Genomic DNA, 115343 nt, shown 5'->3' on the forward strand with positions numbered 1-115343 from the left:
AGGTAACCCGATGCAACGACTAGCACCAGCTTTACGTCAAGATAATGTTCCACTCGATTTAATTTCGCTGATCAAAACGATTTTAGCGGCAACTAAAGAAATTTCATTTCGTGTTAGCCAAGGCCACTTAAGTGATTTGATGGGGTCAACTTTGGATGAAAACATTCAAGGTGAAGTTCAGAAAGAATTAGATGTTGTTGCAAATGAATTACTAAAAGATATTCTATTAGAGTCTGGCTTTGTTAAAGCGATTTCTTCTGAAGAAGAAGATAGCTCTGTTGCCGGCGAAAAAAATGGTAAGTATCTGGTTTCTTTTGATCCACTTGATGGTAGCTCTAATATCGAGATAAACTCGTTAATTGGCACGATTTTCTCTATCCATGAAGCACCAAGTGATATGGATGCTAGTGATCCAGACATGTTTAAGCAAGCGGGTAACAAACAACTTTGTGCGGGTTATGTCTTATATGGTCCGTCAACTATGTTGGTAATGACGACGGGTAGCGGTACCCATTTTTATGTACTTGACCGTACCCATGGTGGTTTTTTATTAGTTGAACGTAATGTTCAAGTGCCAGTGGACACACAAGAATTTGCTGTTAACATGTCAAATCAACGCTTTTGGCAAGCGCCGATGCAAAATTACATCAGTGACTTACTTGCTGGTGATACCGGTCCTCGTGGTAAAAACTTCAACATGCGTTGGATTGCCGCTATGGTTGGCGACATTCATCGTGTCTTAACACGCGGTGGTATTTTTACTTACCCACAAGACAGTAAAAACCCACAACAACCACACAAGCTACGCTTAATGTATGAAGCAAACCCAATGAGTTTTCTTATTGAACAAGCGGGTGGACTGGCAATGACCAGTGAAGGACGCATTATGGATATGGAACCCAACAGCATTCATCAACGTGTCGAAGTGATTATGGGCTCGAAAAACGAAGTTGAAGCGTGCCTAGCTTATTATAAATAACTTTACTAACGTGTCGAAGTCCAATTAACAGATTTCTAAAATGAAGTTGAAACCTGTTTAGCTTATTATAAATAATCAAAAATTAGCATGCATCAACGTGTCGAAGTCCAATTAACAGGGCTCGACAAACAAAGTTGAAACCTGTTTAGCTTATTACAAGTAACTCACACTTTTCTTATACCAATAAAAAAGCTCAATTAATTGAGCTTTTTTTTTACCCGTAAATTTAATATTCCCTTAATAATTTTACGATATAATAGTTTATATAATTGGCTGGCTTTTGACGAAATTTTTATGAAAAAAGTATTTGAAGTATTTTGGCGTTTTCTTTTTTTAGGTTGTATTAGTTTTGGTGGACCTGCCGCACATATTGGTTATTTCCAAAACACATTTGTCGATAAACTAAAGTGGTTAGATCAAACAAGCTATGCAAATTTGATCTCGTTAAGCCAATTTTTACCTGGCCCTGGTTCTAGTCAATTAGGTTTTGCGATTGGTATAAGACAGGCTGGACTGCCTGGTGGCATTGCCGCATTTATCGGTTTCACCTTACCGTCATTTATTCTTCTCTATTTACTCGCCACTACTATTAGCGGTGCTGAACAACCTTGGGTTAATCATGTTATAGGTGGTTTAAAATTACTGGCTGTGGTGGTAGTGGCTGACGCTTGCTTAACCATGTTTAAAAGTTTTTGTAATAACTATATCCACAGACTTATTGCGCTTATAACAGCGATTGCGTTAATAACGTTACCGAGTTTAACTACGCAGATTTTCATCTTGATTATCGCGGCAGGCTTTGGTTTTTTTGTCAATCCATCGTTAAAATCAGTCTCCTGTGAAGTTACCCAATCCTCAGCCCTTACCTCAAGACAGTTTAAAACACTGCCATTGATGTTGTTCTTAGTTATCCTCTTTGCTTTACCACTAGCAGCCGTAATTGGAACACCGATTGACTCAGCTAATATCATCGTCATATTCAATCAGTTTTTTCAAGCAGGCAGTATGGTATTTGGTGGCGGGCACGTTGTATTGCCGCTGTTGCAACAAACAATTGGTGAAGCGTTATCGAACGATATTTTTCTTACCGGTTATGCCGCAGCGCAAGCAGTTCCTGGTCCAATGTTTACCCTAGCGACTTTTCTAGGTGCAGAGCTATTTACACAAGCGCCTTTAATAGGGGCCGCCGTAGCAACCTTAGCAATATTTTTACCTGGATTTTTATTGGTACTTACTTTTGAAAGTACATGGCAATCATTAGCAACAAAGCCCAAAGTAACCAGTGCGGTTATGGCGGTAAATGCAGCTGTGGTTGGTTTGTTATTTTCAGCGCTTTATCACCCTATTTTTACTAGTGCTGTTAGTTCACTATTTGAATTATTTTCTGTGCTTATGGGTTTTTATTTATTACGGATAGTCAAACTGCCCATTATCGTTTTAGTATTAACATTCATTGGCGTTGGTTTATTAACGCAATTCTACTAACTCGGTTATCGTGAGTCATAAGTGACTTAGTGGTATTGATATGATTTAGTGCCGATAATGTGAGCTTTAACTTTTCACTGCCATAGTTTATTTGCTAAAATATCGCCAATTTAAAATATAGCCTCAATATAAACGCTAATACGAGAAAACTTATGCCTAATTACGCTGTTGGACACAAAACACCTGATTCAGATTCAATCTGTTCAGCTATCGCCCTTTCCTATTTAAAAACCACGCTAGGTGAAGAAACCGTCCCAGCTCGTTTAGGGGAACTTTCACCAGAAACTTTATTTATTTTAGACAAATTTGGTTTTGAGCAACCTGAATTAAAAACAAGTTTTGCTGGCGAAGGTATCTATATTGTTGACCATTCAGACCGTATTCAAGGACCTGATGATATCGATGAAGCGACAATATTAGGCATTATTGATCATCATAAATTAGGCGATATTACTACCTCTACCCCTTTAGAAATTTGGGTTCGTCCTGTTGGCTGTACCAATACCATCATTAAAATGATGTACGATTTCTACGATGTAGAAATTCCAAAAAATATTGCTGGTGCAATGATGTGCGCTATTTTATCTGATACGGTTATTTTTAAATCACCCACCTGTACCACTGCTGATATTAAGTGTGTTGAAGCATTAGCTGAAATTGCAGGTATTAGCGACGCAAAAGCCTTGGGTATGGAAATGTTTGCAGTAAAATCTGCAGTATTAGGTACGCCGATACGTGACTTAGTGTTACGTGATTTTAAAGACTTTAACATGCATGGTAACTTAGTGGGTATCGGTCAGTTGGAAGTACTTGACCTCGCCATCTTTGACGATATGAAGCTTGAATTATTTGCTGACATTGCAAAATTAAAAGCCGAAGGTAATCGTCATACGGTTTTATTATTACTGACCGATATTATGAAAGAAGGTTCTGAAATGTTAGTTATTAGCGACAATGCTGATTTAACAGAAAAAGCTTATGGCAAAACACTTGTTGACGGTAAAGTATGGCTAGACGGCGTATTGAGTCGTAAAAAACAAGTAGTACCACCTCTACAAGATTCATTAGCTTAACCATGAAAATCAATAACTCTGCGCGACTAAGCTACCGATTAATGTCTGCTGACGATGCAGAGTTATTATATCAACTTGATCAAGACCCTGAAGTGATGCGTTTTATCAGTGATGGTAGCCCTTCGTCACGCGAGACCATTACAAACGTGTTAGTGCCTCGTATGCAAAAGTACCTTAATCCAACGAAAGGTTGGGGTTTATGGCAAGTAAATATCACTGAAACTGATCAATATATTGGCTGGGTACTTGTGCGGCCAATGAATTTTTTCTCTGCCTTACCTGAGTTTGATAACCTAGAACTCGGTTGGCGATTTTTTCAAACATCATGGGGCAAAGGTTTTGCCAGTGAAGCGGCCCAACACATTAAAAATGCTTTAGCTGCGAACACGCAATACAAAAAATTTAGCGCCATTGCTGATGAAGAAAATCTGGGCTCTATTGGTGTCATGAAAAATATAGGTATGTCTTATGTCAAAACATATCTTCATGTTGACCCATTATTTGAATGTAACGTCGCTTACTATCAACTTCAAAATGCCTAATGGTTAATGGTTAATGCTCTACGTTAGCAGGCGCCAAGCTTCAGTCTTTTCCTCAAAGGGTATTTTTAAATAAGTTGTTCTTGCTCGAATAAATCTAAGTATATCCTGTTCATTTATTTGATAATTTTCATATATTAATGCCTTAGGTAAAGGCATAATCTTAATAGGTTTATCATCATAAAACCGATAACAACGACTATATTTAGAGATCTCTAACTCGACTTTAATCGTTTCTGACCAGTCAATTTTAGACAGTACCCCTAACGATTTAAATTCTATATTTCCTGAGGATAATTTCAGATAATCTTCAAACGCTTCAGTTTTTTCTTTTTTTAAACGCATAATTGTCACTATTAATACAATAATATAAACCGGCCAAAAATACTCTTCGACATCCCACACATGAGCATCAAAAAAATAAATAACCACACTACGCCAAACAATAAAAACCAGCAAAAATAATGATGTAATCATCTCAAAATCAAATAACTTCATGTTCCTTTGATAGGTTTTATCCACACTTCCAGCCCAAGTATGGTCTCGTTCAAGAGTCAATATTGTAAAATCTTTGATGAGTTGATCTAGCTTACTCGCTCTTTCAGGAAATTTTTCTCTATCTATTGAAGTTGCAGCTTCGTGTAACTCCTCTAGATTATAATTACTGTAATCAATAGTACCCATCATTTGCTACATATTCCCTTAGCTAAATCGATTGCTTTATTCATTAAGCAATGAGAACACAAAAAGCATGGCGGTGTCGATATCCCGTTAAGTACAGACACAAAAAAGCTCACCGAGGTGCGGGCTACTGAATGAACTTGGAGCCACTATTTTTCAATAGTGGCTTTTTTATTTATAACAAACTGTAAAATATACATTAAAAACCTGAACCCCTGTCTTAAAAGGAAGGTTTGTAGTGAAATATCGTGCAATTAGTCATTAAATATCAGATAGATACTTAATTTTTGGCAGAAACGTCCTATAATATCAATATAGGAGAACATAAAATGCCAAGATATGTCTTTTTAGACACTGAAACTACAGGATTAGATCCACATACTGGTGGTCATCGGATCATCGAGCTAGCCTGCATAGAATATAAGGATACTCAACCTACAGGGAATGTATTTAATCTACAATTAAATCCTGAAGGCAAGAAGTCTACAAAAGGTGCTTTTCAAGTTCACAAAATCTCCAGTGAAGTCTTAGTAGATAAACCTCTATTCAAGGATGTCCACGAACAGTTAATTTCTCTTATTAAAGATGCGCATCTAGTGATTTATAATGCAGATTTTGATTTGAAGTTTCTAAATTCAGAACTTAATCGTATCAATTACCCTTCTACCGTCAATGATATCTGCGAAAAAGTTATCTGTGCAATGGATTTGGCGACACAAAAGTTCGGTGGAAAAAGAATCAGCCAAGATAATGCCTGTAAACGATACAATATAGATATATCACAACGAACTACTCATAGTGCCTACCTCGATTCATCATTATGTGCAGAGTTATTCTTTAAGCTCATTGATAAAGATGTAAAGCCTCTTAAATCAACACCTCAAGAAAATAAACATAGGCCAACTAAAGCATTATCAATCCCAAGAGCCTATAAAAGCAAAGAAAATGGAACTTATGTTCAGCAGAATTTTTGTAAAAACAGTGAATGCGAAAACTTTGGAATAGTAGCTAAGAACCCAACATACGAAGTCGATGGGAAATTAAAGCGAGGTTTAGGAAATGATTACAAATTAACATCAAATCGAAATAAGAAAGAATACTTACTAACATGTAAATTATGCGGTCAAAGTACCGTCATGATCAACAACCGAGCCTATACCAAAGAAGTTGAAAGACTTTCATTAATAGGACTACAAATTGAACCTTCTTGCTCAAACTCTGGTGATCCTAGTAAACCCTACGGGGAACGGCATTATTATATTCCCTATTCTGCTGAAATAAGAAAAGGTGAAGCAAGACTTAAACCTAAATGTGAGAACGTTGGTAAAGGAATATTTAGCTTTTCAGAGTTATATAAATTGTCAGGAAAGACGAAGCCTGTTGCAACGATTGAACATAGAAGCAGTAAAAAATTAAACAAAGGAGGTAAACCAATAAGTGGTATTTCTACAGAAGAAAAAATAGGCTCTCAACGAATTCAATGCAAGACATGTGATACGAGGTTCTCAGTAAAATTAGATCCACAACAACGTCATTATTTGCGCGATATAAACTTACCCTTATTTAACGACATGATGAATAAAGGGATCATAAATAGAGCCGAACAAAAGTTTGGGATATCAGCAAAAGTTATATATGCAAAAATAGACTTCTTTTATCAACAAGCACTCGCATTTGACGCTTATCATAAACTAAATTTAGATTTTGCTGTTGCTACTAAAATCCTTAATATAAGTAGTGATAGGCAGCATTATCTCAGTAATTGGGGTGATCATAATATGCCTTTGCCAACACCAATTATTAATACTTCTACAGTTGATAATGGATCTGGTTATGTTTTTGCATCAACAATTAATTTCGATTTCTCAAGCGATTACTCATACATCAAGAAAGAACATAAAGGCAAAAAAGAGTTTAATAAGGAAAGTTACTTTAGACGTTTTTCTCAATATGTTTTAAGTGATGATGAAGCAAATGAGCCAATAAATAGTAGTAGTGCAGATGTAGAGATGCAGCTCCCCCAAAAGGGATTATTAGTTCATCAAACATATAGCATCCTTTCTCACTTCGAGGTATTAAAAGAAACATTGAAATATAGCGGAAGGGTTAATCTTTATGCTGATAATGATGCTGGCTTTAAAACAGCCATTTGTGGCGTTTTCTCTGATTGGATAGCACATGGTAAATTAAATGCATTTCAAGTCTTTGCTGAGCGTGCAGGTGGACATCAACTACTCGATAAATCCACTGCACAAAGGTTAAAAGAAAAAGACATAGAACTACAGCATGAATTTCCAGAATTGAACAAAAAAGAAAGGCTGACGTTGCTTTGGCAAGATCAGTTATCTAACAGAGTAACTATGCCTGGAACACGTTCTGAATGGATTGTTAGCCCTAACTTCAATTCACACTTCGCTGGTGTTTTGCCTTTAAGTAATATAAAAAATAAGGATATAAAGCAAATAACGAACTTACTTGAGTCGGCTTCATTACATGGCGTTGACAACTGGTTTCAAATTATTCGTAGACATTTAAACATGCTTGAACGCCCTGTAACTAGTGGAACTAATTCAAAGCGTTGGAATGCTTACGCTGGTTATAACCCAGAATGGATGGCAAAACTAATAGAAATAAAACGTATATATTTCAATTACTGCATGACAAATGAGCGTACCAATAAGAAAAAATTTAAAGGCTTCGAAAAACCAAAGCCTTCTACACCTGCCATGCGTTTACATTTAGTAAATTGTATTTATGATGCTAAAGATATACTAAGTTTTAGCAGTAACTCAAAATTTATAGACAAAATATATAAAACGCAATCAGACAACTAATGCTTTGAATAAATATCATTATACTGGAATTCCTTTCTTAACAAGCATTTCTAATACCATCCCAGAGTATTCGCTAGCTTTACTTGCCAATTCTAAAAGTTGTTTTTCTAACAACTTTTTTAACATTGAGTTCTGCTGGCTTTCATATCTTTCAACGAGGTTATTAACCTCTTCAATTTTTTCAATTTTGTTAATAATGAGTGGTAAGCGTTCCTTAGAGTTCAGCTTTAAAATTCTAATGCTTACTTCTGCTCTTTGAGAGCCAGCTTTCCATGTAGTAATGGGACCATGATGCTCAATGAAATCTTCTACATAATCTATATTAGGATCTAAAAACTCCGTACCTACCTCATAATAGTCATTCTTTCTTCTATTACATTCAGTACAGGCGATAGTTAAGTTTTCCCAGCTAAAATGTAAATCCTCAACCTTTGAGGATGGTATTTTGTGCTCAATATCTCCGGGGGTATTATGACCAACTTTACTTTCACAATAGACACATTTGTCATTAGTTTCAGAGCGAAGTGTTGTCTTAATATCTGCATGCCGATAACGGTATTTTTTTGTTGCATTAGATTTATCTGCTTTAAATGCAATCAACCATGGTGTTTCATTGTCTATAAGAATTTGTGGCTTTGGTAACTTATCTATTTTTCTCATAATTAGCCCTCATATTCAGACAGTGAGCTATTTATACCGAGAGATTTCAATTCATTCAGTATTGCAGTAGCTTTACTCTCATCATCGGGTAAATTTTCATATTTTTCTATTACTCCTCTGATCTCATCTTCTACCCAAACAGGTAGGGTAGTTGGAACATCTAATATATCTTTTAATATTTTATTTGGAGAACCTGCTAAATCAGCATTAGACAACTTTACGGAAGAAATTCTTTTATCTTCATCATAACTTAAAGCATACACACTTGCTTTAGGGTCTGATGACACGATAAATGGGCTGTGAGAGGATATGATAAATTTGAAATTAGGAAATGCTTTTCTTAATAGAGACAGAAATTCTCTTTGCATACTTGGGTGTAGATGATTTTCTGGTTCATCAATAATTACAGTACAGCCTTCTTTATCTGCCCCGTAAATATGTATCTGCCAAGCCATTCCAAATATAGCACTTACACCTCCAGACATAGCATCTAGTGGAAAATCACCTGTGTCCGTAACTAGAACAATATCAGGGCTTCTTATTTCTAATTTTTGAAAACCAATTGATTTCGGTAGCAATATTTTTAGAGCTTTTTGAAAATCATTAAATAACTGATGGTACTCTGGATTAGGTTGAACATGTTCATTTCCAGCTCCGAATAAAGCTAGAGAAATTAATGATTGTTTTAGAACAGTACCTGGATTTCTAGTGTTATCCGAACCATAAGCTTGAAATAATAGCTGCTGAAACTCTTGATGTTGTTGCTGGTTTGTTTTAGGGTTTGTAGGTATATTTTGAATTTGAAAATAACTCATAATAGGGCGATGCGATGGGATATTAAGCCCAGTTAAGCCTATTTGTCCCTGATATTGCAAAGAATACTGTGCTTGATTTTGTTGTGGCACGACTAGTTTGCATTCATTACCGTTACTATAAAGAATAGAACCTACTTCTGTTTGAGAAGGTACTTCGTCTGTTTCAGATTTAAATATTCTCTTAATATCGGACCATAATTTCTTTTTCGTTTTTTTACTTATATGTGGAGTGGAAATAAAGTTAATATTCCACCCAAAGTGACGAGCTAGCACATTCAGTATCGTAGTTTTACCACACCCATTAGGTCCTGTAAGTACTGTAATATCTGAATCAAAATCAATGTCAATACTCCCAAACTGTCTCCAATCCTTGAGCTTTATGTTTTTAAACGTATCCATATGTTAATAATTCATTTTAAAATTAAAGAGTTAGTCTGAGAATAACATAGATTTATAAAATTCACAGTTTCATGGTTTTAAAAAGAGGATAAGAGAAATAAAGCCAAAAATTGACAGGACACATCCTAATACAGCTAACCACTTGAATTTAAATCGTTAACTGTATGATTTTATAATTTTAGTTATTTAAATGTTACTGATAAATAGAGATAAAAATAATATAAAAATGAAAAAGTCGCTATATTTGCATATAACGACTCCAAGTTCATTCAGTAGCCCGACCGAGGTGAGCTTTTTAATGCTTTATCACAGTATTAAACGTTAGTAATTAAACGCGTTCAATTACCGTTGCAATACCTTGACCTAAACCGATACACATAGTCGCTAAACCTATGCTGACATCTTGACCTTCCATAAGGTTCAATAAGGTACCCGTGATACGCGAGCCAGAACATCCTAGTGGATGGCCTAAGGCGATAGCGCCACCGTTTAAGTTAATCATATCTTCAGCTCGGTCTTCTAAGCCTAAAGCTTTAACACACGATAATGCTTGAGCCGCAAAGGCTTCGTTAAATTCAGCTAATTCTATATCAGCTAAAGATAAACCGGCACGCTTCAATGCTTTTTTCGTTGCTGGGACAGGACCAAAGCCCATAGTCGAAGGATCACAACCCGCAACTGCCATACCACGAATTTTAGCACGAGGCGTTAAACCAAGTTCTTTAGCGCGGTCAGCAGACATTACTAACATGGCCGAAGCACCGTCAGATAACGCAGAAGATGTACCGGCTGTTACCGTACCGTTAACGGGATCAAACACTGGACGTAAACCGGCAAGCGTTGCAATTGTTGTTTCTGGACGAATAACTTCATCATGCTCGACTAAGGTTAACGCGCCCATTGCATCGTGTCCTTGGGTGGCAACAATTTCATTGTCCCAACGACCAGCAAGCTGTGCTTCATAAGCTTTTCTGTGTGAACGTGCCGCAAAAGCGTCTTGTTGTTCACGGGTAATACCAAACTGCTTACCGAGTAACTCAGCGGTTAAACCCATATTGCCAGCCGCACGAGAAATGTACTTGCTCAAGGCCGGATCAAAGTCTACGTCGTACATCATAGGAACATGTCCCATGTGCTCAACACCACCAACGATAAAGACATCGCCTTGGCCACACATAATATTGGTTGTTGCATCATGCAAAGCTTGCATTGATGAACCACATAAACGGTTAACCGTTACCGCGCCAACTGTTTTTGGAATACTCGTTAATAATTGTGCATTACGCGCAATGTTAAAACCTTGCTCTTTAGTTTGCTTAACGTTGCCCCAAATAATATCTTCAATTAATGACGGATCTAAATTAGGGTTACGTACTAATAGTTGCTGCATTAAATGCGCTGATAAACCTTCAGCACGAACGTTACGAAAAACGCCAGCTCTAGAGCGTCCCATTGGTGTACGAATACAATCTACAATGACTACTTCTTTCATGTTCTTCTCCTTAGCTTATGCTGTTTTTACGTCGGTGTTGAAATAAGATTTACCTGATTTAGCCATTTCGCGTAATCCATCAGTTACCTGATAAATTTCACCTAAATGCGCATACTTATCAGCCATAGCAATAAAGTTAGTTAAACCTAATGTTTCTAAATAACGAATTGCACCACCTCTAAATGGAGGGAAACCAATACCGTAAATTAAGCCCATATCAGCTTCAGCGGCAGTATCAACAACACCTTCTTCTAAACAGCGCACCACTTCATTGACCATAGGGATCATTAAGCGAGCAATGATGTCTTCACTACTAAATTCTTTTTTGTCGGCACAGGTGCTTTCAAACAATGCGTAGGCATCAGCAGATGCTACTTTTGTTGGACGCCCGCGCTTGTCTTGACCGTAATCATAAAAGCCTTTGCCATTTTTCTGACCAAGACGCTTATTACTGTATAACGTGCTTACTGGGTCATTATCAATTTTTGCCATACGCGTTGGGAAGCCAGATGACATAACACCCGTACAATGATCAGCGGTATCAACACCTACAACATCAAGTAAGTATGCTGGGCCCATTGGCCAACCAAATTGTTTTTCCATAATTTTATCAACAGCAGCAAAATCAACACCTTCAAGCATTAATTGGCTAAAGCCAGCAAAGTATGGGAATAAAACACGGTTGATATAAAAACCAGGACAATCGTTAACAACAATCGGTGACTTACCCATTTTAGCCGCGTAAGCAACAACAGCAGCAACGGTTTCTTCAGACGTTGCTTTACCACGAATAACTTCAACCAATGGCATTTTGTTTACCGGGTTAAAGAAATGCATACCACAGAAGTTTTCTGGACGTTTTACACTTTGCGCTAACAAATCGATAGAAATCGTTGAGGTGTTAGAGGTTAAAATGGCATCTTCAGAAAGAAAACTTTCTACTTCAGCAAGGACCATACCTTTAACTTTAGGGTTTTCGACTACCGCTTCAACCACAATATCAACATCTTTAACACTATCGTAGCTAAGGGTTGGTGTGATGTTATTTAACACGCCAGCCATAGTCTTAACATTCATACGACCGCGTTCAACTTGCTTGGTTAAAATGCCAGCAGCAGTATTTAAACCTAAATCAAGTGCCGCATCATTAATGTCTTTCATGATGATTGGCGTACCTTTATAGGCAGACTGGTAAGCAATACCGCCGCCCATAATACCAGCACCTAACACCGCTGCTTTATTGACTTGTTTAGTCGCCATTTTAGCGGCTTTTTTTGCTTTGCCTTTAACTACTTGGTCGGCCATAAACAAACCAATTTGCGCGGTGGCCGCATCAGTTTTAGCAAGCTTAGCAAAATTTGCATTCTCTATAAGCATAGCTTCTGCTCGACCGAGTAAAGCAGCAGCTTCGATAGTTTTGACCATCATCATAGGTGCAGGGTAATGTTTACCGGCTTTAGCAGCAATCATACCTTTACAAGTATTAAAGGTCATAATTGATTCAACGGGGCTAAGCTTTAACGCTTCAAGTTTCTGTTGACGTTTAGCTTGCCAATTTAACTTACCAGACATCGCTTGTTTAAGCATGTTAATAGCGGCTTCGCGTAAATGCTCAGGCGCAACAACCGCGTCAAGTAAACCAACAGCCATTGCTTGTTCAGGCTTAAAGGCTTTACCGGTCGACATCCACTCAACAGCATTATCAGCGCCAATAATTCTTGGTAGGCGCACTGTGCCGCCAAAACCAGGAATTAGGCCTAATTTAACTTCAGGTAAACCTATCGAACATGTTGTATCAGCAATACGGTAGTCACAAGCTAAGCTCATTTCACAACCGCCACCTAAAGCAAAACCATTAAGTGCAACAATTGTTGGTAGCTTAATGTCTTCAAATGAATCAAAAACGTCTGAGCCGCCTTTGATCCAAGGAATAAGTTCCGCTTCAGGAAGTTTGAACATTGTTAAAAATTCAGTGATGTCTGCACCAACAATAAAGTTAGACTTTCCAGACGTTACAAGTACGCCTTTAGCATCTGCACAATTGTTAATAGCAGCAACCACTTCGATATATTCTTTAAAAGTTTGCTGATCAAACTTATTCACTGAGCCTTGTGCATCGAATTTAAATTCAACAATGCCGTCATTCAGTAATTCGGCAGAAAGGTTTTGACCTTGAAATAACATGCCTAGTTTCCTCGTTTAGTGGGATAAAAATAGGGTCTGAACTCAATTAAATAATAATTTAACTGATCAGTTTTTATAATAATAGACGATTGAGTGTGCCTTGAAAGAAAAATAAATGCAAATTTTTTAAACAGGCGTTTTAATTAGGTGTATTAATCTATGGCTTTTTAATTAAAACAGAAAGAATGGCTCGCGGTAAAAGCCGATTAATAGGCCCTAAAAGACGATAGGCACAAGAAATTAAAATTAATACTAAAAGTCTCCGCTAGGTTAATAAATCAATAAAATAAATTTAACATTAGCCGCTTAGCACTCGCTATTAAAAGTGGCGATGCTCTTCAGACAAAAATGAATAACAAAGCGTCAACAGAAGCTATTGACGCTTTAACCAAAATAACGCAGTAATCAGTTATCTTAACTAGTCACTTTGTAAGGCATCAATAGGGTCAAGCTTGGACGCTTTAATGGCTGGATAAACACCAAAGGTTAAGCCAACTAAAGCACAAATACTAAAAGACAAAATAATGGCACTTGTTGACCAAGAGACCGCCCATTCAGAATAAAGTGCGATAAGCTCTGAGAGCAGGATCCCAAAAAACACCCCCAAGATACCGCCCATAATTGAAATAGTAAAACTCTCGGCAATAAACTGTAAGCGAATATCTTTTTGTGTTGCACCAACCGCACGCAACAAGCCAATTTCTTTGGTACGTTCTAATACTGTAGCAAGCATTATATTCATAATGCCTATTCCGCCCACTAATAAAGAGATACCGGCAACACATGACATCACAATATTAAAGATTTGTTGTGTCTGTTTTTGCTGAGCCAATAATGCCGCTGGAATAACTAAGTTGTAATCGTCAACTTCATTATGGCGACGATTAAGCAAGTGACTCACGGCTTGCGCGGCACTGATAGGGTCGACACTGTTATCTAGTTTAAGTTTAATACTGGTCACTTCACTCGCTAGCTTTTTACTGGCAAATTTATGAATGGCGGTTTTCAAAGGGATAAACACCTGACGTTGGTCGCCACCAAGTTTTATGCCCTGAAATTCTTGCTTCTTTAAAAAAGGGGCTTGTAATACCCCAACCACTTTAAACCACAGGTGATTAATTTTAATATTTTGACCGATGGCATTACCTTTTGGAAAAAGCTGTTTCGCGGTTGATGAACCGAGCAATGCTACCTGAGAAAAGTTTTGATCGTCGCGCTCGTTGAGTAAACGCCCTTGGGCTAGATTAAATTTAGACAAGTCAAAAAAGCTAGCACTCACTCCTGTTGCTTCACCGTCACTTTTTCCTTCGCCACTGAAAATACTGTAAGTATCAATGAGTTTTTGCGCACTAAACGCAGTAACAAACGGTAATGAACGCGCACTAATTTCACCGTCTCTAATACTTAAACCTGTGGAGTGTTTGCGTTGTTCTTGTAGTTCTTTTTCTTCAAAAACTTTGCCTTCTATGATTAAGTTATGTAAACCCATTGAGTCGATCATTTTCATCGCTTCCGCTTCCGCACCCTCACCAATATTAAGCATCGCGATAACCGCGCCAACGCCAAAGATCATGCCAAGTAATGTTAACAACGTGCGCAATTTATGCTGAGCAAGTTCGGAAAAAGTATCCAAAAAAATCGCTAAATATTTCATTAACTATGCTCCTTGTCGGTTAATGCTATTTTCTGACCTACTTTAAGCCCTGATAAAACTTCAACATGGCTTAAACTCGCCTGCCCTAAAGTAACGGGTACTGAAGTGTAATCGCCATTTTTATACAAGTAGACAAAAGTCTGCTTTGCTTCGACAAAGACACTTTGCAACGGGATAATAATTTTTTGACGGGTGGCGATAATTTCAATATTAGCCTCTAACTTTCTTCCTGGTACAAATAGCTCGCTATTTTGCTCGGCTAAAATAACAATGACTTCAAAATATTTTTGTGGATCACCACGCTTTATCGAGGTAGGAAACGGGGCAACCGTCTCAATTTTTCCTTTAAACGGTTTATCCGCATAAGCATTTAAAGAGAAGGTTACCGATTTATCTACGGCTAAATTTATCGCCTCACTTTCTAAAACGAATAACTTAACTTTCATGTTACTGATGTCAGGTAACTCGGCAATTTTTTGCCCCGGCCATAATGACTGGCCTTCACGTGGCTTTTCTCCACGCCAATTAGCTTTATAAGCAAGTAAGCCATCGTGCGGTGCTTTCACTTCCAGTTTTGCTAAGCCTTCACTTAACTGTTTTAATTTACTTTTGCTCTGCGCTTGCTTCATTTCCAGCAAGCCCATATCTCCTGCTGAACTGGTACTGAAACTATCATTTTTCCAATAAAGATATTCTTCTTTAGACCCTAAGTACTGGGTGTTTTGTAATGAATCTAAGATGTCTAATTTCGAGCGTATTTGATCATCATTGATTGAAAAGTTTTCCGCAAAACTTTTCTCTTGACCCACCATACCAATATCTTTGTTGATTGAGTTAAGTGCTTGATTAAGCATGCCAGTTTTTTCAATGATTTCTTGTTCGGTGATCGACAATTCATTTTGTCTATCTTTACTTTGAATTTCCATCGCTTCTCCGTCAAAGCGGGCAATAACATCACCTTTTTTAACGCGTGAAAACTCTGGTGCTAACCATGAAATATTTTGTGGCCCTTGTCGACTCATCGGCGCATTTATCACCGTGGCTTTTGCTGCAAAAAGTTCGCCTTTTGCCGGAACATTAACGATAAAGTCTTGCGTAATAACTTCGTATAACAAGGGCGCACTTTCTTGCCCTGAGCAGCCTGTTATTGCAATAGACAATAAGCTAACGATAAAAGACTTTTTTATTGTTGATTGTTGTGAATATTTCATAAAGCCACTATATCTCCTTGTGATAAACCACTTTTAATGACCACTTTATCTCCAACGATATGAGCAACCTCAATGGTTTCTTCATGATCTGAAAAAAGGCCGGTAATTCGAACACTCCCTTGGCCATTTTCTAACTTAACGGCTTGCGATGACAAGGTTAGCGCGTTATCAATCACTGCGATAACAACCTCAATACGTGCGGTCATGCCTGGGCGTATCACCGTATCTTTAGGTTGTTCAAAAGCAATAATAGCATCAAACACACGACGTTTATCTTGTGAAGATTTATCACGAAAAACCCGGCCTAATTCAACGATTTTTCCCTGCAAAACAATTTCTTGAGTACCATCAATCATAATTTTTACTTTTTGATTAAGTTTGATTTTGCCACTGTCAGGTTCAGCAATTTGTGCTTTTAATTGCATCTGTTCAATAACAGCAAGTTCAACAATTGGCTGGCCAAATTGAATACTCTCACCCACCGCTGGCTTTTCTCCTTGCCAATTAGCTCGGTAGATAACCATGCCATCAATTGGTGCTTTAACTTTCAAACGCTCAATGTCACTTTTAAAGTCATTTACCTCTGCGGTTAAGCGATTTACTTTTCCCTTTGCCAACTTTAAATTGAGTGCTTTATTGTTTTTATGAAAAGTGAGTCGCTCTTTAGCAAGAAATAAATCATTTTCGGCAATAGTAAAATCAATCACCGACTTTTTGCGATCATTTTCAGCGCGACTGTTATCAATAATATCGGCTTTACGCTCAGCTTTTTCATACTCCATTTGCTTTTCAGCAATACTGAGAATAAGTTCTTGCTCTGACTCTTCTTCCTTAATTTTTTTATTTTCCAGTTCCTTTTGCGCCCGGTCTAAGTCAGCTTGTTTATCAACTAGCCTATCCATCACTTTTTTACTGTCGAAGGCAACGATCACTTCACCTTTTTTTACGCGGGTATTCTCGGGTGTTAACTGCTTAATTTGATACTGCCACATACGGGAAACTGACGGTGGTGCTATCATTGCCGTTTGCTTTGACTCTAATTCCCCACTAGCGCTAACAACCAAACGCACTTGTTCTAACTTCACGGTTTCACTGGGTGCTTTTTCACAAGCACATAGTAATATTAACAATATGGTTGCAAAGTATTTATTCACTTGGGCTTACTCCTGTAAACTCTAATTGAGCGCTCATGCCCGGTAATAAGGTTAAGGCTTCATCAAGCGAAAAAGAGAAAACAGCGCGATAGTAAACATCATTGCCCCACTCTTTACGTTCTTCGGGTTGGCTCGATATTTCGGTTAATGTAGCCACGAGGTTATATTGTGGAAAAGCATCTAGCTTAAAATCGACAACGCTATCTACACGCATATTCTTGTAGTCAACTTCATGTACCCAAGCTTCAATATATAAACCATTTACCGACGGAATTTTTGCGATTTCCCAAGAAGGTTGCGCCGTCATTCCGACAAATACTTTTTCACCATTCCAAGGATGTATCCCATAAAGTACCGGACCACTTCGCTCGGCATAAACACTCATCTGCTTGAGTTTGTACTCATTGTATTGCAATTTATCCTGATGCTTTACAATGGTAATTTTTTGCTTGGTCACAGCAACCTTATTAGCGACCTTGACTTGCTTTAAATTTTCGAGCGCTTTCGCATTAGCGACAACCGCTTTTTCAAGCCCAAGTTGGTTTTTTTGATAATCATATTCACTTAAATGAACAACAGCAATACCCGCATCGATACGTGCTTTATCAAGTAATAATGCAGTTCTCTTTTGCCCGTAAGTCGCTTCTAAAAGTGATTGTTTAGCACTACTAGTCAAACGAAATAACTCTTCATTTGCGGCAATCAAACTTACCTTTTCTTGTTCTATTTGACTTTGAATTGAGCCACTGTCGAAGACGACAACTAAATCACCTTTTTTAGCTATCTCACCTTCTGGTAATAACCATTGCACTTGAACATTCCAACTATCTGTTTTAGGTGAGTAAAATGTTTGATTGTCGCTGGCTTTAATTTGACCGGATAAGATTAAAGGGGCTTGAACTTCGGCTAAGGACGAGCCGCTAAAAGCAAGTATAGCGATTGATAATATTAGTTTTTGATACATAGTCTGTCCTCAATGATGTTACCGTCTTTCATGCGGATCATTCTGTCCTCAATGATGTTACCGTCTTTCATGCGGATCATTCTGTCCGCATACGCAGCAATATCTTCTTCATGAGTCACCATAACAATAGTCTGCCCCTGATTATGTAGTTCACAGAGTAGATCCATAATTTCATAAGAGGTTTTAGAATCTAAGTTACCCGTCGGTTCATCCGCAAAAATAACTTCGGGACGATTCACTAGCGCCCGAGCAATAGCAACACGTTGACGTTGCCCGCCAGACATTTCAAAGGGTTTATGATGCCAACGCGAAGATAAACCTACTTTATCCAGCATTTCCATACCCCGTTTTTTAGCGTCTTGTGGGTCGGCATTACTGTAACGCAGCGGTAAAATAACGTTATCAAGGGCTGTTAAACGTGGTAATAAATGAAAGGTTTGGAAGATAAAACCTATTTTGCGATTGCGGATCTGAGAGAGACTTTCATCATCAATATTTTTTATAGACTCGCCAGATAGTAAGTATTCGCCAGAAGTCGGTGTATCGAGGCAACCCAATATACTCATTAACGTTGATTTTCCTGAACCCGATGTGCCCATAATCGCAACGAATTCATTGTTTTCGATGGTTAAAGAAACATTATTTAGGGCAATGACTTGAGTTTCGCCTTCACCATAAATTCGACTGATGTTATCGATTTTGATCACTTATTACACTCCATAAAAATTAATCCCTGTTAATGCATTACTTTTACCTAACAAATAAAGGTAAAATAATCAGCGTAACAATATATAGCTTTAAATTTTAATCATACACTGCTGAACTGTAATAATTTGTTTCAATTAAGACAGCCTTTACAGCCTCAAACGTTGGAAAATAATGTCAATTAAAGATCGCCTTAACCAACCAGAAGATCTATTACTCGCGATGGCATTTATCATGCCGCTAATTTTTAGTGTTTGGATGGTTTTACTCAATAATTTTGTTATCGAAAAGGCCAGTTTTACCGGTAAAGAAATTGGTATTTTACAAAGTCTCCGTGAAATACCTGGATTTTTAGCCTTTACGGTTATTTATCTATTACTGTTTATTAAAGAACAAAAACTAGCCATTATTTCATTAGCCGTTACCGCTATTGGGGTAATAATGACTGGATTTTTTCCTTCTGTTTTAGGTTTGTATCTCACCACTGTTATCATGTCTATTGGCTTTCATTATTTTGAAACAGTAAACCAGTCATTAACCATGCAATGGATTGATAAGGATAAGACCGCTTATTTTCTAGGGCGTCTATTGTCAGTAAAGTCGGCGGCATCACTACTCGCATTTAGCAGTATTTGGTTGATAATGGAAAAGTTCTCGTGGTCTTATCAAAGTACTTATGCCTTATTTGGTTTACTCGGCCTAGTGCTCACTATTTGTTTAGCATTTTCTTTTAAAGAATTTCCCGTTAAAGTTGAACAAGAAAAACGCCTGATACTACGTAAGCGTTATTGGTTGTTCTACGCCTTGACCTTTTTTAGTGGTGCGCGCCGCCAAATATTTACCGTATTTGCGGGTTTTTTAATGGTAGAAAAATTTGGTTATAGCGTTGCTGATATCAGTGCATTATTCTTAATAAACTATGTTTTTAATTGGTTATTCGCAGCAAAAATAGGCAAGTTGATCGGTATTATTGGTGAACGTCGGGTGCTAAAATTTGAATATATCGGTTTAATTACTATCTTTATTGCCTATGGCTTTGTCGAAAACTCGACGATCGCAGCAAGCTTATATGTGATAGATCATTTATTTTTTGCTTTAGCTATTGCGATTAAAACCTACTTTCAAAAAATAGCCAAGCCTGAAGATTTAGCATCAAGTGCTGGTGTTAGTTTTTCAATTAATCATATTGCTGCTGTGGTTATTCCGGCGTTGCTTGGTTTAGTGTGGATTTATAACCCGTCATGGGTCTTTTATATTGGTGCTGGCTTTGCTTGTTGTTCTTTGATTTTATCGCATTTGATTCCATGCCAACCAAGGGAAGGCGTCGAATTTAGATACCAAGAAACCTCTTAAATATATTAGCCAATAAAAAAGCCGAGACATTATATCTCGGCTTTAATTTATTCAAGCTAGCAACAACAGTATGTATTACTTATTGTTACGTAAAAATGTTAAAAACTCATCAGCAGGCATAGGTTTAGCATAAAAAAAACCTTGCACTTCGTCACATCCTTGAGCGATTAAATGCGCTTGTTGTTCTTCCTCTTCGATACCTTCAGCAATAACTTTTAAGTTCATTTGCTTACCGAGGTTAATAATTGTATCTGCAATCAATGACTGCCCAGGCTCTGCAATTCCAGTAATAAACGAACGGTCAACCTTTAAACGGTCAAGCGGTAGTTGTTGTAAATAACTCATTGATGAATAGCCCGTACCAAAGTCATCAAGCGCAATGCTAATACCCTCAGCTTTCAACTTAACTAATGCATCAATAACAACTTGTGGCTCATCCATTAAAATATTTTCAGTGATCTCTAATTCGAGCTTACTTGGTTTAACATCATGATTAATCGTCGCTTGAATGATACTGTCAACGAAGTTATCACGTTTAAATTGTGGGATAGAAACGTTAACAGAAATACCAACATGATCGAATTTCTGTTGTTCTAATACCTTAATTTGTTTACAGGCTTGGTTAATAACCCAATCGCCAATTTCTACAATCAACCCTGAATATTCTGCTAGAGGAATAAACACAGCCGGTGAAATAAACTTTCCTTCGGCAGTGCGCCAGCGCAATAATGCTTCAGCGCCAATAACCTTACCGGTAATTAGGCTAAGCTGAGGCTGATACCAAAGTTCTAAACGATTATCTGCAAAATCAGTACGTAACTGTCTGATCATACCTAAACGCCAAAGTGTTTCATCTTCCATTTCTTTTTTGTAATAAACAAAATTTGCGTGATTACTTTTCTTGGCTAAATTCAAGGCGATGTTTATTTGATTGAGAACATTTACCCCTTGCGAACCGGCACTACTTTTTGAGCACAGCCCAAAACATGCCGTTACAGGTAATAATTGTTCTCCCGCAATAAACGAACGATGAAATAGTGACATTAATTTATCAGGATTTACACTTTCAGCGGGACCAATAACACCAAATACATCGGCGCCCATGCGAGCAAGCTGACAATTGTTTCCTAATTCTTTCATGCGCTCTGTAACAGCGAGTAACAGCTTATTACCTAAATCTTGTCCTAAGCCATCATTAATATCACTAAAGTGATTTATATCGATTAAGGCGGCAACCAAATTGGGTTCTTCTGACTGACTAAATTTGTCGAGCAAATTAACAAACTCTAAGCGGTTGGGTAGCTCAGTTAGCCAATCGCGATAGGCAGCATTGCGTAGTTTTTGAAAGAGGTGAACATTTTCATAGCCGATGGCGACATTGGCTAAAAACACTTCGATTAACTGTATTTGAATGTCGGTTAACTCTTGCTCAACTTCAAGATAAATAACAGCGCGATAACCACCGCTTGCTAAATACAATACCGCAAAGTCACTACCATAATTATTTTGTTTTTGAGTGAAACAGCTACTCATGCGATCTTGTGCTGAATCTCTGTCGAAGCAAGAAATCTTTTGATTAATAAGTTCAGCGCTATGGCCGATTTGACCTAAAATATGTAAACTTAAATCGTCAGAGCCTTCAATAATACCTTGCCCGCGTGCACAAAAAACACTGCAATGACTCTTACTCAGTTTGATTAATTGCGACAACACACCTTCTGCATATTCATGAATACTGTGCAGTTCAAGTAAATCGGCAGTAGCACTAATTATTTTTTCTAGGCCTAAGCGATTTTGGTTAACCGAATGAATTTGTTGATATGAACGAATAGCCGCGTACACGGTAGTCACTAACTTGCGACGAGTTAATTCTGTTTTAGTTTTATAGTCGTTAATATCATAATCTTTGATAACACTTTCTTCAGGAGCGTAACCGGGTTGGCCGGTTCTTAAAACAATACGTATATCTTGGCGAGATAAAGTTTCTCGAATATGTTTTACAACATTTAAGCCAGCATCATCAGTTTCCATGACAACATCGAGTAATACCAAAACGATATCTTCGTGTTCTTCAATAAGCTGACATGCGTCACGACCTGAGTAGGCATGTATATACTCTAGGTTTTTACCTAAGACAACGAGATCTGAGAGTGCTAACTGAGTAACAGAGTGAATTTCGGGATCGTCATCAACAATCAGAACTTTCCACGTTTCAGCACTGCCATCATTTAGAATTTCATCTTCATCACTATCATCAATAAATAAAAAGTCGTCATTATTATTTTCTGAAGCCTGCATATCGTCCTCAATTAACCAGAAAAATACTACTGATTAAGGTTTTTTTTTCACATCAAATTTTATTATGAATTATATTCCCAATTAACTACATAATAAGAGTCAGTTAAATAATATTCAACCTAGAATTACAATTATATTCATAATTTCAATTGCTTCCTTAATTTATGTTAAGTTTAGATGAATAAAGAGAAGATTGCTGATTTTAATTTTCCAGCGTATGCTTAGAAAAAATAGTAATGAAAATAATATATTAGTTACGGTAATTTTTATGAAAGACATCAACGAACCCTCAACTGCACCGCTGGTTATTGCTGATGAGCCAGTTAACAGCGAAGTAATAAAAACAACAACAGCTACGGCTAAAAATAGTAGTAATAAAAAAAGTGCTGGTGTTTCTTCCCAAATGCAACTTCTTGCATTAGCCAAAAACTTTGTACTGGATGGTGGCTTAGTTTCTTCAGATAAACAGATGCCACTAGAAGAAAGAACCCAAAAAAGAGCACGGATTGCCGCATTACGAAAACAAGAAAATCTTGAAGCGATCATAAAAAAGTCGGTAAATTACTGTTCTGCTACCGAGTTCACCAATAAAGCAGATGCTGATTGGTTTAGTACCTTCACCGAACTTGCTGAAGATGTTAGTAATACCACCATGCAAAACTTGTGGGCAAAAATACTCGCTGGCGAAATATCACAACCCGGTTCATTTTCCACTAAAACCCTCAAGGTTTTTCGTGCCATGAGTATCACAGAAGCAAAATTGTTAGCAAAGGCCTGTAGCTTAGCCGTGACAGAACAGACAAAAAGAAATATACGTATTATTTCAGGAGCCTACCAGACACCTGGCTTACTAAACTTTTTTAGTAAAAATAGAGAACAAAATATAACCTTTAGTCAATTTTCCTTGAGCTATGCTGATTTGCTAATTCTAGCCGATAATCATCTGGTCTTTATTCAAGAGACAGAATCTAACCCCATGAACAAGTCAGAGTCGTTTCATTTTAACTTTAACGGTAAGCCATTAACGCTGACCGCCAATAAATCATCCTGTGTACTGAAGTTTTATAAATTTACCCCAATAGGCAGCGAGCTAGCACGCCTAATCAGCGATAATATTGATGATACTTATTTGCAGCATTTAAAAAGTGCATTAAGCGAAAACTTTTCAATTATAGAAGGATAAGAATTGGTGGTTTAAGAACCACCAATGTAGATACTGATACACCCTCATCATCCAGCTATAAGTCCGGTTATCTTGCCACCAAACCACATCACCCTGCCACCAGCCCCGTCATCCTGAACTCGTTTCAGGACCTGTACTTACATCCCAAATACAGATACTGAAATAAATTCAGCATGACGACAAGAGTACACACCAGACCCTGCCACCAGTCACGTCGGCAAATTCAGTATGACGACAAAAAGTGCCCCACATAAAAAAGGACAAGCATCTAAGATGTTTGTCCTTAATAGTAAACATTAAGTTGGGCGTTATTTAAATACCGTCACCGTCAGTATGTAAACCACATTCTCTCGCCATACCAGAAAAGCGGGTATCACTTTCATTCATACCTAACGTTAATGGCCGTGTACTATGTGTGTCGCCAACCGATACATAGCCTTGATCCCATAAAGGATGATAAGGCAAGTTATGCTTAGTTAGGTATTCATGTACATCCTTATTACTCCAATCAATAATAGGATGTACTTTAAAACGACCGCGTAAAATACTAACTACAGACAAGCCTTCACGATGCTCAGATTGCTGACGACGTACACCAGAAAACCATGTTGCTGCATTGAGCTCATGTAAACCACGTTCTAGCGGCTCAACTTTATTACGGCGATTATAAGCTTTGAGTGATGTTTCATCTTTTGCCCATTCTTCGCCATATTTTGCTTGTTGCCATGCCGCACTTTCTGTTGCGCTATAAACGTGTAAATTCAATTTTAAGCGTTCGTTGAGCTGTTCAATAAACTGATAAGTTTCAGGGAACAAGTGCCCCGTGTCGGTAACAATTACCGGTATATTCGCATCGACTTGCGTCAACATATGCAACATAACCGCAGATTGAATGCCAAAGCTAGAAGACAAAACAAACTGCGATGGTAAATTTTCCATCGACCATTCAACTCGTTCAATAGCGGTTTGCTGTTCTAATAGCTCGTTCCACTGATTAAGCCAAGGCTTAGGTAAGGACGCCGGGAAACGGTTATTAATCGGTGCTTTTGCCGCAGCGATATCAGCACTATGAATAATAGGCTTAGTCATGAAAGTCTCGCTTACTATTTTTCACTTCTGCGATAATGCCGGTACGGATAGTGAAATCACCAAACGCTTCATGGCTGTTTCTTTCCGTTGACCAGCGAGCCACTAGCATATCCATTTCATCAAGAATATCTTGTTCGCTTAAGTTTTCTTTATACATTTTAGGTACTCGCGTTCCCGCCAAGTTGCCACCTAAATGCATATTATATTTACCTGGACCTTTACCAACTAAACCAATTTCTGCCAACATCGCACGACCACAGCCATTTGGACAACCAGTAACACGCAAAATAATACTTTCGTCACTCATATCATGTTTGGCTAAGATGCCTTCTACGTCGGTAACAAAACCCGGCAAATAGCGTTCTGCTTCAGCCATAGCTAATGGACAGGTAGGAAATGCTACACAAGCCATAGAATCTTTACGTTGCTTTGAAACCGTGTCGTTAATTAAGCCATATTCACGGGCAATTTTTTCAATTTGTGCTTTATCTTCAGTTGCTACACCCGCGACAATTAAGTTTTGGTTAGCGGTCATACGAAAATCACCTTTGTGTATTTTCGCTAATTCAGCCACACCTGACTTAAGGGGTTTACCTGGGCTATCTAATAAACGGCCATTTTCAATAAATAAAGCTAAATGATGTCTACCGTCAAAACCTTCAACCCAACCAATACGGTCGCCACGTTCGGTAAATTCGTAAGGACGCGTGGTTTCAAAAGTAATACCAGCACGTTTCTCAACTTCCGCTTTAAAGGTTTCTACACCGACTCGGTCAAGTGTGTACTTAGTTTTAGCATTTTTACGATTGACTCGGTTTCCCCAGTCACGTTGCGTAGTTACAACAGCAGTCGCAACATCTAGGGTATGTGCTAAAGACACATAGCCAAAATCGTCTGCCTTGCGCGGATACGTCGACTTATCGCCATGGGTCATCGCTAACCCCCCGCCAACAAGCACATTAAAACCCACTAACTTGCCATCTTTAGCAATCGCAATGAAATTGAGGTCATTAGCGTGCACGTCAATATCATTTTGCGGCGGAATAACAACCGTCGTTTTAAATTTACGTGGTAAGTAGTTGCTACCTAAAATAGGCTCTTGTGTCTCTTTACCTTCAGGGCCTTCAAGCTTTTCACCGTCTAACCAGATTTCTGCATAAGCACGTGTTTTAGGCAGTAAATGTTCACTAATTTTAATGGCCCACTCATAAGCCTCTTGATGAAGTTCTGATTCAATCGGGTTAGAAGTACACAAAACATTACGATTAACATCGCCAGCAGTCGCAATTGAGTCGATACCGATACTATTTAATGTTTGATGCATTAATTTAATATTAGGCTTTAACACGCCATGAAATTGAAATGTTTGACGTGTTGTTAAGCGAATACTGCCATATGAGGTGCTCTCTTGAGCAAATTTGTCGATAGCCAACCACTGCTCAGGCTTTATGATACCGCCTGGCATACGAGCTCGTAACATAACGTTATGCAAAGGTTCTAACTTTTGCTTGCTACGCTCATTTCGAATATCACGGTCATCTTGCTGATACATACCGTGAGTTCTAATAATATGATAATTGTCAGCAGTAAAACCACCCGTTGTTTGATCTTTTAAGTCATCAACAATAGTGCCACGTAAAAAATTACTGTCTGCTTTTAAACGTTCGTTATCAGCCTGCTTACCTTCTACAATTAACGGTCCAGGACCTGTTAATACGGTTTCTTTATTTGTTGTAGTCATTAGTAAACATCCTTTTGGAAACGCTTGGCGTTACGCAATTCTTTTAAATAGTCTTGTGCTTGTTCGGTACTTAACTTGCCATGCTCAGCAATAATATCGACTAAGGCAAGCTCAACATCTTTTGCCATACGGCTCATGTCGCCACAAATATATAAATGTGCACCACGCTCTAACCAAGCAAAGATTTCACTGGCTTTTTCACGTAAGCGGTCTTGCACATATATTTTTGTAGCTTGATCACGAGAAAAAGCTAAATCAAGGCGCGTTAACAAGCCAGACTTTAAATAGCCTTGCCATTCCACTTGATATAAAAAGTCCTGTGTGAAGGTTTGATCACCAAAAAACAGCCAGTTATCACCACTTGCTTCGGTTGCTTCACGTTCTTGCATAAACGCTCTAAAAGGTGCAATACCAGTACCTGGACCTATCATGATCACCGGAGTATCACCATTTTCTGGTAAACGGAAGTTATCGTTGTGTTCAATGAAAACCTTAACCGTACCGCCTTCTGCTAAGCGTTTACCTAAAAAGCTTGAAGCACCACCACTTCTTAAGTGATCATTTTCATTGTATTCAACTAACCCCACCGTTAAGTGTACTTCTTCTTCCACTTCAGCTTGGCTTGAGGCAATAGAATATAAACGCGGGGTAATCTTTCTAAGTGCATCAGCGAAGTCTTGTGCCGTAACTTTAGCCGGAGCCGCTTTCACGACATCGATAATTTGATGGTTACCCGCATACTCACGGGCAGCATTTTTATCGTCGCTTAACGTAAGTAAATTTTTATCTTGCGACTTATCTGCCCAAAAACTAATAAAGTTCACTGCTGTTTGAGTAATTTCTAGTGTTGAGGTTAATGCTTGTGCTAATGATAAACTTGTTCCGGCCACTTCAATGCTTTCATCGGCTGACAAGTTCAGCACCGAAATAAGTTCGGTCACTAAGGCACTGTCGTTTTCAAACCACACACCTAAAGCATCACCCGCTTGGTAAGTAATACCTGAATCGGCTAAATCAATTTCGATATGGCGAACATCTTTCGCAGAATCTCGGCCAGTAATTTTCTGGCTTAAGCTTAATTCTGCGGCATAAGGTGCTTGTTTAGTATATTCACTCATCGCACCTGCTGTTGGCATAGCAACGACATTATTGGTATCAACTTCACTGCCAAATAATGCTTTCGCTTTACTGACGATACTGTCTGACCATACTTTTACATCGGCATCATAATCAACATCACAATCAACGCGTGGCGACATTTGTTTAGCACCCAACTTACTTAAGTATTCGTCAAAATCTTTACCGGTTTGACAGAAAAACTCATAGCTGGTATCACCCAAAGCTAAAACGCTATAATGTAAGTTATCAAGCTTAGGCGCTTTCTTTGACGCTAAAAATTCATGTAAAGCAATCGCATCATCGGGTGCTTCACCTTCGCCATTAGTGCTGGCAATAATCAGTAAGTGCGTTAGATTCTTAATACTTTTTGGCTTAAAGTCACTCATACTCTTTAAGTCAACGAGAATTCCTTGGGCATGCGCTTGCGCGGCTAACGCTTTAGCAACACCTTTAGCATTTCCGGTTTGCGAGCCAAATAAAATAGTTAGCGTTGCGGCAGGCGCTGCAACGGCTAGTGGACTAACGCCTGCGGAGGCACCTTCAGATTTAGCCGCTAAATAACCACTTGCCCAAGCAAGTTGCAGCGGAGAGTAACTGCCAATCGTGTTTTGTAATGATGAAAGTTGGTCAGCATCTAGCATAGTTTTCTGTAAGTTCTGTTGGTTTGGCAACATAAGGTCAATTCGCCCATTAAAATTTAGTAAAATAATAATAGACTGGCTTTGCTCATAATAAAAAGAATAGAAAAGGCTTTTTTATTCCAAAATAGAATAAGAAAGCCTTTATAGTCACGATTATTACCAGTGCTAATTTCAAGCTATTCTTTTTCTTGAAATTTATATAAGAGACGACCACACTAATAATAAGTTAAAAATAATAGATGACCTTATGGAAAAAGTGGATGCTATCATTATTGGTGCTGGAGTCGTTGGCTTAGCCATCGCAGCAAAGCTCAGTGAGACCCTTAATAATGTACTTATTATAGATAAAAACAGCAGCTTTGGCGAAGAAACCAGTAGCCGTAATAGTGAAGTTATTCATGCTGGAATTTATTACCCACAAGGGAGTTTAAAAGCCAAACTCTGCGTGCAAGGTAAAGAAAAAATTTATCAATATTGTCAAAAGCGCAATATTCCCCATCAGCGTTTAGGCAAGCTACTTGTTGCTCATGGCAATGCTGAAGAAAAAATATTAACAAAAACCTTAAAACAAGCAGTACTTAATGGTGTTCATGATCTGACTTGGCTAACTGAGAGTGAGCTGAAAAATTCAGCGCCCGCATTACATGCCACAGCGGCTTTACTTTCCCCTTCAACAGGCATTATAGATGCTCATAGCTATATGCAGGGATTACTGGCAGATATTGAATACAATAATGGTCAGTTTGTTGGGAGAACGAGATTTATTGCAGCAGAGCAAGATGACAGTGGTTTTATTGTTACCTTAAATAGCCAAGAAGAGATCATGCAGTTACATTGCGATTATTTGATTAATGCCGGTGGTTTACACTGCACCAAAGTGGCTGAAAATATCATTGATTTAGCAAAAGTAAATATTCCAAAGCTTTACTATTGCCGAGGTCACTATTTCTCCTATCAAGGAAAAAGTCCTTTTAAGCAACTAATTTACCCCGTGCCTCAAGCGCATGGCTTGGGTATTCATGCCTCACTAGATATCGGCGGGCAATTAAAGTTTGGCCCAGACACACAGTACATAGACAATATTAACTATCAAGTCTCTGCTGATTTGAAAGCTAAATTTGTCGCAGCAATTCAACGTTACTATCCTGATTTAGATGTGGCACGCTTACACGCTGATTACTCAGGTATTCGCCCTAAATTAGAAGGACCCTTTGATGGTTTTAAAGACTTTATCATTGAGAGTGAAAAGGAACATGGTTTAAAAGGCTTAGTTAATTTATTTGGCATTGACTCACCAGGGTTAACCTCAAGCTTAGCTATCGCTGAATATGTTCGTGAAAAACTCGCGATATAATTTTATCTTTTTTAAAAATAGAATCTCTGAGCAAGTTCATCCTGAACATATACGCTCCTTGGCATCGACGTGCAGGAACGCACTAATGCCGTGGAGACATAGATGTCAAGGAACGGCCATGGCACCGCGTTATTGCCTACAGGGACGTCATAGGTACTTATGATTTGTCGGGAACAAAAATCATGACCGTTCATCCTGAACATATACGCTCTTTGCCATCCATGGCACCGCGTTATACCGTTCATCCTGACATATACGCTCTTTGCCATCCATGGCACCGCGTTATACCGTTCATCCTGACATATACGCTCTTTGCCATCCATGGCACCGCGTTATACCGTTCATCCTGACATATACGCTCTTTGCCATCCATGGCACCGCGTTATACCGTTCATCCTGACATATACGCTCTTTGCCATCCATGGCACCGCGTTATACCGTTCATCCTGACATATACGCTCTTTGCCATCCATGGCACCGCGTTATACCGTTCATCCTGACATATACGCTCTTTGCCATCCATGGCACCGCGTTATACCGTTCATCCTGAACATAAAAAAAGCCAATTGCTTTCACAATTGGCTCCTTTAACAGTAAAGTAATTATTTACTATTGCGTAGCTTCTTCTGGTTCAGCTGCTTTTTGAATGTCTAATAATTCAATTTCAAACTGTAATACTGAGCTGCCAGGAATACGTGGCGGGTTGCCTTTTGGTCCGTAAGCTAAATCAGATGGAATAGTAAAAGTGTACTTTGAACCCACTGACATTAACTGCACGCCTTCTGTCCAACCGCTAATAACACGATTTAAAGGGAATACTGCTGGTTTATTACGTTCATATGAACTATCAAAAGTTTCACCATTTAAGAAAGTACCTTTATAGTGAACAGTTACAGTATCAGTAGCGCTAGGTTTATCACCTTCACCTTCAGTTACAACAAGGTATTGAATACCTGACTCAGTAACTTGTACACCTTCTTTCTTAGCATTTTCTTCTAAGAATTTTACGCCTTGTTCAATTGCCGCTGCAGATTCAGCGGTTGCTACTGCTAGTTGCTTTGCTTTCATTTGTTCATCAAGGCTCATTAATAGTGCTTGAATCTCTTCTTTTTCAATGATTGATTTGCCAGCAAGGCTATCGATAAAGCCGCGAGTAATTAATGCTTGGTCAAGTGGTACACCCAACTTCTCGTGTTGATCAAGATTCTTTTGCATGTACATGCCAATTGAAGCACCTAAACTGTAAGCTTGTTTTTGCATTTCAGTTTCTAAAACAGGCGCTGTTTCGGTTGGTTTTACACTTTCTTGACAGCCAAACACTGACACAAGTGCAATAGCTAACATAGTTGGCTTAAATAATTTCATTTTTTCTCCGTTAACGTAACCTAGTACTCAGTTGGAGGAAGTCCCCCTAAGCCATTGATTAAATATTATGTATTGTTAGACAATGCGGCTTATACTAACGATAAATTAACTAAGAAAAAAGTATTAATATTGTGATTAAGTGTAATAACAAGCTAACACTGCTTTTCATCTGTCTATTTTCCTTATTGAACAGTGCTTGCCAGCCGGCAGAGGACAAACCGATACAGCGCTGGCAGCATGCTACAGAAGGCGCATATGCGGCTAATATTTCTAATGATGGCAAATACAGTGTTGTCTCATCTATTCACCATGGTTTAAGTTTATGGGATATAGAAGAAAATGCGTTAAAGTACCGTTGGTCGCAACAACAAGACAGTAGCGATAATTTAGTGCTATTAGCCGATATATCCAATAATAATAGCCATGCACTGACCGCAAATCGAGAAGCGTTTTCGTTGTGGAATATAGCAACAGGCCAGTCGGAAGGTTATTGGAAAGTACGTGAGTCGACCATACGTGATATTGCCTTGTCTAATAATGGTGATTTTATTTTACTCGGTAAAAGTAATGGTACCGTTGTTCACATTACCATGGGCAACGGCCGCCGTTTAGAGTTCTTAGGTCATACAGAAAAAATTAATGCTGTTGATATGCTCCCCAATGGCCGTATCGCTATTTCAGGAGGCAATGATTATGTCGCTTATGTATGGGATACAGCAAGCGGACAGGTTATTTACCGATTTAATCACCCAAGTCGTGTCACTATGGTGGCTCTTGACCCTAAAGGTCGATTTGCCTTCACCGCAGATAGCCAAAAATCATCAAACATTTGGGATTTAAAAACAGGTAAACGCATCAGTCAGTTAAAATACTTTAACCGCCATGAAATATTTAGCTCGGTTAGATTTTCTGATGACGGCACTCAACTCTTAACAGGAGCCCCTACTCGAAAGGTTAGCCTGTGGAGTATAGCAACCGGAGAACGACTTGACAGTTGGCGAGTAACGCCGAAAGAAAGTATTCGTGCGGCAGGTGCGGTAGTGTATAGTGTCGCCTTTCGAGGAAAGAACCAAATTATCACCGAAAGTTCATCAGGATACGCTGAACTTTGGCAAAGAAAGTAGCGTTAGGTACCCCAAACTATGACAACAGAAATACTCATAAAAATCATCGAATTACAAGAGAATGTCGAAGCACTACAATCTCGTAATGCCTTTCAAGACGATGTTATTGATCAGTTAAATAATGAACTTGCTGTACATCAATTAGAAATTTCAGACCTGAGGGCGCAGCTAAAATTAATCGCCAGTCGCGTTCAAGATAATAATCCGGGTCAAACTCAAGCGCAAGATGTCGAGCCACCACCGCCACATTACTAACGGTTGCTCTAAACCTTTGTAGCTTAAAAATGACAAGCTGAGAGACATCAGCTTGTCAAAACACAGACTTACTCTTGCTTAAAAATACCAATCACCTGCTCTTGCGGTCGTATCTCTTTAACGACATGTTCTTCTGGCTGCGACATTTGATGCCCACAACTAACACAAGTGACTTTTTCAACATTATTTTCTTTCGTTAATCCCATGGTGTCCATAGCATTACATTTTGGGCAAATAGCGCCAGCAATAAATCTTTTTTTCATGTCTTTCAATCCAAATAAAATCCTGTTGCATTATTTTACCTTGAATCTTGTCGATAGGAAAAGGACAATAGCGACCTGAATTAAAATGAGTAATAACACACAATGATCATAGCCACCGATTTAAGCTTAGATAGAGGCGCTAAAAACCTCATAAAATCGTCAAGCTTTACTATTCACCCTAATCATAAAGTCGGCTTAGTTGGCGCTAATGGCTGTGGAAAATCTTCTCTATTTGCTGCCTTATTAGGTGAATTACAGCCCGACAGAGGCGATGTAAGTATGCCTTCAGGCTGGGATGTCGCAACAGTAAAACAAGAAACCCCTGCCCTCGCACAATCAGCCTTAGATTATGTCATGGACGGAGATAAAGAGTTTCGCCAGCTTGAGCAACAACTTGAAAAAGCTCGATTAACTGATGATGGCAACCAAGAAGCGTTAATTCTTAACCATATTGATGCCATAAATGGTTACAGTTTGCCAGCACGTGCCAGCGAGCTATTACATGGTTTAGGTTTTTTACAAGAACAACTGAGTGATGCCGTAAAAGATTTTTCTGGTGGTTGGCGCATGCGTCTTAACTTAGCCCAGGCTTTGATCAGCCGCGCAGATCTACTTTTGCTCGATGAACCCACTAACCATCTAGATTTAGATGCGGTAATTTGGTTGCAGCGCTGGTTAAAACGCTTTACCGGTACTTTAGTGCTTATTTCACATGACCGCGATTTTCTAGATGATGTTATTGAACAAATTCTTCATATTGAACATCAACAAGCAAAATTATATTCGGGTAATTATAGCGCCTTTGAGCGTCAGCGCGCGGAACATTTAGCACAGCAAGATGCTCAATTTCAAAAACAGCAAAAAGAAGTCGCTCACTTAACCTCATTTGTCGATCGATTTAGAGCCAAGGCCAGTAAAGCAAAACAAGCTCAGAGTCGTTTAAAGCGTTTACAAAAGTTACCTGACTTAGCACCCGCCCATGTCGACAGCCAATTTACTTTCAGTTTTAAAACGCCAGAAACATTGCCTTATCCGTTATTAGCGTTAAAAGAAACAACCTGTGGCTATAATCAAGAAACCATTATTTTACGTGATGTCGGTCTGACGCTGGTTCCCGGTAGTAGAATCGGTCTTTTAGGACGCAATGGCGCAGGTAAATCGACTTTGATAAAGTCTTTAGCGGGCGATATCACCTTAATTAAAGGCGAACGTTATTGTGCACAAGACTTAACCGTTGGTTACTTTTCTCAGCATCAGCTTGAACAATTGCATATGCCAAGTAGTGCGATTGATCATATTGTTCGCGCGAAACCTGATACCACAGAGCTACAAGCGCGCAGTTTTTTAGGTAGCTTTGGTTTTACTGGCGATCAAGCCCTCTCTCCAGTAAGTACCATGTCGGGTGGAGAAAAAGCACGCCTGGTACTGGCGTTAATTGTTAATGAAAAACCACAGTTATTACTGCTCGATGAGCCAACTAACCATCTCGATTTAGAAATGCGTCAAGCGCTTGTTTTCGCTTTACAAGACTTTGAAGGCGCAATTATTTTGATTGCCCATGATCGCTTTTTATTAGAGTCATGTGTTGATGAATTTTTCTTAGTTGCCAATGGTCAAGTCAGCGAGTTCTCTGGTGATATTGATGACTATCAACAATGGCTTAATGAAGATAAAAAACAAACACTGAAAAATACTAAACCCGCAAAATCTATTGAGGTTGTTGATAAAAAACAATTGCGTAAAGACCAGGCTGAGTTACGTAAAAAAGCTTCACCATTGCGAAAGCAAGCCGACAAATACGAAAAGAAAGTGCAACTACTGCAAACCGAATTAGCAGAAGTTGAAGGAGTATTAGCCGAAAGTGAAATATATCAAAGCGAACATAAAGCACGCTTAGCCGTACTTATTAAGCAACAAGCTAAACTTAAAGCCGATGTTGAAGAAAATGAAATGTATTGGCTTGAATTAGAAGAACAAATTGAAGAGATTATGTTACAAGCTTCAATGTAAAAATTTAGTCATTATATTATATTACTTGCTACACTTAATAATCATACGATTAAAATAATGAGAACGTTATGAAAAAAACAATATTCGCCCTTTTTTGTCTATCTGTATTGAGTAGTGTTTCTAGCTTTGCTTTTCAAGGTGATCTTGACCAAGGCATTTATGAATTAAACCGTGGTGCTTTTAAAGCCGCTATTAATGAATTTGAACCTTTGGTTGCTCAAGAATACTCTCCTGCGCAATATCAAATGGCCCTTATTTATTTAAATGGTTATGGGGTTAAAAAAGATCCCAACAAAGCATTCGAATTACTGTCTCTTGCTGCTTCACAAAATCACCCCGATGCACTCTTTAGCTTGTCACTGATGTATTCCGACGGAGTCATCGTTAAAAAAGATTTAAAAACCGCTTTTGCATTAATGGAAAGAGCAGCGATAAGAGACTCGGTAGCCGCACAATTTAATCTTGGTGTTATGTATTTTAATGGTACGGGTACTTATAAAGACTATCCAAAAGCCGCACGTTGGTATGAAACTGCGGCAAAGCAAAATTACGCCTTAGCTCAATTTAATTTAGCACTGATGTATTTTGAAGGTCTGGGCGTAGAGAAAAGTGTTGAAATGTCTTTTGTATGGAATATTATTGCCGCAAGTAATGGTTATGAAAACGCAGGAAAAAGTCGTGATATGGACTCATTAAAACTCAGCAATGTAGAAATAGCTCAAGCGAGGGAAAAGGCTGACCGACTTTATCAACAGATTATCGAACAAGCAGAATTAAAGGCTAAGCAATAAACGTGACTTAAAACACAGAAGATAATCGCTCAAAGGTTAAATTTGAGCTTAATTGATCTATATCACAACCATAAAGTTACGCACGATTTAAAATGGCTATAACATTACGTTATAGCCATTTTTTGTTGTAACTCAATTATTTTTATGGAGTCTGTTATGAACTTTTTCGATATGATTATTAATGATCCCGTTGTACTTTATTCTTTTGGTGGTTTAGCAATTCTTTTAGGGATTGGTGCTTTTTATATTTATTATTTTCTTAAAAATATTAATGAAAATAACTAGTTAACATCAGTGATAAGGTCACTTAGCTAGAGTAATAACATCAGCTGTACAAAAATCGCTCAGATGGTTGTTCTTTGCTATACTGACAGCACTTGTCTGTATTGATTCTCGGTGCGACCTGCACGATTAATCATAAATATTGAGGTGCGCTTATCAACTTATCTATTAATCGATCGACCTCTGCGCCTAGTACTATTGAGCGTCAATATAAAGCGCGTAAAGAAAATGATGAAAATTAGCCACAGGGAAAAAATAAACAGTGCTGCTGATGATCCCGCTGGCTTACAAATATCTAACCGTCTTACGGCACAAATTAATACTAACCAGCAAAGAAGCGTTAACGCCCAAGACCAAATAAATACCAATAATGTTCAAGAAAGTGGTTTAGCCGCGATTAATGAAAGCTTACAAAGAGCAAGTGTTTTGTCTGTCCAATCAGGAAGTCCCCTTAATGATCCGAGTGCTATTCAAGGTGAATTAGATCAATTAACCGAACAAATGAATGCTATCGCGGCAGGCGTATTAGGAGACGCAAATTTTATTTCCACATTAGATGCTAGCGACCCAGCGACAACACAGGCAGTATTAGAAGATGCATTAGCTAGCGTTAGCCAATCGGCAAGTGCATTAGGGGCTCAATATAGTAATTTAACTGGTTAGGTCACTAGCTATAAAAAAACGCGCGTTAATGCCAGTGAATCCCGCTCTCGTACTGAAGACACAGACTATGCGGCAAGCACCTCAGAAAAAGAGCACTTGAATGTGTTATTACAGTTGGCGGTGATTAATAAAAAAGATGAAGAGTCTCGCAAAGGTATACTCATTAATCAACGGGTATAAGACCACAATGTTCTAATGGCGTTTGCCCTTGTCAGCTTTTTTTTAGGCTAAAAATATCTATTTATTTTCAATTCACATACAATCATATAACTAACAAACCACAACAGACCGCTATTACTTTAAATGTTTACTCAAAGTCAATTCACTCCAGCTTGGTGGCTACACAATCCTCATTGCCAAACTATTCTTGCTAAATTTTTAAGATCTAAAAAACAGCTAGAAACTTGTAATGAAACAGTAGAGTTACCTGATGGTGACTTTATTGATTTAGCATGGACCGATAAGCCTAAACCCGATGAAACTCGTCCTTTGGTTGTTGTTCTACATGGTTTAGAAGGCTCAGTTAATAGCCATTATGCCAAGGGCATGTTATCAGCTATCAAAGAGAAGCAGTGGATCGGTGTACTGATGCACTTTAGAGGCTGCAGTGGTCGAGTCAATAGAAAAGCCCGTTCTTATCACAGTGGCGATACGGATGACATTAGTTATTTGACACAATTTTTAAAGAAAAAATATCCACAGCTACCGATGACAATTATTGGCTTTTCTTTAGGAGGTAATGTATTAGCGCGTTATTTAGCAAAAGAACCTAATAATCCTTATCAAGCCGCTGCCATCATTTGTGCTCCGTTACATTTAGCCAGTTGCAGCAAGCGAATTAACCAAGGGTTTTCGCGTATATATCAAAAATACTTAGTTGGTATGCTCAAAGACAGTATCAAAGATAAAATGGCCAGTAATCTACTGTCTGCACCGCTATCACAAAGACTGGCTCATAAGCTCGATGAAATAAAGACCATTTGGCAATTCGACCAGCTTGTTACAGCCCCTATTAACGGTTTTGATAGCGCTGAAGATTATTATCATCAAGCGAGTGGACGTTTTATTTTGGATAAAATCAAGCAACCCTGCTTAATTATTCACTCAAATGACGACCCGTTCTTATGTGATGAAAATACCCGTGATATTAGCAGTATTCCCAGTAATATATGTTTTGAGGTCAGTAAAAAAGGCGGTCACGTTGGATTTATCAATGGTAATAATCCTTTAAGACCACAGTTTTGGCTAGAACATCGTGTTCCAAATTTTTTAGAGAGTTACCTATGATCATCCCCTACAAAGACTTACAACCAGATACATTGACAGGTATTATTCGCGAGTTTGTTTTACGTGAAGGCACCGAATACGGCGCGGATGATGTGTCTTTGTCCGATAAAGTAGCGCAAGTAAAAATACAACTCGCTGATGGTAGTGCATTCTTAGTTTATTCAGAACTTCATGATACGGTAAATATTTTGCCTATTGATCAGTTTGAGCAACAACAAAATGAGCAAGAACAGGAACAAGCGCAATAGTTATTTTATAGCAACGAACACCCGATCGATGTTCGTTGCTCATTTGCTATTGTGTAAATGTTAAGACAAAACTCACCGGCACGGCATAAGCGATGCTAGGTAGGCTCGCTAATGATTTTAATTTATTAACACCTGCCACTAAAGCAAAGTCTTCTGCTTTAATAATAACGGGTTGCACGGTGGTCACTAGCATAGTTTCTGCTGATAGTTTAGCCACCATAACATTGAAGGTAAGTTCTTGCTGTTGACCGTGTAAATTAAGGCTACCCTTAAGTGACATTTGTTTAGTTGAACCGATAGCTATCGCATCAATATCTGCGTTGTTGAGTTGAGCACTAAAACTCGCTTGTGCAAACGTTGCTGTTTCAAAGAGGAACTCTGCCATTCTTTCGTTGCGTATCGCGATATTGGTGTCAACACTACTTAGCTCAATAGCCACACTTGCCAAACCACTATTATTAATAACACCCGTAAAGGCCTTAAAACTGTGGTTTTCAGCCACAGTGCCTTTTTTAATGGAAACAAAAGTTAATGAAGACTTTTTAGAGTCTAGCTGCCAAGCACTATAAGCCGGCGTGGCAAGCAGTAGTGAAAAGCTTAAAATAAAAATAGATATAATACGCATAATTGGTCCTTTGAAAATAAAATAAAATAAAAATTAAGAGCGTCGCGCTCGGTGAGGGATAACAATACTTTGCCAAGGAATATTACTCGCACCTAAGGTCATAAAGTCAGGATTCATTAATCCTTCCCGTTGATTATAAGTCAAGGGTAAAAACTCACTATCAATAATTGAGCCACCCGCTTGTTCGATAATACAATGGCTCGCTCCAGCATCCCACTCGCCCGTTGGCCCAATACGTAAATAGCAATCTGCGCCACCTTCAGCAATTAAGCAATTTTTTAGTGAACAACTTCCCAATGCTACATATTCAAAAGCAAAGTCTTCGTTATTAAGATATTGCCCCATTAGACTAAGCTCTTGTCGGCGGCTTACCGCCACTTTAATTTTTCGCTTACCGTCATACTTAGCAACATGAATTTGCTGGCTGCCGGTATTGCTTTCTTTAAAAGCGCCAAGCTTGTTTTGTCCATAGTAGGTTAGTTGATGTTCTGGTGCGTGAATAACACCAATACTTGGCCAGCCATTATCAACCAAAGCAATATTGACTGCGAAATCGCCACTGCCTTTAATAAACTCACCCGTGCCGTCAATAGGGTCGAGTAACCAATACCGTGACCACTTTTTTCTTTCACTAAGCGGTAAGGCACCGACCTCTTCAGAAATAATAGGAATACCTGGTGCTAAGCGTGACAACTCTTGCATCAATACATCGTTAGCCGCATAGTCTGCACTGGTAACTGGGCTATTATCTTCTTTAATTTCTGCGGTGTAATTGCCCGTTTTATAATGCTTAGCAACTTCTAGACCTGCTTTTTTTGCACTTTCTATCGCGATGGCGAGTAACGTTTCATTATTCATTAATCTTCACTTAATTTTTCTTTTGAGTGTTATTTTGAAGTATTCTTAACTAAATCTCTTACTAGCATGAGCGCAGCAATGCTTCTTGCTTCATTAAAGTCAGGTTGGGCAAGTAATGATTGATAGTCGGCAAGTTTCCATGAAACAATCTCTAGCTCTTCGGGTTCGTCACCCGGTAGTTTTTCTGCATATAAATTTTCAGCAAGAAATATCTCCATAGAGGCAGAGAAAAAAGCCGGTGCTGTCGCGACTCGATGAACATGAGTGAGTTTACTCGCGCCATAGCCTACTTCTTCTTTTAACTCACGATTAGCGGCATGCTCTGCGCTTTCACCTTCATCAATAAGCCCTTTGGGGAAGCCAAGCTCATAAGTATGCGTGCCTGCACAATACTCACGTACGAGTAATACCGTTTCATGATCAAGCATAGGTACGATCAATACAGCACCACGACCATAGCCTTGCATACGTTCATATTCTCGTTTTACGCCATTACTGAAGGTAAGATCTATTTGTTCGATAGCAAATAAGCGACTCTTGGCAACTTGCTTACGTTGGGTGATTTCGGGAAGTGTGAAACTATTGCTCATAGTAGCTAAACCTAAGAGGAAAATATTAATAATATAGTTTTAGAATAGCACGTTAACTTTAGATATAATTAATAAATAATCGCTCTGAGGAAAAATAATATGCTTAATTGGTCAAAAATTTCTACCGTACTTTTGGATATGGATGGAACGATTTTAGATTTACATTTTGACAATCATTTCTGGCTGCATCATTTACCTTTACGTTACAGTGAAAGTGCAAAGATTTCACTTGAGCAAGCAAAAGAAAACTTAGCAAGCCACTATGAAAGAGTTGCAGGGACCATTGACTGGTACTGTTTAGATTACTGGGCTGAACAAACTCAATTACCCATTCAAGCATTAAAACGTGAAGTACAACACTTAATCAGTTTACGCAGCGATGCTCATGATTTTATGGTGGCATTACGAGAGAGTGGACGAGAAATAATACTGGTGACCAATGCTCACCCTGATAGCTTATTGCTTAAGATTGAACGCACGCAACTTGATCAGTATTTTGATGTTTTGTATTCGACACATGAGTTTGGTGTTACCAAAGAATCACAATTATTATGGCAACGTCTTCAAGAAAAACAAGGTTTTAGCCTAGAGAATACTTTGTTTGTTGATGATAGTATCCATATTTTAGCCTCGGCTCAGCGATATGGATTTGAACATTTATTAGCGGTTGAAAACCCCGATAGTCAAAAAACGCCGCATGCTGTTGACGATTACCCATCAACGTCAGATTTTAGAACATTACTGGATGAAATAAAGAAAAATCCCGTTAAATAATGACTGTTATTCATCCTGACATAAAGCCAGGATGAAGTAGGTTTTGCTTCAGTAGCCATTAATCACAGTGTTAAGTTACTTAAAAGTTCAACCGGTAGCGCCCTTGGTTATCCGCTTTACCAATAAAAGGTAGTAGCGGTTTTAGTTTTTCAGGGAAATTAGCACTTGGCTTTAAATGGCCACTTCCAGATGCTCTAGTCATATGATGTAAATAAGCGGTAAAGGTGAGTCCAAGATCGTTTTCAGGGGCAATAATAAAGGTGAGTGCACCTTTTTCACAGGCCACTTCAGCAGATAACGCACCTAAACTTACTGTTTCTGATAATGCGGTAATTGATGCTTTCTTCCATTTTATTGAGCCCTTCATTAGCTGACAAATAGGTTTGCCGAGCATAAATTCATCAACACTTAATTCAATAAGATTGTGAGCTTGTAGTGGGATAGCTAAATTAAGTTTTTCAGAAATTTGATGCGCGGCTACCGTAATATCAACATCAGTAATTTTTATCTGCTTAAGCAATTGGCTTGCTGTCAACTTACCTTCCGGTCCACTGACTAAAGGACCGCCAAAAACTAACTTTATTGTTGGGTCTAGCATCAATAATGAAAGGAAACTTAATTCACTGCTGACATTATTAATGTCGACGTCATCAATACGGACTTGTTTTGCATAACTTTGCCACACAGTGCCAGAGAGTTCAGATACTTGGCTATTTTTCGGTAAATTAATAAAACTAACCACCCAAGCAGCAGGCATAGTTGCGATTAAAAAAATGAAATATAGACTAAAAAACATTGCTCCGTAAGCAAACCACTTTTTCATTAACCTTTTCCTAATTGTAAGCGACGAACTCTCACGACACCGTTGCGATCTGCTTTACTTAAATCAATACTTTTCACTAATAAACCTTCATTGTTCGCTAAAAATTCAAGCCAACTAAGTAGTTGCGTAAAGGGTACTTCATCAATCCATACTTGTAAGTCTTCACCTTGAGGTTGCAAGCGTGCTATCGAAATATTATTACGACCAGCACTGCTGTTAACAATACTAGAAATGCTGGCATTACTGGCTGATGTTGCGACTCTTTTTTGTGACTGTTGATAGCGCTGAGTATTTTCTTGCACCCACGTATAAAGCGCTTGTTGGCGTACGATTTTTTGTTGAGTTTTATCAGTATTAGTAACCAATGGTTGCCACACTGCGCTGTAAAATAAAAACAGCACTACAACAAAGCTCGTCATTGCAACGAGTCGTTGCTCAGAGCTTTTTAGTTGTTGCCACCACGTTTTCATTATCGCCCCTTACTTGTGTTTGTTGATTGCTGATTATCATCATTACTGGTTATGCTAAATGAGCCAGAAATTTGCTCACCTTGATTATTTTGTGCGCCCATAGATACCGTGAGGTTGCTCTCTTCAAGAGCGATTTTTAACTTATCAAAATATTGATAATCACTAGCAATTGCCTGCATACGGATCTCGTTGCGCTTACCATCAAATTTCAACGTTTGAGGTTTTATTTCAGGCACTAAAGCTAACGCTGGTTGCACTTGAGTTAAAATAGCTAAAAAGCCACTTTCTCCACTTGCTCCCCCGACGTCTTTAAGCTTACGTTTAAGCTGAGAGCGAATAGTTGAGACACGGACTCGCTTAGTTTTTGGAAAAGCCTTTTTATAGGTACTAATGATTTGTTGTTCAATTTCAGCCTGTTGACTATGAAGCTGCATTAATTCGGCACCTTTAATACCGACATTAAGCAATAAAGCAAACATGGCAATACCTGCGGCCATAAACCAACTCTTTAGCACGGGTGAGCGCTGTTCTTTAATTTTAAATTCACCCTGTAATAAATTGAACCTGCCCGCTTTATCTTGGCTATATGTGGCGGCTAATAACGCCAAAGGCAACTCTTCTGGCATCGAGTTGATGGTTAGTTTAGCGACCGTTTCGGGTAATAGTGAATAAGCATTTAATGAGAAACTGCTTGGCACGTCATTATTGCTGTCGTTACCCGCTACAGATTTTTGCTCACTGCTGTTTTTTTCTCCTGCCGGAGTCTCGCTCAGCGACTGGCTAATTAACGGCCAAGTATTGCTGTCTATGGTGATCCCTTGCCATTGTCCTTGGCGTATCAGTATTTGCTCACCTAAAACAATTGCACTGCCGACGTTTTCTTCGTTAGTCAGTGGCATGGCAAGTACATCGGGGATCATTTTTTTACAGGTAATATCTGCACTTTTTAGCCACCCTTGCCATAGTGCCAACTGAGCACACTCGACAATCGCAACAAAGCAATTATCTGCACTACCCGCAATTTTGATATCACTATAAGCGAAAAACAGCTCTTCAACGTCTTGTGCTAATTCATCTTCAAGCATATACGGCACGGCTAAGCGCATCGCTTTCGCTGATTTACTGGGTACCGTTAAGCTTTTCAAGCTGATATCACTGGTTGGCACAAGCGCGATAACTTCACGTTGTTTGGCCTGCTCGGCTAATTGCTCTAACGCATTGGCGTCTGGGAGTTCACCACTGGCAATGATACCTTCTTGATCGTCACTGAAAATTAACCAGTGCACTGCATCTTTTGCGTTAGTGCCTAATCGGATATATAACTTTTCGGCCATTACTCTCGTCCTATGGTACGACTCACTACGGAGATATTATTATTGCTTTCAACTTTCATTAAAGTGCTCAAAGCGAAGTAACTGTCATTAAAACTAGCAATGCTTTTTAGTTTAAAATAATGGCTAACAACATCAAACTGCTCTTTTTGATCATTGGTTATTTTTGGATGTTTCGATATTTCTGGTAAGTTAAAAAACTCATCACGTGTTTTAAAACCAGCACCCTCTCGACTGGCCAGTGCATTTTCTGCATCTGCGATAGGAATATGTAAAAAAATCTCTAACAGTTCAGGCTGATCGCTTCTAATGGTATTTATATTTATTTTATGTAAATTGCTATTGGGTATTACGCAAGCATATTCTTTTAATTTATTAATAACCGGCACGGTAAAGTGTTCAATTAAACGTAATTCGGTAATACTGGCCAAATAATGATTGGCGGGTAAATAAGGAAACTCTTTTGCTGAGTAATCATTATCTTCTGCTCCACCAGCACTGGCTATAGCACTATCTTGATCAAGCCAATCAACTAAGGCATCGGTCATATATTCAGCTTCAAACTGACTAACACCTTCGACATTAAGTGACATAATTAATTTTTGAAAGTCTTCTTCTATTGCACGCCTTTGAGTTCCTGTAGGAATAGCATTATCATCAGGCCTTAAGGCATTCAAATTAAAACAAGCTTGCATGTCAAAAATTTCACCGGTGATTTGCCCAAAGTCGACCGGGTAACTTGTTTGACCTTGTGCCCAGATTTGCTCTAGATGTGTGACCTCTTTACCATTTTCAAAAGCACTAATTAATATTCTTTTTGCAAACGCCTCTGCGCCCATCGCATACCAATAAGCTTGCTGATTTAGTGTAATATTATTGGTACGTTGCATCTGCAACTGCAAGCGAGCAGTCATTTGTGTTGCTAATACGGCGGCTAACGCGACGATAAGCAAAACAGTAATTAGCGCTACACCAGTCACTTTTTTAGTAGTCAACTTACTCATATCAGCACTGCACTGAGAATGTGTCATTAAGGCCTCCCATAACGAACAGCACAATACGATGGGCTTTAAATTTATACATCATTACCTGCCACTAAAAATTCTCGTCTGATAAGCCCATAATCTTTAGTTATTAGCTCGACAGCAATCGCTTTAGGTAAACTTTTATTTATAATTTGCTTTTGCCATTTTTTGTCATAAAAAAACTCAAAATTTAGCGCTTCAATCTCGGTGATTAACTTTCTTATTTTAGGCTCTTGTCCTTGGATAGCGTCAACAAAATTAAAGTGAAGTCGCTCGAAGGTTCCCTCATTTAATTGATAAGCGACTGATTGCATATTACTACGCGGTAATAGTAGACCTGGATTTGTCCAGCCGTGGCGAACAAAAGCTAAAGTACTTTCGCCATTTGAAAAACTATTGCTGTCAGTATATAAAAAATCTTGCTGGGGAGCTTCGCCATTTAATCGAATACTGCGTTTAGCAATTTGCAGTAAATCACGCTCGATAAGTAAAAAGCCTCGTTGCAATTCATTAACGCGTTCGGTACGAATTTTAGATGATTCATTACCTTTTAATACCGTATTAAAAATAGTGAAACTGCTCATGCTGATCATTGAAAAAATAGCGATAGCTATCAGCACTTCTAGCAAGGTAAAGCCATTATTCATTGGCTTATTTAAGCGAGTTTTCACTAAGGTTGACTCTTTGATATATAGGTAACCATACTGGTGATCGCTAACTTTTCATCTTCTTTATTGCGAATTTCAATTGTAATAGCACGCATATTCTTATTTTCTGTTTTAAGCACTTTTTGTAGCCAAAACCATTCTTGGCCAGCCATTTCTACGGTGCCTTTTTTATTGTTTTTTGGTGGCCATGTTGGGTCTAATGTCATCGCAACTAATTGATTTGAGGCCACCCAGTTAGCTAACACTTTATTTTCTAAATGACTTAAATTTTTAAAGTTATTGTCTGCTGCACTTAATAACGCAATGCCGGCAATTGAAAAAATAGCCATCGCTAACATCACTTCAATTAAGGTGAAGCCCAATGAAGCGGTTTTAATTACTCTTTTCACCTTATGAATCATCAAAGAGCGGTCCTTCAACAGTTATCGGTGTGGTATATAAGCCGGTTGCTTTAAAATAAAGTTTCGCTTCGGTGTAATTATTTTTAATAAATTGAAAGCGCAGGCTAAACGGGGTTATTTCACCGCCTGAGAGTATATAAATTTGTGGGATGAGTATTTTTTTTTCTATATTATTATCGGCATCATCTGTATCAGCTTCTTCATCTACGTCATTGTCTTTATTGGCCGCTTGTAACTCATTAAATGATGCAGTATCAAATAATTGTGGTTCATCGATTGGCAAATCATCAAGTTGTAGAATCAACTCAACACCTTCAGGTAATTGATAGCGACTGAATAATTCATTATCAGAGATATCCGACCACGTTATGCCGTCGTAACCTAAAAACTGATAACCTTTTTTACCAATAACCAAACCTAATTCAATATTATTCAACATGCCATATTCAGCAGCAATATTGAAAACGCCAGCAAAACGCTTGCTTGACAGTTCAAGTGTTTCTTCGGCTTTATCACCTGAAGCACTAAATTGAACAACAGAAACCATTAAACCGACCAGCACAATAACCAACATCACTTCAATTAAAGTGAAACCGTTAACTATTGTGCTATTTTTGGAATAATGCTTCATATTAACAGATCACCAAAACTACTGGTATTCGCCAAGGTTCCAGTTGCCGATATCGTCTTCTGTACCGGGTTCACCGTCGGGTCCCATGGTAAAAATATCAATATCACCATTTTCGCCTGGGTTTAATAGTTGATAGGCGTTGCCCCAAGGATCGTCAGGTAAACGTTTAACATAACCCCCATTTGGAAAACGACGAGGTAAAGGTTCAACGTCAGTTTCTTCAACTAAAGCTTCTAAGCCTTGTTCAGTCGTTGGATAGTTATAGTTATCCATTTTATACATACTTAACGATGTTTCTAGTGCATTAATATCTTGTACTGATTTTTGAAGTTTTGCGGTATCCATATTGCCCATCAAGTTTTGGACAACGACACTGCCTAGCAAACCTAAAATAACAATAACAACCATCACTTCCAGTAAGGTAAAACCTCGTTGTTTATTTTTCACTTTTATTGGTTGAGTTTTTTTGTTCACATTAACCTCCTACTAAGGTATTTAACTGAAGAATTGGCTGTAAAATAGCCATAACTATAAAAAGAACGATACCCGCCATGGCGATCATCAAAGCGGGCTCAAAGGCTTTTAGCGATATATTCATTAAGGCTTCAAACTCTCTGTCTTGGTTGTCTGCTGAACGGCCAAGCATATGTTCTAACTTGCCACTTTTTTCACCACTGGCAATCATATGAAGCATCATCGGTGGAAATAATTTCGTTTGCTCTAAAGAAACTCGTAAACTCGCTCCCTCACGTACTTTATCGGCTGACTCTTTAACACATTGCTTAATGTATAAATTTTCTAAAACTTCACCTGATATTTTCATACTTTCGAGCAAAGGAACAGCACTGGCCGTTAGGATACTCAAGGTACGGGCAAAACGAGCGGTATTAATACCACGAATTATTTTCCCCAGCCCAGGAAAGCTAATCACCTTACGATGAAAGGCAAATTTGAAGCTGGCTTTTTTCATTAAATGATTAAACCCACCTATCAGTAAGGCAATCAATATAAGGATATATAAGCCGTTATCTCTTAAAAAATCACTGGTACTAATTAAAAACTGAGTCGTTGCAGGTAAGTTTGCGCCCATATGGTCAAACTGGCCAACAATTTTGGGCACTACCGCCGTTAAGAGTATCGCGATAACACCTATGGCAACCACCGTCATAATAACCGGGTAAATAAGCGCTTGAATGATTTGTGAACGTAAGTGTTCCCGTTGTTCGGTGTAATCAGCTAAACGGTTTAATACCGTATCTAAGAAGCCAGATTTTTCACCTGCGGCGACCATTGCTCGGTATAAGTGACTAAAAACATGGGGAAATTCTGCCATACTTTCGGCTAAACCATAACCTTCGGTTACTTTTGTTCGTACCGCCATGATCATACTTTTCATGCTGTTTTTTTCACATTGCTCGCCAACAGCCAGCAAGGATTCTTCAATCGGTAAACCCGACTCTACCAATGTTGCCAGTTGACGTGTGATTAAAGCAAGCTCAGCGACAGATACTTTTGTTCGCCCCGCAAACCGTGACTTATTGGCGGCTTGCTTAGTTTTTTGTAAGCTTGGCGTGACTTCAGTGGGCATTAAGCCTTTGTCACGTAATAAGCCACGCGCTTGTCTAGGCGTATCGCCTTCGATTACACCCTTTACCGTTTTACCACGGCTATTTACTGCTTGATAATCAAAAGCTGCCATAATAAAACTCTAGTTAATCTTCTTTGGTAACACGCAAAACTTCTTCGAGTGTCGTTTGTCCGGTCAGCACTTTATCAAAGCCATCACGGCGTATGCTTGGCGTATTTTGGCGAATAAACTTTTCGATAGCCTGCTCACCTTTACCATTATGAATAAGCTCGCGTACTTTATCGTCGACAACAATAAGCTCATGAATACCCATACGACCTTTGTAACCCTTTTGGCTACATTCACTGCAACCAACAGCGCGATAAATATGTTGAGTGTTATCTTGAGGTAATTCAAGTAGTTTAAGTTCTGGGCCATCAGGTAAATGGCTTTCTTTACAATGCGGGCACAATGTTCTCACGAGTCGTTGTGCTAAAACACCCAAGAGACTTGATGAGAGTAAAAATGATTCTACGCCCATATCTTCCATACGGGTAATGGCACCAGCGGCACTGTTAGTATGCAATGTCGACATCACTAAGTGACCGGTTAAACTGGCTTGTACGCCAATTTGCGCCGTTTCTAGATCGCGTATTTCACCGACCATAACAACATCGGGATCTTGACGAAGTATTGCCCGTAAACCACGAGCAAAGGTCATATCAACTTTAGTATTAACTTGTGTTTGTCCAATACCTTCAATGGCGTACTCAATGGGATCTTCAACCGTTAACACATTGCGCTCTTTCGAATCAATTTGGCTCAGTCCCGCATAAAGCGTAGTACTTTTACCCGACCCTGTAGGACCTGTAACTAAGATAATACCATGAGGTTTTTCGATGAGTTTTGAAAATTTAATTCGATTGGCAAGTGTCATACCTAAATCTTCTAGATCAAGGCGCACCGAGTTCTTATCAAGTAAACGTAACACCACACGTTCACCATGACCGGTTGGCATTGTTGAAACACGTACATCAACAGCACGACCGGCAATGCGCAAAGAAATACGACCATCTTGTGGTATGCGCTTTTCAGCAATGTCGAGTTTTGCCATAACCTTGATTCGAGAAACTAATAATGAAGCAAGTTTACGATTAGGCTTTAATACTTCACGTAAAACGCCATCAACACGAAAACGAATTTGTAGCGCTAATTCAAAGGTTTCAATATGAATATCAGAAGCATTTTCTTTGATTGCTTCACTCAACATCGCATTGATCAATTTAATAATTGGCGCATCATCCTCATTTTCAAGGAGATCTTCTGTTTCTGTCATTTCATCAGCGAGAGAATACAAATCAACTTCGTTGCCGATATCTTCCATCATCTGTTGGGCTTCTGAAGAATCTCGTTGATATGAAATTGTTAATAACTGTTCGAATTCATCCAACGAATGAAATTCAATGGCAAAAGTGCTTTTTAAGACCCGACGTACTTCTAATACTGCCGCACTATTCACATTGGCTAAGCAATGTAAGGTGTATTGATCGTTACTTTTGCTAATTAATACATGATGACGTTTGGCAAAATTAAAAGGCAAACGACTGATCTGCACTTTAACTTCCTCTGCCTCTTGACCATTACCTGCAATATTTAAAGTCACTATGCTGTCGATATCTTCTCTCTTTTCAATATCAGCCATATTATTGGTCTTTTTGGTCTGAAGTTGATGAATCATCACCCTCGTTTTTAACGGCAGGCGGTAATAAGCTAGGTTCTTTAAACTTGCTTTTGTTCATGTATTCATCGAATGAAGGAGGTAAGGTAAGTTTGTCATTCCACTCTGGTAATAATGGCATTTTTTCATCGCTCATTAATGACAAGCCTTCTTCTTGCTTACGTATTTCAGTCGCTCGAATATAGTTATACTTTTCTTTACTGATTTCATTCATCAATTCGCCGTCACGAATAATCGTTGGGCGAATAAAGACCATTAAATTACGTTTACGTGTTGAAGTTGTTGTTGATTTAAATAAGTGTCCAATAAAAGGTATATCGCCTAATAAAGGCACTTTTTGTTCACTTTCTTGTACATCTTCATCAATCAAGCCACCTAGCACCACAGTTGCGCCAGAATCGGCCATTACGACTGTTTTTATTTCACGTTTGTTGATAGAAATATCTACGCCTGTTGCACCACTTACCGAAGAAACTTCTTGTTCTATGGTTAACTGCACGCCACTGCCTTCATTCACTTGTGGGGTAACGGTTAGTTTGATACCGACTTCTTGACGTTCAACGGTTTGAAATGGATTGCCGTTATTACTACCGGCAGTAGAGCCAGTAAGAATAGGAATTTCTTGTCCAACTAAAAAGTGCGCTTCTTCATTATCTAAGGTGGTGATACTTGGCGTAGCAAGAATATTAGAGTTAGTGTCGTTACTCACGGCTTGTATAATTGCGCCCCAGCCATTTTTCATAATACCAAACATACCACCACTAACAGAACCGAGTAAGGTTGCGGCTAATGAATAGTCACCTTTAATATCGGCTTGATCTGGATTAACCGTAATAGCACCATTCTCAGAAGTAACCGTAGATCCCTTAGTACCGGGTGTAGATCGAGCTGACTCAGCTGCTGCAGCTACGCCAGTAATTGGGACAGGACCATTATTAAACTGGGTAAAGCCACCTTCTTCACTAAACCATTGCACGCCTAGACTAATACCGTCGCTTTCAAAAACTTCGACGATTATCGCTTCAACAAGCACTTGCGCACGACGGACATCTAATTTGCGAATAACTTCTTCAAGTGAGCGCAACATGTCTTGCTGAGCGGTAATAACCAAGGTATTGGTGTCTTCGTGAGCGTCAATACTGACATTACGTTTTTTACTGCTTTGTTTACTCGTTTGTGCGCCCGCGTTTTCGGCTTCAATTGATTTACTGACCCCTTCGAGTACTTTAACTAAGTCTTCGGCTTTTGAGTATTTCAAATAGTAAACACGGGTATTACCGTTGGTTTCTAATTCACTGTCTAAACGAGAAATTAATTTCGCAACACGCGAACGGGCTTGGGATTCGCCACTGACTATCACGCTATTGGTGCGTTCATCAGCAACTATTTTAGGAATAAGGAAGGTTGGCGTGCCAGATTTTCCTTGATCAGATTTATGCATGGCTTCAACAATACGCACCATTTCTGCCGCAGAGGCATATTGCAATTTAATAATTTGTACGTCTTGATCGCCGGCTTTATCGACACGTTCAATAATATTGACTAACCGATTTACAACCGCAGCAGTACCCGTAAGCATGATGACATTGGCGGGGTCATAATTGACCACGTTACCACCACCCGCTTGGTCTGAAAGTTGGCGAAGCAAGGGGGTTAATTCTCGTACCGTAACATTTTTAACTTCAACAACACGGGTCACCATTTCATCACCCATACCCGGGTTTTCGTTACCAACAACCGGTATTGATGAGGTTTTAGCGTCTTTATTACGAATAACTTTTACAACATTATTATCCATTTCAACGGCAGAAAAACCATAGACCTCAAGGACATTTAAAAACACTTGATAATATTGTTTTTCGGTAAGTTGATCTTGAGTACGTAACGTCACTTTACCTCGAACGTTAGGGTCAACAATCATGGTTTTTTTCAGATTTTTACCGACTATATTGATGAATTCGTCAATTTCAGTACCTTTAAAATTTGGCGAGTACTTGGCCGCATATATATCAGCACTAAATAATAAAGTATTCATCATCACAACAGTTAACCCTGTTGCTAATAATCCTTTATACCAAGGAGCGCGAAGAGTCTTGCGCAAGGATAAATTTTTCATAACTTAATTCTCAATTTTGGTCAGTAAAGGTATTAACTACCAATACTAAATAATATTTCGTTCAATTCACCATTACGATCGATTAATAGTGATACTTCTTTATCTTGTTTTAATGCGGCGAGGGCCTGTGCTGCTTCGCTTGGTACCGTTAAATCATAACCATTCATTTGAATCGCGACATCACCAGATTTCAATCCTGAATTTTGAAAAAAACCTGCGTTTTTGCCTGGCATCAATCGATAACCTACTATTTTGCCACTTTTACGTTTTGGTGATATTTTTAAATAGTCAGTAATTTTACTTGGGTCGGTATTAATTTCGTCTTTAAATGACTCAGCGCTTTTGCTCAGCATTTTGTTTGTTCTTTGATCAATCACATTAGGTGATGTTAGCCGATTATTTATTTCTCGAACTTTAGCCGGGGATATTGCCGTTTTCCTTGTCACATTTTGTTGCGTTTTTTCATTGTAATCAAAACCATCAAGCATCAATGTTTCAAGTTTTCCCGCATGCTTTAAAAGTACTCGGTCACGAAAAACACGATCAAGTACAGCACGTGTTCCGGTAATTGTTTCACCAGGACTATAGGTATCTTGCTTTCCTGAGTTTTCGATCACGGCCGCAGACGTAGTTTTGTCGTCGCTTGCTACTGCCCCTGTCAGCGTTAAACGCAACTGTGTTTCAGGCGCACTTTCCACTTCAACAGTTTCAACTGCATCTATACTGTCTGTATATAAGCCAAATAAGTTCAATGTCTTTAAGTTTGTTAAACTGATCGCCGCTTTTTTAGTGTTCTGTGTTGCTACTTTTACGGTGACATTTGAAGAAGTATGGTACTGGCCACTCGGCGCAACAAGCCAAGTGAGCTGTGCAAAAACGTACGCAATATAAGCTAACAAAAAGACACTGATCACCTTAGCTATTTTTTGCTGAGGTAATTGTGAAGAAAAGTCGACTACACTTGAAAAATTTGAAGGTAATTGCATGGCTATCTTTATAGAAATTTAAATTAATTTTTATTATTATACCTTGATAGTACTTGAGCTAGACGCTATCAACAAGAGTAAGATGGTGATTAAAATATTTATTAACAATTTAGTTCTGCTATGTGCAAACTAATATTGCCAGTTCAGCTATTCTCTCAGTTAAAAGACTAGACATTGTAAGCAATTATGATATTTTCGCCGCGACATATATTTATAGGAAGATGGTAAGTAGATGAAACATAATCCGCCTCTCACTGAAAACACTTCAACCCGTCTCGATAAATGGTTATGGGCTGCTCGTTTTTATAAAACACGCGCCATTGCTAAACAGATGATCGATGGTGGTAAAGTGTTCTATAATGGTCAACGAACAAAATCAGGTAAAGTCGTTTCCTTAGGGGATAAAGTCGTCTTACGTCAGAGTTATGAAGAACGAGAAATTATTGTGATAGCGCTGGCAGATAAACGCCGAGATGCTGATTTTGCACAAACACTTTACCAAGAAACACCCAACAGTATTGCTACTCGTGAAAAAAACGCCTTAGCGCGTAAACAAGGCACCTTACTTAGCCCTGCTAGTGATACCAAGCCCGATAAAAAACAACGTCGACAATTAATACAATTTAAAGAAAGGATCTAACTGTGACCGTTAAAACTGATGTTTTAAATCGCTATTTATTTGATGGTAAGCATGCTCGTGGAGAGCTTGTGCAACTGACTAAAGCTTATCAAGAAATAATTGCCTTGCATGAATACCCTCTTGGTGTGCAAGCCTTGTTAGGTGAACTAGTTGCTGCCACTTGCTTACTAACTGCTACTTTAAAGTTTGAGGGGGAAATTACCGTTCAATTACAGGGAAATGGACCTATTAGCTATATGTCAGTTAATGGCGATGATAAGCAAAATATGCGTGGCATAGCTCGTCTGGCTGAGCCTACTGACGGTAAAGGCTTAAGAGCACTTATAGGTAACGGTACTATGGTTATTACTATACGTCCTGAAAAAGGCGAACCTTACCAAGGTGTTGTTGCACTTGATAAAGATAACTTAGCAGATTGTTTGGCGCATTACTTTGAAGTTTCGGAACAAATACCGACAAAAATTTGGTTATTTAATAATGCTGATAATACTCAAGTTGCTGGTAGTTTAATACAATTGCTCCCTGATAGTGATAGCAAAGAAACACAGCTTAGTGATTTTGAACACTTGTGCCAACTGACCAATACAATAAAAGCCGAGGAAATTTTTTCATTAGATGCTGAAGACTTGTTGTATCGTTTGTATCACCAAGAAGAGGTCCGTTTATTTGAACCTCAATCGGTTAATTATCAATGCAGCTGTTCTGAAGAAAAATGTTTAACCGCTATTTCTCAAGTTTCACCAAGCGAATTGACAAGCATCATTGCAGAGCAAGGTTGCGTATCGATGACTTGTGAATATTGCTTAACAACCTATAAGTTTGATGAACCAAAACTGGCGCACTTTATTAATGAGCCCAAGCACTAGCTTAAACTAAACGTCTTAATTCTGCCTGATCGCCGATTATCGCTCTTGCGTTAATGGGCGGTCTACTTTTCCACTGTAATCTATTTCTATTTCTACACGCTGAAACTGTGTTGCAGCTAATAGTGATTTATAATAACTTAAAAGATCAATCCCCACTGCTGGCGTTAATCGATAAGTGCTTTTAGCTATTTCTGTAATACTTTCTGTATTGTCATAACTTGTTAGGCTGGCTAAGTTTTTTACGATAACAACAAAAGTTCCTTTTATCGTACCCGTTTCTGACATTAATAAATTAACAACTTTAGCACCGTTAATGAACTTATCTGTTTTTAATTCAAACTTCTGCTCATTCAACATTAAATATTTATTTGCTGGACTCGTCAGCTTTTTAAACACTTTTCTATTTTTTAGACTCTCATCACTTTCACTTAAACGATGACTAGTCTCCTGTACACGTGTTTCATTAGTCCCCGCATTTGATGTGTTGGGCTTTAAAGAAGCCGCTTCTTTATTGCTGGCTTGCTGTTCTACTGGCTGTACTACTTCTCTATTCTCTGAACAAGCCATTAAAAAAGTTACACAAAGGACGATGGCACTCAGGTTACGCATATTTACTTCCTTTTTTCTTTCCAGTGATAAATTAGTTATAAAAATTTAGTTATAAAAAAAGCTGATTGAATGATCAATCAGCTTTATTTTACTTGTTGTTACTACTTACTTCTTGCGACGACGTAATAACGCTAAAGGTAATAGCAAAAATGCTAATAAACCTGTTGAGCCACCGCTAGACTTTTTCTTCGCCGGAACGAGACTAGGCATATCATTAACCATTACAGAGAAACTCTGTGCAACGTTGACAGTACCATCAGAAACATTGGCTACAAATGTTAGTGTTTCACTACCAGATTCGATATTAGGAGAAGTGAAAGATACTGCGGCGGTGTCTGAACCAGCTAAGTCTACTGTTGGACCAGAGGTTTGCTCCCAGTTGTATGTTAATGCATCACCATTAGGATCAGTAGCTTCAACACTCATGCTAAGAGAAATACCTTCTCTAACAATTCGCTCTACATCAGTAACAGCTGTTACAATCGGTGCACGGTTATCACAAGCAACACTATCACCAGCAACTACATCAGTGAAAATACTTGTTGTAATGCTATCAACGGTAACATCGTCAATTAACCAACCATCTGCAACAGTATTCGTATCACTAGCGATACGGAAACGGAATTTCACTTGGTTACCGTTTAAAGATTGGCCAAAGGTTACACGTTCAAAACCTTGATTAGTCCCCGTAAAGGCAGCACGTCCAGCAAGAGCTGATTCAGCATTTTCGATAATAACACCGGTGTAGCCAGCAACAACAAATTGACCGCCAACTTCAGTTACATCGATCCATTCATCACCATTAATGCTAACTTCTACCACACCACCATCCCAACCATCTAATGGTGCATCAGGTGTTTCTGGGTTTGCTGGATTTGTTTCAAGATCATAGTACTGATACCAAGTTATTTGGAAGTCAGTTGCTTCAAAGCCAACAAGCATTTCTTTAGTTTCGTAAGCAACGTCTGATGGATAACCATTGTTATTTAACCAAAGGTAGTTATCACCGCCGCCCCATGCACGCAACTCGCCAGTACCAACAGCTTGCTCGCCACCGATCATAACGTTTTCTTTAAAATCATTAAATACAGAAATAGTGTTCATGTCTTGAGATTGCGACGTTCCAACTAATTCTTTATCAGCAAAATCATAGTTAACTGTTGTTCTAAATGAGTACTCGCTAGCAACATCTTTATCAAGTTCAGGGAAAGTGACTTTCAACTCTATGCTATCAGTAGTTGCCACTTCATTTAATGTAAATTCAAGTGGTATGCTGGTTGATGAACCGGTAACACCTAAGTTAGCAAAAGTGATCATACCATCGTTAGCAAAGGTTATGTCTTGGTCGCCAACGACTTCGACTTGTGCTGTAATATTTTCATAAGTAACACTACCACGGTTTTCGATAACAAAACTAACGGTACCTGTTTCACCTTTATCAAGCACATTATCACTAGTACAGTAACCAGAAGTTAATCCCTCATAGTTAGCATTTAATACTTGTCCTTTAACATTGAAAGCTGACAATTCAGTTTTATCAGACTCAACTACGCCGCTAAACTGTGTATCAAAACGACTTGGTGCAACTGCGCCTAATCCCATGCCACGCTTAGCAAATGCGGCAAGTATTATTTTGTGATCGGCAGGGTCATTAGCAAAAGCTGCTGCTAATATTGCATCACGTGCTTCAACAAATGTTGGTGCTATTGGCATCATTTTGTAGCCAGCAAGTAAGTAGTCTTTCATTAAACTATTTGCTTCAGCAAAAGTATGACTCTCACTGTTGATCATACCAACGTAAGATTCCCATAGCATGTTAGAAAATACAGAGCCTGGAGAATGAACTAGATCAGGGTATAGCGCTACATCACCAAATGAAGATGGATTAATTTCTACGTTTGTTGAATAAGGGTATGGACGAATACCTAATACATAGCTATCTACATAGGTAGTTACACTATGTGGTAAACCATGTGTTTCATTACCTACCATTAAGGCATCTTTTTCTTCAGTCAATAATAATAAGGCATGGAAATCACCAAAACCTTCACCCATAGCACGCGCTTGTTGACTGCTTAAACCGTTACTGTTACCCACTAAACGGTTACTAATATAGTGACCCCATTCGTGTGCCACAATACCGTTGTCCCATGCGCTACCTTTAAATCTAGCAGGTAACTCTTTCTTGAACATATCAACAGAGACAGTTTCGTCTGCCGCTAACAAGGCGTATATTTCTGTCCCTTCATCTTGAGTGATCATAAAGCTTGGAATAGTAATCGTGGCATCAGTGCCGCCCATACCATTAACAACATTACCTTCTTTGTTGTTGGCAATAATAACGGCAACAGCGCCTGCTGCTTGAGCATTGGCCACTTTAACGGTAAATCCACAAGCCCCACGGTCAATAACAGCAATTTTGCCCATTAATTCAGCGCCATTTGTTGGAGCTTCACAACCGTCGTTTACTGGCGCAGTTGCGTCGACATAGCGTACTAAATCACCAGAGATTTCAAAGGCTTCAGGACCAAAGAAAGGAGCACCAAGGCGAGATAATAAACCTAGGTCAGCATGGGTAGTAACTGTAACGCCCTGATCAACACCGTTTACTGGCGCCGAAACATCCCATAAATACATTTGCATTTGTGGAGAACGACCATCAGCTGGTGTAGACATGTTGGCATTATTAAAGCCTGAGTAATCTTGAACTTGTACCTCAAGAGCATCATCCTCTTCACCACCACGTTCGAAGTTAGATAGCTGAGCATTACCTGATACTTCATCAAAACCATGATCATAGTAATCATCATGTAAGTAGTTATTCATGTAAAACAGGTTAACAATAGCCGCTTTACGGTTATGCACCGAATATTCTTTTTGAGCAATGTCATACTCGTAATCAAAGGTATTAGTACTGGTGACTTCTGCCATGTAATCGCCGTTACTCAAACCATTAGGCGCGATAACATCAACATAAGCCGATACGTTATTACCCATAGTTACTGTAGCGTCATCGGCTAACCATGGATCCATAGTGCTTATTGGACCATGGCTTAATGTTACTAAAGGAGCAGGTAAGTATTCTGAAGTTCTGTAAGCATAAATGTCTGCACCTTGTGGAGCTGGCATAACATTACCGTGTGGGCTATCCCAAGGTTTTGCATTTTCATCAGCATAAGCACGGTAATTAAAGTCAGCGGCATGGCTAGTTAGATTATTTTTAAATAAAACTTTACCTGTATTTGCTGAAATCACATAACTGAAAGTTTCTGAATCTACAGAATCTACGGCAGCAGTTTCAATTTCTACGTAATGAGCAGCAACAAGCTGACCTTTCTCTTCAAAAAAGACTTTTTTAGTTCTTGGCTCGCCAACGATAACTTTATCAGTGGCGTAATTAGTAACTGAGAATTCTTGGTATTTACCACTAGCATCTTTAGCCGCTAGTTTAACTGAGTTCGCATCGCCACCCATATCAGAGAACGCTGAGTTTACAGCTAAAGCAGAGTCACCAAATGCAGAGCTCATATCTTTTATTGCCGCTGGCGCTGTTTTATCAGCAAAATAACCTGATGAAGCAACTAAGCCAAACTTAGCATCCATCATGATATTGTATTCACGATTGAATACTTCAACACCAGCAATTTCTTGTTTGTATTTCGCTATTTTCGCGCCACGTCCTAAATCATGAACATTAGCGAGTACAGGCTTAGAAATTTTAGATTTTTTTATTGATTTGCCCGTTAATTTATTAAGATAAAAATCAGCAGCAAAAGCAAGCTGATTTTCTGCAGAAATAGCACCTAAGTCAGGAGCAGCAATATTTTTTCCTGCCCACTGAAATGTAGTTTTACCAAGTTCTGCATCATACTGGTTTTGCATACCACTTGCCGTGGCAACCTGTGTATTTAACGCTGCAACTTTAGTACCTGATTTTGAGCCAAGAACTTGCTCAATTGGAAAGTTTTTAGTTGGCATGCGGTCATTAGCTACCACGCCTAGTGCGGTGGTGGCTAGTGCAGAACCGACAAATGTGGCGATGATTGATTTATTAAATTTCATACTATTCCCTAACTATTTTTTATTATTAACCCACAACTTGGGTACTGAAGCATTTTATTATTAACCCACAACGTAGGCTCTACGCTAATTTATTACATTTATGTAACAATAAAGCAATCATTTAGCGTAAAAAACCTAAACAAAAAGTAAAGCATACGTTACGACAGGGTAACAAACGTTTACAAGCCGACTATTCGTGGTAAATATCTTAAGAAGATGTTTATTACAGGCTGGCAAGTAAAAACTACCTATATTTAAATTATGTGTCGCGGGTACGGCTTGGACACTAGAGGCTTATTAGTGCGAAGTTGATCATGATTAGGCTGAGTGGTTTTAACAGCTGTGTGACATAAACTAGGCTCTTTTGGCAACAAAAAAGGCGCTAAATTATGAATTAGCGCCTTTATCTGTTAAAAAGATCAGTTTTGTGGAACAAGTCCGCTTAAAACGTTAAAAGTGGACAACAACACCTGCAAAAGCACCTTTAAATTCAATGTTTGTATATAAGTCATCTAAATCTTCAAGTTCAAATTTAACCGCTTTATAGCCAAGTGTTAAATTTACATCAACCGCTAAGTTATCAATAAGCTCATAGCTCACACCGACTTGGTAGTCGTATATAGTATGATCGTCAATCGATAATAAATTACCATTAGCAAAAAGATTAAAACTCGTACCAGGTAAGCCTACGATAGTTGAAACATAAAGCATAGGCACGACTTCAGTAACGGCTAATGTTCCGCTTAGAGAATCTGCTGATACCGTTATATCGCCATCAAAATCACGACCCGTCAAACCAATATCAAAACTGAAAAGGCCATTATCAAAAATTTCATAGTATAACGTATAGTCAACATAGCTAATATCGAAAGTACTATCAACAGCAGTGCCCGCGTCGAATGTTTTACCCGAAAAATCGAAGTCTTTTAACAAAACTGTTGCGCCATCGGTATCTAAAGTTGTTGAGGTGATCATTAGATTGGGGATCAATGGAATCGGATGCTCTAAAGCGATGTAAAATGAACCTTGCTCTTTATCTTGTAAATTAAAATCAACTAAGCCACTTTGTTCACCAAAAGTACCCGTCGCTTCATTACTCCATATTGAACCACCAATATAAAGCCCGGCAATGGTATCAGCCATTGCTGATGTTGAAAGTAACCCGGTAACAAGTACTGCTAATGCTGTTTTTTTCATGTTCAACCCTTTATTATCCTTGACTTAATAAGTCATTTAAATCGATTAGTGCTGCGTTAGCACGTGAAATATAATTTGCCATTACTAAAGAATGATTCGCTAATAAACCAAAACCATCGCCATTAAGGATCATTGGACTCCATATGGATTCTTGGCTTGCTTCTAATTCTCGAATAATTTGCTGTACGCTTACTTTAGCATTTTTCTTCTCTAAGACATCATTAAAATCAATTTCTACTGCACGTAAAAAGTGTAATAACGCCCAACATGCACCACGAGCTTCATAAAATTCATTATCAATTTTCCACCAGCTGGTTTTTAACACCATACTTGATTGGGCAGACGTTGATTGCTGAGCAACACTATCGCCAGCTAAGTCTGTATTTAATTGTTCACGGCCGACACTCGCACTTAATCGTTGCGAGTAGCTGCCTAAACGTTTATTCACTTCTTGGATCCAGTCACGTAAATTATCTGAACGAGCATAAAATTGTGCAGTTTGGCTGTTTACATCGCTTAACGCTTGACGATAAGCATACAACTCGTTAATCGCTTTATTGTATTCACCTTCAGCACTCGGCATCGCCCAACTTTTGTGATCAATATTATATTGAGGCTGAGCAACTTTTAAGTGTTTATTTTCTACTGACTGTGACTGAGAGCGACTAAATTCCTGACGCATAACAAGGGCCATATCACGGGACATTTCAAGCGCACCTAGCTCCCAAGCAGGGATGTTGTCTAAAAATACCGAAGGTGGCAAAGCATCATTTGAAAGATAGCCGCCAGGTTTATTTAATAATGTTTCGGTTACTCTAATGAGTGCAGTTGTTGTGGTGTAACCGATAACAGGTTTTACACCAGCCGCCCTTGCATCTTTTGTTACCTCAGCTCTAATATCCAGCTGTTCAGGCTCAAAGCTCCAATAAACGCCAAGAAAATAGCTTGCGAGGATAATAGCAAAAAAAATGGTGACAAAAGTTTTACCTGAGAAATTAGTCGTCATGTTGAGCTCCTAATGGTGATGATGTTGTTTTTTATCTGGATTTTTTTGTTTAATACTTCGCACCGCAATGGTTACGACAAGATCCTTTTGCTGCTTAAAGTGCAATGTTAATGAAACCTCCTCTTCGGGTAACAAAGCTTTTTTAACGTTAAATATCATTAAGTGATAGCCCATAGGCTGCAATATCACTTTATTATCCCCTTCGATTATCAATTGTTCAACTTGGCGCATTTTCATCATACCATCACTCATGGTGTGTTGATGAATTTCAATTCTATCGGAAAACAAGCCACTGGCTCCAGTTAAAATTATCGCTGCATTATTTTTATTTTCAATCGACATATAGGCTGAAGTTATAGTAGTTCCAGGTATGCTTGCTCTCACATAGGGCGTCTCAATAATAATATTACTGTCGTGTTCAACAGCAAAAGCATCGCTATTGATATTAAGTAACGTAAAAGATAATACAATGACTATAAAAAATATTTTATTCATTTCTCGCTATACTTCCTTTTTTAGACCGATTATTTTTATTGCCTTAACATTGTAACTAAGCTGGAGCAAAATGGATAACTTAATTATTAGCCAAGAAAACAATCATGTTTTCACAATAATCATTAACCGTACACATAAAAAAAATGCGCTTAATCAAAGTATGTATATCGACTTATGTGCTGCGCTAAAACATGCGAGCGAAAGCTCAACTATCCACTGTGTACTTATTCAAGGCGATGAAAGCTGTTTTTGTGCGGGTAATGACTTAGATGATTTTCTCCAATGCTCGCAAGATGATGAATTAGTGGCATTAGATTTTGTACAAGCACTGACAATATTTGATAAACCTCTTGTTGCCGCGGTTGCTGGCCCGGCAATAGGTATTGGCACTACCTTGTTATTACATTGCGACATGGTCATAGCGGCGAACAATAGTCAGTTTAAATTACCCTTTACCCAACTAGGTTTATCACCCGAAGCGGGCTCTAGCCTTTTATTACCCTTGCGTATTGGTCATAACAAAGCCTTTGAACTTTTAGTACTCGGTAAGCTCTTTACTGCCGAAAAAGCACTCGATTACGGTCTTATCAATCAAGTCTGCTTACCGGAAGATTTATTAAAAATAGCTAGCGACATCGCTAATACTATTGCTCAATTACCCCATGATTCGGTAATGACCAGTAGAAAACTGATGAAACAACATGCTCAATTGACTATGCAGCAGGTTATTGATAACGAAGCGAAGGAATTTAAACGTTTAATAAAAACGGAGCAATGTAAAAATATTTTAGCTAAATTTTTTTAAAGCAATAACCTCTTTAAAAGTTAGATTATCAAAAAGCCAGCCAACATTTGCTGGCTATTTCATCTTTAAGCGATTTGCTTTTTGTCGCCTGCCATTAACCAAATAACAACAGCAATAAAAATAACGGGCCAAAATATACCAATCATCACCAGGGCCAGCGTACCAAAAATCATCAAGCCGATAAAAATTAACGAACCAAAGACACTCATAACAATTGCCAATGCCACCATAACTAAAATAACCATAATAATCGCTGAAACACTAATGGCTTTTAAGGGTTCAATGAGCTCATCACCGACATAAAGGTCAACATTGAACATTTCTATAAAACTTATTCCTAATACATAAGTTAAAAATAAGGTTGCAAAAATTGCTAATATTAACGATTTAAAAAATGACATAGGTCCTCCTGCTTACTTGGTTTATACGCTCAGCTATCGGTAAATATTATTTACTCACTATCACGGTAATTTAACGCTACCTATTAATGCTTTGTTGGTAGTAATATCGCCGCAACCACATAAGCAACACCGGTAGCTAAAGGAAATATAAGCAAAGCACCAATAGCGCCAATGCGAATGGCTATTCTTGGTAAATCATAATATTTTGCAATGCCCGCACAAACACCTGATAATTTTTTATGGGTAACATCTTTTGTTAAAGTTTTTTTCACTGAATACTCACGTTGATAGCTCATTATTTATTCCTTAATGCTAACCGCTGTTTTTTTTAAAAAAGTTAATAATCCTGCACTAACAAAAAAAGTTAATACCGGAGCAAGACACATGATCATTATAAAATAATCACCTTGGTGTATCATGCGATGCTCCTTAGTTTTTTTGTAGCTTTACGCTTAACCATTAACGACTTGTTTTTTTAAATTTGCTAATTCTTGTTCAATAGATTCATCTGTTTCTAAATCACGAAACTGGCTGGCGAGATCTTTATTCTCGGTAAAGTCATAAGACTCTAATTCAGCTTCTACGCGATCAATTTTTTGTTGGTAGCGTTCAAATTTATTAATGGCTTCATCGATGTTGTAGACAATCGCTCTTTCTCGTACTTTTAAGCGGACTTCAACCGACTCTTGACGTAATACAAAAGCATCTTGCTTGCGTTTAGCTTCTTGGAGTTTTTCTTGTAGTCGTTGGCCATCTTCTTGTACTGCACTCAGAAAAAGATCTAATTGCGTTAAGTCATCTTGTAATGCAATCACCTGTACTGAACTTTTTTGCTTTTCATGAAGCGCTGACTTCGCAAGATCATCACGGCCTTTGCTAATCGCTAATGCGGCTTTTTCTTGCCAATTATTAATACTTGCTTCTAGTGATGCTATTTTACGCATTAGGGTTTTCTTCTCAGCAATGTTTTTTGCTGCAGTAGAGCGCACTTCAACCAAGGTTTCTTCCATTTCCTGAATGATCAATTTAACCATTTTCTCAGGGTCTTCGGCTTTATCTAACATATTGTTTAAGTTAGCGTTAATAATATCTGTAAAACGTGAAAACATGCCCATAATCCATTCTCCTGCGCAAATGCGCTGCTATTAGTATTTTAATTTGATGACTCATTAAGTATTAGCTCAAGGTGCTAATGCTTAACTTGCTACTATGTCTTCTATTACAAGTGACATGCCAACTCAGCAAAAGAAATTAAACAATTGTTTATTAAGGGATTTATTAAGGACATCAAGAACAGAAAGAAATAGGACATAATATGTCAGACGAAAATATAGTCAAATTCACAAATTAATTAGTTAATTTGACTATATCGATAACATGGTGGGATTTTATTAAAATGAGCGTTGAATTATTGAGTAACGACTACCGGAAAATAAGCACCTGCGCCCCACTCACTCCATGAGCCGTCATAAACTTTCACTTGCTTATAGCCACACATTTCAGCTGTTAACGCTAAAACACAGGCGGTTACACCAGAGCCACAGCTCATCACCATAGGCTTGCCTGGGCTATTAATCGCTTTAAATCTTTCTGCTAAAATATTTTTGGCTAATAAGTGCCCATTATACGATAAATCGCTAAAGGGTAAATTCACAGAACAGGGAATATGACCGCTACGAATGCCTTCACGTGGCTCAGCAACTTTTCCCTTAAAGCGTTCTTTAGCCCTAGCATCAACAATAAGGTGCTCTTGAGCGTTGAGGTTGCTGACTATATTTTGGCTACTAAAAAAGTATTCTTTACAAAATGTGGCGGTAAAGTTACCACTGTCAGTAACGAAAGATGCCGCTGAAGAAACAGAATAACCTGATGCCAACCACGCCGGTAAACCGCCATCAAGCACAGCAACATTTTTATGCCCCATTGCTCTAAACATATACCAAGCACGCGCCGCAGAAAATAAGCCTTGGTCATCATAAACAACAATTTGACTGTCTGTCATCACCCCTAACGCACGCGCTTGCTGCTGAAAATGTTCAGCACTTGGCATAGTGTGGGGCAGTGGATTTGATAAATCAGAAAAGTTTTTATTTAAATCGAATCGTTTGGCATAAGGTAAAGTAAAGTCTGGCCATTGTTTTTCTGGCGAGCACATATTCCCCACGGGTGGGATACTCGCATCGAGCAGTAGTATATTTGAGAATGGTTTTACAGAGTCTCCTGTCAAGTCGAGCGGAGAAAAAAGCAGTTCATGCAGCTGACGGCACGATATTATTTGCTGAAAAGTCGAAGGCATAGTTAGCGTCATTCATTTTTTAATAAGGCTTAAAAAATAACGAATATATCGATAATTGTACAGTCGAATAGACAATATAAATTGGCAGGGTACAACAAATTCCCTGCACTTAGCTTGCTGCTTGTTTGTCGGCTAATGATTGTTCACGATTATTTTCTATTAGGCTTACCACTACCGACGCTGCCAATAAAAAAACAGCAGGTAACATCAATAGTGTAAAAATCAGCTCTAAGCTTGGCATAATCAATTCCTTACTCATCCGCTGCTTGAACGGTATTCTTTTGTTGAGTACCATTTTTGTTATTAAGCTTAGCAACTAAAATTTGGGAATGTTTGTTGCTGGCTAAAGTTGATATCGTGATATCTGGCTGAACTTTATTTTTTGAATTAATAATTAATTTGGTATTAAGTTGCTGTATGCCTGCTTTAGCCATCAGATTAGCGATATCTTTGATAGCTGTGGTGTTATCTGCAAAGCTGTTAAAAGATAATAAAGCGGTAGTTAATGTAGTGATCAATAATATTTTCATGTTGTTCTCCAAGTTTTATAATAGTTAAGTCGTCATATCTATTACAAAGGTTGTGCCAGAGATCAAAAAAAACATTAAGTAACTGATTTATCAATAAATTGATTAATTTTTGTTTTATCATAAAAATAGAAATTACGACCACACCAAATAAAAATGGTCAAAAAAGCCAATTATTAATAATTATAGCGATAAAGTTGTCAGTTATCGTTAAAGTGAAAGATAACCAGTGTGCCGATTTAGGGAGACAATTTCCCAAAATCGGCACACAAAAAAGACAATTACTCGCCTGCAGGTATGGTCACTTGTGCGAAAGCATCAAAAAGCACTTGGCTGGTAACTTCATTACCACTGCATTGCTCACTTAAATAACGACGAAACTGCCTAGCACCCGCTAAACCATTACATAATCCAAGCATATGGCGAACCACATGCCAAGCGCGTCCACCATTAGCAATATGAATATCAATATAGCGCGCCATCTCTGCAACGATTTGTTCACGAGAAAGAATATCCGTGCTTGTTTGATAAATCGCGTTGTCTGCTTCAACTAACATATAAGGGTTTTGGTAAATTTCACGGCCTATCATCACACCATCAATATGAGCTAAATGCTCATTCGCCTCATCATAGGTTTTAATACCGCCATTAATGGAAATTTGTAACTGTGGAAAATCATTTTTTATTTGATAAACACGACCATAATCAAGTGGCGGTACTTCCCTGTTTTGTTTTGGGCTTAAACCACTTAACCAAGCTTTGCGTGCATGAATAATAAAATGTTTACAGTCAGCTTTTGAGACCACATCAACGAAATTATGTAAGAATTCATAACTGTCATGATCATCTATACCGATACGCGATTTAACCGTAACCGGGATATTTGCTGCCGCTTGCATCTCATTGACACAGTCAGCCACCAAAGAAGGTTCAGCCATTAAACAAGCACCAAAGCGACCATTTTGGACACGATCAGATGGACAGCCAACATTGATGTTAATTTCATCATAACCATACTGTTCAGCCATTTTCGCACACTCAGTCATGGCTTTAACGTCACTACCCCCCAGTTGTAATACAACAGGATGCTCTGCTTTGTTAAAGGATAGATAATCACCTTTACCAAATATAATGGCGCCAGTAGTCACCATTTCAGTGTATAGCACGGTGTGCTTTGACATAACACGATAGAAGTAACGGCAATGTCGATCGGTCCAATCGAGCATGGGCGCAACGGATAATTTATGCGAAATCGCATTCGACTGCGCCGCAGCGCTTTTCGCATTTTTCTCTAATAAAGTCAAAAACTTACCCTTGTAACATCGATCGTTATTGTGCACTATGCACCTACTTCAAACACATGACAGTCCCCCATAGGGTACCCCACCTTCAATGGGGGACTGAACAATAAGAGTCCTAGTAATGGCTTCATTCAATATAGAAAAAAGACCAAAAGCAAATGGCGATGTACGATACCGTTGTGTCGTTATCATCAAATCCAAAGGATGTGTAGTTTACCGTGAAAGTCGAACTTTTACTAAAGCCAATTTAGCAAAAACTTGGGGAACCAAGAGAAAGTGTGACCTCGACGTATCAGGTGTACCTACGACTAATAAAATGGAAACGGTACAAGCCCTAATCATCAAGTATTTAAATGACCCTTACTTAGGCGGCAACTCAGGCCGTACAAAGCGATATGTGCTTAATATGCTGGTTGATTGTGACATTGCCAAGCTTAATGCCGACGAGCTTGAGCCACCACAAATAATTGAACATTGTAAAAACAGAATTGCAACGGGTGCATCGCCAGCAACTGTTTACCATGATATTGCATACTTAAAATCAGTTTTAAAAGCGGCCAAACCAGTTTGGGGAATGGACGTTACCGAAATAAAAGTTAATGAATCAATTCCAATGTTGGTACAAATGGGGCTAATCGGTCGAAGTCAACGCCGTTCGCGTCGCCCTACAGATGATGAATTAAAGCAAATTGAAAACGAGTTTAGAATAAGAGAGGCTCATCCAGCCTGTAAGATTCCATACTCGGATATTATGAATTTTTCTATATTGTCTTGTATGCGTATAGGAGAAGTCTGTAGCATACGTTGGGATGATTTAGATCAAAATAATCTTGCTGTTATGGTTCGTAACCGTAAAGACCCACGTAAAAAAATAGGCAATCATATGAAGGTCGCTCTTCTGGGTGGAGCTTCCGACATTGTCATTCGTCAGCCTAAAATCAGTGACCGTATTTTCCCTTACGACTGTAAATCTATTACCGCAGGGTTTCAACGTGTTAGAACTAAATTAAACATTAAGAATCTTAGGTATCATGATCTTCGACGAGAAGGCGCTAGTCGTCTATTTGAGAAAGGTTTTAAAATTGAGCAAGTTGCACAAGTAACTGGTCATCGAAACTTCACTATTCTATGGCAGGTATATGCCGAGCTTTATCCCGAAGATTTACATCAGTATCTTAATTAATATTATATTTACAGGTTTACGTTGAAATCATCAAACACAAAAGCTTCTCGGCCTTTGTGTTTAAAAGTGCGCGTACTCCTTAACTCAACGACATTCCTTCAATGTATTATAAACACTAGTTCGCCCTACACCAAGCAACTGAATGATTTCAACTTTCTTTACGCCATCATTATGCAAACGGATAACTTCCTTTTTCACGTCCTCAGAGATTGGTTTGCGGCCTTTATAAACACCGCTTGTCTTAGCCTTCGCAATACCCTCCATCTGACGCTCTTTGCGAATGTTGGTCTCAAACTCAGCAAAGACACCTAGCATGTTCAAGAAGGCTTTACCGGCTGCTGTGTTGGTATCAATGGGTTGCTCCGTCGCTTTAATGGCAATACCTTTTTGTTGAAAGTCATGCACTAAGTTTTGCAGGTCTCGCAAGCTACGAGCTAGTCTGTCGATTCTGGTAAAAACTAAGGTGTCACCTTTCCTTATGAAGTTTAACATCTCGTTGAGCTGTGTTCGGTTCTGAGATGAGCCAGAAGCATTCTCATGAAAGATCCGGTCACAGCCAGCCGTTTGTAATTGTTCTACCTGAATGGAAGTGTCTTGGTCACTTGTTGAAACTCTTGCATAGCCAATACGTTGCCCTGACATTGATACGTCCTTATTTTTGTTCGTTTAGGGTTTAGACCTAAAGTAGCGGACCTAATCGTTCATGTAAAGCGACCCTAAATGAACATCATTACACGCACAGCGAACAGTTCGTAATGGGTATACTCCAAATGGATATTCCTGCCTCTTTGACCTGTTTGGAAATCTAAGTCAAATCCCAGATATTAATGACCCCTTACCAGAGACTGCGGCTCTAGGTCATAGGCTTTACAATGTACTACCGCACAAAGCCTTATAACGCTATTTTCGTCCAAGCTACTCTTAGTTATTAAGATATTAAGGCATCTTAAGTACAGTCTCCAACAACGACACGCTAATCGAAGTACACGCAAAACCCAATCGGCACACAGTCGTCCCACACTTCCAATTCAACCCTACCCCGAGATAGTCGACCGCGTAAACTTTTGTTGCACAGGCTTCTAGAAACGCAGTGTGGACAGTTTTTGGCTTACTAGGACAATCAGTACATGTAATCGTTAGTAGGCATTTTCTCTAGTGGCGCAACCTATTACAGAAAATATTGCACATGCCTATGACCATAGTAGGTAGGGGTACTTTAAGATCTCGATGCGTAGGGGTCAAAACAGGACAAGTTTTCGCGGGATTTTCGTCTTTGATACAATGGTATAGAAGCTACGGTGAAAGGTAACGTTGAGCTAGACTGATATTGCAAGTGGCACACTTAAATACAAGCGTAAGCCTGATTAAGAAATGGATTTCGCAAAGATAGTCGAGCGTATACTGAGCTTATACAAGCCGAGTGTGCTGCTCAAGTTGGTCAGATTTAGTTGAACACGAAGTTACACGGGGAACATTGTTTGTTTAGGTAAAACTAAGACGAGTATCCTATTGAGTGTCAGCCTAAGTCAATGCTCTCGCATCTATCAAGCACGTCACTATTATTGCTAAAGAAGTTTTCAATGATAGGAAATAAGTGGTTAAGCATCAACCTAACCACTTATTGATATTCGCGCAAACATCACAACCTCAACGCAGTCTCAGTGCTATGTCACAAACACAAAGAGTAGTAGTAACTTTAACATCTGGCATCGTGTATTACCATACAAAACCCAGTGTATTCAGGGTGTACAGAGGTTTGTTGTCGTTAATCCGTTGCGGTAGAACGAACAACGACAACTAATTATTTCTCTCTAAACTGCTAACCGTACAATCAAATAACTAAAAGTATGTAGCAGTAGCACCTTAACCACACCCCATTATTTATAGCTACCCAACTACTGTAGGTATAACTCATTGATTCAATAGCTCAAGAACAACACTAACAACGTCACTAAAACTATGTATAATCTTGGTCATATTTTACATTTTTCTTAGGTTTTTCATGACGTCTTCTAACTTCTCATCAACAGCGGCCTTCATCTGGTCAGTAGCAGACCTATTACGTGGTGACTTCAAACAATCGCAGTATGGTCGTATTATCCTACCGTTTACCCTGTTACGTCGTCTTGAGTGTGTGCTTGAAGCAAGTAAAGATGCCGTAGTTGCACAGAATGAAAAAGTTCAAGCGATGAACTTGCCAGAAGAAGCGCAAGAGAAGTTATTATTACGTGCAACACAAGCTGCATCGAACCCTAAGGGACTGTCCTTCTTTAATACGTCACCGATGGATCTTGGCAAGATGGGGCAGTCTGATATCAAAGCCAATCTTGAACGCTATATTCAATGCTTCTCCCAAGACGCCCGTGAAATCTTTGAGCACTTCAAGTTTGATGAGTTTGTTGGCTCACTTAATGAAGCTAACCTGTTGTACAAGGTGGTGAAAAAGTTTGCTACTACTGACCTAAGCCCTAATGCTATCTCTAACTATGAGATGGGCTTGGTGTTTGAAGAGCTAATTCGCCGCTTTGCCGAAGGCTCCAATGAAACTGCCGGAGAGCACTTTACTCCGCGTGACATTGTACAGCTCACCACCTCATTAGTGTTTATGGAAGATGATAATGCCCTCTCTAAAGATGGTACTATCCGCACAATTTATGACCCGACAGCGGGTACAGGTGGCTTCTTATCATCAGGCATGGAGTATGTGTACGAGCATAACCAGTCAGCACGTATAGTGACATTTGGGCAGGAATTAAACCCTGAGTCTTATGCTATCTGTAAAGCTGATATGCTGATTAAAGGGCAAGAAGTTAAAAATATTAAATTAGGTAACACATTATCTAATGATCAATTAACAACCGAAAAGTTTGATTACATGCTTGCGAACCCGCCGTTTGGTGTGGATTGGAAAAAGATTGAAGGCGATATCAAAGATGAGCACCAAGTAAAGGGGTTTGCGGGTCGATTTGGTGCTGGCTTACCGCGTGTATCTGATGGTTCATTGCTGTTCTTGATGCACTTGCTCAGTAAGATGCGTGATAGCTCTTCACCTGCCGTAGGCGCTTCATCGACAACCGAAGCCGCTAACGGTGGCCGTATTGGTATTATCCTTAATGGCTCGCCACTGTTTACCGGTGGTGCGGGCAGTGGTGAAAGTGAAATCCGTCGTTACATCCTTGAATCTGATCTACTCGAAGCGATTGTCGCGCTACCAACCGATATGTTTTATAACACCGGCATTGCCACTTACGTATGGATACTGAGCAATAAAAAAGAAGCGCAGCGTAAAGGTAAGGTACAACTCATTGATGGCTCGAACCTGTATGGCAAAATGCGTAAGTCGTTAGGCTCTAAACGTAACCTAATGAGTGCTGACGATATTAAAACCATTACCCGTGCTTTTGGTGACTTTGCCGTGATTGATGCACAAGAGCTGGATAAGCCAGTTGAACAAAAATCGAATCGTGGCCGTCAGTCAGCAACACCTAAAAGCACTGCGCCTAAAACCTTTGCCAGCAAGTTATTCGATAGCACTGACTTTGGCTACCGCCGATTGACTATCGAGCGTCCACTGCGTTTATCTGCAAAAATTACCCGTGCTGCGGTGCAGTCACTACGTTTTTCTCCTAAACCGTTTACTGCGGTGATGCAGTCTATTTACAATGATTTTGGCTTCGCGTGGACGGAAGAAAACTATGGGTCGTTGATGGATAACGAGCCTGAACTTCGTGCCATGTTCAAAGCCGATTTTCCTGAGCTAAAAGAGAAACAAATTAAAGACCTGCTAGATAGTAAAGTCTGGTTGTTTCAAAAATCATTAATGGAAAAAGCGCAGCAACTACAAGCAGAGTTAGGCAGTGAGCAATGTGATGATTTCAACGAATTCGATCTTAAACTGAAAGAAGCACTTAAAGCCACCGACATAAAACTTGATACTAAAGAGAAAAAGCAATTCTTAGACGCGGTAACGTGGAAAAACCCAGAAGCTGAGCCATTGGTTAAAAAAGTTGTTAAAAGCGGTTCACAGCCGTTCTATGGAGCCTTTTATTATAACGGTAGTCTAAAAAGCTACAAAGGTAAGGTGGTTGAGTATCAAACTGACGGCGACCTGCGCGATAACGAAAATGTTCCGCTTGACCCGACTATCACTAACGCTGAGCTGATTGAAACTTACTTTACTAAAGAAGTAGCTCCACATGTTGCCGATGCGTGGATCAATGCTGACAAGTGTGATGCTAAAGATAACGAGATTGGTATTGTTGGTTATGAAATCCCCTTCAATCGTCACTTTTATCAATACCAGCCACCACGGGACTTAACCGAGATTGATGCAGATCTCGATGCCGTGAGTGCAGACATTATGAAGCTGTTACAAGAGGTGCACTCATAATGAAAAGCGATATGGCAAACGATGCGGTAAATAATGAACTGATGTCAGTTGATCCACATTATAAACAGTGGCTGACAGAACTTAAACAGCGAGTCTTACAAAGCCAACTTAAAGCAGCTGTAAAGGTGAATAGTGAACTACTGGAGCTGTACTGGCAATTAGGGGCAGACATTGTTGAACGTCAAAAAACCGCAACATGGGGTGATAAGTTACTGGCTCAGCTCAGTAAAGACTTAATGGCGACGTTTCCTGATATGAAAGGTTTTTCCGTGAGGAACCTTAAATACATTCGGCAATGGCAGCAATTCTATGCAGGCAATGCAATTGGGCAACAGCTTGTTGCCCAATTAGTGCAGATCCCGTGGGGACACAATATTCAAATCATCGCTAAGTGCCAAAGCATGGAAGAAGCTGTTTATTATGTACAAAGTACTCTTGAGCATGGCTGGAGCCGCAATGTCTTAGTACACCAGATAGACAGTGGACTATGGCAACGTGAAGGCGCTGCGCTGCATAACTTTAAACGTACACTGCCAACAACACAGTCTGACTTGGCGATGCAGACTTTAAAAGACCCTTACATTTTCGATTTTCTCAATTTGAGTAAACAGCATAGTGAAAGAGAGTTAGAACAAGGGCTAATCGACCATATCACTCAATTCTTGTTAGAGCTGGGCGCTGGCTTTGCCTATATGGGACGACAGTACCCAATTAAAGTGGGTGAGCGCGACTTCTATATCGACCTACTTTTCTACCATGCCCGCCTGCACTGTTATGTGGTGATTGAATTAAAGCTAGGCGAGTTTGAGCCAGAGCATGCAGGTAAACTGAACTTTTACATTAAAGCCATTGATGAGCAACTGTGCAAGCAAGGTGACGCACCAACCATCGGCATCTTGTTATGTAAAACCAAAGACAAAGTCGTTGCTGAATATGCGCTGAGTGACATTAACAAACCGATGGGCATCTCTGAATACAAACTTACACAGTCTCTGCCAGAAGCTTTACAAAGCAGTTTGCCGAGTGTGGCTGAGTTAGAGTTGTTGGGAGGTGACCATGAGTAATACTAATTTAAAGGGAAAATATACGGCTTACCCTGAGTATAAAGATTCTGGGGTTGAGTGGTTGGCTGAAATACCTTCTCATTGGGAAACTAGCAAATTACGTTATATGTTTTCTTTTGGTAAAGGTCTTACTATCACGAAGGAAAACCTAAAATACGAAGGCGTTCCATGTGTTAATTATGGCGAAGTTCACTCTAAGTATGGGTTTGAAGTCGATCCTAATAAGCATCTACTTAAATGCGTTGATGAGAGCTACTTAAAATCATCTCCGTCAGCATTGCTTCAAAAAGGCGATTTAGTATTTGCAGATACATCGGAAGACATTGATGGTTCAGGTAACTTTACTCAGCTAACTAGTGATATCCCTGTCTTTGCGGGATATCACACTATCATTGCACGGCCTAAAGATCGTAAGTGTAGTCGTTTTTACGCATACCTAATAGATTCTAAAGAGCTTAGGACTCAAGTTAGGCATGCAGTGAAAGGCGTTAAGGTATTCAGTATCACTCAAGCGATTCTTCGAGGCGTTAATATTTGGCTGCCATCATTGGAAGAGCGTGAAAAAATCGCCAGTTTCCTCGATCACGAAACCGTTAAAATCGATACGCTGATCGACAAGCAGCAACTACTGATTAAGTTGCTGAAAGAGAAGCGTCAGGCGGTAATCAGCCATGCAGTTACCAAAGGCTTAAATCCAGATGCAGCAATGAAAGACTCTGGTATTGAGTGGTTGGGTGAAGTGCCGGAGCATTGGGATGTATCTAAACTAAAATGGAAATCGGGAACTACTAGTGGCGGAACACCCACCACCTCAAAGTATGAACTCTATTATGAAGGAGGTAAAATTCCTTGGATTCGTACTACCGATTTGAACAATGATCTGCTGAATGACACACCAATTAGAATTACTCCGAAGGCTGTTAATGATTCAGCTTGCTCTTTATTACCTGTGGATAGTGTTTTGCTCGCTATGTATGGCGGAGCAGGTTCTATAGGAAAGCACTCATTACTCAAGTTTGAATCGACAATTAATCAGGCTGTATGCGCTGTCTTACCGACTAACTCTATTCGTTCTGAATACTTACATCGATTCTATGAGTTTTATCGACCTTTCTGGATGATAGGCGCAGCAGGCACAAGAAAAGATCCGAATATTGGACAAGATGATATAAAAGAAGCAAAAATTCTTTTACCGCCATTGAGTGAGCAAGAAAAGATTAGTTCATATATAAATCAGATGCAAAATCGGTTTGATATGTTAACTAAAAAAGCAGAGGGCGCAATAACATTAATGCAAGAGCGCCGAACAGCGATAATATCAGCCGCAGTCACAGGTAAAATCGATGTGCGACACTTTACTTCGTAAGATGGGAACGTATAAAAATGGAGACAAGCACATGAGCAAGGATGCAACACAAGAGCGTATCTTTCAAGACGATATCATCGCGCAGATGGTCGCTAACGGCTGGGTGGAAGGCACGCCCGATGGTTACAACCGTGAATCGGCATTGTATGAGCAAGATGCGTTAACTTTCGTCAAAGAGACACAGCCGAAAGAGTGGCAAAAGCTTTGTAAGCTATTCCCGATTGACCCCGAATCGCACTTTCTTGATGCGTTAGTTGGCCAACTCAAAAAAGCTGATATTAATGCCACCGATCAACTCTCTCGCAGCTACGGCACTTTGGGCGTGTTGCGACATGATTTGAAGATCCGTAATGCGCGTTTCTCGCTGTGCCAGTTTAAACCTGAGCATAACCTCAACCCTGACACGTTAGCGCGTTATCAACAGAACATCTGCCGTATTGTACCTGAACTGGTTTACAGCCCTTACGCGACCGCTGAACACTTAGCAGCAACGGGTAAAAAGTCGAAGGCATGGCGCATTGACTTGGTGTTGTTTGTTAATGGCCTGCCTGTTGCCACCCTAGAGCTAAAGTCTGAGTTCAAACAAGCCATTGAAAATGCCATTAAGCAGTATAAATTTACCCGTTCCCCTAAAGACCCTGTCACCAAGAAACCAGAGCCGCTACTAAGCTTTAAACGTGGTGCGCTGGTGCACTTTGCTGTGAGTCAATACCAAGTGTATATGGCAACCAAGCTCGAAGGCGGTGATACCTTCTTCTTGCCATTTAACAAAGGTACACACGATGGCGGTGCCGGTAACGATGTGCCTGATGATGAAAACCATTATGCAACAGACTACCTGTGGAATGAAGTGTTACACCCAGACAACTTACTCAATATTATTGCGCGCTTTGTGCACCTGCAAATTGAAGAAAAAGAGGATTGGGAAGGTCGAAAGTCTAAAAAAGAGACGTTGATCTTTCCGCGTTATCACCAGTGGGATGTGGTGACTAAACTGATTGATGCTGCCATTGATGAAGGCACCGGTAACAAATACTTGGTACAACACAGTGCCGGCTCAGGTAAATCGAACTCGATTGCATGGACAGCTCATCAGCTATCGACGCTGTATGATGCGCAGGGAAACAAGCAGTTCCATTCAGTGATTGTAGTGACCGACCGTACTGTGCTTGATGATCAGTTGCAAGATACTATCTACCAGTTTGAACATGCCGATGGTGTCGTTGGCCGTATTAACAATAAAGAAGGCGACGGCTCTAAATCTGAGAAACTGGCGGCGGCATTAGAAAATGCTCAGCCGATTATTATTGTGACCATTCAAACCTTTCCCCATGTTTTACGTGCCATTGAAGACAGCCTTAGTTTAAAGACGCGTAACTATGCGGTAATTGCCGATGAAGCGCATTCCTCGCAAAGTGGCTCGACCGCTCGGCAGTTAAAAGAAGTGTTAATGACCGATGAGGTCGATGACGATACGGTGTTAACCTCGGAAGATATTCTTGATGCAACCATTGCTGCACGGCGTGGTAGTGGCAACCTTAATTATTATGCGTTTACCGCAACCCCTAAGCCGAAAACGTTAGAGCTTTTTGGACGATTACCCGACCCAACTCAGCAACCTTCTAAGCAGAACAAGCCAGAGGCATATCACGTTTATTCGATGCGTCAGGCTATTGAAGAGGGCTTTATTCTTGATGTGTTGAAGAATTACACCAACTATCATGTTGCTTACCAGTTAGCGCAGAAGATCGAGGCAGCAGATACCGAGGTTGATAGCAAAAAAGCCAAGATTAAATTGAATAAGTGGGTCAGGCTGCACGATTATAATATTTCTCAGAAAGTAAAAGTCATCATTGAGCATTTTAAAGACAATGTAATGGGGCTGTTAGGTGGTCAGGCGAAAGCTATGGTAGTTACTAGCTCTCGTAAGGAGGCAGTACGTTACAAGCTTGCTTTTGATAAGTATGTTGCTGAAAATGGCTATCAGGCGATTAGAGCAATGGTTGCCTTTTCTGGCGAGGTTGAGTTCACCGATAAAGATCCCGATTGCACAGCATGGCTGGATCACAAGTTTACAGAAAAGAACATGAACCCTGATTTGAAAGGTCGGGACATGCGTAAAGCGTTTGATAGTGATGATTACCAACTTATGCTGGTGGCAAACAAATTTCAAACCGGTTTTGATCAACCTAAACTGTGCGCTATGTACGTAGATAAGCCTCTAGGTGGTGTGGAATGTGTACAGACGTTATCACGCTTGAACCGTACCTATCCTGGCAAAGCAGAAAGCGGTACGTTTGTGTTGGACTTCTTTAATGAACCACAAGATATTTTAGATGCCTTTCAGCCTTACTATCAGACCGCTGAACTGATGGATGTTAGTGATCCTAACCTTGTCTTCGATCTGTATGAGAAATTACGTGGCAGTGGCATCTTTTTGTGGAGTGAGGTTGAGCGTTTCTGTGACGCCTTTTTTACCAAGAACAAAAGTAACTCGGTGATCAGTAATATCTGTAAGCTCGCACAAGAGCGCTGGCAGAAGCGTTACAGCTCGGCTGTTGAGGCGTACCTGCGAGCAAAAGAAATGTTTGAACGGACTAAACAAACCGCTGATGCCGTGTTGATGGCGAATGCCGAAAACAGCTTTAAAGAGTGCAAGCAGGAGAAAGACCGCCTTGAGATATTCAAAAAGGATCTAGGAAGTTTTACCCGCTTCTATGAGTTTATGTCACAGATAGTTGACTATGACGACAAAGAATTGGAAAAACTTAGCCTGTATGCGCGCCATCTGCGCCCATTGCTGCGTGAAAAGCTAATCAGCGAAGATGAGGTCGACATAGAGAACGTGGTAATGAGTCACTATCGCTTATCTAAAATTCATCAGCAAGATATGCAGCTGCGCGAAACTAACGCTGAGTACAAACTTGAACCTAGCAATGATATTGGTAGTGCTAAAGCTAAAGATAAAAAAGAAGAGTTTCTGTCGCAGATTCTGGTGCGCTTGAATGAATTGTTTATTACCGATGAGCTTACGGATAAAGACTTGATCAACTACGCGCATACCGTTAGAGACAAGCTACAAGAAAACATTGCGGTGATGACTCAGATAGCCAACAACACGCCTGAGCAAGCGTTGCTCGGCGACTTTCCACAAGCGATTGACGATGCGGTAATGGATAGCAGCCAAGCGCAGCAGGCGATGATGATGCAGTATTTATCAAACCCAGATCTGGCGAAAGGCTTTGCTAGAGTGGTGTTTGATTTGTTGAAGATACAACCTCAGCGATAGCGTTCGTAGAAGACAGTTGTACAACTCGTTTAGATGATGCTTTGGACTGTCGAATAGCCGTCGCTATTGAATTGAACTACTGGCGAGTTGACTGTCGAATAGCCATCGCTCTTGTACAACTCTGCTTGACCAAGTTGTCAGTGTGAGAGCCTTTGTTGCTCAGGCACTGAATACTGGCGAAGCTGTCTGTCGAACGAGCGGCGGCTCTTGTACAACTCTGCTTGACCAAGTTGTCAGTGAGAGAGCCTTTTTGCTCAGACACTGGATACTGGCGAAGCAGTATGTCCAACGAGCGACGGCTCTGGTGACTTCCCACAAGCGATTGACGATACGGTGTTTGATTTGTTGAAGATACAACCTCAGCGATAGCGTTCGTAGAAGACAGTTGTACAACTCGTTTAGATGATGCTTTGGACTGTCGAATAGCCGTCGCTATTGAATTGAACTAAACTATGAGAAGTTGTTTGTGTGCTAGCCTTCGCTCAGTTTATGTAACTTGACGAAATCGTCTTTATGCCCGCGCCATATACTCTTTGGATTTGGCTTGATGCGGTTACTGGAATAATTATTGGCTGTCTTTTTACGTTTACCTACTTCCTTACCGCGCTCTTTCGCTAGGTAAGATAGTCGCTTAAATAAGGCTTTGTACGTGATCAGATTGGTACGGTTCAACATCTCAGTAGGTCGTTCACAATAACCAAGAGTCATTTCCATTTGAGTAGCGATCTCCATTAAGGTTTTACGCAAGTTTTTAGAATTTTGTATCTTGTTGCCATCTAACATTAAACAAAAGTGATAGTGCTGCGCTTCGGCGTCATGTTGCTCCCTAGCCCAAATATACCCCATTTTCTCTAAGTCCCATATACTCCTTAGTTTCTTACGTAATTTTTTAATAAATTTGGATACACCTTCGCTGTAATCAGTAGCGCTTTTCAAATGTAGGTCGAAGCGGTACGTGAAGACTTTACAATGATAAGTTAGCATGGTGTCAATTTTATTTTTGAAAATTTGCAGTATGTTGATGTAACAGCCTGAGTAATCTTTTGTGTTAATATCTAACTCGATACCATCCATTGTTATTGTTTGCGATTTGGTTACTTTTTTCATTATTGTGACTCTCTATTTATTTATTAATTTTTTGCAGCCTGTTCCCATAACAGATACTATCTCTTACCGACCTTCTGTTCATAGCACCGCTGAAATCAGTTATTCTGCGGCAGAGTGAGTTTCGAAACCGGTACTCACGGCTTTATTAGGGACAATCTCGTTCACTGTATCTAGGGCTTTTTCGGTCGCCCGAACAGTTAAGTTCTCTCAATAGATATATGTGTAACTACGATAGACAGCCAACGAAGCCTACTGTTAAAACGGTGCGATTATCGATTAATGCTTTTCAAGTGATAATTCAGTTTTTATAAGTTGCTCTATAACCTTTCTGTTAATACGATCTAGATAGTGAGCTTTTTTGCAAGCAAGTTCCAAGAGTTCGCAACTATGTTGTTTAGCCAAGTTATTGATACCAAAACAAGTAAGGTAACTCTGCTCTGGGTGACGTGTACTTCTGAGTATTTCATCAATAACCATTGAGGTTGATGAGCCAATTTTCTTACTCGATCTTAAAATGCTTTTCGGTGACCACTTATACTTCTCTTTGTCTGTCGGCATATGCTCGTCTATTGTACTGAAACCATTCTCTTTATGCTTTCTACTATGCTGTGTTATAAGCCGCCCACAGTGGTGTATTTTGACCGAACTAGCAGTCGCTTGTATGTCTAATTGAGCACCATGATATTGCACAGGAATTGAATAATAGTGTTTCTTGTAACACACGTGATGGTTTATCCCTGCTTTTAAAGTTCGGTAGTCGATGTACAAATACGAGGAATCAGGTAAAGGTTCTAATACAGGCTGATCTAGTAATTCAAACAAGCTGCTTCTACTTTCTGGTAATGACTTAACAACGCGCTGATTAAGTTTTTTCGACAACTGACTTAGGGTGGTATTTAGACTTTCTAACGTGTAAAAATCTACTGAGCGGATCTTGCTTAAAATCCATCGAGTAACTACCCGTAAGGAAATATCAATATTACGCTTTGTTTGTCCCGATCTTAATTTAAGGTGTTCGGATGACATACAGTAAAAGTTCGCGATTGCCAGATAGTTCTTATTGAATGACGGAGTGTTTCGACCAAAACTAGCTTGCTGGTAAACAAGAGTTCGACTAGGTGTACCACCAAAAAAGGTTAGCGCATTAGCAATAGCCATAATACCACTTTCGATATCATTACTTTCAATCGCTTCACTGTATGTATAGTTCGATGCTCCAAGGCTTGCTACAAGAATGATAACTTCACGTAACTCACCAGTGTCAGGATTAACAATAGCGAAATCAGGACTGACATAGCTTACGAGTAAGACATCACCTGCTTGATGACTTTGCCGTATACTAGGCTTTTGTTTAACGAGCCAGCGGTTATAACGTTCACAAAATTGAGTAAAACCATAAGCCTGTTCTTGGTACTCTTCACGATACTTTTGCCATAGTGCTTTCTTAGTCATACCTTGGCGTTTCAACTGTTGATGAATGCCCCCCATGTCGGGCGCTAGCTTAACGGTAGCCTTCAATCTATTAGGATAAAGATACTCTTCAAGTTGGCTTTCAGTTATTAGAGGAGACCACCCTACCCCACCTTTACTAAACCGATTTAACACATCGGAAACCGTCGCTACTCCAATCTCAAGGTTTTTGGCTATCTTTCTGTGGGACAAGTGAACCTCGAACTTTAATCGTAAAAGCTCTGTTACTTTTTTTATTGGCGTTTTATTACAGTGCATTCGTATTATTCTCAATTATTGGTAGGCTAAACTGCCGCCTCGAATTTCGAACGAATATATGCCAACACAACCATCCGAGTCAACCAAAAGATGACACGTAAGGCATTGATAGGGTTGACATTGTAATGTAACTCCCTGTGCCGCAGACGTTTTGATTGATTAAGAAATTTTCAACTAAAAATTGAAGCGTAATTTGGTTGACGTACTTAAAAATCTCTATATATTAGCCATTGTTTTCAGTTGAGCTGATAGGCTGATAGGCCAAGACCACTTTGCCAGTTGAACGACTGTGGTTCATTCTTGATTTTCTGACAAGCATGTTGATTTTGTTCCCCCGAATAGGCTACTGACCGATTAGTTAAGTAATACGCCTGAGGTTCACTCTTAGCCATTAAGCGTTCCATAAAACTTGATATCACTATATGAACATAGTGAATTTTGAATTTCCGTTTCACAGAAAAAGCAACTTCTGTGGGGTACTTAGGACATTGATAGGTAGCAAAATATGACAATTAAAGACACACTTTTGAATCACTCTACCCAGCCGCTTATCTCACTAGAGAGAGTTGTGGCAGAGTTGTTTCGTTACAAGCATCGGATAAATAGAGTTGCACTGGAGATGGGAGCATGAATACAACATTTATGCTAATGGCACAGTTTGAAAAGGCCTTAGTGCCACTGAGTGAAGTTTGTGATGAGTACTTTGGCTGTAGTTATCGTACGGCTGTTAACAAAGCTAATGGAGGTACATTGCCCATACACGTGGTGAGACTTGATGAGTCAAATAAAAAATCCCCTCTTTTGATTCACGTAGCTGATTTAGCCAGTTTAATTGATAAGCAACGTGAATTAGCTAAAAAAGAATGGGAACACGTAAACTGCTAACTTTAAGCCTCCGCAAGGGGGCTTTTTTATAAATACAGTCCCCCAATAGTCCCCCACGACATAGCTAAGCTATTGATTTTATTAGTAGGTAGATCCAATCGAGCATAGGTGCAACGGATAGTTTATGTGAAATCATAAAGTTATAAAAAACCTTTAAGTTTAAAGCGAATGTAGCTGTAGAAAACAACAACTGAAAATTGCGCTGATTATAAAGGCTTTAGCGGTGTTAAACAAAAGAAATAATATCAAGCGACTGCCCTGAAAGCTTAGATAGCTTTTAGTCATTTATACGATCTAAATATGAGCAAATGTTACATAACAGCACTTAATCACTTGGTAAATTAACGTCTAGTCTGCTTGATGCTTATTTGGGGTTAAGTGATGACGGGTCGATTAAATAAGTTTACAAGAAAAAGTTAATCTAGGTCGTCAGGATCTGACTCAATCTCTTCGTCTACTCCCACTTTAGTTCGGCCAAATAAGGTGTGAAATTGCTTGGGAGTTAAAATTATGTGCTGATATTTTAACCAAGCCTTCTCAATGGTGTTGCTTACAGCAGCCTTACCACGACAAACGTCAACAAAATGTTGCTCTTCTTCTGTAACAGGCAGACGACTTTCTAAAGAAAGTGCCATTAATGCAACGCCATATTTCTCTAATGCCTCGGCCTCAGCCAAGTTAAAGTCACCAGAACGCTTTATGCCGCGCGGATAATTTCTATCATCGTAAAATTTTTTATTTACCTTAAAACTTTCTACTGATATTGCTAAATTAGCCATTTTATAAACTCTACTAAAATATAAATATACTGATAATCGCATTTTTAACTCAATATCGATTAATTGGCAATTATTTTTTACGTTCATTAGAATATTTTACTTAATGTATATTATTTACTTTTATATACACTGTTGGTGACTTTTTTTTGGCTAAAAATACAAAAAAAGCATGAGATTATATTTTGTAAATCCAATGTAGTCCTTGAATTGCTGTAGTAGGAAAAGCGGTTTGATGATTGGCTTCTGGGATAATAACAATTTTTGCCGATACGTGAGTTTGCGGCCAATTAAGTATTTTTTTATAAAAATCTTGAGCATCTTTGACCATTTCATGGCTGCTGACTAATGCCTTTGATTCACGCTCGCCAATAGCAATAAAAATATTAGCATTAATAGTTAACTGCCGCTTGCGATGCGCCTCTTCTAATTTAAAAATAACTCTATTATCAAACCAATAAGAGGGACTACCAAGTATGTAATGATTAAATAATGTTGGCTTAGCTAATAATATGTATGTACCGAATAATCCGCCAAGCGAGTTACCCACAAAGGTTCTATCTTGCCTATCCGTACGATAACTTTTATCAATATAGTTGATAACGCTATCTTCGATAAACACCATATGCTGTTGAGCACCACCTGTTGTTTGTTGCCAGGATTTATTTATTGATGGGGTATAGTCTCGCACTCTGCTAGCATCTCGTTTTGACCCTTTCGCAGATGAAATACCAACGATAATAGCTTCTTTCATTTTTTGTGCATTCATTGGATAACGGGTTGCCCCAGAAACAATTTGAAAAGTGTACCTAGCATCGGTTAAGTAAATAACGGGATAAATTTTATCGTCATTTTTAGCATAAGATTTAGGTAATTTTATAAATAATGGGTAAACACGTTGACTGTTGGGATCTTTAATTTCAACGACTATACTTCTTGGTATTTGAAAAGGCGTTGTTGCAAAAGCCATTGATAGCTTGCTGGTGAATATTAATAGCAACGTTAAACAATATATTGCTCGTTTCAAGTGAATCTCTCTTTATTTACGCGATGACAAGTCGTCATATTTATTTAACCATAACGAGTTATTTATAAAAAATTAAGCATAAGTAATACTCCAGCAAATAAATCACCGTTATATTACTTTTAGTGGTAATTATTATTGGCAAATATTTATTTAAGTAACGGTTTCATAGTCGCTAATTTACCATCAATTGCTGTGGTAATTTCTAGCCCTAAAATCTCTGCAACTTTTATTGGTAAATATTTATTGGCAAATATTTATTTAAGTAACGGTTTCATAGTCGCTAATTTACCATCAATTGCTGTGGTAATTTCTAGCCCTAAAATCTCTGCGATTAATGGCATAATATTTATGTTTTCAGCCGTATCTAACTGATATGCTTTTTTAAACGCGGGCCCTTGTGCATAGAATATTCCGTCCATATCTGTAGTGTCAAACTGGCTCCAGCCATGATTTCCTTTACTGGTTTTTCCGGTAAAACCTATTGACCAATCGTTATCGGTTAAACAAGCTATATCACCGATACGACTTGATTTTGAGGCGTTAAATTTTGCTGGGATATCTTGGTATTGATAACATTTATAATGTGTAGCTTGTTGATTTAATTGTGTAACAGTTTGAGCTAAGGTGCGTGTAGACTTGCCCTCATCGTATATAAGGGTAATAGGGTTGCTTGCTAAAACTTTATATTCATCATTTAACCAATTAGGTAAATATTCATAATTTTCAGCAGGATAGTCGGCCATACCATGATCAGAGACAATAATAATATTTACTTCAAAGTCTAACGCTCGTACTTTTTCAACCATTTCACCAATGGTGCTATCCACACGGTTAATGGCGGCAACAAGTTCAGGTGAATCTTGACCAAAACCATGTCCTGCACTGTCTATATCATGAAAATAAGTTGTTATTAATTGTGGCCGTTCGCCTGGAGGAAGCTGATACCAATTTAACACACCATCTATACGTTCTTGATGCGAGGCGTTGTGATTATATTTTTTAAAATGAGACGGGGAAATACCTGCAATAGCGGCTTCAGAGCTTGGCCAAAAATAGTTAGCAGTACGCATATTTTGTTCTTCAGCAATAATCCACAGGGGTTTACGTAAATAAAAGTCAGGATTGGTCACCGCTTCCGAGTCTCTTATGCTGTAGGTTTTATTTAAGTCTGGAGCATAGAAACGGTTAGCCACTATGCCATGATTTTCAGGATATGACCCGGTAACAATACTTAGGTGGTTAGGAAAGGTTTTTGTCGGAAAAGTAGGACGTAATGATGTTAAATGAGCAGACTCTTTAGCAAATTGAGACAAAAATTTCGGCTGATATTTATTAACATAATCCCATCTAAAACCGTCCAGTGAAATTAACAACACATAAGGTTTAGGATTAATCTTGGATACTATACCTGGTGAATTTTTTGATTCTAAACTGCATGCATTTAAGACAAATAATATGCCTATTATAAATAATTTATTCACTGTCATTTCTCATCAATAATTGTCTGTTTAACGACTTGCTAGCGTTGTTTTTTTAACTAAAATAAAATCATTCTTTGTTTATCTTAAAACGAGTATTCATTGCCTCAATACTTAGCGTAAATAAGGCAATAGCTTCAATTAAACATCCGCATAATATATTTTTTACTGATGCCTTTTATAATTTATCGCCCTATAAAATTAGTAGAGCTTTACTCGATAAATACTATCCATTGATTGAAGGACTACAGATAATCTATCATCATTATCAACAAACCAATAGCTTGCAGCAGGAATAGGTGGCAGTGCTATAAGCTCAGCAAAAGTTGAGGCATCATAAACAGCAAGATTGGTCACAATAATATTATGCGCTTCATTATGATAGCGGATATGTTCATTTTTTTTCGGAAAATAAATTTCTTCACCCGTAAATGTATGCAGTATTTCAGAAGTGTCACTTATCTTAATGATGGTGTTTCTAGCAAGAATGTTTTCATTGACCGCATCAATGAAAATAGCCCGCTCTTGGCCGCCTGAATAATTGTAAGTATTGCGACTATCCTCTAGTGAAGTCGCAACGGCTTCAATTTCTAAAGGATCTAATGTTAAGGAAAACAATTCATAGCCACTGTCATCTGTATCCGACACATATAATAATTGATTGCCGTTTAAAGGAGATTGAACAATGTTGTTGACGTTGGCTAAAGCGATGTCGGTAAGGACAAAGTCTGTTGTTGATAAGTTAAATTGCTCAAATGAATCATCATTTACAAATATAAGTTGATTAGCCGCGCATTTTATAACGCTATGTGCAGAGCCCGTTTGCTGATACGACTCAATAAATGTCAGCGTTTTGTGGTCATATGAAAATATTTGGTAGCTATAATCGTCATAGTTTATACCCGTTAAAAATATACCTTCTTGATCAGCTGAAAAACAAATATTATCAAAAACAATATTTGTTTCCTCAGAAGCGTTGATTAAGTGACCTGTTTCAAGGTCAAAGACTTTTATTACGGTGTTAAAATCATTGATTGCAATAAGGTGGTTGTACACAGATGAGTATCGAACCTGCTCTACGGTATGATCTAATGTAACTGCCTGACCGACAATGCCAACGATTTGTTTAACTGAGTGTCCACCTGAACTTTGTTCAACATATTTTTCACTGGTTTTCAGTTTATAGTTTCCATCGTAATAAATATCATAGAAACCTTTAGATTCATTGGTATCGAAAGAAAGGATAATGTTGTTTTCGGTCGCTAAAATACTAGGTTGGTAAAAGGAATTAGATACCGAGATAGTTGAAACTTGTATCGGAGTATTTGAATAACCACTATCAATAGATACTTTTTTATTAAATTTTATAATGACCTTTTCAACGGGATCATTTTCAAGTGTTTCTTTAGTAATTGAAATAGCCTTGAACGGTGTTAATTCTTGGATAAAAGCAAGTGCTTGGGCATTATCGTGTAAATTAAATAAGGCGGATGAAGTCCATTCTACCGTTTCTGCTTCACCTATAAGTTCTTTGTTAAGGTGCAATTGCATATATTTATTTGTGATTAATGTCAGTAATATTTCTTCATTTTGAGCGTTGGTCAGTGCAAAGGTTCCAGCAGGTGATTGTGGTGCGTAACCTTTACCTGAATATGGCGAGGTAACTGTAGAGGTTAAAGTGGTCTCAAAGGCAAATAGTTCACTCGTTATTGTACTGGTAATATCGACTTTGTAATGCGGATATTTATTACTCTTTGGCGCGTTAATATGTTGATTAATCGTTGTTTGCCTCATAGAGTCAGTAACGACCATTAAATCCTCAGTTGTAACTTTAAAGTCGATTGCTTTTATATCCAGTTTTCTGTTTTTACTTTGATAATTTACAACAAGATCCCCGCTTAAGTCTTCAGTATTTGCGCTCCACGTTTGGTTACTTGTCAGTAAAAGCTCGAACATTAACTCTAATGAAAGTGAAGGCTCTTCTACCGTAGAGATGATAAAGCGCGTAGAGGAAACTTTTGCACTTAAGCCCTTAATAAGAAAACTATCCGAGTAAGGACTTTCGCTGTTATCAAGTTGAATATCCTGCTGGGTAATATTAACTAAGGCAGTCACTGTCGTGGTTGAATTTTCTCTATCAATAATATCGGTTTGGTAACTACAGTTTGTAAAGACTAATTGGTAGCTACTTTCTGTATCGTCAATAATTTTTTCAACGCTACCTGTACTATTACAGTCTCTAATTAGGATGTTTTCAGGTGCATGATGAAACCAAATAATTTCCTGTTCAATAATGTCTGCGGCATCAATACTCGCTTCGGTTAACACCGTACTCCAGATAGCAATATCACCCGCATTATCTTCTGTGAAAATAGCGTCAACAACCGGTAGTGTTGGTATAATAGGCTGCGGTGTCGTTATTTTTTCTGAGCCTTCGCCACCGCCACATGAGGCTAAAAGAGCAAGTGATATTAAGCTCGCTAAAAGATAAGCAGTCTTATTCATTCAAAAACATCCATTTGTTATAATTGATCCTAAATAGGCGAGACATTTATACCTAAAGATCAATATATTTACAATTGAAATGTCTATTCAATACTGAGGTAAATCAATAACCAAATTGAATTTTTCAGAGCTTTTCCATAGGTTAAGTAATACAGAGAATTCTTCTATTTCACAGATAGAGGCGGTTGAACTGAGTATTTTTTCAGAGAGGGTATTCATTCGATCAAATTCATTGACATTCATCATTAACATTCCTTGTTATATGTCAATGGATTATGACTTAAATAACAAAAAAGGTATAGCTTTTAGTGAGTTAGTTTATGAACTTTTAATGACAAGCGTTACTGATAACACTGATTAATGCACTATTTTTGCCGAGTATCTCTTCTAGGCCTTCCTGAGCAGGTTAATGTGCCCGACATACACACTTTAGTAAAATATAAAGATTAATGCTGCAATGCTATAGCCGACAAATATTTATTGATGAGAGAGTTTAAGTCATCTTACTTAAATTAATTAATTTTATATCACTTTTTCAGTTTTCGTTTTAGCTCATCCATTGTCAACATTGCTTGTGGAGACTGCAGTAATTCGGCGTTTAACTCGGCAACTGCGCTTAGGCCATTAGCCACAATAGTATCGCTATTTACATTTAAACTGCGCTTTGTCGCTTTTACCGCATAATTAGGTAATAAAGCAATGCAGTTGGCTAAACTAAAAGCAGCTTTCATTAAACGTTTACGTGTTAAATAAGTATCATTAATCATGCCCCATTTTTTTGCCTGGCGTGCGGAGAAAATAGCCGAAGTGTATGCTAGCTCTCGTAGTCGGCCATCGGGTAAATTAAAATGCAAGCGTTGTAATGTTCCCATATCTGCAGGTATACCTAATTGCGTTTCCAAGATACTAAAGTAAGAGCGCATCGACGCTAAACGAATATCACATGCCGAAATTAAATCAACCGCACCGCCAATACATACACCATGGATCGCTGCAATTGTAGGAATAGAACAATCAACAATCGCTGAAAAGGCTTGCTGCATATTAATGATTTCAGACCTCAAGTGCACTGTTTTATCATTTTGGCAATCTTGTGTTGACGCCATAACTTGTAATAAAAAGTTGATATCGGCGCCCGATGAAAATTGTTTCCCCTTGCCACTCAATACCACGACATGAATATCTTTTTGGTTATTTATCCAGCGGTAAGCTTCGCCAATTTCAAACCACATTTTTTTATTCATCGCGTTCGCCTTATTCGGGCGTGCAAGTTGTAAATGCAAAAGATGATTTTGGAGCGTTAAATCTAAATATTCAAATTCAGGCATGTTAAGTCGACACTTAAAATTTATTATTATCGATTAAAGATGACACGTAGGTATCGAAGAAGACAAGATAAATTTACTAAACCATTAAAGTCAATTTATCTTAGTACTTAGGTGTAATTCAACGATCAAGTATTACATTCCATCTTTCGTAAACGTTGAGAGTGCCAACAACACGCTTTTAATTTAAAGGCTTAAGTAATTAACTTTTCAAGCATATTACATCATCAAAATCTCTGTGTTAAACTGCTAAAAAATCAACTAATCATGCAAGTACCTAACTCATAATGAATGCAGAAGAATTATTAATACAAGCAAAAGAGTCTTGCAAGAAGCGTGGTGCACGATTTACCTTGGCTCGCGAACAAGTATTTACACTGTTAACAGGACATAGCGGTGCTATTGGCGCTTACGATCTGCTTGATGAACTAAAACTGATTGACCCCGCAGCTAAGCCAGCAACTATCTATCGTGCTTTAGATTTTCTTGGCAAACAGGGCTTTGTTCATAAGATTGAGTCTATAAATGCCTTTGTGATGTGTCATCATTTCAGTGAGTGTAATCATCCCGTGCAACTACTCATTTGTGACCGTTGCGGACATGTTGAAGAAATTCAATCTTCTAATTTAGACTTGGCTTTGCGCTCGATGGCAGATGCAACCGGCTTTACTATTAGCCATCAAATTGTTGAAGCGCATGGTGCTTGTCAAAGCTGCAGTTAACCACTTTTTTGTTAAGTAGTAGATAATAACTTTAACACCCCCATTAAACTCATATTTAGAGCTATTGGTCGCATAAGAAGCACCCTCCCCCTTAACTCAGTGAACTTACTTATGCTATAAGTACACGGTTAAACATGCATATATTATAAAATATTCAGGAAGCCTATGAAATATTCAATCAAGTCAGCGTTAATTTGCTTATTTGTTGTTGCCAGTGGTAGCGCAATAGCAAAAAATACTATTAGTAGCGATAAATTTCGTCAGTTAGAAGAATCTTTACCGACACCCAACACTTACAGAACTGCATCAGGCGCACCAGGTCACCAGTATTGGCAACAACAAGTTGATTATAAAATTAATATTCAACTTGATGATAAAACGCAAACCTTAACGGGTAGCGAAACGATGAGCTACACTAACAATTCACCTGATACCTTACGTTACTTGTGGATACAGCTTGATCAAAATCGCTTAAAACGTGACTCTGACAATCGCTTAACAGCGACGGCTCCTAGTAAGAAAATAACCTACAAAGGATTGCGTGGCGCCATCGAGTCGACTGAATTTGACGGCGGCAATACAATTACTGCTGTTACAGCATCAAACGGAAGCGCACTTAACTATGTAATTAACGGCACTATGATGCGCGTTAACTTACCTAAGGCATTAAAATCCGGCGATGATGTTGAATTAAATATTAAGTGGAACTACAAGCTTCATGAACAAAAAGTGTTAGGTGGCCGTTCGGGTTATGAATACTTTAAAGAAGACGATAACTATTTATATGAACTTGCTGGCTGGTTTCCTCGTGCAGCAGCATACTATGACGTTATGGGCTGGCAAAATAAGCAGTTTTTAGGTAACGGCGAATTCACTTTAGAATTTGGTGATTACGACGTTAAAATCACCGTACCTGCAGACCACATTGTTGCTGCGACAGGTGAGTTGCAAAATGAAAGTAAGGTCTTAACAAAAACACAGCGTAAACGCTTAGAGAAAGCTAAAAAAGCCAAAAAACCGGTACTTATCGTTACTGTTGATGAAGCGCTTGAAAACGAGAAGTCTCGCTCAACAAAAACGAAAACCTGGCATTTTAAAGCTAAAAATGTTCGTGATTTTGCTTTCGCATCAAGCCGTAAATTTATTTGGGACGCTCAAGGATATAAAGAAGGCGGTACCGATACCATGGCGATGTCTTTTTACCCTAATGAAGGTAATCCATTATGGGAAAAGTACTCAACTGAAGCTATTATCCATACTATGCAACAGTATAATAAATATACCTTTGCTTACCCATACCCAGTGTCTATTTCAGTCAATGGACCGGTTGGTGGCATGGAATATCCGATGATCACTTTTAATGGTCCTCGCCCAACGCTTGACAAAGAAACGGGTGAAAAAACCTATTCTCGTGGTACTAAATACGGCTTAGTTGGAGTAATTATTCACGAAGTGGGTCATAACTACTTTCCAATGATCGTTAACTCTGATGAACGTCAATGGACTTGGATGGATGAAGGCTTAAACACTTTCCTACAGTTTTTAGCACAGCAAGCCTGGGAAGAAGGTTATCCTTCACGCCGTGGTCATGCTGCAGATATTACCAATTACATGAAAAGTACTAACCAGGTACCTATTATGACCAACTCTGAATCAATTCTTCAATTTGGTAATAATGCCTACGGTAAGCCAGCAACAGCATTAAATATTTTACGTGAAACAGTTATGGGCCGCGAATTATTTGATTTTGCCTTTAAGGAATATGCACAACGTTGGATGTTTAAACGCCCAACACCTTCAGACTTTTTCCGCACGATGGAAGATGCCTCAGCCGTTGATTTAGATTGGTTCTGGCGTGGTTGGTTCTACACCACAGATCATGTTGATATCGCTTTAGGTAATATTCATTTATACCGTCCTAATAGCCAAAACCCTGATACAGAAGCGGCTTGGAATCGTGCCTTAGAAAGTGAAAAACCAACCTTTATTAGTGATCTTCGTGATAAAGGTCACTGGCTTAGAACAACTGACAAGCCTGAGTTGTTAGATTTTTACAACGAACATGATAAATTTACCGCAACCAATAAAGCACGTAATACCTACAACAGCGCCAATAAAAAGTTAGAGCAATGGCAAAAAGATCTCCTTGTTGATGAAAGAAATTTCTACATCGTTGATTTTGAAAATAAAGGTGGCTTAGTCATGCCTATTATTGTGCAATTAACTTTTGCAGATAAAACAACAGAACAAGTCACTATTCCTGCAGAAATCTGGCGTAAAAATAGCAACAATGTTTCTAAATTATTTATTACCGATAAAGAAATTACCGCTATCGCTATTGATCCAAACTGGGAAACAGCTGATGTAGATGTTAACAATAACTACTGGCCAGCACGTCCTATTAAGTCAAGTTTTGAGTTATACAAACGTAAGAAAAAAGACATGATGCGCGACTATAATGTAAAATTAAAGTCGGCTGATGACGAAAAAGATGACAAGGAAGAAGAAGATAAATAATGATGAAAGTGTCATTATTTAAAAGCTTTATTTTTTGTTTATTGTGTGGGGTTGCACTTTCTAGTGCAGCTCACCGCTACTTTTTTGGATTAACTGATTTATCAGTTAATCCAAGAACCAACAGCATAGAAATTATTCATCAGTTCACCGCTCACGATATTGATAATGCCATTGCTGAACAGCAACAAATACACTTTTCAGCTGAGCATCCTCAATACGAAAAGTTCATTCAAAACTATGTTGAAGCACATTTTCAACTTATTGATGTTCAAGAGAATAAAAAACAGCCCATCAAGCTCAATTGGATCGGTTTAGAAGTTGCTAAAGGTAATGTTTATATTTACCAAGAAGCTAATTTTGAAAACTTTTTATCCGGATTAGTGGTAAAAAATGATTTACTCATCGATACTTACCCTAAACAAGTAAATACTGTAAATTACAAAGACAAAAAAATTATAGGCAGCTTAACTTTTTCGAAATTAGTTAAAATTGCGATAATAAAAAACAATAACTAGTAGGAACGATTTACATTTGCTAAATTAACATGCAAAATAAATTTACTAGTATAACTAAGCCCTTGGGAAACATTCATGAATGTAGAGTTTATTAACCCTTTTTTATCTTCAATGCTCAATGTAATGTCTACTATGGCACAAATGGAATTAGTACCAGAAAAACCTCGTTTGAAAAAAAATGAAGTTGCTATGGGCGATGTTTCTGGTTTAATTGGCATGGTGAGTGCTCAAACTAAAGGCTCGCTATCGATTACTTTTGAAGGAAAGTTAGCGCTTGCTACCATGAAGAAAATGGTTGGTGAAGGTCCTGACGAAGTCAATGAAGAAATTACCGATTTAGTCGGTGAAATCACCAATATGGTCACGGGTGGCGCTAAGCGTATGCTCAGTGAAAAAGGCTTTGAATTTGACATGGCAACCCCTATGGTTGTTTCTGGTCAAAACCATACGATTCATCACAAAGCTGATGGTCCTATTATCATCATTCCGTTAAATTCCGAATTTGGTAAAGCGTTTATTGAGTTCAGTTTTGATAAATAGTGAACTGAACAATTTATAATCGCTTTTAATCAAATACCAAAACCTCGTTTAGCAATAACCGAGGTTTTTTATTATTTACGCTATATTTAATTTATTCGCTCAATAACCACTGACGATTAACCGAATGCGAGTAGGTATTATGTGTGCTATTGAATGGCCGCTGACAACTTTACTGAGAAGTTGGCCGAGTGTTCAGTATGTAAAAAAGACCTTTATAGTGCGGATAGGGTTATTTGTACCCGACGAGTAATATTACACAATAGCTCATAAGGAATAGTGGTCGCACATTGCGCTATTTCGGCAACAGAGAGTTGCTCTCCCCATAAAGTCACAACATCGCCAACCTGCTCTTGTGCATTCATCCCTAAATCAACGGTGATCATATCCATTGATACTCTTCCTACTAAGGGAACCCTTCGCCCATTGACCAACACAGGAGTGCCATTTTTAGCATGACGAGGGTAACCATCACCATAACCAATGGCAACAACACCAATAATGGTCTTTTGCTTACTTGTCCAAGCATTACCATAACCGACTGATTCTCCAGCGGCTAATTGACGTACGGCGATCAAACTTGACTTCAAGGTCATTACCGGCTGAACATTCAACATTACATCTGTATTTTGCAACGCATTTTCTGACGCACAAGTGAATAAATTTGCGGTACTACTTTCAAAGGGTAAAGGAGAAACCCCGTATAGCAATAACCCTGGACGAAGCCATTGGTAATGACTTGCTGGCCATGCACAAATACCGGCAGAGTTTGCCAATGTGCGTTCTTCGTTACAGCCTAAGGTTACTTTTTCAAAGAGTGATATTTGTTGGCGCGTAGCCTGATTACTTTTATCATCAGCACAACCTAAGTGACTCATTAGCACAATGTTTTTTTGCACATTTACTGAGTCAGTTAATTGCTGATAGAAAGAGCTAAACTCTTCTGGGTTTATACCTAAACGGTGCATACCGGTATCGATTTTTAGCCAAACCTTTAACGGCGAAGGAAGCGTTGCCGTTAAAAGAGCATCAAGTTGTTGATGGTTATGAATAACCGTTTGTAAATTATTAACCGCAAGTATGGCTAAGTCTTTTGCATTAAAAAAACCTTCAAGCAAGACAATAGGTTGAGTAATACCTGAAGACCGTAATGCCAGCGCTTCATCAATTCTTGCCACCGCAATTGCATCAGCGGTAGTCGATGAATGGCCGTGTTCATTTATTTTAGCTTGCTCTGAGAATAAGGCGTGCGCAATGCGTTCTAGGCCATGGCCATAGGCATTCGCTTTTAAAACGGCTAGCACCTTTGCTGTCGGAGCAAGTGATTTTATCTGCGCTAAGTTGTGCTTGAGCGCAGATAAATTAATAATTGCCGTTGCGGTCGTTAATGCCATTAATCTTCATCTAATACATGCGGACCAGCATAATTATCAAAACGAGAAAATTGTCCTTGGAAAGTCAACGGAACACGACCAATGGGACCGTTACGTTGTTTACCAATAATAATTTCTGCCATACCTTTAAACTCTGAATCATCGTGATAAACCTCATCACGATAAATAAACATGATCAAATCGGCATCTTGCTCAATAGAGCCTGATTCACGGAGATCCGAGTTAATAGGCCGTTTATCTGAACGTTGCTCCAAACTACGGTTTAGCTGAGACAGTGCCACAACCGGCACTTGTAATTCTTTAGCTAATGCTTTTAATGACCGTGATATTTCTGCAATTTCTAAGGTACGGTTATCAGCAAATTGAGGCGCGCGCATCAACTGTAAGTAATCAATCATGATCATACTTATACCACCATGATCACGGGCAATACGGCGTGCACGAGAGCGAACATCAGTTGGCGTTAAACCAGCGGCATCATCAATAAACATCTTACCTTTATCAATAAGTAACCCCATGGTTGATGATAAACGCGCCCAATCTTCGTCACCTAATTGCCCGGTACGAATTTTGGTTTGGTCAATACGGCCTAATGAGGCTAGCATTCTCATCATCAGTTGTTCTGCCGGCATTTCTAAACTAAAGATCAATGCCGGTTTATCTTCAGTCATCGCCGCGTTTTCTGCGATGTTCATCGCAAAGGTAGTTTTACCCATTGACGGACGTGCAGCAACGATAATAAGGTCTGATTTTTGAAAACCAGCGGTCATTTTATCTAAATCAGAAAAGCCACTAGAAACACCCGTAACACCATTATTTGGCGATGAACAAAGTTGCTCAATACGATCGACTGTTTTTTCTAGTACTGAGGTAATATTTTCTGGCCCTTCAGACTTGTTAGCCCGTTGTTCGGCGATAGCAAATATCTTAGTTTCAGCAAAATCAAGCAGCTCTGCACTGGCACGCCCTTGAGGATCATAACCCGCTTCAGCAATTTCATTTGCCACACTGATCATTTCACGAGTAACCGCACGTTCACGAACAATGTCGGCATAGGCGGTGATATTGGCCGCACTTGGTGTATTCCTCATCATTTCGGCAAGGTAAGCAAAGCCACCGGCATCTTCAAGTCGTTGCTCGTTCTCTAAAGCTTCAGATAAGGTAATTAAATCAACAGGGTTGCCTAGTTCAATTAACGCAGCAATGGTTTCAAAAGTAATACGATGTGAACGACTATAAAAATCCTGAGCGACAACACGTTCGCCAACACGATCCCACGTCTCGTTATCGAGCAATAAACCGCCCAATACAGATTGTTCTGCCTCAAGTGAATGAGGTGGAACTTTTAAAGCATTCATTTGGCTATCTTGAGAATACTTTTTATCTTTGAAAAATTTATTTGGCTTGCGCTCTGCCATTTATTTACCCTAAAACTCTATCGCAAATGCGAGATTAAAACTGTTGCTAGGTTAGCAGAATTTACTTTGAAACAGAATATAAAAACGAGTCAGAATGGGCCCTAACTCGTTCTATTTTTAATGCCCGAGTGATAAAAATTAATTGCTGACGCGAATATTGCCATTTACCGTATTTGCACGTACGTTCGCATTGGCACTACCAGTTTCAAAGTATAATTTTGAACTTGGACCATACTTAGCTTTATTTGATTTTTGCGTGGTAATTTTATTAGTAATGTCACCACCAGCGCTGGCTGATAATCTAAAGCTTGCTTGGACATTTTTCTGTAGTTTTAATGCCAAACCACCACTAATACTCGACATTTTAACGACACCACCGTCATTTAACGATACAGTTCCTGAAAAATCACCGCTAACATTGGCAACGGAGAGTTCATCAGTCTCATTTAATCCTATATTAATATTGCCACTGACATTTTCGATCATCACTTCTTTTGCTGCTGATTGTGCGTCAATTTCACCACTGACCACGCGTAAGCTTAAACGTCCACGTGACTGACGGTCTTTGATATTGCCGCTAACACTCGATAAACTTACTTTCCCTGATAATTGGCTGCTGTCAATATCACCACTGACTGAAATTAATTCAATGCGTTCACTCAAATTAACGGCCTGAATGTTACCACTTACCGTTTTTGCTTCGACACTGGCATGTAAGTTTTCAAAATTAATATCACTGGCAATCCCCTCAAAACTAACGCGAATATTTTTAGGCATATGAATCGTTAATACCGAGCCTTTAGCATTGTTACCCCAGAAGTTGTTGCTCTTATTTTCAAGCTCAACTTTAATTTTTACACGCGAGCCTTCTTGCTTAAAGAGTAAACCTTCTGCGTCGTCTTCTAATTCTCCTTTTACCGAAATAGTGCCTTTGTCCCAACCAATAACCGTAATATTACCGCGTAAATTTTCAATATTAACACTGCTGACATCACTTACTGTTAATGACTTGTCAATCTGCTGACCGGCAAAACTTGAACAAGTGGCTAAAAATAGCATCATCATCATGACTTTTTGTAAAACTTTCATAACTACCTCTCTAGTGTTACTTTTTAAATACTCTGCCATTTAGGGCTGTATAGTTGGCTTAATAAATCTAATTCTTCTCTTTGGGTCCAACGTAATAAATTAAGTAAATCATTATTACTTGGGTCTTCATTTAAAGCTTTTTCAATTGTAGTTTGCGCTGAGCTCAGATTTATTAGCTCTTGTTGAATTTCTTTCGGCAGTGCCGATATTTTAGGCTGACCAAAACTAATCAACATCGATTGCTTGGTTTGCTTAAAATTTTCTTGCATGGCGGTTACTAAGGTCAAAGGTGAATTATTTTGTTGCGCTAAATCTAGTGGTTGCTCTGAAAATTGAGGCGAAAAAGAAAGCCAAGTAACTAACACTGCGATCACTAAAGATGCTGCCCATACAGTAGGCATAAAAACTTTGTTCTCCGGAGTAACATGCGCTGGTTTGTCTGGTGTTTTAACTTCAATTGCCCGTTCAATACCCGCCCATAAATCACGTTGTGGTGTCATTTCATCAGGTAGTTTTGCCAGTGCTTTTTGTAAAGCTTGCTCTGATACTAATTTATTCATATCTCGATCCACTCCATTAACAAATTTCTAGCTCTATGGTATTGCGCTTTACTGGTGCCTACTGCCATGCCGAGCATATTTGCAATTTCTTCATGGCGGTAACCTTCAACCGCGAACAACACAAAAACTAAGCGAGCTCTTTCAGGTAAACGCGCGATATGTTTATCTAATTCGGTTAACCCCACGCTATCTGGCATTTCTACGGCAATATCTGCCATAGTTTGATCTTCAAGACTAAAGATACGCTGCAACCAGTTTTTATGTCTGCGCAAGTGTCCGAGTACAATATTATTGGTGACACTGTGTAACCAAGTAGAAAATTTACTTTCACCACGAAAATTAGCTATTTTTTGCCATAGTTGTACAAAAACTTCTTGGCAAACATCCTCAGCACTGTCTTTATCGGCAAGCATACGCCAGCAGATAGCATAAACTTTCCGATGATACTGCTGATAAAGCTGATAAAAAGCCTGCTGATCACCCTGTTGTGCTCGACTAATAATCACCCGTTCGTCTTCAAGAGCTTGGGCAATAGCGTTCGGTGGTTCAGCACAATTTTTAATGTAAATAACTTTCGGATCATCCAAAGGTTAATTCTCAATAATGGTGTTGTTATAAAGTAAGATACCGTATTTAAGAAAAGGGTTTAAAGCAAAGAATAAAATATTATCTTTATTCATGTGACGTGGAAATTTAACTGTGTATCAATGGATTTTTAGGCATAAAAAAAGCGTCTTGCGACGCTTTTTTTGTACATTTTGATTTTAGCGCAAAATTACTTGCTGCTAAGAGCACCAAAACGTTTGTTGAATTTATCAACACGACCACCGGTCTCAGCAGCTTTTTGTTTGCCCGTGTAAAATGGGTGACAAGCTGAACATACGTCTAAGTGAATATCTTTTTTCGCTGTAGAACGAGTTACGATGATGTTACCGCAAGAACAAGTTGCCTTGAACTCAACATAATTAGGATGAATACCGTCTTTCATAGAAACCTCTGTATAAGGCCGTATCGCCACTTAGTCAGTCATTATTGCTGCTAAGCACCATACGAGTTAAAAATAATGGAGGCGAATTTTAAATCATCGGCAGATGCTTAGCAATAGCCTAATGACACTAATTGCTAAAAAATGAACAATTAATCAGTTAAGGTGATTAAAGGTGACTTTCTACAAAATCCTACTTGGCATATTAACAACAAGTCGGCAGAATAAGGGCAATTGTCGTCAAATAAGTACTCGTTATGCAGGTTAGTTATATTCAAGTCGCTATTCCTGTTCCTATGCGTCAGTTATTTACTTATATCGTCCCACTAACCATCAGTGATGACGAAATTCAAATAGGCGCTCGTGTTATCGTGCCTTTTAGCCATAGAGAAGTTATTGGTATTATTATAAGTACCAGTGAAGTCTGTGACATTGACGACAAAAAACTTAAAGCCATTATTGGCTTAGTTAATGACAACTTCAGTTTTCCTCCTGCGCTGTTAAAGTTTTTACTGCGCTGTGCTGACTATTACCATCACCCGGTCGGAGACGTATTACAACTGGCTCTCCCAGTGTTACTGCGTCAAATTGAGCAACCTACTATTGATTTAGCGACCACTTGGCATTGTTTTGTGCTTGAGCAAGATAGTAAAGAAAAGTTGATATTAGAAAAAATAGTTAAACGAGCGCCCAAGCAAGCCGAACTATATAATGTAATTAAAACCCACCCAGGGCTAACTTGGGCAGAAATTAGAACATTAGGCTATACAAAACCGCAATTAAACACCCTTGAAAAGAAAAAATTAATTGAAGAAAAACAACAAAAAGCTGAAACCTTTGTTTATCACCAAGAGGCTTTAGCTGAAAACGAAAAGTTAACCTTAACCGTTGAACAAGCGGTTATTGTTTCGGCGGTAAAAGCATCTTTTGATCAGTTTTCTTGTCATTTAGTCGACGGTGTAACGGGTAGTGGTAAAACCGAAGTTTACTTACAAGCAATGGAAAAAACCCTCGCTGCCAATAAACAAGTACTAGTATTAGTGCCTGAAATTGGTTTAACACCACAAATGCTCAGTCGATTTGAGCAACGTTTTCATTTACCTATTTGCTTGCACCACTCAGGATTAAACGATAAAGAACGTTTACAAACTTGGCTGGCTGCACAACGAGGCACCGCCGCAATAATTATTGGCACGCGTTCAGCCGTTTTTACTCCGCTACATCATTTAGGTTTAATTATTGTTGATGAAGAGCACGATGGCTCTTTTAAGCAACAAGACAGTTTTCGTTATCACGCGCGTGACATTGCTATTTTACGCGCGGGGCAGTTAAATATTCCCATTGTACTCGGTAGTGCCACGCCTAGTTTAGAAACGCTACAAAATGCTTTGTCGGGTAAATATCAATATCATCAATTAACCAAAAGACCCGGTCAAAGTACTCAAGCCAAAATCAGTCTTATTAATATTGCCCAACAGCAAATGGAGCATGGCTTATCAGGTACGCTAAAAAAGGCGATTGAAACAACACTTAAGCGCGGTGAACAAGCCTTAATATTTTTAAATCGCCGCGGTTATGCGCCAGCGATTAATTGTCAAGAGTGTCACTGGGTAGCCGATTGTCAGCGTTGCAATAAACCTTATACTTTACACCAAGGGAAAAAATTATTAATTTGTCACCACTGTAGTAGTCAAAAGCGTATCCCGTACCAGTGTCCTAGTTGTGGCAGCGTCCGTATTAAACCCATGGGGCAAGGTACAGAACAATTAGAAGAACGTATCGGCGAACTTTTTGCCGACTATAGTACCGTAAGAATAGATCGCGACAGTACTCGTAAAAAAGGCGAGCTGGCAAAGTTATTACAAGAAGTCAGTGATAAGAAACACCAGTTACTGATTGGCACACAAATGTTAGCAAAAGGGCATCACTTCCCTGATGTAACACTGGTTGCTGTGCTAGACGTTGATGGTGCACTGTTTAGTTTTGACTTTCGTGCCGCCGAGCACATGGCGCAATTATTAGTACAAGTTGCCGGCCGTGCAGGTCGAGAAAGTAAGCCAGGCAAAGTTTTAGTACAAACCAATTTCCCAGAACATCCATTACTACAAGATTTAGTCAACAACGGTTACCCGCACTTTGCTAAATATGCATTAACTGAACGCAAACAAGCCTTGTTACCGCCGTTTAGTTATCAAGCACTTTTTCGCGCGGAAGCTAACTACCCTTCTTATCCTGAAAAATTTCTCAGTGCATTAACCGAGTTTACTTTTGATGGCTGCCAATTTGCCGGTCCGGTGCCAGCTGCGATGGAGAAAAAAGCAGGCAAATATCGCTACCATTTAATTGTCCAAGCTAAATCACGCAAGCAACTTCATCTTGCAATTTATCAGCTGATTAACGCTATTCCTCAGAATGAATGGCAGAAAAAAGTACGCTGGACCGTAGACGTTGATCCGCTTGATTTAAGCTGGTAATTTTAAGTAATAAGCCTTCTGTTACAATTTTCTTTTTAAACTAGTGTCATTTCCTTACCAGTTGGTTAGAATTACCCGACGTTTACCGGTATATTATTATTTCATGGCTCATCAAGATTACGTTTCCCGCGCACAAAACAAAAAGAAAAGTCCCTATAAAGGCAAAGTTGCTCCTAAACCAACCTTCACGTTAAAATTTAAGCTTTCACTCTTTTTAGTGATGTTATTGATCGGTGGCTTTATTTACGGATTATGGTCGATAAAAGACAATAAACCGCAAGTCTCTCCCGTGAAAATAGTCAAAAAAGCCCCACAAGCTGTCGAAGAAAAAGCATTACCTGCTCCCCCGAAAGAGATATGGGCATATGTTGACAACCTAAAAAGCAAAGAAGTTGAAGTGGGTAAATATGAAGTTAAGGACAAAGGCCCTTATAAAATGCAATGTGCGTCGTTTCGAACAATGAAACAAGCCGAAGTCTTAAAAGCGAACATTGCTTTCACCGGTTTAAGCGCACAAATAAGTGAATCAAAAGGTACAAACGGTATTTATTACAAAGTGTTTTTAGGTCCTTATGAACGTAAACGCGAAGCAGAAAAAGACAAGCATAAGCTAAAAAGCAATAATGTTAATGGCTGTCAAATCTGGCTTTGGAGATAATATCCAACGGATTAATGAGCAATAAATTAGTCCGATTGACATAATAGCTACATTTATCTAACTCCCTCCTTGAAAAAGTCATAATTAGCCTTATCTATTCTTCATAGATAAAAATAAATATTTGAGGTTAATTGTGACAACTATCGTATCCGTAAGACGTAATGGCAAAGTAGCAATTGGTGGTGATGGCCAAGTATCACTTGGAAATACCGTAATGAAAGGCAATGCTCGCAAAGTTCGTCGTTTATATAATGGTAAGGTACTTGCTGGTTTTGCTGGCGGCACCGCTGATGCTTTTACTTTATTTGAGCGTTTTGAAAGTAAGCTTGAACAACACCAGGGCCATTTAACTAAAGCCGCCGTTGAGCTTGCTAAAGATTGGCGAAGTGACCGTGCTTTAAGAAAATTAGAAGCTTTACTTGCCGTTGCTGACGAAACAGCCTCATTAATTATCACCGGCAATGGTGATGTTATCCAACCAGAAAATGACTTAATTGCTATCGGTAGTGGAGGTAACTTTGCACAGTCAGCAGCAACCGCACTCTTAGAGAACACCGAACTTTCTGCGATTGAAATTGTTGAAAAATCATTAAAAATTGCTGGCGATATTTGTGTATTCACCAATCATCAACATACGATTGACGAGCTATAAAGCTCGACTTTCGTCTCGCTTAGTAATCGCTATCAAATAAGTAAAATGCTTAAGGAATTATCATGTCGAATATGACACCACGTGAAATAGTCAGTGAATTAGACAGCCACATTATTGGTCAAAGTGACGCAAAACGTGCTGTAGCCATCGCCTTAAGAAATCGCTGGCGCAGAATGCAGTTAAACGAAGAGTTACGCACCGAAGTTACCCCTAAAAATATTCTGATGATAGGTCCAACCGGAGTTGGCAAAACAGAAATAGCAAGGCGTCTCGCCAAACTTGCCAACGCTCCTTTTATTAAAGTTGAAGCCACTAAATTTACCGAAGTCGGTTATGTTGGTAAAGAGGTTGAAACGATTATTCGTGACTTAGCGGATATGGCCATAAAAATGACCAAAGAGCAGGAAATGGCTCGGGTAAAGCATATCGCCGAAGAAGCCGCTGAAGAACGCATTTTAGATATATTATTGCCTCCACCTCGTGACGGTTTTGGCGCTGACGGAGCTACCGATAACAGTAGTACTCGTCAAGCTTTTCGCAAAAAATTTCGTGAAGGTCAACTTGACGATAAAGAAATAGAATTAGACTTAGCTGCTCCACAAATGGGAGTTGAAATTATGGCTCCTCCGGGCATGGAAGAGATGACTTCGCAGCTACAAAACATGTTTCAAGGCATGTCTAATGAAAAAACAAGTAAGCGTAAATTAAAAATTAAAGATGCTTTTAAAGCATTGCAAGAAGAAGAAGCCGCCAAGATTGTCAATAATGATGATATTAAAGAAAAAGCTATTTATGCTGTTGAACAAAATGGCATCGTTTTTATCGATGAAATTGACAAAATTTGTAAACGTGGTGATAGCTCAGGTCCCGATGTTTCTCGCGAAGGGGTACAACGAGACTTATTACCGCTTATTGAAGGTTCAACGGTAAGCACTAAGCATGGCATGATTAAAACCGATCATATCTTATTTATTGCTTCAGGCGCCTTTCAAATGGCTAAACCCTCTGACTTGATCCCTGAGTTGCAAGGTCGATTGCCGATCCGTGTTGAACTACAGCCTTTAACGACTCATGACTTTGTTAGAATTTTAACTGAGCCAAACGCGTCATTAACGGAACAATACATCGCGCTATTAGCAACAGAAGGTGTGCATGTTTCCTTTAGTGAAGATGGTATTCAGGCAATCGCTAATGCCGCATGGCAAGTTAATGAAAGTACAGAAAATATTGGCGCAAGACGTTTACATACTATGATGGAACGTTTAATCGAAGATTTGTCATTTAATGCTGACAAACGTGCTGGTGAAGTCATTGTTATTGATAAGAAATACGTAGAAGACACTATTTCTGAATTAGTTAAAAATGAAGATTTAAGTCGTTTTATTCTCTAGATGAAAAAAAGTAGGAAGCTAACTTCCTACTTTTTTTTCCATTATAAGCGCAGGAATTAATGAATATTATTCAGTTTACGCTTGATCGCAAGCAAAAAAAATTAACCCTTAATGTTGATAGTAATCATCAGCTTAATTTTTCCTTTGAATACCTAAGAGTATTTTCTCCCGTTGAAACGAAAACTAAAAATGGCGTTAAAATACCGGAAGTATTCCATAAAAAAGAGGTGCAATTAACTGATATTGAGCCACTAGGTAAGTATGGCCACCGTTTAGTATTTGACGATAAACACAGCGCTATTTTCACTGACCAGACATTCAAAAATCTCTTTGACAGTTACGACGTTAATTGGCAAAACTATTGTAGAAGTTTAACCACGAGTCAAAATAGAGAAGCGTCAATCAGCTTTGTGGAAGTGAAATAAAGAACTTATACTCGCTGACAATGAAAATCGAGGTGAGTTAGCACAGTAATGACTACATCGAAGTAAAATTTTCCTCTTGAAAATATCCGGTTCAATATCTTCAAGAGAAAAGCCATGGTCTTAAACTTTAAATTGACTCACTTCGTTATTCAACACAGCCGCTTGCTGAGATAATTCTTCACTCATTTGGGCATTTTGATGAGATATTAGCCCTGCTTGTTCAGCGACGTCTCTTATCTCAACCACATGTTGATTAACTTCAGAAGCAACCGTACTTTGCTCTTGAATGGCTGATGCGATAGCCGTATTCATTTCCATAATTGTTGAAACATCATGGGTTATTTCTTCTAACATTTTACCCGCTGAGCTTGCTTGGTCTGCACTGTCTTGTCCTTGGGTGCGGCAAATAGCCATATGAGAAACTATTTCTTTGGTTCGTCCTTGCAATGAACTAATGATTGTTTCTATTTCTTGTGTCGAGTCTTGAGTACGACTGGCTAACGTTCTAACTTCATCAGCAACTACAGCAAAGCCACGCCCTTGTTCTCCAGCTCTTGCCGCTTCGATAGCCGCATTTAACGCCAATAAATTTGTTTGCTCTGCTATGCCTCGAATAACATCTAATACTGAACCAATAGTATCGCTATCTTTAGCAAGTTCATGCACTATATTTTCTGACTCCCTTAGCTTTTCAGAAAGCTCATCAATTTTCGCAATAGTTTGCTCAACACCTTCTTTACCACTAATGGCATTATTGTTGGTTGCTTCAGCTTTACTCGCTGCTGCATTGGTATTGTTAGCGATTTCATCAACTGTCGCGACCATTTGAGTGACGGCTGTGGCGACCATATCCGTTTGCTGAATTTGCGAATCAACCCCCGCATGAGCAAGATGAATATTTTTTGATAAGCTATCCGTTGCTTCGTGCACGGTATCAACGGAAAGGTTAACGGCCGTGATTAAGTTTCTGAACTTACTAAGCATATTATTAAAAATAGTAGCCATTTCACCCAGTTCATCATCACTGTGAGTAGATACGGTCAACGATAAGTCCTGCGTATCAGCCACTTTTTTCATCGTTTCGTTAAGTTCGTTTATGCTTAATAGAATACTTCTACTGACAAAAAAGGCAAAACTGATGGCAATAATTAATATGATACAAAAGACACTGTAGGCAACTAAGTCGACAAATTTGGTGTGCTCTACAACCTCACTTTTACTCAGTAACACCAGTTTATCTAAAATTTCATCAACTTGATGAACAGCCTTGCGCATCTCACCTTTTAGGCCTTCTTTAGCGGTGAAGCCAAGACGTTTTTGTCCAGCAACAAAATCTTTAAAAGCTAGTTCATACAAAGATATATTCTCAATAGCTTGCGATTTAGCATCACTTGATAAGTCGCTTGCTTGAATGTCTTCAACAAAAGAACTGGCATTATTATTCCAGCGGTCGACATATTTCACATCGAGGCGCAACATAAAGTCTTTCTCGTTACGTCTGAGTTGCAGCATATTACTCAACAATTTATAATCATGATTACCGATCGATTCTTCAACAACATGAACAGCCTTTCTTAATGAACCGTATAAGCCTTCGGTTGAAGATAGGCCAAGATTTTTCTGTGCGTCAACTAAATCTTTAAAGAGTTGTTGATAATCATTTAACACTGCTCGTAGCTTATTTAATTGAGGAAGATCTCTATCTATCGCTTGATAAGCTTGCTCAAGCGCATATATATCTTGTATAAGCACAGTATACTTTTGACTAAAGCTATCGAAATACTTGATATCTTTTCTGGCTAAAAAATCTTTTTCATTACGACGGAGTTGTAAAATATCAGCTTCAATATTGCCAATTTCTCGAGCAATTTTAATATCACTTTCCAAAGACGATATAGTAAAATTAAGTAAGCCCAACATAAAGACCATTGATAAAACCAAAATACCGGTGTTAGCAATAAGCTTGTGCTTGATTAGCATAAAGGAGATCCTAAGAATATTAATAGATGAGTAGTTGCTAGTATAGATAGAAAACTAAAATTAGTAACAAATTTATATCGCTTATTTTATATGAAATTATAAAAGATTAATTAGCGGGTAAAGTATTTTTTTAATGCCGCTTCAGGTATAGGTTTACTGATGTAATATCCTTGAACAGCGTCACAGCCAATATTACGTAACACCCTTAATTGCTCTTCAGTTTCAACGCCCTCTGCTAACACACGTTTACCTAAACCATGAGAAAGTTCAACCATAGATTTTACAATCGTTAAATCTGAATCATTACTCGCCACTTCTTCAATAAAACTTCGATCAATTTTAATTTTGTCGATAGGCAGTTTACGCAAATAAGCCAGTGAGGAATAACCCGTACCAAAATCATCAATTGAAACTTTAATGCCCATATTTTGCAAAATAACGATGGTATCCATTGCCGTTGCTATTTCTGTCATCACAACATTTTCAGTGATTTCTAAATCTAAACATCTTGGCGTAATTTGATACTTAAAAAGTAAGGCTTGGATATTTTCAATCAATTGCGGATCTTGAAATTCGACAGCGGTAATATTAATCGCAATAGTCACTCGACGATGATATTCTTTTTGCAAACGTGCAACGGTTTGGCATGCTAGATCAAGCACATAGCTGTCAAGGTCACTAAGCAGGTTAAGCGATTCAATATCAGGTAAAAAGCTTGCCGGTTGTAGTAAGCCCCGTGCGGGATGTTGCCAGCGAACAAGCGCTTCAAAGCCTTCTATACGATTATTTAATAAGTTAAGTTGCGGCTGAAAATAGAGTACAAATTCGTTATTTTCAAAGCCATCACGAATTTCTTTTTCCATGGCCAGCAACCTTCGACCATGCGATTGCATTCCAGTTTTATATTTAACCGTCGCCACATTTTGACTTTCAGCTTGTGCTAAGGCTAAATTGGCTTTTTGCAATAAATCTTCAGCTAATCTCCCGTCCTCGGGATATAAGCAATAGCCAACAGAACATTGTAATAACACTTTATGTTGTTTGATATGATACGGACGACTAATTAAACCGTGTAAATGTTCTATTGCAGCCGCTTGCTGCTTTTCATCAACACCATCAATAATAAAGACAAAAGAATCGCCACTTAAGCGTCCTACCACCTGCGGTAAAAATATACTTTCATCGAGTCGACGAGCTATTTCGCCTAAAATAGCATCCCCTACCTTAAGGCCGTATGTATCATTAACAAATTTAAAACCTTTAATGTCTAATAAAAAAACGGCTAAATTTTGTTGGTTACTGGCGGTTTGTTCGATGATTAGAGGTAGTTTCTCCATCACTTGTTGTCGATTTAACGCGCCCGTTAACGAATCGTGCTTACCTAAATATTGAGCCTTATTCATCGCAGAGGTGGCAATGCTTCGCTCTGCCCCTTGCATCCAAATAAGCATAGTAAAAGCTAATAAAGTAAAAGCCCCCATATCGAAATAAATCAGTACTTCCGCTAATGGTCTAAACCAATACTCATTGATAAGTACGATAGAAAGAAAGGAAAACAAGATGTATCTTAAACCCATAAAAAGGCTGTAAATGATAAAAATATGTACTGAGAAATATTTTTTGGGTAAATTATAGAGGTAAAATGCCGTTAATAATAAACCACAGCCCATCACAAATGCAGGTAAACTTTCTCGCAGGTAAAAGCGGTTATAAACTTCGTTAACTTCAAATCCATAGAGTAAGGTTGCCGTGAGTGCGAGTAAAGTACTGAATATAAAAGTGCTATTGGTGATTTTTTTTGAAATAATGTTTTTTGAAACTGCACTGTAAATTCCGAGTAACAGTGCGCTGAGATGAAAATAAAGACTGAGCTGAGTAAGGCCGGTAAGGATAACTTTCTCTAAGGCGACAACACTTAGATCGGTAAGTTGGCTTTCAATGGCAAGGCAGATTTGATGTGCGCTTAAAGAAAAAAGGCTCACCATCCAGTAGGTCACATACTGTCGCCCTATCCCCCGATAATATATTAAAAGCAATGCCGCAATTAATCCAAAGATTATTGCTTCAACAGAAAACAATAGACCGTGGTAAAAATTTTTTTCACCTATCATGTTATATTCTCTATTAAGTTATGGGCAACCATTAAATATTCTTTTGTCTAGCAATACAAGACAGTCATAATTATTTGCTGATTATTTGTTAATTATACGGTTATTTACCACTGAATATATTTCACACAGCGGTTGTAGCTAAAATACATCGAGCTATACTAATAGACAATCGATTAATTTATTTTTCACTCGGTGATTACTGTTGCTATGAGCAAAAGTTTAGTAGTATGGGTATAAGCTTTCAATCATAAAATTAAGGAAAAGATCATGGAATACAACACCTCAGAGCTTTGTAATATTTATGCCGACTTAATTGATGTTGTTGATCCTATTTTTTGTAATTATGGTGGGCGCAGCTCTTTTGGCGGTCAAGTTATCACCATTAAATGCTTTGAAAATAATGGTCTAATAGCACAAGTTGTGGCGACAAATGGACGAGGAAAAGTCCTTGTAATTGATGGTGGTGGCTCGACACGTAGAGCACTTATTGATTTTAACATCGCTGAACAGGCTGCTAAAAATGCTTGGGAAGGAATTATTTGTTATGGTAGCGTCCGCGACGTAGATGCAATAGAAGAACTCGATTTAGGTATTCAAGGTTTAGTCGCTATTCCTGTCGGTGCTAGCGACCAAGATATTGGCGAAAGTGATTTAGCGATAAACTTTGCTGGGGTAACATTTTTACCTGAAGATCACATTTATGCTGACAATACCGGGATTATTTTATCACCTGAGCCATTAGATATTGAATAAATAATCTAGACTTTGCATTCACTAACTTGCGCCCGATGACTTAAATTGGGCTCATTTAGCTGGCTCACTATGTGGATATTGTACTTGCCAACGTTGCGTCCAAATTTCAATTTCATCAAAAACAACGCCGCGACTTAAGTATCGACCCTGCGCATATTCTCCCCCCATTGACATAAATGCTTGTTCAATATGACTATTATTAATTGAGGTGCCAATAAGGGGTAATTTCATTGCCCGGGTTAAATTAATCAGAGCATTAACAATAGCTTTGTCTGAGCTGCCACTCTCAATATTATTATCACTATCGCCCAACAAACCACAATTAATTTTTACTTGGTGGATACTCAGTTTTCGTAGGTATCGAAGTGATTCATAGCTACCGGAAAAGTCCCCTATCGCGACCTTTATATTTAAAGATTTAAGCTGATCTATAATCGCTTTTGCTCTTTGGCTAGCAGTTAAAATTAACGCTTCTTTAAACTCAACAATTAAAGACTTTGTTTCAATACCATATTCTTTTGCTTGTAAAACAATGTAGTCGATTAATGCTGGTTCAAGTAATTCTTTACTGGCAAAGGTAATGGTTACCGGCTTTTCAAAACCTACTTTTTGTAATTGAGTGATCGCCCTACATGCTTCAACGATCATCTGTTTTGTTAACAAATAAATGTCACCACTATGCTCGGCAATATCGACAAATTGATGTAATCCACGCGGTGTTTGAGAATCACTATACCAATGCACTTCCAGCTGAAAGCCTAATACTTTTTTATTCGCTAAGCCTATTTGTGGTTGTAAATACCAATGTAATTTTTCATCGGCAATGTCTTGTTTTAATTGTTCCATACGCTGCAATTGTTGTTCGGTATAGAGTGCACTATTGTGATCAAAGTAACTGACAACTTGTTGGGTTTGTTCTGAAACGAGTAAGGCATCTTCAGCAAATGAAATAACCTCACTCACACTGTGACTATATTCCCCCATATAAGCCGCACCAAAAGCCAATTCAAAATTCAGAGAAAAACTTTTAAAGCTCATTGCACTGGGCACAGCCGCCGTAAGCTCACGACAAAGTTGATTAACTTTAGTATGGTCCGGATAGTTGTCAGTACTTAGATCTAGTACCACTAAAAAATGTAACCCTTGTAGCCGAGCTATTTTTATCGGTGATTGTTCATCTGAAAAGTTAACCAATAAAATATTTTCAGCAACTTTTTTCTGTAAACAATACGCTAATTGTAATAATAAAATATCAGAGTTATGGTGACCTAAAACAGTATTAACTGCTTGAAAGTTCACGGGCTTAAAAACAATACTCACAAAGCGACTTTTTGGTTGCTGCTTTATAATATTATTGAGACTTTCTAAGGCTTGTTGATAACAAGGTAAATTTGTTGCTGGGTCTAATAAATGTGAATATGGTATTTTTTGACTGGTGCCATCAAGTCGATTAAGCTCGGTGCGAACAGCCTGCACCAAATACCAACAACCATTGACTAAAGCGGCTAAATAAGAAATAACGATTGCCGACACTAACCATGTGACACTAATAAAAGCATTTAACCATGCAAAAAGAATCACCACGAAACAAAGATGTATTAACCACTGTACCGCTAACCTTATGCTACTAGGATCTTTGATCTTTTTTGATGAAAGGACAGCAACGCAGGCACATGCAAGTACCATTAAACTTGCCGCCAGCCAGGCTAAATAACCATCAATATTGGGTAAAAGCCATAAACTAAAAACAAAAGATAGCGCTGTGGCGACGACAATAAAATTGAGTAAATAATTTACTTTTTCAGCAGGTGCTGAATAAGTACTTCGTAACCAAAAATATAATACCGAAGAAAACACCATGGCTGATGAAAGTATCAGTTCACTTTGATAGCTTTTTACCTCAGCCAAAGCATAAAGCATCAATAAAACACTGAGTGAGATCAAAAGTGGATAACGAAGACGAATATTTTTTAAAGGCTTAACTAAGGCGATGATTAATATAACAGGAAACATTAACCCCAACACAAAGGCAATATTAAATTCAGTGAAAGAAAAAGCGGCGGCTTGTGCCGTGCTCGAAAATAAAAACAAGCTTAACACTACCATCAAAAAACCAGTAAACGAGAAACGCGTCGAGCGAAAATATTTCATATAAAGCCTTTTACCTAATTGCAACAAACCCATACGATCGATGAGTTTAACTAGGACATGAGATCAATGATTGCAATGCCCAAAGGGGTTCATAACTAAACACCATTGGACGAACCTGCATATTGAAGTATAACGGGTATATGTTAAGACTAAGCAATATAGTGAATTTTGTATAGGGTGTTTTTAACTAGGCTTACAGCAGAAACAATTATCATCGGCCCATTTAATGAAATTAAATGACTTTATTACCCGCCACAAATAATTCACTCAGTGGATTTACGCCAAATTGATAACAAAGTTCTGCTGGTTGCTCTATATTCCACAGCGCAATATCAGCATCAAAACCAAGCGCAAGTTGACCTTTATTCTTAGCTAAGCCAAGTGCTTTAGCACCAAAACAAGTAACCCCAGCTAATGCTTCTGCCGGCGTTAATCGAAAAAATGTGCATGCCATATTAAGCATCAGTTGAATATTATGAATGGGTGATGAGCCCGGATTTGCATCGGTCGCAATCGCCATTGGTACTTGATACTTACGTAATAATACCATTGGCGGTAATTGGGTTTCACGAAGAAAATAAAATGCACCAGGTAGCAGTACTGCAGTCATATCGGCATATTTCATGGCTTTAATACCGGCTTCATCTAAAAATTCGATATGATCAGATGAAAGCGCATTATATTTTGCTGCTAATGCTGTGCCGCCTAAGTTCGACAACTGTTCAGCGTGTACTTTTATCGGTAGATGATGTTTTTGAGCGGCAGCAAAGACCCGTTCCGTCTGTGCTAAACTAAAGCCAATACTTTCGCAAAAAACATCAACAGCATCTGCCAAGTTTCTTCTGGCAATGATAGGTATCATTTCATTACAGACTAGGTCGACATATTCATCGGGTTTATCTTTGTATTCGAGCGGTAAAGCATGAGCACCCAGGAAAGTGCGCTTTATAGTAACCGGAAGCTTTTCAGCTAATTGCCCTGCGACTTTAAGCATTTTAATTTCGTTTTCTGTATCAAGGCCATAACCCGATTTAATTTCAATACTGGTTACACCTTGTTGATGTAGTGCTATTAACCTAGGTAAGGCACTGGCTAATAATTGACTCTCACTGGCCTTACGTGTTGCAGATACTGTTGAGACTATGCCTCCGCCGGCATTAGCAATTTCTTGATAACTTTTACCTTGTAGACGCATTTCAAATTCATTGGCACGGTTACCGCCATAAACTAAATGAGTATGGCAATCGACTAAACCAGGCGTCAACCATTTTCCATTGCCATCAATAACGTGCACTGATTTTTCATCATAATTGGGTAAATTAACTTCCTCACCTAACCATGCAATTTTACCTTCACTTATTGCTATGGCTCCATTTTCAATGGCACCATAGCTATTAGCGCCATCGGTCATAGTCGCTAGATTTACATTAATGAAGAGGGTTTGCCAAGCAGAGGAATTAATCGTCATAAAAGATCCAAAAGGTGATTTTAACGCTAAGCTTATAACCGGCGTTTATATCAAAAGATGGCGGTATCATAAGCGTAATGTCTGATTACTGATAATGCCACTTTACGCGATAGAGAATAGACAAGCAAGCTTGTATATACAACTATTGACATCAGTGATAATAAATGACATTGTATATACAAGTTATAAGATAGAGACTAATGATAGTCTTATGAACAAGAACCTAGCGAATTAACATGACTAAAGTAAAAACAGCAAAATTTACCATAATAAAGCAGCATATTTGCCAAAAAATTGAATCAGGTGAATGGCAGCAACATGCAAAAGTCCCTTCTGAAAATGAACTTGCTGAACAATTTTCAGTAAGTCGTATGACAGCCAGACGTGCTTTGCAAGAGCTTACCGAGCAAGGACTACTTATTCGTTCACAAGGCTCAGGTACTTTTGTTGCGACTTTTAAGTCACAGTCTTCGTTATTAGAGATTCGTAATATCGCTGATGAAATTCAAGAGCGAGGTCATCGACATCACGCTAAGCAGCTTACCTTGAAAGCGGTTGCTGTTAATGAAGAAATTGCTATTTTACTTAACTTAAAAACTAATTCAATTAATAGCGTGTCAGTATTTTACTCTGAAGTGCTGCATTTTGAAAATGACCAAGCGATTCAACTCGAGCAACGTTTTGTCAATAGCGCCTTAGTAAAGAATTATTTAGAGCAAGACTTCACTCAAATAACACCTCACGAATACTTATCAAGTGAAGCACCATTAACAGAAGCAACACACGAAATTGAAGCGGTATTAGCAGCAGCCAATATTTGCCAATTACTCAATATAGATAAATCAATGCCTTGCTTGCAAGTAAAACGTCGTACTTGGTCAAGTAAGGGGGTGGTCAGTTTAGCGATATTAACCTCTCCCGGTAATAAGTATCGTTTAGGCAGTCACTTAAAGTTCTAAAGAAATAATCATCCTTTTTACAAACCATAGTTAGGAAAATATCATGACTATCGAAAATACCTCAATAGACCCAAGATTAGATACAAGCCGAGTGATCAGAGCAGATCGCGGAAACAAAATCACCGCAAAAAGTTGGTTAACCGAAGCGGCTAAACGCATGTTAATGAATAATCTTGACCCTGAAGTTGCTGAACACCCACAATCTTTAGTAGTCTACGGCGGTATTGGCCGTGCCGCACGCAACTGGGCTTGTTATGACAAAATTATTGAAGTATTAAATCGCTTAGAAGATGACGAAACCTTAATGGTGCAATCAGGCAAGCCGGTCGGTGTATTTAAAACCCATTCGAATGCGCCACGTGTTTTAATTGCTAACTCAAACCTAGTACCAAACTGGGGTAATTGGGAACACTTCAACGAGCTCGATAAAAAAGGTTTGATGATGTACGGTCAAATGACTGCGGGCTCTTGGATTTATATTGGCTCGCAAGGCATTGTGCAAGGTACTTACGAAACCTTTGTCGCTATGGCCAAGCAACATTTTGGCGGCAGCGCTAAAGGTAAGTGGGTACTTACTGGCGGATTAGGCGGCATGGGTGGTGCACAACCTCTGGCAGCAACTATGGCTGGTTTTTCAGCCTTAGTGGTTGAGTGCGATGAGACGCGTATCGACTTTCGTATCAAAACTCGCTATGTAGACAAAAAAGCAAAAACCTTAGATGAAGCTTTAGCCATGATCAACGACGCATGCGCGAAAGGTGAAGCAATATCTGTTGGCTTATTGGGTAACGCCGCTGACGTTTTTCCAGAACTAGTCAAACGTGGTATCATACCAGATGTAACCACAGATCAAACGTCAGCACATGATCCGTTAAATGGCTACCTTCCACAAGATTGGACCATGGAATACGCAGCGGAAATGCGCTTAAAAGACGAAGCTTTTGTGGTAAAAGCAGCGAAAAAATCGATGGCGGTGCAAGTACAAGCCATGCTTGACTTACAAGCGGCAGGTTCTGCAACAACAGATTATGGTAACAATATTCGTCAGATGGCGTTAGATGAAGGTGTTAAAAACGCTTTTGACTTCCCCGGTTTTGTGCCTGCCTATGTTCGCCCCTTATTTTGTGAGGGCATCGGCCCATTCCGTTGGGTTGCATTATCTGGCGATCCAGAAGACATCTATAAAACAGATGCAAAAGTTAAAGAATTAATTCCCGATAATCCTCATTTACACAATTGGTTAGATATGGCGCGCGAGCGCATCGACTTTCAAGGTTTACCAGCACGTATTTGCTGGGTCGGCTTAAAAGACCGTGCACGCTTAGCATTAGCCTTTAACGAAATGGTGAAAAGTGGAGAACTTTCTGCCCCCGTTGTTATCGGTCGTGACCATTTAGATTCAGGCTCAGTTGCTTCACCGAACCGTGAAACTGAGAGTATGTTAGATGGCTCAGATGCTGTTTCAGATTGGCCATTACTTAATGCCCTACTTTCAACATCCGGTGGTGCTACTTGGGTAAGCATACATCACGGCGGTGGTGTTGGTATGGGCTTTAGCCAACATTCAGGTGTGGTTATTGTGGCTGATGGAACTGACGAAGCAGCACAGCGTATTGGCCGTGTTTTATGGAACGACCCTGCGACCGGTGTTATGCGTCATGCCGATGCGGGTTACGATGTAGCTGTCGATTGTGCAATAGAGCAAGGCCTTGATTTACCTATGATTGAAGGCGCTAACGGTAAGTAACTTTTTCTTCG

General features: G+C 38.9%; 100 protein-coding genes. 38 read left to right on the forward strand and 62 right to left on the reverse strand.

Going from position 1 to position 115343, the window contains the following annotated elements; genetic code table 11:
• The first annotated feature begins 10 nt into the window (after nt 1-10).
• The 4 genes from ESZ26_RS05480 (at nt 11) to ESZ26_RS05495 (ending at nt 4079) form a co-directional block, all read left to right on the forward strand.
• Nucleotides 11-979, forward strand: coding sequence for a class 1 fructose-bisphosphatase (locus ESZ26_RS05480; RefSeq protein WP_070374921.1), 969 nt, complete (start codon nt 11-13; stop codon nt 977-979).
• 294 nt (nt 980-1273) lie between these two features.
• Nucleotides 1274-2464, forward strand: a complete 1191-nt coding sequence (chrA, locus tag ESZ26_RS05485) for a chromate efflux transporter (RefSeq protein ID WP_146798752.1) — start codon at nt 1274-1276, stop codon at nt 2462-2464.
• Nucleotides 2465-2616: 152 nt separating this feature from the next.
• On the forward strand, nt 2617-3537 hold the full coding sequence (locus ESZ26_RS05490; protein WP_146798753.1) for a manganese-dependent inorganic pyrophosphatase: 921 nt from the start codon (nt 2617-2619) through the stop codon (nt 3535-3537).
• A gap of 2 nt (nt 3538-3539) precedes the next feature.
• Nucleotides 3540-4079 (forward strand): GNAT family N-acetyltransferase, encoded by a 540-nt coding sequence (locus ESZ26_RS05495; RefSeq protein ID WP_146798754.1) that lies wholly within the window; start codon nt 3540-3542, stop codon nt 4077-4079.
• 18 nt (nt 4080-4097) lie between these two features.
• On the opposite strand, the gene ESZ26_RS05500 is transcribed toward ESZ26_RS05495, so the two are convergent.
• Nucleotides 4098-4763 (reverse strand): hypothetical protein, encoded by a 666-nt coding sequence (locus ESZ26_RS05500; RefSeq protein ID WP_146798755.1) that lies wholly within the window; start codon nt 4761-4763, stop codon nt 4098-4100.
• A gap of 323 nt (nt 4764-5086) precedes the next feature.
• Here ESZ26_RS05500 and ESZ26_RS05505 point away from each other — a divergent pair, with 323 nt between their 5' ends.
• On the forward strand, nt 5087-7591 hold the full coding sequence (locus ESZ26_RS05505; protein WP_146798756.1) for an exonuclease domain-containing protein: 2505 nt from the start codon (nt 5087-5089) through the stop codon (nt 7589-7591).
• A gap of 18 nt (nt 7592-7609) precedes the next feature.
• Here ESZ26_RS05505 and ESZ26_RS05510 read toward each other — a convergent pair whose 3' ends face one another.
• The 9 genes from ESZ26_RS05510 to ESZ26_RS05550 form a co-directional block, all read right to left on the reverse strand.
• Nucleotides 7610-8251: an HNH endonuclease gene (locus ESZ26_RS05510; protein ID WP_146798757.1), complete on the reverse strand. Its 642-nt coding sequence runs from the start codon at nt 8249-8251 to the stop codon at nt 7610-7612.
• A 2-nt stretch (nt 8252-8253) separates the two neighbouring features.
• On the reverse strand, nt 8254-9465 hold the full coding sequence (locus tag ESZ26_RS05515) for an AAA family ATPase (RefSeq protein ID WP_146798758.1): 1212 nt from the start codon (nt 9463-9465) through the stop codon (nt 8254-8256).
• 328 nt (nt 9466-9793) lie between these two features.
• Nucleotides 9794-10957: an acetyl-CoA C-acyltransferase FadA gene (gene fadA / locus ESZ26_RS05520; protein WP_146798759.1), complete on the reverse strand. Its 1164-nt coding sequence runs from the start codon at nt 10955-10957 to the stop codon at nt 9794-9796.
• 15 nt (nt 10958-10972) lie between these two features.
• Nucleotides 10973-13141 carry a fatty acid oxidation complex subunit alpha FadB gene (gene fadB, locus ESZ26_RS05525; RefSeq protein WP_146798760.1) on the reverse strand — a complete coding sequence of 723 codons (2169 nt, stop codon included), beginning with the start codon at nt 13139-13141 and terminating at the stop codon, nt 10973-10975.
• Nucleotides 13142-13559: 418 nt separating this feature from the next.
• Nucleotides 13560-14795 (reverse strand): ABC transporter permease, encoded by a 1236-nt coding sequence (locus tag ESZ26_RS05530; protein WP_146798761.1) that lies wholly within the window; start codon nt 14793-14795, stop codon nt 13560-13562.
• The gene (locus ESZ26_RS05535; RefSeq protein WP_146798762.1) at nt 14795-16006 is read right to left on the reverse strand and encodes an efflux RND transporter periplasmic adaptor subunit; all 1212 of its coding nucleotides are present in this window, start codon (nt 16004-16006) and stop codon (nt 14795-14797) included. Before ESZ26_RS05535 ends, ESZ26_RS05530 begins: the two co-directional genes overlap by 1 nt.
• Nucleotides 16003-17160 carry an efflux RND transporter periplasmic adaptor subunit gene (locus ESZ26_RS05540; protein WP_146798763.1) on the reverse strand — a complete coding sequence of 386 codons (1158 nt, stop codon included), beginning with the start codon at nt 17158-17160 and terminating at the stop codon, nt 16003-16005. The genes ESZ26_RS05535 and ESZ26_RS05540 overlap by 4 nt, the downstream gene beginning before the upstream one ends.
• A complete protein-coding gene (locus tag ESZ26_RS05545) occupies nt 17153-18124 on the reverse strand; it encodes an HlyD family secretion protein (RefSeq protein ID WP_146798764.1) in 972 nt (323 codons plus the stop codon). The genes ESZ26_RS05540 and ESZ26_RS05545 overlap by 8 nt, the downstream gene beginning before the upstream one ends.
• The gene (locus ESZ26_RS05550) at nt 18109-18831 is read right to left on the reverse strand and encodes an ABC transporter ATP-binding protein (RefSeq protein WP_146798765.1); all 723 of its coding nucleotides are present in this window, start codon (nt 18829-18831) and stop codon (nt 18109-18111) included. The genes ESZ26_RS05545 and ESZ26_RS05550 overlap by 16 nt, the downstream gene beginning before the upstream one ends.
• A gap of 172 nt (nt 18832-19003) precedes the next feature.
• Between ESZ26_RS05550 and ESZ26_RS05555 the strand changes: the two genes are divergently transcribed.
• Nucleotides 19004-20182 (forward strand): MFS transporter, encoded by a 1179-nt coding sequence (locus tag ESZ26_RS05555; RefSeq protein WP_146798766.1) that lies wholly within the window; start codon nt 19004-19006, stop codon nt 20180-20182.
• A 75-nt stretch (nt 20183-20257) separates the two neighbouring features.
• On the opposite strand, the gene ESZ26_RS05560 is transcribed toward ESZ26_RS05555, so the two are convergent.
• A complete protein-coding gene (locus tag ESZ26_RS05560) occupies nt 20258-22480 on the reverse strand; it encodes a bifunctional diguanylate cyclase/phosphodiesterase (protein ID WP_146798767.1) in 2223 nt (740 codons plus the stop codon).
• A 268-nt stretch (nt 22481-22748) separates the two neighbouring features.
• Here ESZ26_RS05560 and ESZ26_RS05565 point away from each other — a divergent pair, with 268 nt between their 5' ends.
• On the forward strand, nt 22749-23663 hold the full coding sequence (locus ESZ26_RS05565; protein WP_146798768.1) for a TIGR03899 family protein: 915 nt from the start codon (nt 22749-22751) through the stop codon (nt 23661-23663).
• Between the two features lie 312 nt (nt 23664-23975).
• Here the strand turns inward: ESZ26_RS05565 and ESZ26_RS05570 are convergent, their stop codons facing one another.
• From ESZ26_RS05570 to ESZ26_RS05580, 3 genes are read right to left on the reverse strand one after another with little or no spacing between them, the layout of a single operon-like run.
• On the reverse strand, nt 23976-24752 hold the full coding sequence (locus ESZ26_RS05570; RefSeq protein ID WP_146798769.1) for a phosphoadenylyl-sulfate reductase: 777 nt from the start codon (nt 24750-24752) through the stop codon (nt 23976-23978).
• Nucleotides 24745-26493 carry an assimilatory sulfite reductase (NADPH) hemoprotein subunit gene (cysI, locus tag ESZ26_RS05575; protein ID WP_146798770.1) on the reverse strand — a complete coding sequence of 583 codons (1749 nt, stop codon included), beginning with the start codon at nt 26491-26493 and terminating at the stop codon, nt 24745-24747. The genes ESZ26_RS05570 and cysI overlap by 8 nt, the downstream gene beginning before the upstream one ends.
• On the reverse strand, nt 26493-28286 hold the full coding sequence (locus tag ESZ26_RS05580; protein WP_146798771.1) for an assimilatory sulfite reductase (NADPH) flavoprotein subunit: 1794 nt from the start codon (nt 28284-28286) through the stop codon (nt 26493-26495). The genes cysI and ESZ26_RS05580 overlap by 1 nt, the downstream gene beginning before the upstream one ends.
• Before the next feature lie 214 nt (nt 28287-28500).
• Here ESZ26_RS05580 and ESZ26_RS05585 point away from each other — a divergent pair, with 214 nt between their 5' ends.
• Nucleotides 28501-29607: an NAD(P)/FAD-dependent oxidoreductase gene (locus ESZ26_RS05585; RefSeq protein WP_146798772.1), complete on the forward strand. Its 1107-nt coding sequence runs from the start codon at nt 28501-28503 to the stop codon at nt 29605-29607.
• Between the two features lie 609 nt (nt 29608-30216).
• On the opposite strand, the gene bamJ is transcribed toward ESZ26_RS05585, so the two are convergent.
• Nucleotides 30217-30972, reverse strand: coding sequence for a BamJ family beta-barrel-assembly machinery protein (bamJ, locus tag ESZ26_RS05590; protein ID WP_146798773.1), 756 nt, complete (start codon nt 30970-30972; stop codon nt 30217-30219).
• Between the two features lie 131 nt (nt 30973-31103).
• On the opposite strand from bamJ, the gene ESZ26_RS05595 reads away from it, so the two are divergent.
• The gene (locus ESZ26_RS05595) at nt 31104-32096 is read left to right on the forward strand and encodes a WD40 repeat domain-containing protein (RefSeq protein ID WP_223271623.1); all 993 of its coding nucleotides are present in this window, start codon (nt 31104-31106) and stop codon (nt 32094-32096) included.
• An 18-nt stretch (nt 32097-32114) separates the two neighbouring features.
• A complete protein-coding gene (locus ESZ26_RS05600; protein ID WP_146798774.1) occupies nt 32115-32351 on the forward strand; it encodes a SlyX family protein in 237 nt (78 codons plus the stop codon).
• A 68-nt stretch (nt 32352-32419) separates the two neighbouring features.
• Here ESZ26_RS05600 and ESZ26_RS05605 read toward each other — a convergent pair whose 3' ends face one another.
• The gene (locus ESZ26_RS05605; RefSeq protein WP_070374933.1) at nt 32420-32614 is read right to left on the reverse strand and encodes a YheV family putative zinc ribbon protein; all 195 of its coding nucleotides are present in this window, start codon (nt 32612-32614) and stop codon (nt 32420-32422) included.
• A 102-nt stretch (nt 32615-32716) separates the two neighbouring features.
• On the opposite strand from ESZ26_RS05605, the gene ESZ26_RS05610 reads away from it, so the two are divergent.
• The 6 genes from ESZ26_RS05610 (at nt 32717) to ESZ26_RS05635 (ending at nt 37895) form a co-directional block, all read left to right on the forward strand.
• Nucleotides 32717-34624 (forward strand): ATP-binding cassette domain-containing protein, encoded by a 1908-nt coding sequence (locus ESZ26_RS05610; protein WP_146798775.1) that lies wholly within the window; start codon nt 32717-32719, stop codon nt 34622-34624.
• Nucleotides 34625-34692: 68 nt separating this feature from the next.
• Nucleotides 34693-35415 carry a tetratricopeptide repeat protein gene (locus ESZ26_RS05615; protein WP_146798776.1) on the forward strand — a complete coding sequence of 241 codons (723 nt, stop codon included), beginning with the start codon at nt 34693-34695 and terminating at the stop codon, nt 35413-35415.
• A gap of 156 nt (nt 35416-35571) precedes the next feature.
• The gene (locus ESZ26_RS05620; protein WP_146798777.1) at nt 35572-35700 is read left to right on the forward strand and encodes a DUF3149 domain-containing protein; all 129 of its coding nucleotides are present in this window, start codon (nt 35572-35574) and stop codon (nt 35698-35700) included.
• 225 nt (nt 35701-35925) lie between these two features.
• Nucleotides 35926-36360, forward strand: a complete 435-nt coding sequence (locus ESZ26_RS05625; RefSeq protein ID WP_223271622.1) for a flagellin — start codon at nt 35926-35928, stop codon at nt 36358-36360.
• A 303-nt stretch (nt 36361-36663) separates the two neighbouring features.
• Entirely contained in the window at nt 36664-37647 is a 984-nt protein-coding gene (locus tag ESZ26_RS05630; protein ID WP_146798778.1) for a hydrolase, read from the forward strand.
• Nucleotides 37644-37895: a YheU family protein gene (locus ESZ26_RS05635; protein WP_146798779.1), complete on the forward strand. Its 252-nt coding sequence runs from the start codon at nt 37644-37646 to the stop codon at nt 37893-37895. Before ESZ26_RS05630 ends, ESZ26_RS05635 begins: the two co-directional genes overlap by 4 nt.
• 46 nt (nt 37896-37941) lie before the next feature.
• Here ESZ26_RS05635 and ESZ26_RS05640 read toward each other — a convergent pair whose 3' ends face one another.
• The 3 genes from ESZ26_RS05640 to nudE are packed head-to-tail and all read right to left on the reverse strand — an operon-like array spanning nt 37942 to nt 39968.
• Nucleotides 37942-38520 (reverse strand): YceI family protein, encoded by a 579-nt coding sequence (locus ESZ26_RS05640; RefSeq protein WP_146798780.1) that lies wholly within the window; start codon nt 38518-38520, stop codon nt 37942-37944.
• A gap of 33 nt (nt 38521-38553) precedes the next feature.
• The gene (cysQ, locus tag ESZ26_RS05645) at nt 38554-39378 is read right to left on the reverse strand and encodes a 3'(2'),5'-bisphosphate nucleotidase CysQ (RefSeq protein WP_146798781.1); all 825 of its coding nucleotides are present in this window, start codon (nt 39376-39378) and stop codon (nt 38554-38556) included.
• A 29-nt stretch (nt 39379-39407) separates the two neighbouring features.
• Nucleotides 39408-39968: an ADP compounds hydrolase NudE gene (nudE, locus tag ESZ26_RS05650; protein WP_146798782.1), complete on the reverse strand. Its 561-nt coding sequence runs from the start codon at nt 39966-39968 to the stop codon at nt 39408-39410.
• A gap of 99 nt (nt 39969-40067) precedes the next feature.
• On the opposite strand from nudE, the gene yrfG reads away from it, so the two are divergent.
• The gene (yrfG, locus tag ESZ26_RS05655; protein WP_146798783.1) at nt 40068-40742 is read left to right on the forward strand and encodes a GMP/IMP nucleotidase; all 675 of its coding nucleotides are present in this window, start codon (nt 40068-40070) and stop codon (nt 40740-40742) included.
• Between the two features lie 79 nt (nt 40743-40821).
• On the opposite strand, the gene ESZ26_RS05660 is transcribed toward yrfG, so the two are convergent.
• The 12 genes from ESZ26_RS05660 to gspC all read right to left on the reverse strand — a co-directional run bounded on the left by ESZ26_RS05660 (nt 40822) and on the right by gspC (nt 52498).
• The gene (locus ESZ26_RS05660; RefSeq protein WP_146798784.1) at nt 40822-41565 is read right to left on the reverse strand and encodes a type II secretion system protein N; all 744 of its coding nucleotides are present in this window, start codon (nt 41563-41565) and stop codon (nt 40822-40824) included.
• A complete protein-coding gene (gene gspM, locus ESZ26_RS05665; protein WP_146798785.1) occupies nt 41565-42035 on the reverse strand; it encodes a type II secretion system protein GspM in 471 nt (156 codons plus the stop codon). The genes ESZ26_RS05660 and gspM overlap by 1 nt, the downstream gene beginning before the upstream one ends.
• Complete coding sequence (gene gspL, locus ESZ26_RS05670; RefSeq protein WP_146798786.1) at nt 42035-43369, reverse strand: type II secretion system protein GspL; 1335 nt, start codon at nt 43367-43369, stop codon at nt 42035-42037. The genes gspM and gspL overlap by 1 nt, the downstream gene beginning before the upstream one ends.
• Nucleotides 43369-44397, reverse strand: coding sequence for a type II secretion system minor pseudopilin GspK (gspK, locus tag ESZ26_RS05675; protein WP_223271621.1), 1029 nt, complete (start codon nt 44395-44397; stop codon nt 43369-43371). Before gspK ends, gspL begins: the two co-directional genes overlap by 1 nt.
• 44 nt (nt 44398-44441) lie before the next feature.
• Entirely contained in the window at nt 44442-45062 is a 621-nt protein-coding gene (gene gspJ / locus ESZ26_RS05680; protein ID WP_223271620.1) for a type II secretion system minor pseudopilin GspJ, read from the reverse strand.
• On the reverse strand, nt 45062-45460 hold the full coding sequence (gspI, locus tag ESZ26_RS05685; RefSeq protein WP_146798861.1) for a type II secretion system minor pseudopilin GspI: 399 nt from the start codon (nt 45458-45460) through the stop codon (nt 45062-45064). Before gspI ends, gspJ begins: the two co-directional genes overlap by 1 nt.
• Entirely contained in the window at nt 45450-46091 is a 642-nt protein-coding gene (gene gspH / locus ESZ26_RS05690; protein ID WP_146798787.1) for a type II secretion system minor pseudopilin GspH, read from the reverse strand. Before gspH ends, gspI begins: the two co-directional genes overlap by 11 nt.
• Before the next feature lie 18 nt (nt 46092-46109).
• Nucleotides 46110-46544: a type II secretion system major pseudopilin GspG gene (gene gspG / locus ESZ26_RS05695; protein ID WP_146798862.1), complete on the reverse strand. Its 435-nt coding sequence runs from the start codon at nt 46542-46544 to the stop codon at nt 46110-46112.
• Nucleotides 46545-46566: 22 nt separating this feature from the next.
• Nucleotides 46567-47790, reverse strand: a complete 1224-nt coding sequence (gene gspF / locus ESZ26_RS05700; protein WP_146798788.1) for a type II secretion system inner membrane protein GspF — start codon at nt 47788-47790, stop codon at nt 46567-46569.
• A 13-nt stretch (nt 47791-47803) separates the two neighbouring features.
• Nucleotides 47804-49360, reverse strand: a complete 1557-nt coding sequence (gene gspE, locus ESZ26_RS05705) for a type II secretion system ATPase GspE (protein WP_146798863.1) — start codon at nt 49358-49360, stop codon at nt 47804-47806.
• 1 nt (nt 49361) lies between these two features.
• Entirely contained in the window at nt 49362-51434 is a 2073-nt protein-coding gene (gspD, locus tag ESZ26_RS05710) for a type II secretion system secretin GspD (protein WP_146798864.1), read from the reverse strand.
• A gap of 110 nt (nt 51435-51544) precedes the next feature.
• Nucleotides 51545-52498, reverse strand: a complete 954-nt coding sequence (gspC, locus tag ESZ26_RS05715; protein WP_146798789.1) for a type II secretion system protein GspC — start codon at nt 52496-52498, stop codon at nt 51545-51547.
• A 232-nt stretch (nt 52499-52730) separates the two neighbouring features.
• On the opposite strand from gspC, the gene hslR reads away from it, so the two are divergent.
• Both hslR and hslO read left to right on the forward strand, forming a co-directional pair.
• Complete coding sequence (gene hslR / locus ESZ26_RS05720; protein ID WP_146798790.1) at nt 52731-53138, forward strand: ribosome-associated heat shock protein Hsp15; 408 nt, start codon at nt 52731-52733, stop codon at nt 53136-53138.
• A 2-nt stretch (nt 53139-53140) separates the two neighbouring features.
• Nucleotides 53141-54004, forward strand: a complete 864-nt coding sequence (gene hslO, locus ESZ26_RS05725; protein WP_146798791.1) for an Hsp33 family molecular chaperone HslO — start codon at nt 53141-53143, stop codon at nt 54002-54004.
• A gap of 36 nt (nt 54005-54040) precedes the next feature.
• On the opposite strand, the gene ESZ26_RS05730 is transcribed toward hslO, so the two are convergent.
• The 5 genes from ESZ26_RS05730 to ESZ26_RS05750 form a co-directional block, all read right to left on the reverse strand.
• The gene (locus tag ESZ26_RS05730; protein WP_146798792.1) at nt 54041-54613 is read right to left on the reverse strand and encodes a hypothetical protein; all 573 of its coding nucleotides are present in this window, start codon (nt 54611-54613) and stop codon (nt 54041-54043) included.
• 105 nt (nt 54614-54718) lie between these two features.
• Entirely contained in the window at nt 54719-58675 is a 3957-nt protein-coding gene (locus tag ESZ26_RS05735; RefSeq protein WP_146798793.1) for a rhombosortase-dependent M36 family metallopeptidase, read from the reverse strand.
• Between the two features lie 450 nt (nt 58676-59125).
• Nucleotides 59126-59872 (reverse strand): TIGR04219 family outer membrane beta-barrel protein, encoded by a 747-nt coding sequence (locus tag ESZ26_RS05740; protein WP_146798794.1) that lies wholly within the window; start codon nt 59870-59872, stop codon nt 59126-59128.
• A 13-nt stretch (nt 59873-59885) separates the two neighbouring features.
• Entirely contained in the window at nt 59886-60878 is a 993-nt protein-coding gene (locus ESZ26_RS05745; RefSeq protein WP_146798795.1) for a DUF2333 family protein, read from the reverse strand.
• 9 nt (nt 60879-60887) lie between these two features.
• Nucleotides 60888-61373 carry a copper chaperone PCu(A)C gene (locus ESZ26_RS05750; RefSeq protein ID WP_146798796.1) on the reverse strand — a complete coding sequence of 162 codons (486 nt, stop codon included), beginning with the start codon at nt 61371-61373 and terminating at the stop codon, nt 60888-60890.
• 70 nt (nt 61374-61443) lie between these two features.
• Between ESZ26_RS05750 and ESZ26_RS05755 the strand changes: the two genes are divergently transcribed.
• A complete protein-coding gene (locus ESZ26_RS05755; protein ID WP_146798797.1) occupies nt 61444-62178 on the forward strand; it encodes an enoyl-CoA hydratase-related protein in 735 nt (244 codons plus the stop codon).
• Nucleotides 62179-62243: 65 nt separating this feature from the next.
• Here the strand turns inward: ESZ26_RS05755 and ESZ26_RS05760 are convergent, their stop codons facing one another.
• From ESZ26_RS05760 to dusA, 7 genes are all read right to left on the reverse strand, one after another.
• Entirely contained in the window at nt 62244-62579 is a 336-nt protein-coding gene (locus ESZ26_RS05760) for a hypothetical protein (protein WP_146798798.1), read from the reverse strand.
• 83 nt (nt 62580-62662) lie between these two features.
• Nucleotides 62663-62875 carry a PspC domain-containing protein gene (locus ESZ26_RS05765; protein WP_146798799.1) on the reverse strand — a complete coding sequence of 71 codons (213 nt, stop codon included), beginning with the start codon at nt 62873-62875 and terminating at the stop codon, nt 62663-62665.
• Nucleotides 62876-63031: 156 nt separating this feature from the next.
• Nucleotides 63032-63694: a phage shock protein PspA gene (pspA, locus tag ESZ26_RS05770; RefSeq protein WP_146798800.1), complete on the reverse strand. Its 663-nt coding sequence runs from the start codon at nt 63692-63694 to the stop codon at nt 63032-63034.
• Between the two features lie 293 nt (nt 63695-63987).
• Nucleotides 63988-64875 carry a sulfurtransferase gene (locus ESZ26_RS05775; protein ID WP_170246313.1) on the reverse strand — a complete coding sequence of 296 codons (888 nt, stop codon included), beginning with the start codon at nt 64873-64875 and terminating at the stop codon, nt 63988-63990.
• A 109-nt stretch (nt 64876-64984) separates the two neighbouring features.
• On the reverse strand, nt 64985-65116 hold the full coding sequence (locus tag ESZ26_RS19555; protein WP_262984196.1) for a hypothetical protein: 132 nt from the start codon (nt 65114-65116) through the stop codon (nt 64985-64987).
• Between the two features lie 10 nt (nt 65117-65126).
• Nucleotides 65127-65405, reverse strand: coding sequence for a hypothetical protein (locus ESZ26_RS05780; RefSeq protein WP_146798802.1), 279 nt, complete (start codon nt 65403-65405; stop codon nt 65127-65129).
• 278 nt (nt 65406-65683) lie between these two features.
• The gene (dusA, locus tag ESZ26_RS05785; RefSeq protein ID WP_146798803.1) at nt 65684-66706 is read right to left on the reverse strand and encodes a tRNA dihydrouridine(20/20a) synthase DusA; all 1023 of its coding nucleotides are present in this window, start codon (nt 66704-66706) and stop codon (nt 65684-65686) included.
• 118 nt (nt 66707-66824) lie between these two features.
• On the opposite strand from dusA, the gene ESZ26_RS05790 reads away from it, so the two are divergent.
• Nucleotides 66825-67886, forward strand: coding sequence for a tyrosine-type recombinase/integrase (locus ESZ26_RS05790; protein ID WP_146798804.1), 1062 nt, complete (start codon nt 66825-66827; stop codon nt 67884-67886).
• 84 nt (nt 67887-67970) lie between these two features.
• On the opposite strand, the gene ESZ26_RS05795 is transcribed toward ESZ26_RS05790, so the two are convergent.
• Complete coding sequence (locus tag ESZ26_RS05795; RefSeq protein WP_146798805.1) at nt 67971-68528, reverse strand: recombinase family protein; 558 nt, start codon at nt 68526-68528, stop codon at nt 67971-67973.
• Nucleotides 68529-69888: 1360 nt separating this feature from the next.
• Between ESZ26_RS05795 and ESZ26_RS05800 the strand changes: the two genes are divergently transcribed.
• From ESZ26_RS05800 to ESZ26_RS05815, 4 genes are read left to right on the forward strand one after another with little or no spacing between them, the layout of a single operon-like run.
• The gene (locus tag ESZ26_RS05800) at nt 69889-72276 is read left to right on the forward strand and encodes a type I restriction-modification system subunit M (protein WP_146798806.1); all 2388 of its coding nucleotides are present in this window, start codon (nt 69889-69891) and stop codon (nt 72274-72276) included.
• Nucleotides 72276-73340 (forward strand): PDDEXK nuclease domain-containing protein, encoded by a 1065-nt coding sequence (locus ESZ26_RS05805; protein ID WP_223271619.1) that lies wholly within the window; start codon nt 72276-72278, stop codon nt 73338-73340. Before ESZ26_RS05800 ends, ESZ26_RS05805 begins: the two co-directional genes overlap by 1 nt.
• Entirely contained in the window at nt 73333-74706 is a 1374-nt protein-coding gene (locus tag ESZ26_RS05810; protein ID WP_146798807.1) for a restriction endonuclease subunit S, read from the forward strand. Before ESZ26_RS05805 ends, ESZ26_RS05810 begins: the two co-directional genes overlap by 8 nt.
• A gap of 31 nt (nt 74707-74737) precedes the next feature.
• Nucleotides 74738-77995, forward strand: coding sequence for a type I restriction endonuclease subunit R (locus ESZ26_RS05815; protein WP_146798808.1), 3258 nt, complete (start codon nt 74738-74740; stop codon nt 77993-77995).
• 471 nt (nt 77996-78466) lie between these two features.
• On the opposite strand, the gene ESZ26_RS05820 is transcribed toward ESZ26_RS05815, so the two are convergent.
• Nucleotides 78467-79102, reverse strand: coding sequence for a YagK/YfjJ domain-containing protein (locus ESZ26_RS05820; protein ID WP_146798809.1), 636 nt, complete (start codon nt 79100-79102; stop codon nt 78467-78469).
• Between the two features lie 276 nt (nt 79103-79378).
• Nucleotides 79379-80830 (reverse strand): IS21 family transposase, encoded by a 1452-nt coding sequence (gene istA, locus ESZ26_RS05825; protein ID WP_146798810.1) that lies wholly within the window; start codon nt 80828-80830, stop codon nt 79379-79381.
• 627 nt (nt 80831-81457) lie between these two features.
• On the opposite strand from istA, the gene ESZ26_RS05830 reads away from it, so the two are divergent.
• Nucleotides 81458-81715 carry a pyocin activator PrtN family protein gene (locus ESZ26_RS05830; RefSeq protein WP_146798811.1) on the forward strand — a complete coding sequence of 86 codons (258 nt, stop codon included), beginning with the start codon at nt 81458-81460 and terminating at the stop codon, nt 81713-81715.
• Between the two features lie 416 nt (nt 81716-82131).
• On the opposite strand, the gene ESZ26_RS05835 is transcribed toward ESZ26_RS05830, so the two are convergent.
• The 6 genes from ESZ26_RS05835 to ESZ26_RS05855 form a co-directional block, all read right to left on the reverse strand.
• On the reverse strand, nt 82132-82581 hold the full coding sequence (locus ESZ26_RS05835; protein WP_146798812.1) for a MaoP family protein: 450 nt from the start codon (nt 82579-82581) through the stop codon (nt 82132-82134).
• Nucleotides 82582-82669: 88 nt separating this feature from the next.
• Complete coding sequence (locus tag ESZ26_RS05840; RefSeq protein ID WP_146798813.1) at nt 82670-83518, reverse strand: alpha/beta hydrolase; 849 nt, start codon at nt 83516-83518, stop codon at nt 82670-82672.
• A gap of 254 nt (nt 83519-83772) precedes the next feature.
• Nucleotides 83773-84999 carry an alkaline phosphatase family protein gene (locus ESZ26_RS05845; protein ID WP_170246315.1) on the reverse strand — a complete coding sequence of 409 codons (1227 nt, stop codon included), beginning with the start codon at nt 84997-84999 and terminating at the stop codon, nt 83773-83775.
• Between the two features lie 198 nt (nt 85000-85197).
• Nucleotides 85198-87501, reverse strand: a complete 2304-nt coding sequence (locus tag ESZ26_RS05850) for a hypothetical protein (RefSeq protein ID WP_146798815.1) — start codon at nt 87499-87501, stop codon at nt 85198-85200.
• A gap of 87 nt (nt 87502-87588) precedes the next feature.
• Nucleotides 87589-87747, reverse strand: a complete 159-nt coding sequence (locus ESZ26_RS19185; RefSeq protein WP_170246316.1) for a hypothetical protein — start codon at nt 87745-87747, stop codon at nt 87589-87591.
• Nucleotides 87748-88028: 281 nt separating this feature from the next.
• Entirely contained in the window at nt 88029-88829 is an 801-nt protein-coding gene (locus tag ESZ26_RS05855) for an enoyl-CoA hydratase-related protein (protein WP_146798816.1), read from the reverse strand.
• A gap of 284 nt (nt 88830-89113) precedes the next feature.
• Between ESZ26_RS05855 and zur the strand changes: the two genes are divergently transcribed.
• From zur to ESZ26_RS05875, 4 genes are all read left to right on the forward strand, one after another.
• Nucleotides 89114-89548 carry a zinc uptake transcriptional repressor Zur gene (gene zur, locus ESZ26_RS05860; protein WP_146798817.1) on the forward strand — a complete coding sequence of 145 codons (435 nt, stop codon included), beginning with the start codon at nt 89114-89116 and terminating at the stop codon, nt 89546-89548.
• Nucleotides 89549-89713: 165 nt separating this feature from the next.
• A complete protein-coding gene (locus ESZ26_RS05865; protein ID WP_146798818.1) occupies nt 89714-92065 on the forward strand; it encodes a M1 family metallopeptidase in 2352 nt (783 codons plus the stop codon).
• Nucleotides 92065-92580: a DUF6702 family protein gene (locus tag ESZ26_RS05870; RefSeq protein WP_146798819.1), complete on the forward strand. Its 516-nt coding sequence runs from the start codon at nt 92065-92067 to the stop codon at nt 92578-92580. Before ESZ26_RS05865 ends, ESZ26_RS05870 begins: the two co-directional genes overlap by 1 nt.
• A 75-nt stretch (nt 92581-92655) precedes the next feature.
• Nucleotides 92656-93120: a chemotaxis protein CheX gene (locus ESZ26_RS05875; protein WP_146798820.1), complete on the forward strand. Its 465-nt coding sequence runs from the start codon at nt 92656-92658 to the stop codon at nt 93118-93120.
• A 212-nt stretch (nt 93121-93332) separates the two neighbouring features.
• Here the strand turns inward: ESZ26_RS05875 and alr are convergent, their stop codons facing one another.
• From alr to rpmE, 6 genes are all read right to left on the reverse strand, one after another.
• Nucleotides 93333-94511, reverse strand: a complete 1179-nt coding sequence (gene alr / locus ESZ26_RS05880) for an alanine racemase (protein ID WP_146798821.1) — start codon at nt 94509-94511, stop codon at nt 93333-93335.
• On the reverse strand, nt 94511-95929 hold the full coding sequence (gene dnaB / locus ESZ26_RS05885) for a replicative DNA helicase (protein ID WP_070374997.1): 1419 nt from the start codon (nt 95927-95929) through the stop codon (nt 94511-94513). The genes alr and dnaB overlap by 1 nt, the downstream gene beginning before the upstream one ends.
• Before the next feature lie 138 nt (nt 95930-96067).
• The gene (locus ESZ26_RS05890) at nt 96068-97018 is read right to left on the reverse strand and encodes a DUF4097 family beta strand repeat-containing protein (protein ID WP_170246317.1); all 951 of its coding nucleotides are present in this window, start codon (nt 97016-97018) and stop codon (nt 96068-96070) included.
• Nucleotides 97019-97041: 23 nt separating this feature from the next.
• Nucleotides 97042-97578, reverse strand: coding sequence for a hypothetical protein (locus ESZ26_RS05895; RefSeq protein ID WP_146798823.1), 537 nt, complete (start codon nt 97576-97578; stop codon nt 97042-97044).
• A complete protein-coding gene (locus ESZ26_RS05900; protein WP_395880792.1) occupies nt 97575-98141 on the reverse strand; it encodes an RNA polymerase sigma factor in 567 nt (188 codons plus the stop codon). The genes ESZ26_RS05895 and ESZ26_RS05900 overlap by 4 nt, the downstream gene beginning before the upstream one ends.
• A 212-nt stretch (nt 98142-98353) precedes the next feature.
• Nucleotides 98354-98566, reverse strand: coding sequence for a 50S ribosomal protein L31 (rpmE, locus tag ESZ26_RS05905; protein WP_070374999.1), 213 nt, complete (start codon nt 98564-98566; stop codon nt 98354-98356).
• A 254-nt stretch (nt 98567-98820) separates the two neighbouring features.
• Here rpmE and priA point away from each other — a divergent pair, with 254 nt between their 5' ends.
• The 5 genes from priA (at nt 98821) to ESZ26_RS05930 (ending at nt 104163) form a co-directional block, all read left to right on the forward strand.
• A complete protein-coding gene (priA, locus tag ESZ26_RS05910; RefSeq protein WP_146798824.1) occupies nt 98821-101037 on the forward strand; it encodes a primosomal protein N' in 2217 nt (738 codons plus the stop codon).
• Between the two features lie 103 nt (nt 101038-101140).
• Nucleotides 101141-101695, forward strand: coding sequence for an SPOR domain-containing protein (locus ESZ26_RS05915; RefSeq protein ID WP_146798825.1), 555 nt, complete (start codon nt 101141-101143; stop codon nt 101693-101695).
• 133 nt (nt 101696-101828) lie between these two features.
• On the forward strand, nt 101829-102347 hold the full coding sequence (gene hslV / locus ESZ26_RS05920) for an ATP-dependent protease subunit HslV (RefSeq protein ID WP_070375002.1): 519 nt from the start codon (nt 101829-101831) through the stop codon (nt 102345-102347).
• 62 nt (nt 102348-102409) lie between these two features.
• Nucleotides 102410-103738, forward strand: coding sequence for an ATP-dependent protease ATPase subunit HslU (hslU, locus tag ESZ26_RS05925; protein ID WP_146798826.1), 1329 nt, complete (start codon nt 102410-102412; stop codon nt 103736-103738).
• A 59-nt stretch (nt 103739-103797) separates the two neighbouring features.
• On the forward strand, nt 103798-104163 hold the full coding sequence (locus tag ESZ26_RS05930; RefSeq protein ID WP_146798827.1) for a gamma-butyrobetaine hydroxylase-like domain-containing protein: 366 nt from the start codon (nt 103798-103800) through the stop codon (nt 104161-104163).
• Between the two features lie 120 nt (nt 104164-104283).
• Here the strand turns inward: ESZ26_RS05930 and ESZ26_RS05935 are convergent, their stop codons facing one another.
• Complete coding sequence (locus ESZ26_RS05935; protein ID WP_146798828.1) at nt 104284-106143, reverse strand: methyl-accepting chemotaxis protein; 1860 nt, start codon at nt 106141-106143, stop codon at nt 104284-104286.
• A gap of 110 nt (nt 106144-106253) precedes the next feature.
• Nucleotides 106254-108254: a putative bifunctional diguanylate cyclase/phosphodiesterase gene (locus ESZ26_RS05940; RefSeq protein ID WP_146798829.1), complete on the reverse strand. Its 2001-nt coding sequence runs from the start codon at nt 108252-108254 to the stop codon at nt 106254-106256.
• Nucleotides 108255-108521: 267 nt separating this feature from the next.
• Between ESZ26_RS05940 and rraA the strand changes: the two genes are divergently transcribed.
• On the forward strand, nt 108522-109007 hold the full coding sequence (gene rraA / locus ESZ26_RS05945) for a ribonuclease E activity regulator RraA (RefSeq protein ID WP_146798830.1): 486 nt from the start codon (nt 108522-108524) through the stop codon (nt 109005-109007).
• Between the two features lie 51 nt (nt 109008-109058).
• Here the strand turns inward: rraA and ESZ26_RS05950 are convergent, their stop codons facing one another.
• Together ESZ26_RS05950 and hutI are read right to left on the reverse strand one after the other, a co-directional pair.
• A complete protein-coding gene (locus ESZ26_RS05950) occupies nt 109059-111158 on the reverse strand; it encodes an EAL domain-containing protein (RefSeq protein ID WP_170246318.1) in 2100 nt (699 codons plus the stop codon).
• Between the two features lie 232 nt (nt 111159-111390).
• Nucleotides 111391-112626: an imidazolonepropionase gene (gene hutI, locus ESZ26_RS05955; RefSeq protein ID WP_146798832.1), complete on the reverse strand. Its 1236-nt coding sequence runs from the start codon at nt 112624-112626 to the stop codon at nt 111391-111393.
• A gap of 236 nt (nt 112627-112862) precedes the next feature.
• Here hutI and hutC point away from each other — a divergent pair, with 236 nt between their 5' ends.
• Both hutC and hutU read left to right on the forward strand, forming a co-directional pair.
• Nucleotides 112863-113585 carry a histidine utilization transcriptional repressor HutC gene (hutC, locus tag ESZ26_RS05960; protein WP_146798833.1) on the forward strand — a complete coding sequence of 241 codons (723 nt, stop codon included), beginning with the start codon at nt 112863-112865 and terminating at the stop codon, nt 113583-113585.
• Nucleotides 113586-113649: 64 nt separating this feature from the next.
• Nucleotides 113650-115332: a urocanate hydratase gene (gene hutU, locus ESZ26_RS05965; RefSeq protein WP_211361205.1), complete on the forward strand. Its 1683-nt coding sequence runs from the start codon at nt 113650-113652 to the stop codon at nt 115330-115332.
• Nucleotides 115333-115343 lie beyond the last annotated feature (11 nt).

This window comes from Colwellia hornerae, assembly GCF_007954355.1.
GTDB classification, from domain to species: Bacteria; Pseudomonadota; Gammaproteobacteria; order Enterobacterales; family Alteromonadaceae; genus Colwellia_A; species Colwellia_A hornerae.

Excerpts from the sequence above, each read along its gene's own strand:
- gspL (WP_146798786.1), bottom strand. The coding sequence starts at position 43,369 with ATGGCCGAAAAGTTATATATCCGATTAGGCACTAACGCAAAAGATGCA.
- ESZ26_RS05620 (WP_146798777.1), top strand. The coding sequence starts at position 35,572 with ATGAACTTTTTCGATATGATTATTAATGATCCCGTTGTACTTTATTCT.
- ESZ26_RS05850 (WP_146798815.1), bottom strand. The coding sequence starts at position 87,501 with ATGAATAAGACTGCTTATCTTTTAGCGAGCTTAATATCACTTGCTCTT.
- ESZ26_RS05510 (WP_146798757.1), bottom strand. The coding sequence starts at position 8,251 with ATGAGAAAAATAGATAAGTTACCAAAGCCACAAATTCTTATAGACAAT.
- ESZ26_RS05760 (WP_146798798.1), bottom strand. The coding sequence starts at position 62,579 with ATGTCATTTTTTAAATCGTTAATATTAGCAATTTTTGCAACCTTATTT.
- istA (WP_146798810.1), bottom strand. The coding sequence starts at position 80,830 with ATGCACTGTAATAAAACGCCAATAAAAAAAGTAACAGAGCTTTTACGA.
- ESZ26_RS05560 (WP_146798767.1), bottom strand. The coding sequence starts at position 22,480 with ATGCAGGCTTCAGAAAATAATAATGACGACTTTTTATTTATTGATGAT.
- ESZ26_RS05545 (WP_146798764.1), bottom strand. The coding sequence starts at position 18,124 with ATGTATCAAAAACTAATATTATCAATCGCTATACTTGCTTTTAGCGGC.
- ESZ26_RS05795 (WP_146798805.1), bottom strand. The coding sequence starts at position 68,528 with ATGTCAGGGCAACGTATTGGCTATGCAAGAGTTTCAACAAGTGACCAA.
- rpmE (WP_070374999.1), bottom strand. The coding sequence starts at position 98,566 with ATGAAAGACGGTATTCATCCTAATTATGTTGAGTTCAAGGCAACTTGT.
- ESZ26_RS05605 (WP_070374933.1), bottom strand. The coding sequence starts at position 32,614 with ATGAAAAAAAGATTTATTGCTGGCGCTATTTGCCCAAAATGTAATGCT.
- hslR (WP_146798790.1), top strand. The coding sequence starts at position 52,731 with ATGAAACATAATCCGCCTCTCACTGAAAACACTTCAACCCGTCTCGAT.
- ESZ26_RS05490 (WP_146798753.1), top strand. The coding sequence starts at position 2,617 with ATGCCTAATTACGCTGTTGGACACAAAACACCTGATTCAGATTCAATC.
- ESZ26_RS05790 (WP_146798804.1), top strand. The coding sequence starts at position 66,825 with ATGGCTTCATTCAATATAGAAAAAAGACCAAAAGCAAATGGCGATGTA.
- ESZ26_RS05735 (WP_146798793.1), bottom strand. The coding sequence starts at position 58,675 with ATGAAATTTAATAAATCAATCATCGCCACATTTGTCGGTTCTGCACTA.
- gspD (WP_146798864.1), bottom strand. The coding sequence starts at position 51,434 with ATGATGAATACTTTATTATTTAGTGCTGATATATATGCGGCCAAGTAC.
- gspC (WP_146798789.1), bottom strand. The coding sequence starts at position 52,498 with ATGCAATTACCTTCAAATTTTTCAAGTGTAGTCGACTTTTCTTCACAA.
- nudE (WP_146798782.1), bottom strand. The coding sequence starts at position 39,968 with ATGAGCAATAGTTTCACACTTCCCGAAATCACCCAACGTAAGCAAGTT.
- zur (WP_146798817.1), top strand. The coding sequence starts at position 89,114 with ATGAATGCAGAAGAATTATTAATACAAGCAAAAGAGTCTTGCAAGAAG.
- ESZ26_RS05805 (WP_223271619.1), top strand. The coding sequence starts at position 72,276 with ATGAAAAGCGATATGGCAAACGATGCGGTAAATAATGAACTGATGTCA.
- ESZ26_RS05745 (WP_146798795.1), bottom strand. The coding sequence starts at position 60,878 with ATGACGACTAATTTCTCAGGTAAAACTTTTGTCACCATTTTTTTTGCT.
- ESZ26_RS05570 (WP_146798769.1), bottom strand. The coding sequence starts at position 24,752 with ATGACTAAGCCTATTATTCATAGTGCTGATATCGCTGCGGCAAAAGCA.
- ESZ26_RS05875 (WP_146798820.1), top strand. The coding sequence starts at position 92,656 with ATGAATGTAGAGTTTATTAACCCTTTTTTATCTTCAATGCTCAATGTA.
- ESZ26_RS05625 (WP_223271622.1), top strand. The coding sequence starts at position 35,926 with ATGATGAAAATTAGCCACAGGGAAAAAATAAACAGTGCTGCTGATGAT.
- gspM (WP_146798785.1), bottom strand. The coding sequence starts at position 42,035 with ATGAAAACGTGGTGGCAACAACTAAAAAGCTCTGAGCAACGACTCGTT.
- ESZ26_RS05730 (WP_146798792.1), bottom strand. The coding sequence starts at position 54,613 with ATGCGTAACCTGAGTGCCATCGTCCTTTGTGTAACTTTTTTAATGGCT.
- ESZ26_RS05495 (WP_146798754.1), top strand. The coding sequence starts at position 3,540 with ATGAAAATCAATAACTCTGCGCGACTAAGCTACCGATTAATGTCTGCT.
- ESZ26_RS05505 (WP_146798756.1), top strand. The coding sequence starts at position 5,087 with ATGCCAAGATATGTCTTTTTAGACACTGAAACTACAGGATTAGATCCA.
- hutC (WP_146798833.1), top strand. The coding sequence starts at position 112,863 with ATGACTAAAGTAAAAACAGCAAAATTTACCATAATAAAGCAGCATATT.
- rraA (WP_146798830.1), top strand. The coding sequence starts at position 108,522 with ATGGAATACAACACCTCAGAGCTTTGTAATATTTATGCCGACTTAATT.
- ESZ26_RS05780 (WP_146798802.1), bottom strand. The coding sequence starts at position 65,405 with ATGAAAATATTATTGATCACTACATTAACTACCGCTTTATTATCTTTT.
- ESZ26_RS05915 (WP_146798825.1), top strand. The coding sequence starts at position 101,141 with ATGGCTCATCAAGATTACGTTTCCCGCGCACAAAACAAAAAGAAAAGT.
- cysQ (WP_146798781.1), bottom strand. The coding sequence starts at position 39,378 with ATGAATAATGAAACGTTACTCGCCATCGCGATAGAAAGTGCAAAAAAA.
- ESZ26_RS05585 (WP_146798772.1), top strand. The coding sequence starts at position 28,501 with ATGGAAAAAGTGGATGCTATCATTATTGGTGCTGGAGTCGTTGGCTTA.
- ESZ26_RS05530 (WP_146798761.1), bottom strand. The coding sequence starts at position 14,795 with ATGAAATATTTAGCGATTTTTTTGGATACTTTTTCCGAACTTGCTCAG.
- ESZ26_RS05535 (WP_146798762.1), bottom strand. The coding sequence starts at position 16,006 with ATGAAATATTCACAACAATCAACAATAAAAAAGTCTTTTATCGTTAGC.
- bamJ (WP_146798773.1), bottom strand. The coding sequence starts at position 30,972 with ATGAAATTATTTAAGCCAACTATGTTAGCTATTGCACTTGTGTCAGTG.
- ESZ26_RS05600 (WP_146798774.1), top strand. The coding sequence starts at position 32,115 with ATGACAACAGAAATACTCATAAAAATCATCGAATTACAAGAGAATGTC.
- ESZ26_RS05480 (WP_070374921.1), top strand. The coding sequence starts at position 11 with ATGCAACGACTAGCACCAGCTTTACGTCAAGATAATGTTCCACTCGAT.
- ESZ26_RS05565 (WP_146798768.1), top strand. The coding sequence starts at position 22,749 with ATGAAAGACATCAACGAACCCTCAACTGCACCGCTGGTTATTGCTGAT.
- cysI (WP_146798770.1), bottom strand. The coding sequence starts at position 26,493 with ATGACTACAACAAATAAAGAAACCGTATTAACAGGTCCTGGACCGTTA.
- ESZ26_RS05865 (WP_146798818.1), top strand. The coding sequence starts at position 89,714 with ATGAAATATTCAATCAAGTCAGCGTTAATTTGCTTATTTGTTGTTGCC.
- ESZ26_RS05640 (WP_146798780.1), bottom strand. The coding sequence starts at position 38,520 with ATGCGTATTATATCTATTTTTATTTTAAGCTTTTCACTACTGCTTGCC.
- ESZ26_RS05615 (WP_146798776.1), top strand. The coding sequence starts at position 34,693 with ATGAAAAAAACAATATTCGCCCTTTTTTGTCTATCTGTATTGAGTAGT.
- alr (WP_146798821.1), bottom strand. The coding sequence starts at position 94,511 with ATGGCATTAACGACCGCAACGGCAATTATTAATTTATCTGCGCTCAAG.
- ESZ26_RS05830 (WP_146798811.1), top strand. The coding sequence starts at position 81,458 with ATGAATACAACATTTATGCTAATGGCACAGTTTGAAAAGGCCTTAGTG.
- ESZ26_RS05820 (WP_146798809.1), bottom strand. The coding sequence starts at position 79,102 with ATGAAAAAAGTAACCAAATCGCAAACAATAACAATGGATGGTATCGAG.
- ESZ26_RS05635 (WP_146798779.1), top strand. The coding sequence starts at position 37,644 with ATGATCATCCCCTACAAAGACTTACAACCAGATACATTGACAGGTATT.
- ESZ26_RS05755 (WP_146798797.1), top strand. The coding sequence starts at position 61,444 with ATGGATAACTTAATTATTAGCCAAGAAAACAATCATGTTTTCACAATA.
- ESZ26_RS05750 (WP_146798796.1), bottom strand. The coding sequence starts at position 61,373 with ATGAATAAAATATTTTTTATAGTCATTGTATTATCTTTTACGTTACTT.
- ESZ26_RS05855 (WP_146798816.1), bottom strand. The coding sequence starts at position 88,829 with ATGCCTGAATTTGAATATTTAGATTTAACGCTCCAAAATCATCTTTTG.
- dnaB (WP_070374997.1), bottom strand. The coding sequence starts at position 95,929 with ATGGCAGAGCGCAAGCCAAATAAATTTTTCAAAGATAAAAAGTATTCT.
- gspK (WP_223271621.1), bottom strand. The coding sequence starts at position 44,397 with ATGACACATTCTCAGTGCAGTGCTGATATGAGTAAGTTGACTACTAAA.
- fadB (WP_146798760.1), bottom strand. The coding sequence starts at position 13,141 with ATGTTATTTCAAGGTCAAAACCTTTCTGCCGAATTACTGAATGACGGC.
- ESZ26_RS05630 (WP_146798778.1), top strand. The coding sequence starts at position 36,664 with ATGTTTACTCAAAGTCAATTCACTCCAGCTTGGTGGCTACACAATCCT.
- hutI (WP_146798832.1), bottom strand. The coding sequence starts at position 112,626 with ATGACGATTAATTCCTCTGCTTGGCAAACCCTCTTCATTAATGTAAAT.
- ESZ26_RS05660 (WP_146798784.1), bottom strand. The coding sequence starts at position 41,565 with ATGAAAAAGTGGTTTGCTTACGGAGCAATGTTTTTTAGTCTATATTTC.
- ESZ26_RS05895 (WP_146798823.1), bottom strand. The coding sequence starts at position 97,578 with ATGAATAAATTAGTATCAGAGCAAGCTTTACAAAAAGCACTGGCAAAA.
- ESZ26_RS05610 (WP_146798775.1), top strand. The coding sequence starts at position 32,717 with ATGATCATAGCCACCGATTTAAGCTTAGATAGAGGCGCTAAAAACCTC.
- ESZ26_RS19185 (WP_170246316.1), bottom strand. The coding sequence starts at position 87,747 with ATGATGAATGTCAATGAATTTGATCGAATGAATACCCTCTCTGAAAAA.
- ESZ26_RS05815 (WP_146798808.1), top strand. The coding sequence starts at position 74,738 with ATGAGCAAGGATGCAACACAAGAGCGTATCTTTCAAGACGATATCATC.
- ESZ26_RS05930 (WP_146798827.1), top strand. The coding sequence starts at position 103,798 with ATGAATATTATTCAGTTTACGCTTGATCGCAAGCAAAAAAAATTAACC.
- ESZ26_RS05835 (WP_146798812.1), bottom strand. The coding sequence starts at position 82,581 with ATGAACGTAAAAAATAATTGCCAATTAATCGATATTGAGTTAAAAATG.
- ESZ26_RS05580 (WP_146798771.1), bottom strand. The coding sequence starts at position 28,286 with ATGTTGCCAAACCAACAGAACTTACAGAAAACTATGCTAGATGCTGAC.
- gspH (WP_146798787.1), bottom strand. The coding sequence starts at position 46,091 with ATGAAGCATTATTCCAAAAATAGCACAATAGTTAACGGTTTCACTTTA.
- ESZ26_RS05515 (WP_146798758.1), bottom strand. The coding sequence starts at position 9,465 with ATGGATACGTTTAAAAACATAAAGCTCAAGGATTGGAGACAGTTTGGG.
- fadA (WP_146798759.1), bottom strand. The coding sequence starts at position 10,957 with ATGAAAGAAGTAGTCATTGTAGATTGTATTCGTACACCAATGGGACGC.
- hslU (WP_146798826.1), top strand. The coding sequence starts at position 102,410 with ATGTCGAATATGACACCACGTGAAATAGTCAGTGAATTAGACAGCCAC.
- ESZ26_RS05555 (WP_146798766.1), top strand. The coding sequence starts at position 19,004 with ATGTCAATTAAAGATCGCCTTAACCAACCAGAAGATCTATTACTCGCG.
- ESZ26_RS05870 (WP_146798819.1), top strand. The coding sequence starts at position 92,065 with ATGATGAAAGTGTCATTATTTAAAAGCTTTATTTTTTGTTTATTGTGT.
- ESZ26_RS05500 (WP_146798755.1), bottom strand. The coding sequence starts at position 4,763 with ATGATGGGTACTATTGATTACAGTAATTATAATCTAGAGGAGTTACAC.
- gspI (WP_146798861.1), bottom strand. The coding sequence starts at position 45,460 with ATGATTCATAAGGTGAAAAGAGTAATTAAAACCGCTTCATTGGGCTTC.
- ESZ26_RS05740 (WP_146798794.1), bottom strand. The coding sequence starts at position 59,872 with ATGAAAAAAACAGCATTAGCAGTACTTGTTACCGGGTTACTTTCAACA.
- gspE (WP_146798863.1), bottom strand. The coding sequence starts at position 49,360 with ATGGCTGATATTGAAAAGAGAGAAGATATCGACAGCATAGTGACTTTA.
- ESZ26_RS05890 (WP_170246317.1), bottom strand. The coding sequence starts at position 97,018 with ATGAAAGTTTTACAAAAAGTCATGATGATGATGCTATTTTTAGCCACT.
- ESZ26_RS05775 (WP_170246313.1), bottom strand. The coding sequence starts at position 64,875 with ATGCCTTCGACTTTTCAGCAAATAATATCGTGCCGTCAGCTGCATGAA.
- chrA (WP_146798752.1), top strand. The coding sequence starts at position 1,274 with ATGAAAAAAGTATTTGAAGTATTTTGGCGTTTTCTTTTTTTAGGTTGT.
- ESZ26_RS05935 (WP_146798828.1), bottom strand. The coding sequence starts at position 106,143 with ATGCTAATCAAGCACAAGCTTATTGCTAACACCGGTATTTTGGTTTTA.
- ESZ26_RS19555 (WP_262984196.1), bottom strand. The coding sequence starts at position 65,116 with ATGCCAAGCTTAGAGCTGATTTTTACACTATTGATGTTACCTGCTGTT.
- yrfG (WP_146798783.1), top strand. The coding sequence starts at position 40,068 with ATGCTTAATTGGTCAAAAATTTCTACCGTACTTTTGGATATGGATGGA.
- gspF (WP_146798788.1), bottom strand. The coding sequence starts at position 47,790 with ATGGCAGCTTTTGATTATCAAGCAGTAAATAGCCGTGGTAAAACGGTA.
- ESZ26_RS05765 (WP_146798799.1), bottom strand. The coding sequence starts at position 62,875 with ATGAGCTATCAACGTGAGTATTCAGTGAAAAAAACTTTAACAAAAGAT.
- pspA (WP_146798800.1), bottom strand. The coding sequence starts at position 63,694 with ATGGGCATGTTTTCACGTTTTACAGATATTATTAACGCTAACTTAAAC.
- ESZ26_RS05810 (WP_146798807.1), top strand. The coding sequence starts at position 73,333 with ATGAGTAATACTAATTTAAAGGGAAAATATACGGCTTACCCTGAGTAT.
- ESZ26_RS05940 (WP_146798829.1), bottom strand. The coding sequence starts at position 108,254 with ATGATAGGTGAAAAAAATTTTTACCACGGTCTATTGTTTTCTGTTGAA.
- ESZ26_RS05800 (WP_146798806.1), top strand. The coding sequence starts at position 69,889 with ATGACGTCTTCTAACTTCTCATCAACAGCGGCCTTCATCTGGTCAGTA.
- ESZ26_RS05950 (WP_170246318.1), bottom strand. The coding sequence starts at position 111,158 with ATGAAATATTTTCGCTCGACGCGTTTCTCGTTTACTGGTTTTTTGATG.
- priA (WP_146798824.1), top strand. The coding sequence starts at position 98,821 with ATGCAGGTTAGTTATATTCAAGTCGCTATTCCTGTTCCTATGCGTCAG.